The organism is Planomonospora sp. ID67723, assembly GCF_015711605.1.
Classification (GTDB): Bacteria; Actinomycetota; Actinomycetes; order Streptosporangiales; family Streptosporangiaceae; genus Planomonospora_A.
On record NZ_JABTEZ010000005.1, the window covers coordinates 738,358 to 852,201 of the forward strand.

Annotated in this window: 103 protein-coding genes, 3 tRNA genes and 1 riboswitch (2 of these 107 cut by a window edge); of the genes, 56 read left to right on the forward strand and 50 right to left on the reverse strand. The window is 72.0% G+C overall.

The features are described 5' to 3' along the window. The 5 genes in view from HS041_RS34015 to HS041_RS34035 are tightly spaced (at most 7 nt apart) and all read left to right on the forward strand, a layout consistent with a single transcriptional unit that may run on beyond the window. Positions 1-365, forward strand: the 3' end of a protein-coding gene (locus HS041_RS34015; protein WP_196444943.1) for an ABC transporter substrate-binding protein. Its footprint begins 1,177 nt before the window's first position; the window shows 365 of its 1,542 coding nt (coding positions 1,178-1,542); the start codon falls outside the window, past its left edge; its stop codon occupies positions 363-365. Next, positions 355-1,317: an ABC transporter permease gene (locus HS041_RS34020; protein ID WP_196444944.1), complete on the forward strand. Its 963-nt coding sequence runs from the start codon at positions 355-357 to the stop codon at positions 1,315-1,317. The genes HS041_RS34015 and HS041_RS34020 overlap by 11 nt, the downstream gene beginning before the upstream one ends. Next, complete coding sequence (locus HS041_RS34025; RefSeq protein ID WP_196444945.1) at positions 1,314-2,096, forward strand: ABC transporter permease subunit; 783 nt, start codon at positions 1,314-1,316, stop codon at positions 2,094-2,096. The genes HS041_RS34020 and HS041_RS34025 overlap by 4 nt, the downstream gene beginning before the upstream one ends. Next, positions 2,093-3,484, forward strand: a complete 1,392-nt coding sequence (locus HS041_RS34030) for an ABC transporter ATP-binding protein (RefSeq protein ID WP_196444946.1) — start codon at positions 2,093-2,095, stop codon at positions 3,482-3,484. Before HS041_RS34025 ends, HS041_RS34030 begins: the two co-directional genes overlap by 4 nt. A 7-nt stretch (positions 3,485-3,491) precedes the next feature. Next, complete coding sequence (locus HS041_RS34035; protein ID WP_196444947.1) at positions 3,492-5,957, forward strand: class I SAM-dependent methyltransferase; 2,466 nt, start codon at positions 3,492-3,494, stop codon at positions 5,955-5,957. A 52-nt stretch (positions 5,958-6,009) separates the two neighbouring features. Here HS041_RS34035 and HS041_RS34040 read toward each other — a convergent pair whose 3' ends face one another. Both HS041_RS34040 and HS041_RS34045 read right to left on the reverse strand, forming a co-directional pair. Continuing rightward, positions 6,010-6,939, reverse strand: coding sequence for an NAD(P)/FAD-dependent oxidoreductase (locus HS041_RS34040; RefSeq protein ID WP_196444948.1), 930 nt, complete (start codon positions 6,937-6,939; stop codon positions 6,010-6,012). Next, the gene (locus HS041_RS34045; RefSeq protein ID WP_196444949.1) at positions 6,932-7,651 is read right to left on the reverse strand and encodes a methyltransferase domain-containing protein; all 720 of its coding nucleotides are present in this window, start codon (positions 7,649-7,651) and stop codon (positions 6,932-6,934) included. Before HS041_RS34045 ends, HS041_RS34040 begins: the two co-directional genes overlap by 8 nt. Before the next feature lie 961 nt (positions 7,652-8,612). Here HS041_RS34045 and HS041_RS34050 point away from each other — a divergent pair. Further along, positions 8,613-9,200, forward strand: a complete 588-nt coding sequence (locus HS041_RS34050; protein WP_255530185.1) for a DUF5994 family protein — start codon at positions 8,613-8,615, stop codon at positions 9,198-9,200. Between the two features lie 118 nt (positions 9,201-9,318). Then, positions 9,319-9,642 (forward strand): STAS domain-containing protein, encoded by a 324-nt coding sequence (locus HS041_RS34055; protein ID WP_196444951.1) that lies wholly within the window; start codon positions 9,319-9,321, stop codon positions 9,640-9,642. A gap of 145 nt (positions 9,643-9,787) precedes the next feature. On the opposite strand, the gene HS041_RS34060 is transcribed toward HS041_RS34055, so the two are convergent. The 3 genes from HS041_RS34060 to HS041_RS34070 form a co-directional block, all read right to left on the reverse strand. Then, positions 9,788-11,314, reverse strand: a complete 1,527-nt coding sequence (locus HS041_RS34060) for a pentapeptide repeat-containing protein (protein WP_196444952.1) — start codon at positions 11,312-11,314, stop codon at positions 9,788-9,790. A gap of 689 nt (positions 11,315-12,003) precedes the next feature. Further along, positions 12,004-12,339, reverse strand: a complete 336-nt coding sequence (locus tag HS041_RS34065) for a hypothetical protein (protein ID WP_196444953.1) — start codon at positions 12,337-12,339, stop codon at positions 12,004-12,006. Positions 12,340-12,474: 135 nt separating this feature from the next. Then, a complete protein-coding gene (locus HS041_RS34070) occupies positions 12,475-13,476 on the reverse strand; it encodes a helix-turn-helix transcriptional regulator (protein WP_307845582.1) in 1,002 nt (333 codons plus the stop codon). A gap of 105 nt (positions 13,477-13,581) precedes the next feature. Between HS041_RS34070 and HS041_RS34075 the strand changes: the two genes are divergently transcribed. Then, positions 13,582-14,709 (forward strand): epoxide hydrolase family protein, encoded by a 1,128-nt coding sequence (locus HS041_RS34075; protein ID WP_307845583.1) that lies wholly within the window; start codon positions 13,582-13,584, stop codon positions 14,707-14,709. A gap of 25 nt (positions 14,710-14,734) precedes the next feature. Beyond that, positions 14,735-15,889 (forward strand): winged helix DNA-binding domain-containing protein, encoded by a 1,155-nt coding sequence (locus HS041_RS34080; RefSeq protein WP_196444956.1) that lies wholly within the window; start codon positions 14,735-14,737, stop codon positions 15,887-15,889. Positions 15,890-15,911: 22 nt separating this feature from the next. On the opposite strand, the gene HS041_RS34085 is transcribed toward HS041_RS34080, so the two are convergent. Further along, positions 15,912-17,783 carry an acyltransferase family protein gene (locus HS041_RS34085; protein ID WP_196444957.1) on the reverse strand — a complete coding sequence of 624 codons (1,872 nt, stop codon included), beginning with the start codon at positions 17,781-17,783 and terminating at the stop codon, positions 15,912-15,914. A 443-nt stretch (positions 17,784-18,226) separates the two neighbouring features. Here HS041_RS34085 and HS041_RS34090 point away from each other — a divergent pair, with 443 nt between their 5' ends. Continuing rightward, positions 18,227-18,607, forward strand: coding sequence for a hypothetical protein (locus HS041_RS34090; protein WP_196444958.1), 381 nt, complete (start codon positions 18,227-18,229; stop codon positions 18,605-18,607). A gap of 608 nt (positions 18,608-19,215) precedes the next feature. Beyond that, positions 19,216-19,368, forward strand: coding sequence for a hypothetical protein (locus HS041_RS39845; protein WP_304609561.1), 153 nt, complete (start codon positions 19,216-19,218; stop codon positions 19,366-19,368). A 245-nt stretch (positions 19,369-19,613) separates the two neighbouring features. Here the strand turns inward: HS041_RS39845 and HS041_RS34100 are convergent. Continuing rightward, positions 19,614-19,687 (reverse strand) — tRNA-Arg (locus HS041_RS34100). A gap of 334 nt (positions 19,688-20,021) precedes the next feature. Here HS041_RS34100 and HS041_RS34105 point away from each other — a divergent pair. The 7 genes from HS041_RS34105 (at position 20,022) to HS041_RS34135 (ending at position 26,815) form a co-directional block, all read left to right on the forward strand. After that, positions 20,022-20,819, forward strand: coding sequence for a phosphotransferase (locus HS041_RS34105; RefSeq protein WP_196444959.1), 798 nt, complete (start codon positions 20,022-20,024; stop codon positions 20,817-20,819). After that, positions 20,803-21,801: a cobalamin biosynthesis protein gene (locus HS041_RS34110; RefSeq protein ID WP_196444960.1), complete on the forward strand. Its 999-nt coding sequence runs from the start codon at positions 20,803-20,805 to the stop codon at positions 21,799-21,801. The genes HS041_RS34105 and HS041_RS34110 overlap by 17 nt, the downstream gene beginning before the upstream one ends. 73 nt (positions 21,802-21,874) lie before the next feature. After that, entirely contained in the window at positions 21,875-23,404 is a 1,530-nt protein-coding gene (locus HS041_RS34115; RefSeq protein WP_196444961.1) for a cobyric acid synthase, read from the forward strand. Beyond that, positions 23,401-23,610 carry an SHOCT domain-containing protein gene (locus HS041_RS34120; RefSeq protein WP_196444962.1) on the forward strand — a complete coding sequence of 70 codons (210 nt, stop codon included), beginning with the start codon at positions 23,401-23,403 and terminating at the stop codon, positions 23,608-23,610. Before HS041_RS34115 ends, HS041_RS34120 begins: the two co-directional genes overlap by 4 nt. Before the next feature lie 230 nt (positions 23,611-23,840). Further along, complete coding sequence (locus HS041_RS34125; protein WP_196444963.1) at positions 23,841-24,755, forward strand: ABC transporter ATP-binding protein; 915 nt, start codon at positions 23,841-23,843, stop codon at positions 24,753-24,755. After that, a complete protein-coding gene (locus HS041_RS34130; protein WP_196444964.1) occupies positions 24,736-25,536 on the forward strand; it encodes a DUF2705 family protein in 801 nt (266 codons plus the stop codon). Before HS041_RS34125 ends, HS041_RS34130 begins: the two co-directional genes overlap by 20 nt. Before the next feature lie 85 nt (positions 25,537-25,621). Further along, positions 25,622-26,815, forward strand: coding sequence for a PucR family transcriptional regulator (locus HS041_RS34135; protein ID WP_307845584.1), 1,194 nt, complete (start codon positions 25,622-25,624; stop codon positions 26,813-26,815). Between the two features lie 7 nt (positions 26,816-26,822). Here the strand turns inward: HS041_RS34135 and HS041_RS34140 are convergent, their stop codons facing one another. After that, positions 26,823-28,166, reverse strand: coding sequence for an MFS transporter (locus HS041_RS34140; RefSeq protein ID WP_307845585.1), 1,344 nt, complete (start codon positions 28,164-28,166; stop codon positions 26,823-26,825). Between the two features lie 67 nt (positions 28,167-28,233). Between HS041_RS34140 and HS041_RS34145 the strand changes: the two genes are divergently transcribed. Then, complete coding sequence (locus HS041_RS34145) at positions 28,234-28,860, forward strand: helix-turn-helix domain-containing protein (protein ID WP_196444965.1); 627 nt, start codon at positions 28,234-28,236, stop codon at positions 28,858-28,860. A gap of 90 nt (positions 28,861-28,950) precedes the next feature. Here the strand turns inward: HS041_RS34145 and HS041_RS34150 are convergent, their stop codons facing one another. The 7 genes from HS041_RS34150 to HS041_RS34180 all read right to left on the reverse strand — a co-directional run bounded on the left by HS041_RS34150 (position 28,951) and on the right by HS041_RS34180 (position 36,832). Next, the gene (locus HS041_RS34150; protein WP_196444966.1) at positions 28,951-29,910 is read right to left on the reverse strand and encodes a quinone oxidoreductase family protein; all 960 of its coding nucleotides are present in this window, start codon (positions 29,908-29,910) and stop codon (positions 28,951-28,953) included. 151 nt (positions 29,911-30,061) lie between these two features. Next, positions 30,062-31,963, reverse strand: a complete 1,902-nt coding sequence (locus tag HS041_RS34155) for a serine/threonine-protein kinase (RefSeq protein WP_255530186.1) — start codon at positions 31,961-31,963, stop codon at positions 30,062-30,064. Positions 31,964-31,980: 17 nt separating this feature from the next. Continuing rightward, positions 31,981-32,739, reverse strand: a complete 759-nt coding sequence (locus HS041_RS34160) for an HAD family hydrolase (RefSeq protein WP_196444968.1) — start codon at positions 32,737-32,739, stop codon at positions 31,981-31,983. Further along, a complete protein-coding gene (locus HS041_RS34165) occupies positions 32,729-33,883 on the reverse strand; it encodes an ABC transporter ATP-binding protein (protein WP_196444969.1) in 1,155 nt (384 codons plus the stop codon). Before HS041_RS34165 ends, HS041_RS34160 begins: the two co-directional genes overlap by 11 nt. Further along, the gene (locus HS041_RS34170) at positions 33,880-34,770 is read right to left on the reverse strand and encodes an ABC transporter permease (protein WP_196444970.1); all 891 of its coding nucleotides are present in this window, start codon (positions 34,768-34,770) and stop codon (positions 33,880-33,882) included. The genes HS041_RS34165 and HS041_RS34170 overlap by 4 nt, the downstream gene beginning before the upstream one ends. After that, entirely contained in the window at positions 34,758-35,654 is an 897-nt protein-coding gene (locus HS041_RS34175; protein WP_196444971.1) for an ABC transporter permease, read from the reverse strand. The genes HS041_RS34170 and HS041_RS34175 overlap by 13 nt, the downstream gene beginning before the upstream one ends. Beyond that, the gene (locus HS041_RS34180) at positions 35,654-36,832 is read right to left on the reverse strand and encodes an ABC transporter substrate-binding protein (protein ID WP_196444972.1); all 1,179 of its coding nucleotides are present in this window, start codon (positions 36,830-36,832) and stop codon (positions 35,654-35,656) included. The genes HS041_RS34175 and HS041_RS34180 overlap by 1 nt, the downstream gene beginning before the upstream one ends. A 210-nt stretch (positions 36,833-37,042) precedes the next feature. Here HS041_RS34180 and HS041_RS34185 point away from each other — a divergent pair, with 210 nt between their 5' ends. Then, a complete protein-coding gene (locus HS041_RS34185; protein ID WP_196444973.1) occupies positions 37,043-37,798 on the forward strand; it encodes a GntR family transcriptional regulator in 756 nt (251 codons plus the stop codon). Between the two features lie 72 nt (positions 37,799-37,870). After that, complete coding sequence (locus HS041_RS34190) at positions 37,871-38,140, forward strand: DUF6504 family protein (protein WP_196444974.1); 270 nt, start codon at positions 37,871-37,873, stop codon at positions 38,138-38,140. 73 nt (positions 38,141-38,213) lie between these two features. Here HS041_RS34190 and HS041_RS34195 read toward each other — a convergent pair whose 3' ends face one another. Continuing rightward, on the reverse strand, positions 38,214-38,903 hold the full coding sequence (locus HS041_RS34195) for a DUF4328 domain-containing protein (RefSeq protein WP_196444975.1): 690 nt from the start codon (positions 38,901-38,903) through the stop codon (positions 38,214-38,216). A gap of 66 nt (positions 38,904-38,969) precedes the next feature. After that, on the reverse strand, positions 38,970-39,620 hold the full coding sequence (locus tag HS041_RS34200) for a response regulator transcription factor (RefSeq protein WP_196444976.1): 651 nt from the start codon (positions 39,618-39,620) through the stop codon (positions 38,970-38,972). Positions 39,621-39,741: 121 nt separating this feature from the next. Between HS041_RS34200 and HS041_RS34205 the strand changes: the two genes are divergently transcribed. Together HS041_RS34205 and HS041_RS34210 are read left to right on the forward strand one after the other, a co-directional pair. Then, entirely contained in the window at positions 39,742-40,497 is a 756-nt protein-coding gene (locus tag HS041_RS34205) for an ABC transporter ATP-binding protein (RefSeq protein WP_196444977.1), read from the forward strand. Further along, a complete protein-coding gene (locus tag HS041_RS34210; RefSeq protein WP_307845586.1) occupies positions 40,494-42,557 on the forward strand; it encodes an FtsX-like permease family protein in 2,064 nt (687 codons plus the stop codon). The genes HS041_RS34205 and HS041_RS34210 overlap by 4 nt, the downstream gene beginning before the upstream one ends. A gap of 135 nt (positions 42,558-42,692) precedes the next feature. On the opposite strand, the gene HS041_RS34215 is transcribed toward HS041_RS34210, so the two are convergent. Continuing rightward, positions 42,693-43,739 carry an LLM class F420-dependent oxidoreductase gene (locus tag HS041_RS34215; RefSeq protein ID WP_196444978.1) on the reverse strand — a complete coding sequence of 349 codons (1,047 nt, stop codon included), beginning with the start codon at positions 43,737-43,739 and terminating at the stop codon, positions 42,693-42,695. A 187-nt stretch (positions 43,740-43,926) separates the two neighbouring features. Here HS041_RS34215 and HS041_RS34220 point away from each other — a divergent pair, with 187 nt between their 5' ends. After that, positions 43,927-45,327: a sulfatase family protein gene (locus HS041_RS34220; protein WP_307845587.1), complete on the forward strand. Its 1,401-nt coding sequence runs from the start codon at positions 43,927-43,929 to the stop codon at positions 45,325-45,327. A 78-nt stretch (positions 45,328-45,405) separates the two neighbouring features. Here HS041_RS34220 and HS041_RS34225 read toward each other — a convergent pair whose 3' ends face one another. Together HS041_RS34225 and HS041_RS34230 are read right to left on the reverse strand one after the other, a co-directional pair. Then, positions 45,406-46,479 (reverse strand): baeRF2 domain-containing protein, encoded by a 1,074-nt coding sequence (locus HS041_RS34225; protein ID WP_196444980.1) that lies wholly within the window; start codon positions 46,477-46,479, stop codon positions 45,406-45,408. After that, positions 46,476-46,895, reverse strand: coding sequence for a DUF2795 domain-containing protein (locus HS041_RS34230; protein ID WP_196444981.1), 420 nt, complete (start codon positions 46,893-46,895; stop codon positions 46,476-46,478). The genes HS041_RS34225 and HS041_RS34230 overlap by 4 nt, the downstream gene beginning before the upstream one ends. 343 nt (positions 46,896-47,238) lie before the next feature. Here HS041_RS34230 and cbiE point away from each other — a divergent pair, with 343 nt between their 5' ends. The 9 genes from cbiE (at position 47,239) to ettA (ending at position 60,147) form a co-directional block, all read left to right on the forward strand. After that, entirely contained in the window at positions 47,239-48,405 is a 1,167-nt protein-coding gene (gene cbiE, locus HS041_RS34235) for a precorrin-6y C5,15-methyltransferase (decarboxylating) subunit CbiE (protein ID WP_196444982.1), read from the forward strand. Positions 48,406-48,512: 107 nt separating this feature from the next. Next, on the forward strand, positions 48,513-49,340 hold the full coding sequence (locus HS041_RS34240; RefSeq protein ID WP_196444983.1) for a sirohydrochlorin chelatase: 828 nt from the start codon (positions 48,513-48,515) through the stop codon (positions 49,338-49,340). Between the two features lie 40 nt (positions 49,341-49,380). After that, positions 49,381-50,454, forward strand: coding sequence for a nicotinate-nucleotide--dimethylbenzimidazole phosphoribosyltransferase (gene cobT / locus HS041_RS34245; protein WP_196444984.1), 1,074 nt, complete (start codon positions 49,381-49,383; stop codon positions 50,452-50,454). A 197-nt stretch (positions 50,455-50,651) separates the two neighbouring features. Continuing rightward, positions 50,652-51,884 carry a uroporphyrinogen-III C-methyltransferase gene (cobA, locus tag HS041_RS34250; protein ID WP_196444985.1) on the forward strand — a complete coding sequence of 411 codons (1,233 nt, stop codon included), beginning with the start codon at positions 50,652-50,654 and terminating at the stop codon, positions 51,882-51,884. After that, a complete protein-coding gene (locus HS041_RS40285; protein ID WP_307845588.1) occupies positions 51,881-54,301 on the forward strand; it encodes a dynamin family protein in 2,421 nt (806 codons plus the stop codon). The genes cobA and HS041_RS40285 overlap by 4 nt, the downstream gene beginning before the upstream one ends. A gap of 88 nt (positions 54,302-54,389) precedes the next feature. Continuing rightward, the gene (locus tag HS041_RS34260) at positions 54,390-56,033 is read left to right on the forward strand and encodes a GTPase (protein ID WP_196444986.1); all 1,644 of its coding nucleotides are present in this window, start codon (positions 54,390-54,392) and stop codon (positions 56,031-56,033) included. Between the two features lie 138 nt (positions 56,034-56,171). Further along, positions 56,172-56,771: a single-stranded DNA-binding protein gene (locus tag HS041_RS34265; RefSeq protein WP_196444987.1), complete on the forward strand. Its 600-nt coding sequence runs from the start codon at positions 56,172-56,174 to the stop codon at positions 56,769-56,771. A gap of 295 nt (positions 56,772-57,066) precedes the next feature. Next, positions 57,067-58,365 carry a sensor domain-containing diguanylate cyclase gene (locus HS041_RS34270; protein ID WP_196444988.1) on the forward strand — a complete coding sequence of 433 codons (1,299 nt, stop codon included), beginning with the start codon at positions 57,067-57,069 and terminating at the stop codon, positions 58,363-58,365. Positions 58,366-58,482: 117 nt separating this feature from the next. After that, positions 58,483-60,147 (forward strand): energy-dependent translational throttle protein EttA, encoded by a 1,665-nt coding sequence (ettA, locus tag HS041_RS34275; RefSeq protein ID WP_196444989.1) that lies wholly within the window; start codon positions 58,483-58,485, stop codon positions 60,145-60,147. A 139-nt stretch (positions 60,148-60,286) separates the two neighbouring features. On the opposite strand, the gene HS041_RS34280 is transcribed toward ettA, so the two are convergent. From HS041_RS34280 to HS041_RS38985, 4 genes are all read right to left on the reverse strand, one after another. After that, positions 60,287-61,816: a glycoside hydrolase family 13 protein gene (locus tag HS041_RS34280; RefSeq protein ID WP_196444990.1), complete on the reverse strand. Its 1,530-nt coding sequence runs from the start codon at positions 61,814-61,816 to the stop codon at positions 60,287-60,289. Positions 61,817-61,846: 30 nt separating this feature from the next. Further along, on the reverse strand, positions 61,847-62,245 hold the full coding sequence (locus HS041_RS34285; protein WP_196444991.1) for a globin: 399 nt from the start codon (positions 62,243-62,245) through the stop codon (positions 61,847-61,849). A 19-nt stretch (positions 62,246-62,264) separates the two neighbouring features. Beyond that, entirely contained in the window at positions 62,265-63,221 is a 957-nt protein-coding gene (locus HS041_RS34290) for a mechanosensitive ion channel family protein (protein ID WP_196444992.1), read from the reverse strand. A gap of 485 nt (positions 63,222-63,706) precedes the next feature. After that, positions 63,707-63,886 (reverse strand): hypothetical protein, encoded by a 180-nt coding sequence (locus HS041_RS38985; RefSeq protein ID WP_230880077.1) that lies wholly within the window; start codon positions 63,884-63,886, stop codon positions 63,707-63,709. Between the two features lie 475 nt (positions 63,887-64,361). Here HS041_RS38985 and HS041_RS34300 point away from each other — a divergent pair, with 475 nt between their 5' ends. The 5 genes from HS041_RS34300 (at position 64,362) to HS041_RS34320 (ending at position 70,557) form a co-directional block, all read left to right on the forward strand. After that, complete coding sequence (locus HS041_RS34300; protein WP_307845589.1) at positions 64,362-65,903, forward strand: NsdA family TPR-like regulatory protein; 1,542 nt, start codon at positions 64,362-64,364, stop codon at positions 65,901-65,903. Further along, a complete protein-coding gene (locus HS041_RS34305; RefSeq protein WP_196444995.1) occupies positions 65,900-66,394 on the forward strand; it encodes a GNAT family N-acetyltransferase in 495 nt (164 codons plus the stop codon). The genes HS041_RS34300 and HS041_RS34305 overlap by 4 nt, the downstream gene beginning before the upstream one ends. A 172-nt stretch (positions 66,395-66,566) precedes the next feature. Beyond that, positions 66,567-68,450: a tetratricopeptide repeat protein gene (locus HS041_RS34310; RefSeq protein ID WP_196444996.1), complete on the forward strand. Its 1,884-nt coding sequence runs from the start codon at positions 66,567-66,569 to the stop codon at positions 68,448-68,450. A 332-nt stretch (positions 68,451-68,782) separates the two neighbouring features. After that, positions 68,783-69,400, forward strand: coding sequence for a TetR/AcrR family transcriptional regulator (locus HS041_RS34315; protein WP_196444997.1), 618 nt, complete (start codon positions 68,783-68,785; stop codon positions 69,398-69,400). Then, complete coding sequence (locus tag HS041_RS34320) at positions 69,397-70,557, forward strand: FAD-dependent monooxygenase (RefSeq protein ID WP_196444998.1); 1,161 nt, start codon at positions 69,397-69,399, stop codon at positions 70,555-70,557. The genes HS041_RS34315 and HS041_RS34320 overlap by 4 nt, the downstream gene beginning before the upstream one ends. On the opposite strand, the gene HS041_RS34325 is transcribed toward HS041_RS34320, so the two are convergent. The 3 genes from HS041_RS34325 to HS041_RS34335 form a co-directional block, all read right to left on the reverse strand. Further along, positions 70,541-70,999 (reverse strand): NUDIX hydrolase, encoded by a 459-nt coding sequence (locus tag HS041_RS34325; RefSeq protein WP_196444999.1) that lies wholly within the window; start codon positions 70,997-70,999, stop codon positions 70,541-70,543. The genes HS041_RS34320 and HS041_RS34325 overlap by 17 nt on opposite strands. 91 nt (positions 71,000-71,090) lie before the next feature. Beyond that, positions 71,091-71,723: a DUF47 domain-containing protein gene (locus tag HS041_RS34330; protein ID WP_196445000.1), complete on the reverse strand. Its 633-nt coding sequence runs from the start codon at positions 71,721-71,723 to the stop codon at positions 71,091-71,093. Continuing rightward, positions 71,720-72,658, reverse strand: coding sequence for an inorganic phosphate transporter (locus HS041_RS34335; RefSeq protein ID WP_196445001.1), 939 nt, complete (start codon positions 72,656-72,658; stop codon positions 71,720-71,722). The genes HS041_RS34330 and HS041_RS34335 overlap by 4 nt, the downstream gene beginning before the upstream one ends. 286 nt (positions 72,659-72,944) lie before the next feature. On the opposite strand from HS041_RS34335, the gene purU reads away from it, so the two are divergent. From purU to HS041_RS34350, 3 genes are all read left to right on the forward strand, one after another. After that, positions 72,945-73,796, forward strand: a complete 852-nt coding sequence (gene purU / locus HS041_RS34340) for a formyltetrahydrofolate deformylase (protein WP_196445002.1) — start codon at positions 72,945-72,947, stop codon at positions 73,794-73,796. Positions 73,797-74,035: 239 nt separating this feature from the next. Continuing rightward, on the forward strand, positions 74,036-74,590 hold the full coding sequence (locus HS041_RS34345) for a sigma-70 family RNA polymerase sigma factor (protein ID WP_196445003.1): 555 nt from the start codon (positions 74,036-74,038) through the stop codon (positions 74,588-74,590). Next, positions 74,587-75,510, forward strand: a complete 924-nt coding sequence (locus HS041_RS34350; RefSeq protein ID WP_196445004.1) for a maleylpyruvate isomerase family mycothiol-dependent enzyme — start codon at positions 74,587-74,589, stop codon at positions 75,508-75,510. The genes HS041_RS34345 and HS041_RS34350 overlap by 4 nt, the downstream gene beginning before the upstream one ends. Before the next feature lie 36 nt (positions 75,511-75,546). Here HS041_RS34350 and HS041_RS34355 read toward each other — a convergent pair whose 3' ends face one another. The 3 genes from HS041_RS34355 to HS041_RS34365 form a co-directional block, all read right to left on the reverse strand. Beyond that, entirely contained in the window at positions 75,547-76,902 is a 1,356-nt protein-coding gene (locus tag HS041_RS34355) for a methyltransferase (protein WP_196445005.1), read from the reverse strand. Between the two features lie 175 nt (positions 76,903-77,077). Continuing rightward, complete coding sequence (locus HS041_RS40290; RefSeq protein ID WP_196445006.1) at positions 77,078-77,899, reverse strand: helix-turn-helix domain-containing protein; 822 nt, start codon at positions 77,897-77,899, stop codon at positions 77,078-77,080. Positions 77,900-77,951: 52 nt separating this feature from the next. Further along, complete coding sequence (locus HS041_RS34365; protein WP_196445007.1) at positions 77,952-80,033, reverse strand: prolyl oligopeptidase family serine peptidase; 2,082 nt, start codon at positions 80,031-80,033, stop codon at positions 77,952-77,954. A 317-nt stretch (positions 80,034-80,350) separates the two neighbouring features. On the opposite strand from HS041_RS34365, the gene HS041_RS34370 reads away from it, so the two are divergent. From HS041_RS34370 to HS041_RS34380, 3 genes are all read left to right on the forward strand, one after another. Beyond that, complete coding sequence (locus HS041_RS34370) at positions 80,351-80,860, forward strand: HNH endonuclease (protein ID WP_196445008.1); 510 nt, start codon at positions 80,351-80,353, stop codon at positions 80,858-80,860. Between the two features lie 43 nt (positions 80,861-80,903). Then, positions 80,904-81,725: a GNAT family N-acetyltransferase gene (locus HS041_RS34375; RefSeq protein WP_196445009.1), complete on the forward strand. Its 822-nt coding sequence runs from the start codon at positions 80,904-80,906 to the stop codon at positions 81,723-81,725. 100 nt (positions 81,726-81,825) lie between these two features. Further along, the gene (locus tag HS041_RS34380; RefSeq protein WP_196445010.1) at positions 81,826-82,035 is read left to right on the forward strand and encodes an FmdB family zinc ribbon protein; all 210 of its coding nucleotides are present in this window, start codon (positions 81,826-81,828) and stop codon (positions 82,033-82,035) included. A 122-nt stretch (positions 82,036-82,157) separates the two neighbouring features. Here HS041_RS34380 and HS041_RS34385 read toward each other — a convergent pair whose 3' ends face one another. The 3 genes from HS041_RS34385 to HS041_RS34395 form a co-directional block, all read right to left on the reverse strand. Next, positions 82,158-82,643, reverse strand: coding sequence for a helix-turn-helix transcriptional regulator (locus HS041_RS34385; RefSeq protein WP_196445011.1), 486 nt, complete (start codon positions 82,641-82,643; stop codon positions 82,158-82,160). A gap of 136 nt (positions 82,644-82,779) precedes the next feature. Beyond that, the gene (gene ilvD, locus HS041_RS34390; protein WP_196445012.1) at positions 82,780-84,618 is read right to left on the reverse strand and encodes a dihydroxy-acid dehydratase; all 1,839 of its coding nucleotides are present in this window, start codon (positions 84,616-84,618) and stop codon (positions 82,780-82,782) included. Between the two features lie 155 nt (positions 84,619-84,773). Continuing rightward, positions 84,774-85,562: a nuclease-related domain-containing protein gene (locus HS041_RS34395; protein ID WP_307845590.1), complete on the reverse strand. Its 789-nt coding sequence runs from the start codon at positions 85,560-85,562 to the stop codon at positions 84,774-84,776. Between the two features lie 248 nt (positions 85,563-85,810). On the opposite strand from HS041_RS34395, the gene HS041_RS34400 reads away from it, so the two are divergent. Beyond that, on the forward strand, positions 85,811-87,232 hold the full coding sequence (locus HS041_RS34400) for an amidase (protein ID WP_196445014.1): 1,422 nt from the start codon (positions 85,811-85,813) through the stop codon (positions 87,230-87,232). Between the two features lie 55 nt (positions 87,233-87,287). Here HS041_RS34400 and HS041_RS34405 read toward each other — a convergent pair whose 3' ends face one another. Next, positions 87,288-88,244 carry a hypothetical protein gene (locus tag HS041_RS34405; RefSeq protein WP_196445015.1) on the reverse strand — a complete coding sequence of 319 codons (957 nt, stop codon included), beginning with the start codon at positions 88,242-88,244 and terminating at the stop codon, positions 87,288-87,290. A gap of 154 nt (positions 88,245-88,398) precedes the next feature. Continuing rightward, positions 88,399-90,963, reverse strand: a complete 2,565-nt coding sequence (pepN, locus tag HS041_RS34410) for an aminopeptidase N (RefSeq protein ID WP_196445016.1) — start codon at positions 90,961-90,963, stop codon at positions 88,399-88,401. 231 nt (positions 90,964-91,194) lie between these two features. On the opposite strand from pepN, the gene HS041_RS34415 reads away from it, so the two are divergent. Then, on the forward strand, positions 91,195-91,815 hold the full coding sequence (locus HS041_RS34415) for a mycothiol-dependent nitroreductase Rv2466c family protein (protein WP_196445017.1): 621 nt from the start codon (positions 91,195-91,197) through the stop codon (positions 91,813-91,815). Between the two features lie 252 nt (positions 91,816-92,067). Further along, positions 92,068-93,477 carry an aldehyde dehydrogenase family protein gene (locus HS041_RS34420; RefSeq protein WP_196445018.1) on the forward strand — a complete coding sequence of 470 codons (1,410 nt, stop codon included), beginning with the start codon at positions 92,068-92,070 and terminating at the stop codon, positions 93,475-93,477. 52 nt (positions 93,478-93,529) lie between these two features. Here HS041_RS34420 and def read toward each other — a convergent pair whose 3' ends face one another. Continuing rightward, complete coding sequence (def, locus tag HS041_RS34425; protein WP_196445019.1) at positions 93,530-94,018, reverse strand: peptide deformylase; 489 nt, start codon at positions 94,016-94,018, stop codon at positions 93,530-93,532. Between the two features lie 106 nt (positions 94,019-94,124). On the opposite strand from def, the gene HS041_RS34430 reads away from it, so the two are divergent. Beyond that, positions 94,125-94,592 carry a ribose-5-phosphate isomerase gene (locus HS041_RS34430; protein WP_196445020.1) on the forward strand — a complete coding sequence of 156 codons (468 nt, stop codon included), beginning with the start codon at positions 94,125-94,127 and terminating at the stop codon, positions 94,590-94,592. 68 nt (positions 94,593-94,660) lie between these two features. On the opposite strand, the gene HS041_RS34435 is transcribed toward HS041_RS34430, so the two are convergent. Together HS041_RS34435 and HS041_RS34440 are read right to left on the reverse strand one after the other, a co-directional pair. After that, positions 94,661-94,816, reverse strand: a complete 156-nt coding sequence (locus HS041_RS34435; protein ID WP_196445021.1) for a hypothetical protein — start codon at positions 94,814-94,816, stop codon at positions 94,661-94,663. Between the two features lie 73 nt (positions 94,817-94,889). Then, positions 94,890-96,119 carry a GNAT family N-acetyltransferase gene (locus HS041_RS34440; RefSeq protein WP_196445022.1) on the reverse strand — a complete coding sequence of 410 codons (1,230 nt, stop codon included), beginning with the start codon at positions 96,117-96,119 and terminating at the stop codon, positions 94,890-94,892. 117 nt (positions 96,120-96,236) lie between these two features. Here HS041_RS34440 and HS041_RS34445 point away from each other — a divergent pair, with 117 nt between their 5' ends. Beyond that, positions 96,237-97,352, forward strand: coding sequence for a PP2C family protein-serine/threonine phosphatase (locus HS041_RS34445; RefSeq protein WP_196445023.1), 1,116 nt, complete (start codon positions 96,237-96,239; stop codon positions 97,350-97,352). Positions 97,353-98,085: 733 nt separating this feature from the next. On the opposite strand, the gene HS041_RS34450 is transcribed toward HS041_RS34445, so the two are convergent. Then, entirely contained in the window at positions 98,086-98,691 is a 606-nt protein-coding gene (locus HS041_RS34450) for a response regulator transcription factor (RefSeq protein ID WP_196445024.1), read from the reverse strand. A 356-nt stretch (positions 98,692-99,047) separates the two neighbouring features. On the opposite strand from HS041_RS34450, the gene HS041_RS34455 reads away from it, so the two are divergent. Both HS041_RS34455 and HS041_RS34460 read left to right on the forward strand, forming a co-directional pair. Beyond that, positions 99,048-100,352, forward strand: a complete 1,305-nt coding sequence (locus HS041_RS34455) for a M50 family metallopeptidase (RefSeq protein ID WP_307845591.1) — start codon at positions 99,048-99,050, stop codon at positions 100,350-100,352. A gap of 38 nt (positions 100,353-100,390) precedes the next feature. After that, positions 100,391-100,954 (forward strand): MarR family winged helix-turn-helix transcriptional regulator, encoded by a 564-nt coding sequence (locus HS041_RS34460; RefSeq protein WP_196445025.1) that lies wholly within the window; start codon positions 100,391-100,393, stop codon positions 100,952-100,954. A 70-nt stretch (positions 100,955-101,024) separates the two neighbouring features. Here the strand turns inward: HS041_RS34460 and HS041_RS34465 are convergent, their stop codons facing one another. Beyond that, positions 101,025-101,531: a DinB family protein gene (locus tag HS041_RS34465; RefSeq protein WP_196445026.1), complete on the reverse strand. Its 507-nt coding sequence runs from the start codon at positions 101,529-101,531 to the stop codon at positions 101,025-101,027. Between the two features lie 48 nt (positions 101,532-101,579). Here HS041_RS34465 and HS041_RS34470 point away from each other — a divergent pair, with 48 nt between their 5' ends. Further along, positions 101,580-101,939 carry an MmcQ/YjbR family DNA-binding protein gene (locus HS041_RS34470; protein ID WP_196445027.1) on the forward strand — a complete coding sequence of 120 codons (360 nt, stop codon included), beginning with the start codon at positions 101,580-101,582 and terminating at the stop codon, positions 101,937-101,939. A gap of 96 nt (positions 101,940-102,035) precedes the next feature. After that, on the forward strand, positions 102,036-102,698 hold the full coding sequence (locus HS041_RS34475; RefSeq protein ID WP_196445028.1) for a hypothetical protein: 663 nt from the start codon (positions 102,036-102,038) through the stop codon (positions 102,696-102,698). 4 nt (positions 102,699-102,702) lie between these two features. On the opposite strand, the gene HS041_RS34480 is transcribed toward HS041_RS34475, so the two are convergent. The 5 genes from HS041_RS34480 to HS041_RS34500 all read right to left on the reverse strand — a co-directional run bounded on the left by HS041_RS34480 (position 102,703) and on the right by HS041_RS34500 (position 107,358). Further along, positions 102,703-103,449, reverse strand: a complete 747-nt coding sequence (locus HS041_RS34480; protein WP_196445029.1) for a CHAP domain-containing protein — start codon at positions 103,447-103,449, stop codon at positions 102,703-102,705. A gap of 147 nt (positions 103,450-103,596) precedes the next feature. Then, on the reverse strand, positions 103,597-104,571 hold the full coding sequence (locus HS041_RS34485) for a coiled-coil domain-containing protein (RefSeq protein ID WP_196445030.1): 975 nt from the start codon (positions 104,569-104,571) through the stop codon (positions 103,597-103,599). Between the two features lie 3 nt (positions 104,572-104,574). After that, positions 104,575-104,709, reverse strand: a riboswitch (cyclic di-AMP (ydaO/yuaA leader). A 92-nt stretch (positions 104,710-104,801) separates the two neighbouring features. Then, on the reverse strand, positions 104,802-105,881 hold the full coding sequence (gene galT, locus HS041_RS34490; RefSeq protein WP_196445031.1) for a galactose-1-phosphate uridylyltransferase: 1,080 nt from the start codon (positions 105,879-105,881) through the stop codon (positions 104,802-104,804). After that, positions 105,878-106,678, reverse strand: coding sequence for a DeoR/GlpR family DNA-binding transcription regulator (locus tag HS041_RS34495; RefSeq protein WP_196445032.1), 801 nt, complete (start codon positions 106,676-106,678; stop codon positions 105,878-105,880). The genes galT and HS041_RS34495 overlap by 4 nt, the downstream gene beginning before the upstream one ends. 83 nt (positions 106,679-106,761) lie before the next feature. Next, positions 106,762-107,358, reverse strand: coding sequence for an HD domain-containing protein (locus HS041_RS34500; RefSeq protein ID WP_196445106.1), 597 nt, complete (start codon positions 107,356-107,358; stop codon positions 106,762-106,764). Between the two features lie 113 nt (positions 107,359-107,471). On the opposite strand from HS041_RS34500, the gene HS041_RS40565 reads away from it, so the two are divergent. Beyond that, positions 107,472-107,549, forward strand: a complete 78-nt coding sequence (locus HS041_RS40565) for a 50S ribosomal protein bL37 (protein ID WP_373293985.1) — start codon at positions 107,472-107,474, stop codon at positions 107,547-107,549. An 11-nt stretch (positions 107,550-107,560) separates the two neighbouring features. Here the strand turns inward: HS041_RS40565 and HS041_RS34505 are convergent, their stop codons facing one another. From HS041_RS34505 to HS041_RS34520, 4 genes are all read right to left on the reverse strand, one after another. Then, complete coding sequence (locus HS041_RS34505) at positions 107,561-108,130, reverse strand: TIGR03086 family metal-binding protein (RefSeq protein ID WP_196445033.1); 570 nt, start codon at positions 108,128-108,130, stop codon at positions 107,561-107,563. Between the two features lie 161 nt (positions 108,131-108,291). Continuing rightward, on the reverse strand, positions 108,292-110,013 hold the full coding sequence (locus HS041_RS34510) for a SpoIIE family protein phosphatase (RefSeq protein WP_196445034.1): 1,722 nt from the start codon (positions 110,011-110,013) through the stop codon (positions 108,292-108,294). After that, the gene (locus HS041_RS34515; protein ID WP_196445035.1) at positions 110,010-111,596 is read right to left on the reverse strand and encodes a phytoene desaturase family protein; all 1,587 of its coding nucleotides are present in this window, start codon (positions 111,594-111,596) and stop codon (positions 110,010-110,012) included. Before HS041_RS34515 ends, HS041_RS34510 begins: the two co-directional genes overlap by 4 nt. A 687-nt stretch (positions 111,597-112,283) precedes the next feature. After that, positions 112,284-112,354, reverse strand: a tRNA-Gly gene (locus tag HS041_RS34520). 89 nt (positions 112,355-112,443) lie between these two features. On the opposite strand from HS041_RS34520, the gene HS041_RS34525 reads away from it, so the two are divergent. Continuing rightward, positions 112,444-112,517 (forward strand) — tRNA-Pro (locus HS041_RS34525). Between the two features lie 113 nt (positions 112,518-112,630). Here HS041_RS34525 and HS041_RS34530 read toward each other — a convergent pair. Continuing rightward, the gene (locus HS041_RS34530) at positions 112,631-113,140 is read right to left on the reverse strand and encodes an ATP-binding protein (RefSeq protein ID WP_230880078.1); all 510 of its coding nucleotides are present in this window, start codon (positions 113,138-113,140) and stop codon (positions 112,631-112,633) included. A 256-nt stretch (positions 113,141-113,396) separates the two neighbouring features. Between HS041_RS34530 and HS041_RS34535 the strand changes: the two genes are divergently transcribed. Further along, positions 113,397-113,844, forward strand: the 5' portion of a protein-coding gene (locus tag HS041_RS34535) for a Sco1979 family transcriptional regulator (protein ID WP_196445036.1). 419 nt of this gene lie beyond the right edge of the window; 448 of the gene's 867 nt are visible here — the first part of the coding sequence; it begins with the start codon at positions 113,397-113,399; its stop codon lies beyond the right edge, outside the window.

The following is a 113,844-nucleotide window of genomic DNA, read 5'->3' on the forward strand; positions in this document are numbered from 1 at the left end:
TCGCTCCCGCGGACACCTACTTCTCGACGGTGTGGGGCAAGGAACCGTTCTACCTCGGCTACCTGGGCGGCATCCCCTTCCTGGACGTGGTGCGGGTCGCGCTGAAGCCCGGTTCCCCGACCAACGAAACAGCCTGGGAGGACAAGGCGTGGAACGCCGACCTGGAGAAGGCCCTGGCCGAGCCGGACGAGGCCGAGCGCCGTACCCGGCTCGGTGAGCTGCAGACCCGGCTGCGCGACGAGGGCGGCTACGCCGTGTGGGCGCTCAGCGACCGGCTCGACCTGGCCGGACCCGGCCTGACGGGACTGCCCGAGGGGATCGGTTTCTCGGCGGGCTTCATCGATCAGGTGGCCCTTGGCCGCTGACGGGGCGAGGTTCGGCGGCGTCCCCCGGGTGATCGTGCGCGCGGGGGCGCTGCTGTCCTGCGCCTCCACAGTGATCTTCCTGATCACCGAAGCGCTGCCGGGAGACGCCGCGGTCGTGCGGAGCGGCGGGCGGGCCACGGCCGAGCAACTGGACCGGCTGCGCGCCGAGGCCGGGCTGGACCGGCCGCTCGCCGAACGCTACGTGAGCTGGCTCGCCGGGACGCTGTCCGGAGATCCGGGGCATTCGCTCCTCACGGGACGGCCGGTCGCCGAGCTGATCGGCCAGCGGATGCCGGTGACCCTCACGCTGGCCGCGGCCGCGCTGGCACTGGCCGTACCGCTCATGGCGATCCTCGCCTGGGCGGCGGTGGGAGGGCCGCGACCGCTGCGACCGGTGATCACCGGGCTCGTCGTGGGCGGGGCGGCGCTTCCCCAGGTCGCCCTGGCGGCGTTGCTGGTGGCGCTGTTGTCCGCGGCGTGGAAACTCGTGCCGCCCGTCTCGCTGCTTCCCGCCGGCGAGCCGCCCTGGAGCCGTCCCGCGTTGCTGGTGCTGCCGGTGCTGACCCTCGCCCTGCCCGCCGCCGCGTACGGCGCCGCCCTGCTGCGCGGTGCGGTGGCCGACGCCGTCTCCCGGCCCTTCGTGCGTGACGCCGGGCTTCGCGGGGTGTCCGCGGCGGCCGTCGCGCTGCGTTACGTGTTCCCCGTCGTCGCACCCGCCGCCGTCCGGCTGCTCGCCGTGGTCGCGGGCGGCCTGGTCGCCGGGACGACGGTGGTGGAGACGCTCTTCGGCCTGGCGGGGTTGGGCGAGCTGCTGGTCTCCTCGGTCGGGGGCCGGGACCTCCCCGTGGTGCAGGCCGTCACGCTGCTCGCGGCGGCCGTGGTCGCGGCCGGCCTGATCACCGCCGACGCCGTCGCCCTGGCCGTGGACCCCCGGGGCGGAGCGGCCCGGTGAGAGTCTCCCGCGTGCTCCTCGTCGCGGTCGCCGCCGGCGGCGTGCTGGCGCTCGCCCTGGGCGGGGAGGCGCTGGCCGGGCGGGAACCGACCCGCACCGTGGCCGCACCGTGGGCGGTCGCGGGACCGGGCCTGCCGCTGGGCGCCGACGTCCTCGGACGCGACGTCCTGGCCAGGGTGCTGGCCGGCGGCCGCGACCTGACCCTGGGCGCGCTGGCCGCGGCCGGTGCGGCCTCCTCCTTGGGGGTGGCGGGCGGGTTGTGGGCGGGCTGGAGCCGGGGCCGTGCCGCCCGTGCGGCCAGGGCCCTGTCGGATCTGCTGCTGGTGCTCCCCCTGCTCCTGGTGGCGATGCTGGCGGTGGTGACGGTGCCCGGACCGGCGGCGGTCATCGCCGGAACGGTGTTCGGCGGCGCTCCGCTGACGCTGCGAGTGATGGCGGACGCCACGGCCCAGGCCAGGCACACCGGTTACGTCGAGGCCGCACTGTCCAGGGGCGAGCGCGGCCTGTCCGTCCTGTTCAGGGAGGTGCTCCCCGCGCACGCCGGACTGGTCGGCGCCGACCTCGGCCAGCGAATGGTGCTCGCCGTGCAGCTGTCGGCCGCGCTGAACGTCCTCGGCTTCGGTCCTCCTCCGCCGGAGGCGGACTGGGCGGCGATGCTCCGGGAGAATCTGCCGGGGATCGGACTCAACCCGGCCGCGGTGCTCGCCCCCGCCGCGGCATTGGCGCTGCTGGCCGGGAGCGTGGCGGGGCTCTCCCACATCCTGGCCGGGCGCTCATGAGCGGGCTGGCCGTGAGCGGGCTGACCGTCGTCGGCCCGGCGGGAGCCGCCGTGGTCCGGGATCTGGACCTGAGCACCGCGCGCGGCGAGGTGCTCGCCCTGGTGGGCCCCTCCGGCACGGGCAAGACGACGGTCCTGCGCGCCGTCCTGGACGTCCTCCCGCCCGGCCTGACCCGGATCGCGGGCCGCGTCGAGTGGGACGGCGCGGAACTGCGCGCCACGCGGCGCTGGCGTCGCCGGCACGTCGGCTACCTCGGGCAGGACCCCTCCTCCGCGCTGCATCCGCTGCTGACCGCGCGGGCCGCGGTGCTCGAACCCCTGCGGGTGCTCGGCCGGTCGCGCGCCGTACGGCGGGCACGTGCCGAACAGGCGCTCGCCGACGTCGGGCTGGACCCGGAGGAACTGGGTGAGCGCCTGCCGCACCAGCTCTCCGGCGGGCAGGCGCAGCGGGTCGCGCTGGCCAGGGCCCTGGCCGCGGACCCCGATCTGCTCGTCCTCGACGAACCCACCAGTGCGCTCGACCCGGAGGCGCTGGAGACCGCCGTCGCCCTGATCCGCCGCCGCCGGGCGGAAGGCCGCTCGGCGACGCTGATCGTGTCGCATGACGGCTCCGTGGTGGCCGGGCTGGCTGACCGGGTCGTGCGGCTGGGCATGCCCCCGGCGGCGGCGCCCCCGGCCGCCCCTCGTGCCGCGACGCGCGCGCGTACGGCCGGCCCGGTGCTCGCGGTAGGCGGTCTCGGCCTCGACCGGCCGGACGGCGCGCCGCTGCTCGACGACGCCGGGCTCGCGATCGCCCCCGGCGAGTTCGTCGCCGTGCTCGGCCCATCCGGATGCGGCAAGAGCACGCTCCTCAGAGCTCTCGCGGGACTGCACCCGGTGCGGGCGGGTACCGCCACGCTGCTGGGCGAGCCGTTGCGCTGGCCGGTGCGGGGCAGAAGCGTTCCCGCCCTGCGCGCGCTGTCCCTGGTCGGACAGGACCCGCTGGCCGCGCTCAACCCGGCGCGCCCGGTCTCGGCCGCGCTGCGGCGCCCCCTGCGCCTCCTGCGGGGGCTCAGCCGGAGGGAGGCCGCCGCCGAGGCCGATCGCCTGCTCGCCGCCGTTGGGCTGCCCGCCGACACGGCACGCCGTTACCCCTCGGCCCTGTCGGGAGGGCAGCGGCAGCGGGTCGCACTGGCCAGAGCGCTGGCGGCCGGGCCGGCGCTGCTGCTGGCCGACGAGATCACCGCCGCGCTCGACGCCGGGACCGCCGAGCGGGTGCTCGACCTGCTCGACCTGCTGCGCCAGAAGGAGGAACTGGCCGTCCTGGCGGTCACCCACGACAAGACGGTGGCCGCCCGAGCCGACCGCGTCCTGCGGATCGGCCGCTCCATGACCGATGACCGGAGGTAGACCGCCGATGTCCAGGCGACAGATCGAACAGACGCTGCTCACTCACCCGTGGATCGCCCGCGCGGACCGCGACGGTGCCGTCGTCACGGCCTCTCCGGAGGCGCTGGCCGTCCGGCGCCGGTCCGCGGGGCCGCCCGTCCTGGGTGAGCTCGTGACCGAGCACCTGGAGCACTGGGGCGAGGTCTACGACTGGACCTACCGCTCCGGTCGCGACGCGCAGGATCCCTCGCTCGACCTGTCCGGCTGGCGGGCGACGGGCACCGGCGAGCCGCTGCCCGTCGAGCACATGGCCGAGTGGGCGGACCGCACGGTGGAACTCGTCATGCGCACCCGCCCGCGCAACCTGCTGGAGCTCGGCTGCGGCACCGGCATGCTGCTGCACCGCCTGCACCCCCACCTCGACAGCTACGTCGGCACGGACATCGCCGAGCACGTGGTCGAGCGGTTGTCCGGGCTCGGCCTGCCGAAGGTGCGCGTGGTGCGCGCCGCCGCCCATGAGACGAGCGGTGCCGCGGTGCGCGCGGAGCTCGGCGAGCGGCCGGACTGCGTGCTGCTCAACTCGGTGACCCAGTGCTTCCCGAGCGTGGCGTACCTGGCCGCCGTACTGCACGACGCGATCCGGCTCGTCACGCCGGGAGGGACGGTGATCGTCGGGGACATCCGCCACTCGGGGCTGCTGGAGGCCCACTGCCGATGGCTGGAACGGACGGCGGACCCCGGCGTCACCGAGCCGGAGCTGACCGCGCGTGCGCAGCGGCGCGCGGCGTCCGACACCGAGCTGCTGCTCGACCCGTCCACCCTGGCCGCCGTCGCCGCGAGCTCGGGCAGGCGGGTCAGGATGAGCCTGCTCGCCAAGACCCTGACCGCCGACAGCGAGCTGACCCGCTACCGCTTCGACGCCGTGCTGCACGTCGAGCCTCCGGACGAGCCCGAGCCCGCCGTGCACGAGTGGGACGCGCTCGGCGCCGACCCGCAGGCCGGACTCGCCCGGCTCGCGGGCTCCCGGACCGGGCCTGTCCGCGTGCGCGGCATCCCGAACCGGCTGCTCGCCCCCGACGCCCGGCGCGCGACCACCGGGGCGGAACTGCGCGCCGCGCTCGCCGGTCACGACGCCGTGGTCCTGGTCGACCCGGACGATCCGGCCCTGCTCCAGGTCGCCGCGCCCGCCACGGCGGCCTCGACCCCGCTCGACGTCCTGGCCGGGCCGGGCCGCCCGCACGAGCCGATCGGTGCGTTCGCCAGGACCCGGCTGGTGGAGGTGGCCCGTCGTACCCTGCGCAAGGCGGGGCTACCGGTGCCCGCCGAGATGACCGCACTGCTGCCGAGCGGGCCCGGCCACGACGCCGTCACCCTCGCCCGGGACTGCGCGGCCGCCCACCGGGCCGGCATGCTCGCCCTCGGCGACACGGGCGCCCTGGACGAGATCCCCACCGCGGTCGCCCGGTTCGACGAGATCGCGCTGCACGCGCTGGGCCGCCTGATGGCCGGTGCCTTCGACGGCCCGCACACCGCCGAACAGGTCGTGGCGGGGCTGGGTACGGCACCGCGGCACGCGTGGATCGTGCGCAGGTGGGTGCACGTCCTGCACGCCGAGGGACGGGCCGAGCGTGATCCGGACGGGCGCTACCGGTTCCCTCCGGTCGCGAAGCGCCCCGAGCTGGACCCGTCCGGCCCGCTCCTGGCGCAGGCGTGCGCCACACTGGGCTACCCCCCTCAGATGACGGCGTTCTTCCGCGAGGCGCTCACCCTGCTGCCGGAGCTGCTCGCGGACGAGATCCCGGCCCAGGCGCTGCTCTTCCCCGACGGAGACCTGCTCACGTCACTGAGCAAGGACCAGGACAACGTGAGCAACACCTACCTGAACGCCGCTTTCGGCTCAGTGATCCGGCAGGCCGCCGGGACCCGTACGGCACCGCTCCGTGTGATCGAGCTGGGCGCGGGGGCCGGAGGCAGCACCGCCGCGGCCCTGCGAGGGCTGGCCGGAGCGGATGCGGACTACCTGTTCACCGACGTGTCCCGGTTCTTCACCGCGGCCGCGAAGGACCGCTTCGGCGACACGCTCCGCTACGGACTCCTGGACATCAACGCCGATCTGGTGGACCAGGGCGCACCGCGCGGCGGCGCGGACGTGGTGCTGGCGGCGAACGTCCTGCACTGCGCCCGGAACGTCGGGCGGTCGCTGCGGTGGATCCGGGACCTGCTGGCCCCCGGCGGGCTGCTGATCGCGACCGAGGCGGTCAGGGAGCACTACCTGGTGCTGGCCACCATGCAGTTCCTGCTGTCCCCCCGGGAGGGGACGCCGGACCTCGGAAGCGGCGACCGGCGCGGCGGGACCGGCCGGGTGTTCCTCACGGGCAGGCAACTGCCCGCCGAGCTGGCGGAGGCGGGTCTGCGGGTGCTGCTCGAGCTGCCGGGCGCGGAATCGCCGCTGGCGGCGCCGGCACAGCATCTGTTCGTGGCCGCCGGCATCTGAGCCTGCCGGGTGCGGCGCAGCCGCGATGACCGCGTCTGCGCCGCACCGGAGCTCACGTCGCGGCGAGGTCGACCGGAAGGCCGGCCCGGAACAGCTCCTGCTCCAGCCAGACCGCCGCGCGCACGCCGTCGGCCGCACTCGGGCCCACCAGGGTCACCGGCTCCGGGACGGCCTCGAGGTGGGCGAGATCGCCGGCGGCGTAGACGCCCGCGACGGTGGTCTGGCCGTACTCGTTCACCTTGACGCACCCGTCGGGCAGCAGCTCGCACCCGAGCTGGACGGCCAGGTCGTTGTTCGGCCGGGTGGGTGCGCGGTGGTAGAGCGCCTGCCGCCGCAGGGTCGTGCCGTCGGCGAACCGTATCGTCAGCGCGTCCAGCTCGCCCTCGATCGCGGTCACCGGGGTCTCGATCACCGGGATGTCCCTGGCCTTGAGCACCGCGGCCACCGGCTCGGGCACGCTGCTCGGCCCGTGGGTGCACAGGACCACGTCGGTGCTGTACCGGTCGGCCACGTAGGCGGCGAGCATCGCGTCGAAGCCGTTGCCGATGACCGCCAGGACCTTGCCGTCGGTCTCGTACCCGTGGCAGAACGGGCAGTGGAAGACGCTTCCGCCCCAGCGCTCGGCCAGCCCCGGGATGTCGAACGGCACGTCCACCTGGCCGCTCGCCAGCAGGAGCCGGGCCGCCTCCGCGGTCCTGCCGTCCTCTACCGTGACGGTGAAGGCACCGGATCGCCCGCTCGCCGTACCCGCGCGCCCCCGCCAGATCTCCACCGTCGGGTAGGCGGCCAGCTCGGCACGGCCGTCCTCCAGCAGCCGGGCCGGTGAGCCGCCGTCGCGTCCCAGGTACATGTGCATCTCCGCGGCCGGCGCGTTGCGCGGACTGCCGGCGTCGACCACCAGGACCCTTCGCCGCTGCCGCCCGAGCACCAGGGCCGCGCTCAGCCCGGCGGGGCCGCCGCCGGCCACGATCACCTCATACATGCGGATCCTCCTCGACGATGTACATTCCGAGCTCCTGCGGGCCGGTCGGCGTCAGTCCGAGGCCGTGCTCGGCGAGCTCCTCGCCGAGCGCCCGCTCGCCGAGCACCCGCCAGGCGTAGGCCGTCTCGGTCTCGCGGACGAGCAGCTCCCCCTCGTAGACCCGGTAGGCCATGTGCCAGGTGACGCCGCCGGGGCCCGCGGGCTCCGCCCTGCCCCATCCCTCGTAGCGGTGCCGGCCCAGCCGTACGTCGGCGAACCGGGTCATCGGCACCTCGACCGGCTCGGCGGGGGGCTGCAGGTTCAGCACCGCACGGCCGCCGGACGCCAGCAGACGCCATAGCGCGCGTCGCTCTTCGGGGGTGAGGTGACCGATGACGTTCATCGCCACCACGCCGCCCAGCCCGGCCGGAAGGGTGGCCTGCAGCAGCCCCCCGGGCAGCACGGTCACCCGGTCTCGGAGCCCGGGACGTTCGTACACCCGGGCCGCCAGCACCGACCGGAGCGCGGGAGAGGGCTCGATGGCCACCACCTCGGCATCCGGCAGCGCTTCGGCGATCACCAGGGTGCCCAGCCCGCCGCCCGCGCCGAGATCGACGACCGGGCCGGGCCCGAACCCCTGCAGCGCCTCCGCGAGCGGGGGGCCCAAGTCGCCCCAGTGCGGAGCCATCATGACGTCGACGAACTCGGCCGACCGTTCGTACGGATCAGTCACTCGCGCCCCTTCTAAGGAAACTGATAACGGTTTCTATTTTCATGGGCCCCCGAACAGAGCGTCAAGGGGAAACGCGATCGAGTGGATCTGCCGTGCATGAAGACTTCGAAGCGATCCGAGGCCGGTCGGGCGCGCCGGAGAGACCGCAGGCCACCCGCGGACGCCGGAAGCCCACGGCCCGCTCGGCACGGGGCGCCGCCCTGACGAGGTGCGCTCGCCGGCCGGACCCGGCCCTCGACGGCGTCGAGCGCCGCGCGGGTCCTGGATCGGATTCCGCGGTCGGCACGATCTGGCCTCGAAGAGATCGGAGCCTTCCGCCGATGGGACGGAAGGCTCCGAGGGTGCTCTCCGGTGTGACCGGGTTCGCCGGAGCTGGAACGCCGGCAGGCGTGCTCGGTGGCGGTGTGATGGATGTTCAGCACCCGCAGACCTCACACCGCGAATGCGGACGTACCTGTCAGGCGATCGGCTCGGGCGCCGCCACTTTCACGAAAGCGGACGATGCGCTACGTGGTGCCGGTGACGCGTGGGCTCGGGCTCAGCGCCGCGGGCGAGAGTCAGCCGCACCTGCTGCCGGGCTTGGTGCTCCCGAAGGGTGGTCTCCTTGCCGGAGTTCGTCCGGAAGGACTTGCTGTCTCGGGTGGACCGGCGGCCCTTCTGCTCCAGGAACCGGAATGGTCTGGTGTTGTCCGTACGGCTCATCGTGCACCTCCTGGGTGCTAGCCACTTTTCGACCATACACCTGTCCGAGGCCCGGGAGGTGAACGGTCGTGACGTGCGCCTTCGCCGCGGCCGAGGCGGGTCCCCGGCACGGCGGCGTCCGGAAACACTCGATTCCGGAAATCGTGAGGTAGGTTGGAGACACCGAGGACACCTCGTGCGTTGGCACTCAGGTCGGCGTCGCCCCCGGCGATCACCGCTACCGGCCCTGTTCGGAAGGGCCTGGACGGGGCAGGCGACCATGACGCCAGCACTTCCTTCGCAACTGGCGCCGCTGGGCGCCGTCTCCGCCTCCCTCCCTCAAGCCGATTCTCCGCTGCGGCTCAGTCTCCACCCGGTGCTGGATCGAAGAGCGGTGGTGGACGGGGCGTGGTGGCCCTACTCCCACGACGCGACCGCCGAACTGCCCGGCCTCATCGCCGCCGTCGACCGGCTGCTCGGTCGGGTCACGCTGCGGGTCGGTGTGCACCAGGACGCGTGGGAGCGCATCCCGCGCAGCATCCCGGCACGCGGGCGGCACATCCGGGTCGGCTGGTTCCGCTACGCCGACTCCCGAATGATCACTCTGGTCTTCGCGGCCGCCGAACCGGTCGTCTTGCTCATCATCCCGCCGGGTGCCGCGACCGGCCCCGCCGAGGCCACCCTCAAGCTCACCGCCCAGGACACCACCGGCTTGACTCCCGACGACATCGTCACCCTCGCCCATCTGCCGCACGATCCCGTTTTCCGCGCGACGGCCGCCAGCCCGGCCTCCTGGGCTGACGAGGGCGGGCGGGTAACCGGGCAGGAGGCTCCGGTCCCCGTCAGACGACCGCCGGCGCCGGTGTGACCCATGTGCCGCCTGCCGGCCGGATCGAGCGGTTCAGGTACCGCCCATTTCGGCGGCGAATCGATCTCCGGCCGGCAGGCATCCAGCTCATTTCATCTGCTTCGAAGAGGAGACTTCCATGACCGCCATCGACACCGCCCCGCTCGGCGGGGCGGGCGCGTCGGCGCCCACCTGCGTGCACCTGTCCGGAGACATCGACATCTTCACCACAGCGCAGCTGCGCCGGAAACTGCTGAACACGCTCAACTACAGCACCGGTCTGCTCACCTTGGACCTGTCCCGGGTCACCTTCTGCGGCGCCGGCGGACTGGGCGTGCTGCTCGGTGTGCAAGGCCGCGCCCGGGCCCTGGGCATCACGCTGGCCTTGACCGGCGTCCCCCCGTTCATGACCCGGCTGCTGCGGGTCTCGGGTCTGGACCACCGCTTCCCGATCGTGGCGTGACCGGCGGCGTGGAGCGCGACCCTCGCCGGCGCGGGTCATGCCGGGAGCCCGCCGTTCTCACGATCCGCCACGCCCGTGCGGGCCGGTGCCGCCCGGGTCGCTGCCGGCCGAGGCTCCCGGCCGCCGTCCGGTGACGCCTCGTTCGTCATTCGGCTGGTTCCGGCGATGGATCGTGCCGGGTACCGACGGTGTGTTCCGGGGCATGCGAGCACGCGTCGAGCACGTCGGGTGCGTCCGCCGGCGGCACCGTGTGATCAGGGACGGGCGGTTCACCGGCGGAGGCGGCGCCGTCGATGAGACGGGTGGAGCTTGAGCCGTCGGGGGAGGGGACCTCGCGCCAGCCCGGAGGCCAGCTGCGCAGGATGCCGGGAGCGGTGTGCACCCGCGCCTCCCAGAGAGCGGGCGCGGTATCGAAAGCGGCGTCCTGGAAGGACGCGGGGCCGGAGAACTCCGCTTCCCGGAAGACGGCCTCGCCGGCGAACGCGGCCGCGCTGAAAAACGCTTCGGCCCCGAACCGGGCACCGCGGAAGACGGCCAGACCCCTGAAGACGGACCGGCTGAAGAGCGCGCTGCCCGTGAAGGCCACGCCCCTGAAATCGGCCCGTTGAGCGAAGACGGTTTCCCGGAACACCGTTTCGCCCTCGAACAGCGCCTCCTGGAAACAGGCTTTGTAATCGGCGGTATCCCAGTCGGCGGTACCGGTGAATACGGCTCCCGCGAACATGGTCCTTCCACCGAAGGCGGCCCGGTCGAAGCGGGCGAACCCTTCGAAGACGACGTTGCCGAATCCGGCCCCGCGCATCCGGCAGTCGATCAGGTCCAGCTTGACCAGCCACGCGCCGGTGAGATCGAGGTCGATGCCAGGCCAGAACGTGGCCGGAGGCGACTGCTCGGATCGGCTCCAGCGCAGGTGGTCACGGAGGATCCGCTGCGCCGCGATGCGGACCTGAAGCTCCTGGGGGTCGATGAGCGCCCGGAGTTCCCGCTCCCGGGCATCCGGTCTTCTCCGGTCCGGAGGGCCGCCGTCGGCCTCGGCGGACTGTGCCCGTGCGGGATCGGTGAGCACAGGAGGCATGCGCAGGTAAGCGCAGATCACATCCACGATCGTCTGGCGGTGTTCGGGATTGTGCTGGGCGACGCGTTCCAGGGCGTACAGCCCGGCCAGGCGCACCGCGGCCTTGTCGTGCCCGAGCTGGTCGGCGGCCTTGGTGTACAGCTCGGTCACGCGTTTCTCGGCGGCGTCGTACTCCTGGTAGGCCTGGGTCCGCTCGCCCAGCCACTGACGGCGCACCCCCAGCAGGAGTGCCACCAGCCCGGCGGCGCCGGCGCCCACGGTCAGACCGGTCTTGACCGCGTCCAGCCGCAGCTCGACACGCTTGGCGGCGTCCGGCGCGGTGTCGGCCAGGGTCAGCAGGACCGCCGTGGCGCCCCACATGGAGACGACGATGAGTACGACTCCGGTCAGCACCCACCACCACGACAGCACGCGCAGTTCCGTACGATCACCCCGCCGGGGCCCGCCCAGCGCCAGGCCCAGACCGGTGGTGGCCAGCACCACGGCTGTCAGGGCGAGCGCACTCCAGGCCGGGACGTAGGGGGCCGCCTCCGTCCCGGCCCGTCCGGCCGGCAGCGCGACCCCGGCCGCCGACGCGGCCGCGATGAGCAAGACCACCCCGGCCGTCCTCCGCCCGGCCCGTCCTCCCCGCCGTTTCATGGGTCAACTCCAGCGCACTCCCGCAGGAGCTGTCTACCGGTGCGAGGGCAGGGCGGCATCGGAGCATCAGCGAGCCCGATGAGAGCTGACGGGCCTGCCTCAGGCAGACTCGAACCGGGTGGCCAACCGGCAGGTGAGCACTCAGGCCGTTCTGCCCGTCGACGGTGACGGCCGCCTCCGCGAGAGCGCACCCACACGATGACCATCCCCTGTGACCGCGCAGGTGACCGCGCAGGTGACCGGACTGATCGCCATAGCGCTGCTGCTGGGCGTCATGCTCGCTCTGGGGGCATGGTGGCTGTTGGCGAAGGGGTGGGACGCCCTGCTGGACGCTCTGCCGATATGGCTGCCTCATACCCGTTAGCGAACGCGAATCGCGATGCGGTGGCGGCCGTCGGGGCCGCCGGTCTCGAAGCCGGTCACCATCTGCCCGTCGGAGGCGTGCACGAACGCCGTCGACAGCGGCGGCGGTGTTCGGATCTCCGGCCTCCTGGGGTCGCGACCGGTTCGTACACCAACGTGTCGGACAGGGAAGGAAGCCAAGGCCTGCAGCCTCGGCCACTTCCACGGACGCGACCTGCGCCGGGCGCTGATCATCATGGCGTCCGCGCCGGGAACGCCGACCCGGTTGTCGCGTGGTGACCGCGCTAGCCGGAGAACCTCTTCGCGAGGTCCCGGGCCCATTGCGCGGCCTCGGCCGCCTGGTCGCCGGTGAGGGGGGCGCCGGGCATCCGGCTCAGGCGCTCCACCTGCTCGGCGAAGCGCAGGTACTCCCGGTGAGCGTGTTCCCGGCAGGCCAGGCAGGTGACGCTTTCCGGACGGTGAGAGGTCATCGCATAGGGGACCTGGAGCCCGCAGCCGGTCGTGACGACACTCGGCGCGTCGGGCACGAGCCCCAACGACGACACGATCACATTGCGGAAGGCGGCACCGGACTGCATCACCTTCTGCTCGACGTGGATGTGCGGATCTGTCTCGCTCATCTGCGTGCGTGCCTCCGTCCGAGTCGCCCCGGAATCAGACTAATGCGTTGACCACTCAGGTTCACCGGCGTTCACATCCTGCGAAACGCTCTCGATTACGCCGCAGGTATGACACCAGGCTGACCCCGTCGCTGTTCACGGCGAGGCCGGGCCCCGCATCTTCAGCGGTCTCCCCGACCGCGCCGCACCCCGGGCGGCCCGGGCGCTGAGCTCCCTGAGGTAGTCGATGAGCTCCGGGGGCTCGTGCACCTCGAACTCATGCCCGAGCATCACCAGCGACTGGGCGAGCCAGGGCAGCGTGTCGGTGTGGCTGCGCACCCGGCAGGTGTGATCGTCGATCGGTTCGACGTCACCGGGCTTGTCACCCAGACGCCCGGTGACCTGTGCCGCCGGCGCGCGCACGGTGACGACCGCGGTGTAGGTCGGGACGAGTGAGTAGAGCCTGCCGGTCACGAACTCGGCCGCGTCCTCGGCCGGGAGTTCGCGCGGCGCGTACCGCTGCCCGGTGGGACGCGGCTCCCGCACGCGGTCGACCCGGAAGATGCGCCAGCCGTCGCGGTCGAGATCGTAGGCCACCAGATACCAGCGCCGACCGGTGGGAACGAGGTGGTAGGGCTCCACCAGCCGACGGGTCTCACCGCCGTCGGCGGCCTCGTACGCGAATCGCAGCCGCTCGTGGTTGGCGGCGGCTGCGGCGAGCGAGGTCAGGTCCTCCGGGTCGACGCTCGACCGGCCCGCGTTCGGCGCCATCGGCACCGTCGCGGCGCTGAGCGCCCTGACCCGGCGGCGCAGGCGGGAGGGCAGCACCTGCTCCAGCTTGGCCATCGCGCGTACGGAGGCCTCACCGATGCCGTCCACGGGATGCCCGGCCGCCGTACGCAGGCCGACCGCGATCGCCACCGCCTCCTCGTCGTCCAGCAGGAGCGGCGGCATCGCGGTGCCGGCGATCAGGCGGTAGCCGCCCACGGCGCCCATGGTGACCTCCACCGGGTAACCGAGCTCCCGGAGCCGGTTGATGTCGCGGCGGATCGTGCGCGGGCTCACCTTCAGCCGCCGGGCCAGCTCGCTGCCGGGCCATTCGCGTGGCATCTGCAGCAGGGACAGCAGGCTCAGCAGCCGGGCGGGAGTGTCGCTCACGACATCCATCATGCCGTGCATCTAGGCCATGAACTGTCCTATATGCCGCCTAATGTCGAGGACGTCGCCGCAGATCGCGGCCGGCCAAGCCGATTGAGGAGTGCCGTGAGCACCGAGATCCGCCCGTTCCGCGTCGACGTCCCCCAGCACGATCTGGACGACCTGATCGACCGGCTGGCCCGGACCCGCTGGCCCGGGCAACTGCCCGGGGAAGGCTGGAGCCGCGGGGTCCCGGTGGTCTACCTCAAAGAGATGGCCGGCTATTGGCGCGACGGCTTCGACTGGCGGGCGCAGGAGGCGCGTCTCAACGCGTTCCCGCAGTTCGTCACCGAGATCGACGGCCTGGACGTGCACTTCCTGCACGTCCGTTCGCCCGAGCCCGACGCGCTGCCGCTGATCCTGACGCACGGCTGGCCGAACTCGGTCGTGGAGTTCATGGACCTCATCGGCCCGCTGACCGATCCGCGCGCCCACGGCGGCGACCCGTCGCAGGCGTTCCACGTGGTGGTGCCGTCGGTCCCGGGTTTCGGATTCTCCGTCGCGCCGCGCGCGACCGGTTTCGGTGCGGCGGACGTGGGGCGGATGTGGGCGGAGCTGATGAGCCGCCTGGGGTACGAGCGGTACGGCGCGCACGGCGGTGACCTGGGCGCCTACATCACCCCTGCGGTCGCCGAAGCCGACCCCGAGCACGTCGTCGGCGTGCACATCACCGGCGGCATCGGGTTCCCGACCGACGAGGACGTCCCGGACATGAACGCCGAGGAGCTCGCCCAGTACGCGGAGATGCGGCAGTGGGTGGGCGGCGGTGTGGACCACCACCCGCTGCTGCGCGCCGCGCCGCAGACCTTCGCGTTCGCCTGGCACGATTCCCCCACCGGGCTGCTGGCGTGGATGATGCAGAAGAACAAGGAGTTCGCGATCACCGTCGACGAGCCGGACCAGGCCATCGACCGCGATCTGCTGCTCGCCAACGTGACGCTGTACTGGCTGACCGGGACCTCGGGCTCGTCGTCGTGGTTCATGTACGAGAGCACCGAGTTCCGCTGGCCCGTAGGTCAGGACCGGGTGCCGACCGGCGTCTACTGCGGGCCGCCCGCCATCCGCCGCCTCGCAGACAGGAACAACAAGATCATTCACTGGCCGGACAGCAACCCGGGCGGACACTTCGTCGCCATGGAGGAACCGGACGCCCTGGCCCGCGACCTGCGCGCCTTCTTCGGCAAAGTCCGCTGACACCGAGCAGGGGGAGCCACCACCGATGAACGATCTGCCGCGTTTCTCCTGGTCCGACGTGCACTCCCGGCGCCTGGACCGGCATGCGCTGACCGTCCCGTCGAAGACCGCCCGGCCTGCCGACATCGTGGCCGCGATGGCGAGCACCCATGCCCAGGTCATGTCGGCCGCCGAGCTGGCCGTCGCGATGCGCATCGACGGCGCCACCCGCCTGGACGTACGGGAGGCGCTGTGGAACGAGCGCAGCCTCGTCAAGACCTACGGGTTGCGCGGGACGGTGCACTTCACGCCGGCCCGGGATCTGCCGCTGTGGGTCGGAGCGTTGTCGGCCCTCCCCGCCGCGCCGAACGCCATGCCGCCCGACGTCCGGCTCACACCCGACCAGACCGAGGAGGTGGTGGCGGCCGTCGCCGCCGCGCTGGACGACGCCGAGCTGACGATCGACGAGCTCACCGAGGCGGTCGTCGAACGCACGGGCCCCTGGGCGGGCGATCCGGTGATGGAGGCGTTCCAGGGCAAGTGGCCGCGCTGGCGCCAGGCCATGCACCTGGCCGGGATGCGCGGCGTCCTGTGCTTCGCTCCCAACAGGGGCCGTAAGGTCACCTACACCAATCCGCAGCGGTGGCTGCCGGGCTTCGAGCCCGCCGACGCGGAGACGGCGCTGCCCTGGTTGGTGACGAGCTACCTGTATGCGTACGGGCCGTCCACGCCCCAGCGGTTCGCGCACTGGCTGGGCGTCCCGGCGACATGGGCGAAGGAACTGTTCGGGTCGCTGGGCGAGGCCCTCCAGGAGGTCGCGGTCGAAGGCGAACGCGCCTGGGTCGCCGCCGGAGATCTCGACGTACCGGCGGACCCGCCGCAGGGCGTGCGGCTCCTTCCCTACTTCGACGGCTATGCCTATCGCGTCGGCAACCAGCCGCCCGCGTCGCTCTATCCGGGCCGTGCCGCCGAACGCGTCCTGCCCGGCAACTTCCAGATCCTCCTCATGGACGGCGTCGTCGCGGGCCTGTGGCACCAGCGCCGGTCCGGCCGCAGGATCAGCATTACCGTCGAACCGCTCGGCGCGCTCACCGCCGCCCGGCGCCGGGACCTCGACGACCAGGTCGACAGGCTAGGGGAGATCCTCGAAGGCACGCCACGGCTCACCATCGGTCCCGTCACCGTCGGCGGCCACGCCTGAGCGTGATGAGGCATTCCGGCAACTACCTCTGAGAGTTCGCCTGCCCGCCTGCGAGCGCCCGTAGCATCTCTTTCTCCAGTGCGGGGGCGAGCGAGCGCATGAACGTCGCCGTGATGTGGCCGTTGTCGGAGTAAACCAGCGTGTTGCCGATCACCGACGGGCAGCGGTCGTCCGGGCAGAACGTGGCGTTGAAATCGGCGACCGTCACGTTGGCAGGTATCGGCCCGGCCGCCGGCATGCGCTCGGCCAGGCTGAGGCTGCGAGGCGCGACGCAGGCGGCGGCGCCCTTGGTCTCCACGCATTCGGGCGGATCGAAGCCCATCCGCGGCGTGTCGCGGATGGCCAGGACGTCGATGCCCATCGCGCCGAGCTGCCGCCACCGCTCCAGGTACCCGCCGGGCATGTTCTCGCCGCGCTCCCATTCGCTGGACTCGGTCGCGGTGGTGATCAGCAGGTCCGGGTCGAGCTTGCGGAGCTCGGCGAGCACGCCCTCCTGCCACTGATCGCATGTGGGCTGGGGCCTGCCCTTGTAGAGCTGCACGGTCGTGGACAGGGTGCAGGCGCCCTTGGTGATGTTGACGATCCGCCAGCCGTTGTCCTCGCCGAGCAGTTCAAGGGCGGGCAGCCAGTGGGCGGCGTGGGAGTTGCCGACCAGGGCGATGGTCTTGTCCGGGTTTTTCGCTCCGTAGTGGCAGACGAGGACTTCCGCCTCCCTGGGATGCTGCGCGCACCCGTCCTCGTACGACCTGGGCCGGTCCTTGGCCGCCAGCGCCGGAGCGGGCGTGATCGCGTTGCCCTGCTGCCGGGGCAGGAAGGTCACCACCACGGCCCCGACGAGCGCGGGTGCCAGCAGCAGCGGCCCCCAGTTGCCCGTCCGGTCCGTCAGCTCGGTCGTCACCGCGGCCAGCACGAAGCTGGCGGCCAGGATCAGCAGGATGCCCTTCCAGCTCGCCGCGGTCCGGTCCGTGGCCACGAGGTAGAAGACGAAGATCGGCCAGTGCCACAGGTAGAGCGCGTAGGAGATGCGGCCGACGTACAGCACCGGGCGGAGCGTCAGCAGCCGGTCCGCGCCACCGGCCGTACCCGCCACGATGACCGCCGCCGCTGCCAGCGTCGGCCACAGCGCGACGTAGCCCGGGAAGCTCGTAGAGACCTGCAGCACCAGCCCGCACGCGACCAGTGCCGCCAGGCCGAGCCAGCCGAGCACCGCCCGCACGGGTTTCGGCACCTTCAGGAACGGCAGGGCCACGGCGAGCAACCCGCCCAGCGCCAGTTCCCACAACCTCGCGCCGGTGTCGAAGTAGGCCCAGGCCTGATCGGTGGCCGTCCGGAAGATCGAGTACGCCAGGGAGAGCGCGAAGACCGCGGTCATCAGCCCCACGAAGGCCCGGAGCTTTCGCCGGGCCATCAGCAGGAGCACCGGCCAGATCACGTAGAACTGGCCCTGGATCGCCAGCGACCAGAAGTGCTGCACCGGGCTCACCGCGTTGCCCGCCGACAGGTAGTCCACCGCCGAAAAGGCCAGCTGCCAGTTCTCGTAGTACAGGGCGGAGGCGACGACCTCGGCGACCGTGACGTCCCAGCGCGTCTTCGGCAGGATCAGCACCATGCCGATCAGCACGCCGAGCAGCGTCAGCCCGGCGGCCGGCAGGAGCCTGAGCACCAGGCGCCTGGCGAAGGCCAAGAGCTTGACGTGCTCGTTACGCAGGAGCGAGCCGGTGATCAGGAAGCCGGTCAGCATCAGGAAGACGTCGACTCCGCCCGAGACCCGGCGCGGCCAGATATGGTAGATCACCACGAGGAGTACGGCTACCGCACGTAACCCGTCGATCTCCAGCCTGCGCTCCGATCTCGCGGTCCGGGGGCGCTGGAGGGCGTGGCGGGCGGCTGACATGACGTCACAGAATATGACTTCTTTAACTAATCGGACAAATTTCTGTCAGCTCGGAGTCTGTTTCGATGGGCGCCATTCATGCGGCGGGTAGGAGCGGACGCCCTCTTCGGCAGGCTCGGGTGAGACACCGGAAGACGGCCGGTCGGGCGGCGTGGGCGGTGGGGTGGTGCACGAGCACGGCTGTCGGGTGCCGTAGGCGGCAAGATGCGGCGAACCCCGGCCGTCCACATAGTCGCAGGCCATACGGGGGTTCCCGCTGGTCTCGGCAGTGCGCCCTGCAGGATTCGAACCCGCGACCGCCGGACTAGGCGTGGATCGGCCGTTGGTGGTTCCGTAATGCGGTGGCCATGGGCCATGGGCTATGGCGCGGTGGGTGAAGTGAAGATCATTCCGTGTATGTTCCGCAGCGGTCGCACCCGCGTGCTTCCGGATGCTGCCGACGCATGAAGTACGTCGATCTCAACGCCTCGATGACCCTGCCCGGTGGTGGTGTTGTCGATGGTGTCATCAGTCCGGTCGAGTGCCTGGAACGGCTCTCCTCCGGTAAGGGCGGCGAGGAAACCTCTATGGAGATCATGCTCAAGCACAACTGCTGGAAGCGCGAAGAGGACTTGATCATCCGCTATGAAGGGGTGGCGGAGTCCAGGCTCGGTATCGCGGCACCTTCTGGGGCGGAGGCGCGCAGTGTGGTGATCCTCGACGAGATCCTGTCGCACCCTGATGGATGCACCCACGAGGTCGCGTTCCGGCCGGGAGCGGTCATGGTGACCTGCCGGGACCTGATCGCTACATGGGTGGTGGCTGACTGCCCAGAGAAGCCCTGAACGGCGAAATCCGACACAATTGGAGTACGCGGTGGAGCTGGAGGAGCTTCCGGCCAATCCACTGCACCGGGTCAAGCTCCGCAAGGCCAAGTCCACGGGAGAGACCGACCGGCGCTCGGTGGTCAATCCAGCTCAAGCCAGGGAACTGCTGACCGCGGTGACCTACGTCGGCCGGTCACGTGGGCCGATGCTGGCAGCCATGTTCGCCTCCATGTACTTCGGCGGCCTGCGCCCGGCCGAGGCGGCGGGACTGCGCAAGAAGGACTGCCACCTCCCCGCGTCCGGCTGGGGTCTACTGACACTGGAGAAGACCAGGCCGCAGAGCAACAAGCGGTTCACCGACTCGGGGGAGACCCACGACGATCGCGGGCTCAAGCACCGGGGCCGAAAGGTGATCCGGGAGGTCCCGATCCCACCGGAGCTGGTGACCCTCCTCCGGGACCACATCGACAGGTTCGGACGGCCGGCTGTTCCGCACCCGCACGGGCGGGCTGATCTCCGGTTCGGCCTACGCCAAGGTCTGGAAGGAGGCCCGGACCTACGCCTTCACACCCGATCAGGTCGCCTCGCCGCTGGCGGCCCGGCCGTACGACCTGCGTCACGCGGCCGTGTCCCTCTGGCTCAACGCCGGAGTGCACGCCCCCGAAGCGGCCGAGCGGGCGGGCCACGGAGTGGACGTGATGCTCAAGGTCTACGCCAAGTGCATCGACGGCCAACGCGATGTGGCCGACCAGCGCATCCTCGACGCGCTCGCCGCATGACGTCGACGGCAGGCACCACCAGGACCCCGGGACCTCTCGGGGTCCTTCGGCGTTCCGGCCCCGAACCACCGCGCGAACCTCCGAAACTCCCGGCCCCACCTGGGCAAACGGGGCCGTGGGCATTCCGCGTATGTTCTGTGACCGGTGGCATACGGCTGCATCCGGCCGCCTGCGGCGGCAGGGGAGGGACGAGCTCTGGGAATGCAAAAGACCAGGTCATAGGCTAAATGACCTGGCCTCGGCAGCGCGCCCTGCAGGATTCGAACCTGCGACCGTCGGATTAGAAGTCCGGTGCTCTATCCAGCTGAGCTAAGGGCGCTCCCGCCTAATTGTGCATGATCCTGGGAGTGCCCATGCATCGGTTTTCCTCTCGTGTCGCGTCGATCACTCTCTGTCGCGGCCGGCGAAGCCCGGGACGGCAGGCATGGGCGGTGCAGGAGTGAAACGAGGCCGATCGCACGAGGGCCGGTGGGGCGTCGGGTCTCGAAGCAGCCGCGCAGATCGTGTGATACATCGCATTCTGGCGGCTGTTCGAGATCGAGTGCCCGCCGACGGGCGGCTCATTCGGCGCCTACCGGAGGTGCCTGTGCAGGGCATGCCGGCCCGTCCGTACGGTCCCGACCACCGGGCGGGCCGGTCTAGGCTCAATTGGCATGTTCGTCACCACGGCCTATGAGGAGATCCCCCTTCTGGGCGGTGATGTGACGGACGGGGTGGTGCGCGTCGGCGACACCGTGCGCAGGCCCACCCGTCCGTCCACGCCGTCCGTGCACGCGCTGCTCCGGCACCTGGAGGCGGCGGGGTTCGACGGAGCTCCACGGGTGGTGGGCCTCGACGAGCGGGGCCGGGAGATCCTCACCTACCTGGAGGGCGAGTCGGGGCTCCGCCCGCTGCCGTCGTACGCGGTGACCGACGAGGCGCTGGCCGCGCTCGCCGGGTTGCTGCGCCGCTTCCACGACGCCGCCGCGTCCTTCCGGCCGCCCCGGCAGGCGGTCTGGGAGAACGGCTCCAACGACGACCGGGCACCCGAGCTGGTCGGGCACTGCGACGTCAACCTCGACAACGTGATCTTCCGTGACGGCCTGCCGTGCGCGCTCATCGACTTCGACCTGGCCCGGCCGACGACCCGGCTCTTCGACGTCGTGACGACCCTGCGCCACTGGGCGCCCCTCGCCGACCCGGTGGACCTGGATCCCCTCCAGCGCGATCTGGCCGTCGGCCCCCGCCTGCGCCTGTTCTGCGACGCGTACGGCCTGGCGCCCCGCGACCGCCGCCGCCTCCTCGACCTGGCCCGTCTGCGCTTCAGCCGCTCCTACATCGCGATGCGAACCAGGGCCGCCTCCGGTGGCGGCTGGGCCCGCGTGTGGGCCGAGGGCGCCGGGACGCGCATCCGCCGGGCCGGAGCCTGGCTTGACGTCCACCAGGATGAGCTCCATGCCCATCTCGTGTAGGAACGTCTCATCCGGAGCCGGACGCTCCGGGACCGGTTCGCCCGCCAGCGCCCACGCCCTCGGGATGCTCGCCGGGGTCGCCCTCGACGCGGTCCTCGCCGACCCGCGCCGCGGGCACCCGGTCGCGCTGTTCGGCCGCGCCGCCGCCGCCCTGGAGAAGCGGCTGTACGGCGACGCCCGCGCCGACGGCGCCGTCCACGTCGCCCTCTGCGTCGGCTCCGCGGCGCTGCTCGGCGCCGTCGCCGGCCGGGTACGGCATCCGCTCGCGCGGGGCGCGGTGAGCGCCGTGGCGACCTGGTCGGTGCTCGGCGGGACCACGCTCGGCCGAGAGGGCGCGGCCATGGCGGCCTTCCTGGAGGCCGGTGACCTGGCCGGCGCGCGCGGGCGGCTGCCGCACCTATGCGGCCGGGACCCGTCCCGGCTGGAGGAACCCGAGCTCGCCAGGGCGACGGTCGAGTCGATCGCGGAGAACACCTCCGACGCCGTGGTCGCGCCGCTGCTGTGGGGAGCGGTGGCCGGAGTGCCGGGACTGCTGGCCTACCGGGCGGTCAACACGCTGGACGCCATGATCGGCCACCGCAACGCCCGGTACGCGCGCTTCGGCTGGGCCGCCGCCCGCCTCGACGACGTCGCCAACGCCGTACCGGCCCAGATCACCGGGCTGCTCACCGTCCTGGCCGCCCCCCTCGCGGGCGGTTCGTCGAGGCGGGCCGCTGCCGTGCTGCGCAGGGACGGCCACCGCCACCCCAGCCCCAACGCGGGCCGGTGCGAGGCGGCGTTCGCCGGGGCGCTGGACGTCACGCTCGGCGGGACGAACGTCTACGGAAGCCGCGTGGAGCACCGGCCGGAGATGGGCGACGGGCCGAAGCCGTCGGTCCGGGACATCCGCCGCTCGGTACGGCTGGCGCGCGCGGTAGGGTTCGCCGCTGCGGGACTCGCCGTCCTCGTCGCGCTCCGCGCGGGTGAGCGCCGTCCGGCGTGAGCGGCTGTGGCGCGGTTCCCTGGCGGGTGACGACATCCGGCGGCGTCCGGCGGGAGAGTGGGGGAGAGAAGGCATGAGAGGCGCGCTGCTGGTCGCCGGAACCACGTCCGACGCGGGCAAGAGCGTCGTCACCGCGGGGATCTGCCGGTGGCTGGCCCGGCGGGGTGTGAAGGTCGCGCCGTACAAGGCGCAGAACATGTCGCTCAACTCCTTCGTCACCGCCGACGGCGCGGAGATCGGCCGGGCTCAGGCGATGCAGGCCGCCGCCTGCGGCCTGGAGCCGAGCGCCGACATGAACCCGATCCTGCTCAAGCCGGGCAGCGACCGGCGCAGCCAGGTGGTGGTCATGGGCCGGCCGCTGGCCGACGTCGACGCGATGGAGTACTGGCAGGTCAAGGAGCACCTCCGGGAGACGGCGGTCGGCGCGCTGGAGCGGTTGCGCGCCCGCCACGACGTGGTGGTCTGCGAGGGTGCGGGCAGCCCCGCGGAGATCAACCTGCGCCGGGGCGACATCGCCAACATGGGCCTGGCCCGCGCCGCGGACCTGCCCGTCATCGTGGTCGGCGACATCGACCGGGGCGGGGTCTTCGCCTCGCTGTACGGGACGGTGGCCCTGCTGGAGCCCGCCGACCAGGCGCTGGTCGCCGGATTCGTGATCAACAAGTTCCGGGGGGCGCGCGAGCTCCTCGAACCCGGCCTCGACATGATCCGGAACCTGACCGGCCGTGAGGTGTACGGCGTGCTGCCCTGGCTGGACGGGCTCTGGCTCGACGTCGAGGACTCCCTCGCCCTGGACAACCGGCCCGCCGCTCCGGCGCGCACGCCGTACGGCAGGCAGACCCTGCGCGTGGCCGTGGTCAGGCTGCCGCGCATCTCCAACTTCACCGACGTCGACGCCCTCGCCTCAGAGCCCGGCGTGGTCGTGCGCTTCGTGACCTCCCCGGCCGAGCTCGACGACGCCGACCTGGTGGTCCTGCCCGGCTCCCGCGCCACGGTCTCCGACCTGGCCTGGCTACGCGCCACCGGCCTGGCCGAGGCGCTGTCCGGCCGGGTCGTGCTGGGCATCTGCGGCGGCTACCAGATGCTCGCCCGGACCATCCGCGACGACGTCGAGTCGGGGGCCGGGCTGGTCGAAGGGCTCGGGCTGCTGCCCGCGACGGTGGAGTTCGCCGCGGACAAGACGCTGGGCCGCCCGGTCGGAAGCGCGTACGGCTGCCGCGTCGCCGCCTACGAGATCCACCACGGCGTGGTGACCGCCGAAGGCGGCGCCCCCTTCCTGGACGGTTGCCGGGCCGGGACCGTCTGGGGGACCACCTGGCACGGAGCCCTGGAGAACGACGACTTCCGCCGGGCGTTCCTGCGCGAGGTGGCCGCGGCCTCCGGCCGCGACTTCACCCCCGCGCCGGGCACCTGCTTCGCCGCGCTGCGCGAGGAGCGCCTGGACGCCCTCGGCGACCTGATCGAGCAGAACGTCGACACCGATGCCCTGCTCCGCCTCCTGGAGAACGGCGCCCCGGCGGGCCTGCCGGTCCTGCCGCCGGGTGGACCCCTCCACGAAGCCCCGGATTTCTCGCAGAATGGGGGTATGGACGGTGAACGGTGATCACCCGGATGGTGCTGGTCCTCTTCGTCATCGCAGCGGTCGCCGCGGTGGTCCTCGGTGTCGCGCTCGTGGTCCACACCTCCCGTCGCAGGAGCGCGCCCGCCCCTGACGATCCCCGCGAGATCCTCAAGCGCCGCTACGCGGCCGGCGAGATCGACGAGGACGAATACCTCCGCCGCATGTCCGGCCTCTCCCAGGACTGGTAGGGGCCTGAGACCTTCCTGAGCGGGGGAGCCGCGGCTTCGCTGAGGACGTCATCGGGAAGCCGGCTGTACGGCTCCACCCGGTTCCGAAAGACGCGAGGTTCGACTCGTCGGGTCGGGAGCGCCGGATCGCCGGGTGGTGGGCGGCTTCCGGAAGCGGGAAGCGAAGGGGCGGGCAAGTGTCGTGATCGAGTCATGGTCCGGGCGGTCGGTGCGGGAGCACCATCGGGGGCATGACAGCGGTAGTTGAGACCGAGGGACTCACGAAGTTCTACGGAAAGCGCCGAGGGCTGGAAGATCTCGACCTGGAGATCCGCCCCGGAGAGGTGTTCGGGTATCTCGGCCCGAACGGCGCGGGCAAGACGACGACCATCCGGCTCCTCCTCGACGTGATCCGCCCCACCCGGGGCCGGATGAGCGTGCTCGGGGCCGACCCCCGGGATCCGGCCGTGCGCGGGCGGATCGGATACCTTCCCGGGGAGCTGGCCCTGGAGGGCGCGGAGAGGGCGAGCGCCTATCTGGCCTTCCTGGGACAGGCCCGGGGCGGGGTGTCCCGCGACCGGATCGCGGCGCTCGCCGAGCGGCTGGACGCCGACCTGTCGGTTCCGATGGGCAAGCTCTCCAAGGGCAGCAAACAGAAGGTCGGGCTGATCCAGGCCTTCATGCACGAGCCGGAGTTCCTGATCCTGGACGAGCCGACCAGCGGCCTGGACCCGCTGGTCCAGCAGGAGTTCCTGGCCATGGTCCGTGAGGTGCGGGCGAGCGGGCGGACCGTGCTGATGTCCTCCCACGTCCTCGCCGAGGTGGAGCAGGTCTCCGACCGGGTGGGCATCGTCCGCGGCGGCCGGCTGGTCGCGGTCGAGGACATCGCGGTCCTGCGGGAGAAGGCGGTGCGCCGGGTGGAGCTCCACTTCGACGCGCCCGTGCCCCGCGAGGCGTTCGAGGACCTGCCCGGCGTGCGGGACCTGCGGGTCGAGGGGGCGGCCGTGAGCTGCACGATCGACGGCCGTCCCGACGCGCTGGTCAAGGCGGCGGCCCGGTTCACCGTGGTGCATCTGGTCAGCGCCGAGCCCGACCTGGAAGAGATCTTCCTGGCCTACTACAGCGAGAGCGAACAGGAGGGCCGTCATGCCCGTGCTGGTGTCTAAGAGCCTGCGGGACTACCGCAGCTCGCTGGTCCGCTGGACGGTCGGCATCGGGGCCTTCTTCGCCCTCTACCTGTCGTTCTACCCGAACATCTCCGAGAACAAGGAGATCTACGGCCCGCAGGCCCTGGCCAAGTTCCCCGGCGCGATGCGCGACCTGATGGGCGGCATGGAGGACTTCACCTCCGGGATCGGATACCTCAGCAGCGTCGTCTACCAGCTGTTCGGGCCGATGCTGTTCATCGTGTGCGCGATGATCCTCGGCAACCGGGCGATCGCCCAGCCGGAGGAGTCCGGCACGCTGGAGCTGACCGTCACGCTCCCGATCGACCGCAGGCGGCTGGTCTTCGAGCGGTTCGTCGCCCTCGCCCTCGGCCTGCTCGCCGTCGCGACGGCGACCTTCCTGCTCGCCTGGGGGCTCTCGGTCGTCTCCGACATGGAGGTCCCGGTCGGCCGGATCCTCGCGGTGCACACCGGCGTCTTCCTGCTCGCCCTGTTCTTCGGCGCGCTGTCGCTGACGGTCGGTGCGGCCACCGGGCGCAAGGGACCGGCGATGGCGGTCGTCGGGGTGGTCGCGGTCGGCGGGTACGTCGTGGAGACCCTGGGAAAGAGCGTGGATGCGATCTCCTGGCTGCGCTGGGTCTCGCCGTTCCACTACTACCTGGACGGCAGGCCCCTCTACCAGGGCTTCCCCGTCGCGGACTACCTTGTACTGGCCGGGGCGACCGTCGTGCTGCTGGTCACCGCGGTCCTCGCCTTCGACCGGCGTGACGTAGGAGTCTGATGGACGAGATCGCAGAAGTCGGCGTGCGGTTGAACGGCAACTCAGAGATCGCAGAAGCCGGCGTGCGTCGAGCGAAGAGGCGGCGGTGACGGGGGTGCCCGCCGATCTGCTCGGCGGGCACCCCCGCGTGCTCGGTGAGGCGGTCGCCACCGGGCGGTTGCCCGGCCGTGAGGTTATCGACGCCTACCGGACGTCGGGGGCGCGTGCCGCCGAGCTGGGCGTGCCGCTGCGGGAGCTGGTCGACGCCGCCCTGGCCATGGCCGAATCGGCCGGGCTCGCCGGACCTGCGGGGCCGGACGGCGCCGGGCCGGGCCGGGGCTTCGGTACGGCGTTGCTCCCCGCCCTGCGACGGGCGGTCTCCGCCCTGATGGAGGGCTACGAGAACGCCCAGCGGCTGGCGATCCGCCAGGAGGAGGCGGCCCGCAGGGAGTTCGTGGACGACCTGCTGCAGGGCCGGGCCGACCGGCTCGCCGAGCGCGCCGAGCACTTCGGCCTCCGGCTCGCCGAGTCCTACGTGGTCGCGGTCGCCCGCCTGTCCGGCCCGGCGGCCGGTGGTGCGCCGCCGTCCGATCCCGCACGGGCGAGAACATCCGATGGCGGCTCCGGTCCGGCCGGTCGCGTCTCCTCCTCTCCGAGGCCGCTGTGGGACGGCGATCCGGTGGTCCGGCGGATCGAGGAGGCGATGATCGCCCGGTTCGGCTCGCACAACGTGCTGATCGCGGTCCGGGACGGGCTGCTGGTCTGCGTCGCGCCGGGCACCCTCGCCGCGGCCACCGGGGAGTTCACCCACCACGTGCGGCAGGCTTTCGAACCCGGCTGGCGGGTCGGGGTGGGCCGTCCGCACCGGGGACCCGGCGGGGTGGTCGCCTCCTACCGTGAGGCGGGCAACGCGATCGAGCTGGGTGACCGGCTGGGCCTGCGGGCCGCCGTGCTCAGGGCCGCGGACCTGCTGGTCTTCCCGGTGCTGCTGCGCGACCGGGAGGCCATCGACGACCTGGTCACGACGGTGCTGAGCCCGCTGCTGGAGGCGCGGGGCGGGCCGGATCCGCTGCTCGGCACGCTGGAGGCGGTCTTCGCCGCCCAGGGCAACCAGACCGCGGCCGCGCGCAAGCTGGGCATCAGCACCCGGGCGGTGACCTACCGGCTGGAGCGCATCCGCCGGCTCACCGGCTTCTCGCCCGACGACCCCACCCAGCGCTTCACCCTGGAGACGGCGGTCCTGGGCGCCCGCCTCCTCGACTGGCCCGCCCAGCCGCTCGCCTCGCAAGCCGGGAAATGACGCGGCCTCAGGCGGTCACGGGCCGGGCCTCGGCCGCAGGCGCGGTCACGGTTTCCGCGGTCACGGCGGACCTTCCCCAGGCCGCCGCCGCGGTGGCCTGGGCGAGGTCCGCTGTGGTGGCCTCCGCCTCGGCCTCGGCGGCGGCCACCGAGCGGGTCGTGACCGCCCGGGAGACGAGGAGGATGGTGAGGACGCACAGCGCGGCGGCGGCGCAGAACACGGCGGGCAGCCCGGCCGCGGTGGCGAGGATCCCGCCCGCCACAGCGCCCAGGGGCCTGGCCCCCATGCCGATCAGGCGGATGGTCGCGTGCACCCGGCCCATCAGCTGCTCGGGGATGAGCCGCTGGCGCAGCGAGACCAGCAGGACGTTGGAGACGGCGTTGGTCACACCGAGGAGCACGGCGGTGACGCCGATGACGGGGACGGTGGGGACGAGGACGGGCACGAGCAGCAGGAGCCCGTTGACCACGTTGACCGCGGTCAGCGTCCTGGCCTGCCCGGCGCGCCGGGCCAGCCGCTCGGCGACCAGCGAGCCCGCGACCGCCCCGAGTGCGAGCCCCACTCCCAGCAGGCCGTACCCGACGGGGGTGAGTCCCACCCGCGACCCCTCGCCGGCGACCCACAGGACGAAGACCGCGAAGTAGGCGTCGTTGGCGAAGTTGAACACTCCCGCGAAGACGGCCAGGCTCCGCAGCACGCGGTGGTTCCACACGTACCGCAGTCCCTCGGTGATGTCGGCGCGGAGCGGGCCGGAGGAGGGGGCCTCGACGCGGAAACGCCCGCGCATGCCGAGCAGGGCGAGTCCCGCCGCCGCGTAGAGGAGGGCCGGTGCTCCGAGCGTGGCCGTGGCGCCGGGCGCCGCGGTGCCGCCGATCCCGATCAGGACTCCGGCGAGCGGGCCGCCGAGGAAGTTGTTGCCGACCGTCTGCGCGGCGACGAGCTTGCCGTTGGCGTCGGTGAGCCGGTCGCGCGGCACCGCCATCGGCACCACCGCCTGCGCCGCGCTGTCGGCGAAGACCTCACCGACGCCGAGCAGCAGGACCCCGGCCAGCAGCACGGGCAGGTCCAGTATCCCCAGCCAGGCCGCCAGCGCCAGCACGGTCAGCGCGCCCGCCCGGGTCCAGGTCGCGGTGACCATCATCGTCCGCCGGTTCAGCCGGTCGGCGAGTGCTCCCGCGTGCAGGGAGAACAGCAGCCAGGGAAGCGTCGCCGCCACGCTGACCAGAGAGACCAGGAGCGGCGAGCGGGTCATGGCCACCGCGATCAGAGGCACACCCATGAGCACGATGCCGTCGGCGGTGTTGGAGAGAGCGGAAGAGGTCCACAACCAGCGGAAGGGTCGTCCAGGCACGGGTGCCTCCGGTAACGTGTAAAAGGAAGTATGCAAATATTCCTTTGCAAAGGTATGGCTGCACGCGATGGATGACAAGACCCCCGACACCGGCACTTCGCCGATCCGTGAGCACCCCGTCCGCGAGCTGGACGCCTCGGCGATCAAAGGGCTCGCCCACCCGGTACGGCTCCGCCTGCTGGAGCTGCTGGAGGACCACGGCCCCGCCACGGCGACCCAGCTCGCCGCCCGGACCGGGGAGAACACCGGCTCGACCAGCTACCACCTGCGCCAGCTCGCCCGGCACGGCCTCATCGAGGAGGCCCCGGAGCGGGGGAAGGGGAAGGAGCGCTGGTGGCGGTCCCGGCCGTTCGGGTTCGACGGGGACCGTTTCCGCCGCGACCCCGACACGGCGCAGGCGGCCGAGTTCGTGCTCGCCGAGGTGATCCGTCAGCGGAGCGCGGACCTGAGCCGCTGGCTGGAGGAGTCGATGAGCACGCCCCGCGAGTGGACCGAGGCCACCCTCGACCTGCGCCGGGTCATGCGCCTCACCCGGGAGGAACTCGCCGGGCTCGTCCGGGAGGTCTCCCAGGTCATCGACGCTCATCACGCGAGGGCGATGGACAGGAAGGAGGACGTCCCGGACACCGCCCGGGTCATCGTCACCTTCGACGCGTTCCCGGTCGGCCTCGCCCGCCGGGAGCCCGCGGAATGACGTACGGCCGCCGCCTCACGAGAGAGGCGGCGGCCGAGGCGGTGCGGGAAGGCCCGACGGCGGGAGGGCGCGGCCGTACGGGGACCGGGATCAGGGGATGAGCAGCACCTTGCCGGTGGTGCGGCGGGCCTCCAGGTCCTCGTGGGCCCGGGCGGCCTCGGCGAGCGGGTAGCGGCGGGAGATGTGCACCCGGAGCCTGCCGGAGGCCAGCCAGCCGAAGATGTCGGAGGCCCGCCAGGCGAGCTCGTCCTTGGTGGCGATGTAGGAGCCCAGGGAGGGGCGGGTCAGGAACAGGGAGCCCTCCCTGGCCAGGAGCTGCGGATCGACCGGCGGGACCGGGCCGCTGGCCTGGCCGTACAGGGCCATCATGCCGCGCGGGCGCAGGGCGGCGAGACTCTCGTCGAAGGTGGCCGCGCCCACGCCGTCGTAGACGACGTGCACGCCGGAGCCGGTCAGGTCGCGGACCGCGTCGGCGAAGCCCCGGTAGCGGAGGACCTCGTCGGCGCCGGCCTGACGGGCCAGCTCCTCCTTCTCCTCGGTGGAGACCGTGCCGATCACCCGGGCCCCGCGGAGCTTGGCGATCTGGGTGAGCAGCAGGCCCATGCCCCCGGCGGCGGCGTGCACCAGCACGTCGTCACCGGGCTTCACCTCGTGCACCGAGTGGGTCAGGTAGTGCGCGGTGAGCCCCTGGAGCGTCACGGCCGCGGCCAGCTCCGGCTCGACCCCCTCGGGCACGAGGAGCAGGTGGGAGACCGGCACGACGGCCCTCTCCGCGTAGCTGCCCATCACGTTCGCCCACGCCACCACGTCGCCGACGGAGACGCCCTCCACGTCCTCGCCGACCGCGGCGACCGTGCCCGCCCCCTCGTTGCCCGGGACGAAGGGCAGTGAGAGCGGGTAGCGGCCCATCCGGTGGTAGACGTCGATGAAGTTCACGCCGCTGGCGATGACGTCGACCAGCACGTCACCCGGGTTGAGCTCGGGCTCCGGGCAGTCGGAGTACGTGAGGACCTCGGGACCGCCGGTGGCGGAGACGACTGTGGCGCGCATCTGACGGGCTCCTTGCTCGGACGGATGTCTCGGTCTTCCCCAACTGGGAGCCGATCATTCGTTGTTCCCGCCCGGAGCAGGGAGATCGCCGTGGCGGCGGCCGGGGGCCGCCGCGGGCGCCCGCCCCGGAGACCGGGACGGGCGCGGGCGGTCAGGGCTGTTTCTGCGCGGTGCCCGGGCCGTGCATCGTGAAGTTGTCGAAGGAGGCCTTCAGGACGGCGCCGCTCCTCTCCCCGACCCGGGCGATCATGCCGACCTCGCCGGTGGGCAGCGGGTTGTCGTCCAGGATCGAGTGCACCTGCCTCCCGTCGACCCACATGGTGAGCCGCACGCCGCTCTGGCCGCCCGCGCACTCGGCCTGGAGCCGGACGGGAGCGTTCTTGGGCAGGTCGAGCTGGACGGGCTCGGCCAGGTCGCCCCCGGCGCTCTTGACGGTCCTGCGGATGCGGGCCTTGCCGGAGGTGTCGATCAGGAACTCGTAGCGCGTCGCCTTGGTGTCGTCCTCGCCCCGGCAGAACAGTCCGTACTCGCCCGATCCGGTGCTGCCGTTGCGGGTCGCGACGCTGACGCCCAGCAGCAGCCGGTGAGGGGTGATCGGGGTCGGGGTGGCGGAGGGGTCCGGGGTGGCGGGCTGCCGGGGCGTGAAGGGGATCGGGGCGGTCTCCCGGCGGACGGCGTTGTCGCCGTCGACGTCGAGGGCGTAGTAGCCGCCGGGCGCGTAGCCGTACCCGCCCGTCCCCTCGTCGTAGGTGCCGCCGCTCCAGCCGGTGCCGCTCTGGGTGAAGTCGTCCTGGTAGAGCAGGGTCAGGTCCTTGGGGGGACCGCCCGAGGTGAGGGCGAGGTAGGCGCCGACGGCGCAGCCCACCGCGACCAGGGCCGCGACCGCCCCGCCGATGAGGGTCTTCTTCCGCCGCGCCGCGGCCGGCCCCGGCCCGGAGGACCCGGCGCCCGGGGCGTGTGTCCCAGGCCCGGTGCCCGAGACGTGGGTCCCGCCCGGCGGCCATGTGGAACCGGGGCCGGTCCGGCCGAGCGCGTCGGGGTGCGCGTCCGGCGCCACGAGCCCGGTCGTGCCGGTGTGCGCGGCGGCTCCCGCGTGTGCGACCTGGCCGGTCGGGGCCGGCGTCCCGGTCCGGGGCTCGGTGCCGGGCGGTACGGCTCCCGCCCACGGCGTGGTCTCGCGCAGCGTGGGCGGGCTCTGCTGCCACACGGTCTGGACCGAGTGGGCCGCCTGCTCGGGGGCGGCCGAGCGGCCGACCAGGTGGTCGAGGACCTGCTGGGCCGTGGGGCGGTGGCCCGGCTCCTTGGCCATGGCGTAGGAGACCAGTTCGCGCAGCGCCGGCTCCATGCCCTCCAGCACGGGCTCGGTGTTGAGCACCTGGTAGAGCACCGCGTGCAGGGCCTCCCCGCCGAACGGGGAGCGCCCGCTCGCCGCGAAGGCCACCAGGCAGCCCCAGGAGAACACGTCGCAGGCGGGGGAGACCGGCTCGCCGCGCAGCACCTCCGGCGCCATGTAGCGCGGGGTGCCGATGATCTCACCGGTCCCGGTGACCCCGCTGAGCGTGTCGAGCGCACGGGCGATGCCGAAGTCGATCACCCGGGGGCCGACCGGGGAGAGCAGCACGTTGGACGGCTTGAGGTCGCGGTGCACGACCCCCGCGCCGTGGATCGCGGTCAGCGCGGTGGCCACGCCGACCGCGAGCGCGTCCAGGCTGGAGCCGCGGAGCGGGCCGCCGGATCGTACGGCCTCCTCCAGGTTGGGGCCGGGCACGAACTCGGTGACGACGTACAGCTGGTCGCCGTCGAGCGCCGTGTCCAGCACCGCCGCCGTGCAGAACCGCCGCACCCGCCGGGCGGCTTCCGCCTCCCGGCGGAAGCGCATCCGGAACTGCTCGTGCTGGCTGTACTCCGAATTGATCACCTTGATGGCGACCTGCTGCCTGTCGGAGGCCTCGCCGAGGTAGACGGTTCCCATGCCGCCCCGGCCCAGCCGGCCGAGCACTCGGTACTGTCCGATCTGGAGGGGTTCACCCGGACTGAGGTTGTTCACCGTCATACCTGCCGCTTGTGCCGTCACGTGAGGGGGCTCAGCCTACCGAGATCCTTCCCGGCGGCCAGCCGCCTCAGCAGCGGCAGGTCGACGCGCTCCAGGCTCTCCACGGTCAGCGCCGTGCCGTAGGGCCCCGCGCCGGAGTCCGGAGCCGGTGCGGCGATCGCCCCGGTGGCGTCGGCGGGAACCGCGATCACCAGGCATCCGGCCGCACGGGCCGCCGCGACGCCGGTGGGGCTGTCCTCCACGGCCACGCAGTCGGCCGGGTCCACGCCCAGCCCGGCGGCGGCCCTCAGATAGGGGTCGGGGAGCGGTTTGCCGCGCTCGGTGTCCTCGGCCGCCACGACCAGGCGGAACCGCTCCGCCCCCACCGTGCGGAGCACGACGTCCACGATCCGCCGGGGGGAGGCGCTGACCAGGGCGATCGGCACGCCTGCGGCGCCCAGGCCGTCCAGGAGCCGCAGCGCGCCGGGCAGCGGGGTCACCCCGCCCGCGACCCGGTCCGAGAAGGCTCCGGTGAGCCGGGCGGTGACCGCTTCCGCGGTGGTCGCGGCGTTCTCCGCCGGTGCTTCCGGCCCGGCGCCGGGGCCGGGGCGGGCTCGCCGTACCAGGTGGGCGGCGGCGTGCTCGACCGGTCGGCCCAGCAGGGCCTCGCCGTCCGCCTCGTCCAGTTCCACGCCCAGCTCCGCGGCGACGGCCACGCACGCCTCCCACCACAGGCCCTCGGTGTCCACGAGCGTCCCGTCCATGTCGAACAGGACGGCGCGGAGCTCACGCGACACCGGCGGGGTCCTCCGACGCGGCGGGGACGCGGGCGGAGGCGGCGACCAGGACGGGACGGTGGACGAGGGCCACGGTCACCGGGGTGCCCGGCGCGAGCCGTACCGCGTCGTGGCCGGGGACGTCGGCGAGGAGCTCCGGCTCGCCGGGTGCGGCGAGCCGGATGCGGAGCCGGGCCGAGGAGCCGCGGAACGACGAGGCGACGACGAGTCCCCGGCCCGGTGCGCCGGACCCGGGTGCAAGGGGGGAGGCACCGGACCCGGGTGCGGGGGAGGCATCGGACCCGGGCGGGGGCTCGGGGGTGACCAGCACCGCCTCCGGGCGGACCAGCACGTCCACGTCGGGACCGTCCGGGACCGGGCCGTCCACCGGGAGGTCGCGCCCGAGGACCGTGACCTCCTTCCCGGCCAGGCGGCCGGGGATGTGGTTCATCGTGCCGACGAACTCGGCCACGAACGGGGTCGCCGGGCGGTCGTACACCTGGGCGGGCGGGCCGACCTGCTCCAGCCGGCCGGCGCGGAGCACCGCGACCCGGTCGGCGACCGAGAGCGCCTCCTCCTGGTCGTGCGTCACGAAGATCGTGGTGATGCCCAGGTCGAGCTGGAGCCGCCGGATCTCCTCGCGCAGCGTGATGCGGACCTTGGCGTCCAGCGCGGAGAGCGGCTCGTCGAGCAGGAGCACGCGCGGTTCCAGCGCCAGCGCCCGGGCCAGGGCGACGCGCTGCTGCTGGCCGCCGGAGAGCTCGTGCGGGTAGCGCCCGCCGTGCTCGGGCAGGCCGACCAGCTCCAGCAGCTCGGCGGCGCGGGCGTGCCGCCGGGCCGCCGGAACCTTGCGCACCCGCAGCCCGAACGCCACGTTGTCGCGGGCGCTGAGGTTGGGGAAGAGGGAGTAGGACTGGAAGACCATCCCCGCGTCCCTGCGGTTGGCGGGCAGCCGGGTGACGTCCTTGCCGTCGATCAGCACAGCCCCCGCGTCGGGGTGCTCGAAGCCGGCCACGCAGCGCAGCGCCGTGGTCTTGCCGCAGCCCGAAGGGCCGAGCAGCGCCATCAGCTCGCCGGGCTCGACGGCGAGGTCCAGCCCGTCCAGGGCGACCGTGCGGCCGAACACCCGGCGCAGCCCCCGGAACTCCACACCAGAGGTCTTCATGACGGGTCCTTCTTTCGCTTGGCGCCGGCGCCGGACAGGGCCAGCAGCAGCAGCCAGGTGAGCAGCAGGCTGAGGATCGAGACGGCCACCGAGAGCCGGCCGTTCGAGCCGGAGACCGTGACGATCCAGACGGGGAAGGTCTGGTAGCCCAGGAGCGCGGCGACGGTGTACTCACCGAGCACCAGCGCCAGGGTGAGGAACGAGGCGCTGGCGAGGGCGGACCTCAGGTTGGGGACGATCACCCGCAGCACCACGTGCGGCCACGAGGCGCCCAGGTTGCGGGCGGCCTCCACGAGTGTGCGCACGTCGATCGCGCGCAGCCCGGCGTCCAGCGACCGGTAGGCGAACGGCAGGGCCAGCACCACGTAGGCCAGCACGAGCACCACGGGGAACGTCTCGTCCTGGATCGCGATCAGCGTCGCCCAGAACGGCGTGGCGGCCAGGTAGTCCGGTCCCCAGCGCAGCACGGTGCTGATCCCGGTCACGAAGGTGATCGGGGGGACGACCAGCGGGAGCGTGCAGACCACCTCCAGCACCGGCCGGAGCCGGGGCGCGCCGAGCCGTACGGCCAGCAGCGCGGGCAGGGTGAGCACCAGCACCACCGCGATCGTGGCCGCGGCCAGGGCGAGGGAGAGCAGCATGCTGGCGGCGAAGCCCTCGGCGGTGAGGATCTCCGCGTAGGTGGACAGGGAGAAGCCCTGCTCCTCGTTGTGGACGGTGAACCAGAACGAGGCGCCCATGGGGACCAGGAAGTAGACCGCCGCGGCGCCCAGCACGACGACGCGCCAGGGCCGGACGCGCCGGGACCGCCCCGCCGGCGGGCCCGGTCCGTCCGCCGGGCCGGCCGGGGCCGTCTCCCCGGGAAGGATCGGGGTCACCGCAGCCATCGGCTGCTCCTCCTCTGCAGGGGCAGGTAGACCGCCATCACGAGTCCCGCCACGACGATCATGTCGAGGCTGAGCGCGAGGGCGATGTTCTCGTGGCCGACCAGCACGTCACCGGTGAGCGCGTCGGCGATCTGCAGGGTGACCAGCGGTACCGTGCTGCCGACCATCGCGCGGGCGGTGGCGTAGGCCGCGAACGCGCCGCCGAACAGCAGGACCGTGCCGCCGAGCAGTGAGGGGGCCAGCACCGGGACGCCGACGTGCCGCCAGTACTGCCAGGCGGTGGCGCCGCTGTTGCCGGCCGCCTCCCGCCACTGCGGCTTCAGCCCGTCCATGGCGGGCACCATGACCAGCACCATCAGAGGGATGGAGAAGTACATGTAGACCAGGGCCAGGCCCCAGAAGGTGTAGAGGCTCCAGCCGTACCCGTCCAGCCCGAGAGCCCGGGTGACCACGCCCGAGTTGCCGAGGGTGGCGACCCAGGTGAACGCCAGCGGCACGCCTCCGAAGTTGGCCAGCACGCCGGAGGCGGTCAGCACCGACTCGCGCAGCGCCCGGAACCGGGAGGTGACCACGGCCTGGGCGAGGAAGGTGCCGGCGACCGCGCCGAGCAGCGCGACCACGGCCGAGAGCTGCACGCTGCTGACCAGGGTCTCCAGGTAGTTGCCCTGGAGGCTCTCGGTCAGGTTGGCGGTGCTGAAGGCCGGGGCGCGGGTCCGGGGATCCCGGACGGTGAAGGCGCCCAGCAGCAGCGCGACCGCCGGGATCCCGAAGGCCAGAGCGGTGAAGGCGAGCAGGGGCACGGCCGCGGGCCAGCCCGCCGAGCGGGTACGGCCGCCGCCACGCGCGCCGGCCGTACCCGCGGGTTCCCCGGTGAGTGAGACCATCAGCCGGCGACCGCGGCGCCCCAGCCGGTGGCCAGGACTTCCTTGGCCTTGTTGACCTGGGCCTCGGTCGGGAAGGTCGGCTCGCCCTCGACGGGGGGCAGGTTGGCCTCGGCGGCCTTGTCCACCGTGCCGTCGGCCTGCATCGCGGGCAGCAGCACGGGGCGGGCGAAGCCGCCGAGGTAGAGGTTCTGGCCCTCGGCGCTGTAGAGGAACTCCTGCCAGAGGCGGGCGGCGGCCGGGTGCGGGGCGTCCTTGTTGATCGCCTGGGCGTAGAGCTGGAAGTACTTGCCGTCGGTCGGAACGGTGGTCTTCCAGTCGACGCCCTTGGGGGCCATCACGGGTCCGTAGGCGGCGTTGTTGTAGTCCCAGTCGATGCTGATCTGGGTCTCGCCCTTCTCGATGGTGGCCGGGGTGGTCTCCACCGGGTTGAAGTTGCCCGCGGCCTTCAGCTTCTTGAAGAACTCCAGGCCGGGCCGGATGTCGTCGAAGGAGCCGCCGTTGGACAGGGCCGCGGCGAAGACGCCGGCGAAGGCCGAACCGGACTGCGTCGGGTTGCCGTTCATCGCGACCTTGCCCTTGTACTCGGGCTTGAGCAGGTCGGCGAAGGTCTCCGGGCATTTGGCGATCTTCTTGGCGTCGCAGCCGATGGAGACGTAGCCGCCGTAGTCGTTGAACCAGAGGCCGGTCGGCTCCTTCTGGTTCTCCGGGATCTTGTCCCAGGTCTGCACCTTGTAGGGGGCGAACAGGCCTTCGGCCGCCCCGCTGATGGCGAAGGACTGGCTGACGTCGAGCACGTCGGGGGCGCGGTCCTGGCCCTTGCGGGTCTTCACCGCGTTGATCTCGTCGGCGCTGGAGGCGTCGGGGGTCTCCTCCTCGACCTCGATGCCGTACTTCGCCTTGAAGGCTTCGATGATCTTGCCGTAGTTGGCCCAGTCGTGCGGCAGGGCGATGACGTGGAGCCTGCCCTCCTTCTTGGCGGCCTCGACGAGCTTGTCCAGCCCGCCGAAGTCGGCCGCGGAGGTGGCGGTCCTGGCGTCCACGCCGGCCGCGGAGCCGCCGGAGGCGGCGGGCGAGGAGGTGGCGGTCTGAGGCGCGGCCCCGCAGGCCGCGAGCGCCGCCAGAAGAGGGGGCAGGAGGAACGCGGCCAGGCCTGCGGAGCGGATTCGGGATGCGATCACGTTGTCTCCCAGAGGGGGTGTCGCGCAATATGTCACGAAACTAGGCGAACTTGTTCAAACAAGCTAGGCCCAGTGCGTCGGCATCCGGTTTCCGCCGGATGAACAGCCGGAGTACGCCGGTGGAATGCAGGAATCCCCTCTTTGTCGGTGATCGATCCTTGCTTAGTGTGGAGCCGGAGTCGACAGGTCGGTGCGCACAGCGAGGGAGCCATGACCGCCCGGTACGCACGGATCGCCGCAGAGCTGCGCGATGCGATCACGCGCGGCGAGTACGCCGTGGGCGCGCATCTGCCGTCGGAGGCCGAGCTCGCCGTGCGCTTCGCCGCCTCCCGCGGCACCGTCCGCCAGGCGGTGGCGGTGCTCGCCGCCGAAGGGCTGGTCGGCTCCCGGCAGGGGGCCAGGCGCATCGTGCTTGGCCGCGAGCGCAGCCAGAGCTTCGCCGAGCTGCACAGCTTCGCGCAGTGGGCGCGGGCGACGGGCCACCGGGTCAGCGGTCGCGTGCTGGCGCAGCGCCGCCGGGGGGCGAGCGCCGCGGAGGCGGCCCGGCTGGGGATCCGGCCGGACGAGCCGGTCCTGTCGGTGCTGCGGCTGCGCTCACTGGAGGGTGAGCCGGTGCTGCTGGAGCGCACCGTCTACGCCGGGTGGATCGCGCCGGCCGTCGAGCGCCTCGACGCCGACTGCGAGTCGGTGACCCGGGCCCTCTACGACGGCGTCGGGCTGGTCTTCGCCTACGGCGAGCACCTGATCGACGCGGTCGCGGCCGGAACCGAGGACTCCCGGCTGCTGGAGGTGCGGCGGGGCAGCCCCCTGCTGCGTCAGCGGCGGGTCACCACCACCCATGAGGGCCGCCCGGTCGAGTGGTCCGACGACCGCTACCGCGCGGGCAGCGTGACCTTCAGCATCCGCAACTCGGTGGACGCCAACCCGCTCGTGCGGCAGGTGGGGGACTTGCGTCCGTCGTCATAAGAACGTATGTTCGATATGCAAGGCCCGCCTTCCCCCGGGCGCTCGTCCGAAGCCGCGGGGGGAAGATCCGTCTTGAGCAGACTCTACGGTGACCCGATCGAGGTGTGGACCCGCGAGGGGGAGCCCATCCAGTTCGTCTGGCGCGACCGGCTCTACGCCGTCCGCCGGGTCATCGACCATTGGGTGGTCGCCCGCGAGTGGTGGAAGATCGACGACGACGACCCCGGAGAGCGCCGCTTCTGGCGGGTCGAGGCCACCCCCGGGCGGCGGCTCGGCACCTACGAGCTGCGTTTCGACACCGCTGGCGCCGGTTGGCTGCTGGTCAGGGCATGGGAGTGCTGACCGCCGCCCCCTCCCGCGGCGCGGCCCCGCCCGTGCCGGAGCGGTCCGCGGGGTCTCCGGCGCCGCACGGCCCTCAGTGCGGCACGGCCTGCGGGGCGGGCCGGACCACCGGCGCCGGGCCCCGGCGCCGGCGGCGGGCGCTCGCGGTCTGCCGGGCGGTGAGCTCCCGGACCGTCGCGGCGCAGAGCAGGGCCGACAGCACCACGACGGCCAGTTCCGCCGGGCCGAGACCGGTCAGGCTCGCCTCGCTGGAGGAGTCGAGCGGCAGCCGCACCACGACCACGGCGAGCAGGCCGAGCCAGCTCAGCCACCACGCGGCGAGCAGCGCCGTCCAGGGCCCCCGCTGGCCCAGGGGCGGGAGGCTCGCCCGCCAGAGGCGGTCCAGCAGCACCGGCGGGGCGACCAGGTTGAGCACCGGGACGAACCACCCCGCCAGCACGTGCGTCACCGGTGAGCCGGCGTGCCGCCCGGCCCCGGCCAGCCAGATCAGGTAGGCGACGGCCGTGGCGACCGTGGTCGCGGCCACGAGCAGGATGAGCAGGGCGAAGACGGTGGCCGCGCCGGCGAGGGCCTGCGCCCCCGCGGTCTGGGTGTCGCCGCCCAGCGCCACGATCTCCTGGGCCAGCCGCTCTCCGCGGACGCTTTCGAACACGACGAGAGCGGTGGTCGCGGCCACCTGGAGCGCCAGGGCCGCGTAGACGGCCGAGGCGGACTTCCCCCGCGGGGACGTGGCCCTCTTGTGCGGGGACGGGGCAGGGCGCATGTGAATCTCCCCCCGGCATGCGCTGAAGGATGTGCCCTTCTTCTATCCCGTGAGACCCCGCGCCAATCAACCCACCACGCCGGACTCCCACGCCCAGGCGGCGATCTCCACACGGTTCCTTGCCCCGAGCTTGGCCTGGATGCTCCCCAGGTGGGTTTTGACCGTGGACAGCGAGACGAACAGCTCCGCGGCGACCTCCTGGTTGGTCCGCCCCCGGGCCACCAGCCGGACCACGTCGAGCTCCCGCTCGGTCAGCGGCTCGGCGGGCGGGCGGGTCCTGCCGGCCGGCGGCCGGGCCAGGTGCTCCAGCAGCCGCACGGTCACCGACGGCGAGACCAGCGCGTCCCCGGCCGCCGCCGCGCGGATCGCCTCGATCAGCAGTGTCGGCCCGCTGTCCTTGAGCAGGAACCCGGTCGCCCCGGCTCTCAACGCGCCGTAGACGTATTCGTCCAGGTCGAAAGTGGTGACGATGACCACCCGCATCGGGTCGGCGGTTCCGGGGCCGGCCAGGATCCTGGTGGCCTCCAGCCCGTCCAGCTTGGGCATGCGGATGTCGAGCAGGCAGACGTCGGGCCGGAGCCGTCGCGCCTGGTCGACGGCCTCGGCGCCGTCCGCGGCGGTCGCCACGACCTCCATGTCCGGCTGGGCGTCCAGGATCATCTGGAAACCGGTCCGTACGAGCTGCTGGTCGTCGGCGATGAGCACCCGAATCGTCACCTGATCGATTCTGCCAGTCATCGGGCCGGGTCCGGCCATCGGACTTTCGGACGATGAGGTCCACGGCGGATCGAACGCCCGGCCGATCCGCCGTGGCCTCCCCGCGTGGGAGAGTCGTCCCATGAATGCTGTTCTCGAGGGATATGACCTGGTGAAACGGTTCGGCGCGGCGGTGGCGCTGGCAGGCGTCGGGCTGGCGGTCGGTCGCGGCGAGGCCGTGGCGATCATGGGTCCGAGCGGGTCGGGCAAATCGACTCTGCTGCACTGCCTGGCGGGGATCATGAAGCCGGACGCCGGTGAGGTGCGCCTGCTCGGACAGCGCGTGGACACGATGCGGGAGCGGGAGCGCAGCGCCCTGCGCCGTACCCGGTTCGGGTTCGTCTTCCAGTTCGGCCAGCTCCTGCCCGAGCTGCCGGCCGAGGAGAACGTCGCGCTGCCGCTCATGCTCGGCGGGGTGCCGCGGGGCGACGCCGTACGGCGGGCGCGGGAGTGGTTCGGCCCGCTCGGCCTGGGAGGCATGGAGGAGCGGCGGCCCGGCGAGCTGTCCGGCGGGCAGGCACAGCGGGTGGCGATCGCCCGCGCCCTGGTCACCCGGCCCGCGGTGGTCTTCGCCGACGAGCCGACCGGCGCACTCGACCAGGCCACCGGCCACGACACGATGCGCCTGCTGGTGGAGGCGACCCGGGGCAACGAGGCCTCGCTCGTGGTCGTCACCCATGATCCGCAGGTGGCCCGCTGGTGCGACCGCACGGTCGAGGTCCGCGACGGCCGGATCCTCTCCGGCGAGGTCCGCGACGGGCACGCCCCGGGCGGGCCGTATCCCGGTCACGGCTCGGGTGAAGCGGTGACCCGGGTGTTTCCCGGGGTGAGCCGGTGAGCGGGCTGCTGGGACTCAGCTGGCGGCTGCTGCGCGGCGGGGGCCGCAGCGGCCTGCTGGGCGCGGGGCTGACCGCGGCGGCGGTGGCGGTCTCCGCCGCGCTGCTGCTCTTCGCCGTCTCGGCCAACCTGGCCTTCCAGGGCAGGGCTGACAGGGAGGCGTGGCGCAATCCCGTGGAGGCGAGGACGGGGGCCGTGGCCGTCGAGGCCGTCCGCAGGGACTATGTTCGCGACCGGCCGATCACGGTCGTGGACCTCGCCGCGCTGGAGCCCGGAGCGTCCCCGCCGCCCGGACTGGACCGCTTCCCCGCGCCGGGCGAGGTCTGGTTCTCCCCGGCGCTGGCCGAGCTCGCCCGCGAGCTCCCGGACGGCCAGCTCGCCGACCGTTTCCCCGGCAAGACCGGTGGTGTGATCGGGGACGAGGGGCTGGTCCACCCGGGCGAGCTGCTCGTGGTCCGCGGCCAGGAGCCGGACTCCCCGGTGATGGCCGCCACGGCCACCGACGACCCGCGCGGCGGGGCCGCGCCCACGAAGATCTCGGATTTCACCGGGAAGGCCACCTCCGACGCGGAGGGCTACCAGGCGCTCGCCCTGATCGCGACCGTGCTCATGGTCGTGCCGCTGCTGGTGTTCGGCGGTGCGGCGGCCCGGCTCACCGTGGCCCGCCGCGACCAGCGGCTGGCCGCGCTCCGGCTGGTCGGCGCGACCCCCGGCCAGGTGGTCGCGATGACCGTGGCCGAGGCGGTGATCACGGCGTTCGGCGGCGCACTCGCGGGCACGGTCCTGTACGGCCTGCTCATCCCGGTGCTCACCCGGATCGAGATCGCCGGAGGTTCCTGGTTCGCCTCCGACATGTGGCCGGGCGTGCCGTACACGCTCGCCGTCCTGGCGGCCGTGCCGCTGCTCGTCGGCCTGTCCGCGGTGGTGGGCCTGCGCCGGGTCGTGGTCAGCCCGCTGGGCGTGGCCAAGCGGGAGACCCCTCCCGCGATGCGCTTCGTCCGGGTCCTCGCGCTGCTGGCCGCCCTGGCCGCGGTACCCGCACTCGGCGCGGGGACCGCGGCCGGAGTCGTCGCGGTCGTGCTGGGCCTCGCCTTCCTCGCCATCAACCTGACCGGGCCGTGGGTGGTCGGGATGATCGGCAGGATCACGGCGCGCACGGCCCGCGGGCCCGCCCGGCTGCTGGCGGGACGCCGTCTGGTGGACGACCCCAAGGCGGCCTGGCGGACCGTGAGCGGCGTGGCCCTGACCGGATTCGTGGCGGGGTTCATCGGCTTCCTCAGCCCGGCGGGCGGCCTGTTCGGGGACGCGGACGCCACCACGCTGCGCCTGTCGGTCCCCGCGGCCCGGGCACCCCAGCTGACCGCCGAGGCCCGCGAGCGCCTGTCGGCGGCGGGCGTTCCGGCGCGGGTGGAGGTCACGGGCGGAGGCGGGCGCCGGGTGCTCACCGTCGCCGTCGGGAAGGCCGCCGGGGACGAAGCCGGGGACGGAAAGGCCGCCGGGAAGGACAAGGATGAGGAGAAGGCGGCGCGCGAGGGCGCTTCCGCCTCCGGGCGGTCCGTGGAGGGGTCCGCCTCCGCGGCGGCGGTCGACCGGGCCAGGACCGCGCTCGACGGGCTGGTCCCCGGCCGAGGCGCCACCACCGCCGCCGACGAGGAGGTGTTCAGCGTCCTGCTGCTCGGCGACATCGGCACCGGCACCGTCGTCGTGCTCACGGTCTCGTTCCTGGTCGCCATCGTCAGCGCCGGGATCACCGCCGCCTCCTCGGTGCTCGACCGCAGGCAGACCTACGCCCTGCTCCGCCTGGCGGGCACCCCGCTGGAGGTCCTCGACCGGGCGCGCCGGGCCGAGACGCTCATCCCGCTGGCGGTCATGGGCGGCGGCTCCATCGCGGTCGGCGTGTTCTGCGCCGTGCCGTTCGCGTTCTCCTCGGTGAACGTCAGCGGGATGGTCATCCTGCTGGTCTGCGTGGTCCTCGGCTTCGCCGGGGTGACCGGCGCGGGGGCGGCGAGTGCCCCGCTGCTCCGCTCGGTCACGGCCGATCCGGCCCCGCGCCCCGACTGAACGGCCGGGGGAGGGCCCGGAGCCGCATGCGGTCCGCCTCCGGGCCCGGGCGAATTTTCTCCGTGGCCGCCTGGGCCCGGCACCCGCCCGCGGGAGGGCCCCGGAGATATCGGCGCAACCGGAGGGCGGAGGACGCTAGCCCAGGACCAGGTCGCGGATGATCTTCAGGGAGGCCTCGTCGCGGGGGCCCATGACGAGCAGGTTGCTCACCGGGCTGTCACGCCACAGCTGCAGGCGCTCGCGGATGCGGCCGGCCGGGCCGAGCAGGGAGATGCCGTCGGCCAGCTCGTCGGGGATCGCGTTGAACGCCTCGTCCCTGCGGCCGGCCAGGTAGAGCGCCTGGATCTCCTCGGCGGCCCCGGCGTAGCCCATCCTGCCGATGATGTCGGCGTGGAAGTTGCGGTTCTGCGCCCCCATGCCGCCGATGTAGAGGGTGAGCATCATCTTCACGCCGTCCAGCGCGGCCCGCAGGTCGTCGGTGACCACGGTCATGACCATCGCCGCGACGTCGAAGCCCGGGCCCGCCCCGGCCAGGGACGGCCCGTACATCTGCTCGATCTTCTCGGGGAAGGCGAACAGCGGGAGCCAGCCGTCGGCGATCTCGGCGGCGAGCGCGACGTTCTTCGGACCCTCGGCGCCCAGGTAGAGCGGGATCTCCGGGCGCAGGGGATGGGTGATGAGCCTCAGCGGCTTGCCGAGGCCGGTGACACCGCCGTCGCGGCCCGGGCCCGCCCCCGGCCGCAGCGGGAGCGGATAGTGCTCGCCCTCGCAGGTCACCGGCTCCTCGCGACGCCACACCTTGCGCATGATCTCGACGTACTCGCGGGTGCGGGCCAGCGGCTTGCCGAACGGCATGCCGTACCAGCCCTCGACCACCTGCGGCCCGGACGCGCCGATGCCCAGCAGCAGCCGTCCGCCGGTCAGGTGGTCGAGGGTCATCGCGGTCATCGCGGTCGCGGCCGGGGTCCTGGCCGAGATCTGCGCCACCGAGGTGCCCAGCCTGATGCGCGAGGTCCGCGCGCCGTACCAGGCCAGAGGGGTGAAGGCGTCGCTGCCGTAGGCCTCCGCGGTCCAGACGGAGTCGTACCCCAGCCGTTCGGCGGCCTGGACGAGCTCGGTGGCGTCGGCGGCGTGCCGCTGCCAGTAGCCGAGATTCAGGCCGAGCTTCAAATCGGTGCTCATATCGGGCCTTTCCGTGCGGGACGGCCCTGCAATTAGAACACGTTCTACTCACTTGGTCGAGACGTGAGTGTCGGCGGTCAACCTTTGGGGAAAACGTGAACTTGTGCTGAACGCTGCTCGCAAGATGCTGTGCTTGATACTCCTGCTCACCCTGGGTGCCTCCGGGGGTCTGCCGGCCGTTGCGCAGGTGAGGGAGCGACCGAACATCGTGTTCATCCTCGCCGACGACCTGGGCACGGGCGATCTGGAGAAATTTCCGAACATCTGGAACGAGTTCATCCACGCCGGCACCGGCTTCGAGCGCTTCTTCGTCCCCAATTCCTGGTGCTGCCCGTCGCGTTCGTCCATCCTGCGCTCGCAGTACGTCCACAGCCACGGCGTGCTGACCAACACGGCTCCTGAGGGTGGTTTCACCAGGTTTCATGACTCCGGTCTGGAACGTTCCACTCTTGGCGTCTGGATGAAGGAAGCCGGGTATCGCACCGCCCTCATGGGCAAGTACCTCAACCACTATCCCGGAGGCGCCGCCCCGCCCACCCACGTGCCGCCGGGCTGGGACGAATGGCACGTGCCGGTGCGCCGCCTCTACGAGGAGTACGGCTACACACTCAACGAGAACGGCGTGCTGAAGGCGTACGGCTCCGCGCCGCGGGACTACCTGACCGATGTGCTCAGCGCGAAGGCGAACGCGTTCGTCTCCCAGGGAGACGATCCGTTCTTCCTCTACCTCACGCCGGTCGCCCCGCACCTGCCGGCCAACCACGCCCCCCGCCATCACGGGGCCTTCGCCGGGATCACCGCCCCGCGCGGCCCCTCGTTCGACCAGGCGGACCTGTCGGCCGAGCCCGCGTGGCTGCGCTCGCGCAAGCGGTTGACCAAACGGGCACAGGAGAGGATCGACCAGACCTACCGCGACCGGCTGCGCGCCATGCTCGGCCTGGACGATCTGGTCGGAGCCCTGGTGGAGAGCCTGCGGGCCGCGGGGAAGCTGGAGGACACCTACCTGTTCTTCGGCTCCGACAACGGCTTCCACCTGGGCGAGCACCGGCTCGCGCAGGGCAAGACGACCCCGTTCGACGAGGCGATCAGGGTCCCGATGTTCGTGCGGGGACCGGGGATCGAGCCGGGGGGCGTCATCAGCGAGCTGGGCTCCACCCTGGACCTCGCCCCGACCTTCGCCCACCTGGCGGGGGCCGAGCTGCCGGACTTCGTGGAAGGCCGCTCGCTGCTGCCCCTCCTGCGCGGCTGGGTTCCCGGCTCCTGGCGGCAGAACGTGCTGGTCGAGTTCCACCGCCCGGCCAGCGAGGACTCGGCCCGCCAGACCCCCGTCCCGCCCTACCGGGCGATGCGCACCGCCCGGCACACCTTCGTCCGCTACGAGACAGGCGAGTACCAGCTCTACGACCTGCAAACCGATCCCCACCAGCTCCGCAACCTCGCCGGGAAGACGCATCCGGCCGTGCTCGCCGAGTTCGACCGCCAGCTCGACGCCCTGGCGGCCTGCTCCGGTGCGGAGTGCCGCCTCGCCGACTCCGTCCCCCCGCCCGCCTTCCTCGCCCCGCATCGCCGAAAGCCCGCCGCGGGGTGACGCGGAGCCGGAGCGGGACGGGGCCGGACCGCGGTGGGCGGTCCGGCCCCCTCCCGGCTGCGGCTCGCGTCGAGCCCGTCAGAACCGCAGCAGGGCGGCGACCTCGTCCGGAGCGTCGAGCTCGGGGACGAAGCACAGCTCGGCGTCGGTCGTCGCGACCGCCCTGGCCAGCGCCGCATCCGCGCGGTCGCGCTGGGGGGACTCCACGCCCCACTCGCGGATCTCGCTCTCCTCGGTCGCCAGCTGGCCGCCTTCGGGGCCGATCCACATCAGACCGTCCGCATCGGGCCGGTCGACCATCAGCAGGGTGTCCACCCGGCCCTCGCGGAACGCGCGGGCCGTGGCGGCCAGGCCGGAGACCGTCAGCTCCTTGGCGGAGGCCTCCCCGTAGCGCTCCATGAGCTGCTCACGGCGCCGCTCCAGCCAGGAGTCGATCGCGGTCTCCACCTCCTGCACGAACGGCATGGGGTCGCTGCCCTCGGCCCGGTTGCCGTGCTCCACCGCCACGGCGCGTTCGGCGGCCTCGTGGCCCAGGTGGGAGCGGAGCAGGCTCACGGACTTGGGATCGCCCGCCATGACCACCAGCTCGGCCCCCATCCGGCGGACCTCCTCGTCCACCGCCTCCGCCACCGCCTTGGCGTTGCGCTCCCACGCCTCCTCCACGCTGCTCTCGTAGCGCCGCTGGGACCAGCCGCCCTGCCCGGTCTTCTGCAGCGGCCAGTCCTGTGCCTGCACCGCCGTACGGCGCGGCGAACCGGCGCCGACCACGATCACGTCCGCGCCCGCGTGGTCGACGAGGACCCGTATGTGCGGGACGTTCTCCCCCCGCTGGGCCAGCAGCGGCATGACGTGCGGGAGCGGGGACCAGCGGGCGGTCTCCCTGCGGGGCCTGTCGGCCAGCGGCTCGGTGTAGACGAGTTCGCCGCCGCAGGCGAAGGCCGCGCGGCCGGGCGCCGCCGCGTGCACGGAGGTGAACAGTTTCTCGAAGGCTCCGAGGGTGGCGGGGTCGGCTTCCTCCAGCCGTTCGGACAGCGCCTTCCAGCGGAGCTCGATCTGCTGCTCGCCCTGCGGGACGGCGCGGCCGGTGTCGAGATACACCGATGCGAAGGGCCCCGCTCGCTCGTACAGGGGCCGGAGCGCGTCCAATCTCATCCCTGGTTCCTCTCCTCCGTGCCATATCCGAGCGCCTGCGCCACGTCGGCCATGTTCGTGTAGGTCGCGTTCGGCAGCGACCGGACGGCCTCGATGATCGGGTCCGGTGCTCCCTGCATCTCGGCACGGGACAGGAGGCTGTCGCGGTCGGCGGGGAAGACGTCCGTGCCGCTGATCCACTTGGCCAGGTCGCTGCGGAGGTCGACCCCTTCCGGGGTGAGGCCTCTGGGGGCGCCGGGCTGGTGGGCCGGCGGGCGGTGCGACGGAGCCGTGCCCTCCTCCCCGGCCGCGAGCGTGGGCTCGGGCTGCTTCCACTCCTGGGCGTGCGTCGCGCCCCCGCCCCGGGTCATCCCCTCGGTCTCGTGCTGCTGCTGGTCGTCCAGGCGTGGGCCGTGCTTAGCGCTTCCGCGTTCCATCGTTCTCCTAGGGAGGGAACTGCCGGGTTCACCCAGCAGGGGAATCGCTTCCCTGTCATGGTTTCTGTGCTTGAAACGGTCGGAGCCCGGCCGTCGCCCGCCTCGCTTCGCGGGAAGCGGAAGCCGCCCCCGCAAGGAGCGGAGGAGGCACGATCGTCGCCCCTTCCGTACTGCTCGAACGACCCATACCCGGCCGATTGACGACAAACATCGTGATTACCCGGGCTTGCCCCCGCGCGAGGAGTCTTGCCTCCCGCATTGCGAGCCGGAGGGGCGGACAAGGCGTGCACCTGGCCTGATCCGCGTCGAGCCGTCACTCTGGAGACGAGGACGGTGAGCATTGATGATCACAGTTGTCGGAGTCGACGGGGCCGGGCTGTCTGCGGAGGCCCAGGCCAGATTGGACGAGGCCGTCCTGGTCGCCGGGTCGGACCGGGTCTTCCGCCGCCTGGGCGGCGTGCCGGCCGGGGTCAGGAGGGCGGAGGGGCCGCTCCTGGAAGTCGTGGACGCCCACCTGGAGACGGGCGAGGGCACGCTGGTCGTGCTCGCCGAGGGGGATCCGGGCTTCTTCGACGTGGTCAGGGAACTGCGCGGGCACGGCGTGACCCCCGAGGTCCTGCCCGCCCGCCCGCTCGCCTCGCTCGCCTTCGCCAGAGCCGGGCTGGCGTGGGAGGACGCCCTGATCGTCACCGGCGGGAGGCTCGACCGGGTGGTGAACGCCTGCCGTGCCCACCACAAGGTCGCCGTGCTCGTCACGCCCGGCGTCGGTCCCGCCGAGATCGCCCGGGAACTGGCCCCCACCACCCCCCGCGCGCTGATCGTCTGCGAGGACCTGGGCGGTCCCGACGAGCGGATCACGCACAGCCGGATGGGCGAGGCCACCACGCGGCCGTGGAAGGACCCCGACGTGGTGCTCGTCCTGGACCCGCTGCACCGGCCGCACGAGCCGGGCTGGGTGGCCGGGGCCCGGCCGGGTCCGGGGGAGTGGGCGCTGGACTTCGACGGAGCCCGTCTGAGCCCGCAGGTCCGGGCGTTCGCGCTGGCCAAGCTCGGCCCCCGGCTGGGTGAGCTCGTCTGGGACGTCGGCGCGGGCACCGGGGAGATCGCGGTGGAGTGCGCCAGGATGGGCGCGGCCGTGGTGGCGGTGGAACGCGAGGAGGAGTCCTGCGCCCGGCTCCGCCGCAACGTCATCGCCCACGGTGTGAAGGTCGCCCTGACCCGTGGCCAGGCGCCCCCCGCCCTGGAGCCGCTGGCCGACCCGGACGCGGTCTTCGTCGGCGGGGGAGGGGCCGACGTGGTCGCGGCCTGCGCGGCCCGCGCCCCCAGATCCCTGGTCTGCGCGCTGCGGACCGTCGAGCAGGTCGTGACCGTGCTCGACGTCCTCCGCGAGCACGGCTACCACGCCGAGTGCGTGCAGCTCCAGTCCTCCCGGCTGACCGTCCAGGCCGACGGCGCGCACCGCCTCGCCGCCTCCGACCCGATCTTCGTGGTGTACTCCGCCGGGGGATGAGCCGGTGAACGTCATGTGTCCGTGACCTGTTCCTGACGTGCCGTCATCGGATATCCTCGCGAGTCGCCGCCGCGCAATCCCAGGTCAAGGTCATTGGAGTCCCTTTCATGAAGCCGCCGCTGCTGCTCATCGGGCAGGGCTCACACGATGACAACGGATCCGCCGAGTTCGGCAGGTTCATCCACCGGCTCCGCTGCCGCCTGGACCGGACCGCCGCCGACGTCTCCGGCGGATACGTCACCCAGGCCAGGCCGCGGCTCAGCGACTCGATCGCCTCGCTGGTCGCACGCGGGTACCACCGCATGGTGGCGCTGCCGCTGAGTCTCACCGGAGACCCGCGGATCGGCTCCGACATCCCCGCCCTGATGGCCCTGGAGCAGGAGCGTCACCCCATGCTCACCTGCGACTACGGCCGCCCGCTGGGGCCCGACCCCCGCGTCCTGGCGCTGCTCGCCGAGCGCCTGGCCGACGCCGCCACCGAGGTGCCCAGCCTCCGCCTGGTCCCCGCCGGCGGCGGTCCTCTGGAGGAGGAGCCCGAACGGATCGAGACGGGTGAGACCGCCGTGGTCCTGGTCGGCGACGGCTCGACCTCCCCGGCCTGCAACGCCGACGTGCACCGGGTCTCCCGCCTGTTCTGGGAGACCCACGCCCACGAGTACATGACCGTGGAGACCGCCTTCGCCTCCCTCACCCCGCCCGGCGTGCCCGGCGGCATCGAGCGCTGCCGCCGTCTCGGCGCCCGGCGCGTGATCGTCGTGCCCTACCTGCTGTTCGCCGGCGGCCTGCTGGAGAAGGTCTGGGCCCAGGCCATGGCCTACGCCGCGGGCCACCCCGACCTGGACGTGCGCTGCGCAGAGGTCATCGGCGACTGCGAAGGGCTGGCGGACGTGGTCATCGAGCGGTACGAGGAGGCGCTCGCCGGCATCGTCTGGTGAGCTTTTCCGGGCAGAGCGGTTTTCGGGGAGACTGTTCGGCATGATCACTCTTGAGCAGACCATCGCCGCGATCCGGCCCGGCGACCCGCAGGCCGCCGCGGAGGCACGGGCCCACCAGGACCGGCTGACCAAGCCGCGCGGCGCCCTGGGCGTGCTGGAGGAGGTGGCGGTACGGCTCGCCGGCGCCGCGGGTGTCAGCCCGCCGCCCGTCCCGGTTCCCGCGGCGCTGGCCATCTTCGCCGCCGACCACGGCGTGCACGCCCAGGGCGTGAGCCCGTGGCCGCAGGAGGTCACCCAGCAGATGGTGGGCAACTTCCTGACCGGAGGCGCCGTGGCCAACGCCTTCGCGGCCCAGGTCGGCGCGACCGTGCGGGTCGTGGACGTCGGCGTCGCCGCCGACCTGCCCCCCGCCCCCGGTCTGACGATCAGCAAGGTCGCGTACGGCACCGCCGACCTGTCCCAGGGGCCGGCGATGACCCCCCAGCAGGCCGTGGCGGCCCTGGAGGCCGGGATCGCGGTCGCCCGCGAGCTGGTGGAGCAGGGGGCGCGCTGCCTGATCACCGGGGACATGGGCATCGCCAACACCACCGCCTCGGCCGCCCTCATCGCGGCCTTCACCGGCCGCGACGCCGCCGAGGCGACCGGCAGGGGGACCGGCGTCGACGACGAGACCCTGACCCGCAAGGTCGGGATCGTCCGCCAGGCCCTGCTCGTGAACGGGCTGGACGGCGGGGCGGGAGCCGTACCGGCTCTGGAGACGCTGGCGGCGGTCGGCGGGCTGGAGCACGCGGCGATCGCCGGCTTCATCCTGGGCGGGGCCGCGCTGAGGGTGCCGGTCGTGCTCGACGGCGTGATCGCGGGATCGGCGGCGCTCGCGGCGGCGGCGCTCGCTCCCGCCGCGGTGGACCACTGCGTGGCCGGGCACCGCTCCGCCGAACCCGGTCACTCCCTCGCCCTCGCCCACCTGGGCCTGCGCCCCCTGGTCGAGCTGGAGCTGCGGCTCGGCGAGGGCACCGGCGGGCTGCTCGCGCACCCGCTGGTCTGCGCGGCGGCCCGGGTCATGCACGAGGTGGCGACCTTCGACTCCGCGGGGGTCAGCGAGAAGGAGGCCTGATCCGGTGGGCAGGTCAGGGCGGTACGGGCCTTCTTTTGGTCCGACCTCGTATGGCTTGACACCGTTTCAGCTCTTCACGGCCGCGATGATGTCAAGCTTGTTAACACAGTGACATCAAACGGCGTCTTGTTAGCCGGTAGGTTTACCTCCTAACACGCCGTGCTTCACCGTTCGTCGCGAACAGGAGATCTGTCGCCATGTCGCCCTACCTGCTCGGTCTGCGCCTCTCCGGGCGGCGTGTGCTCGTCGTCGGCGGAGGCCGTGTCGCCCAGCGGCGGGTGCCCGCCCTCCTGGAGGCCGGAGCCCTGGTCACCATCGTCTCGACGAGCGTCACGCACGCGCTCGACGAGCTCATCGCCAGCGGCCGCGTGACCTGGGAGGCCAGGCGGTACGAGGTGGGAGACGTCGACGGGGCCTGGCTGGTGCAGGCCTGCACCGACGACCACGCGGTGAACACCGCCGTGGCCGCCGAGGCCGAGGCCAAGCGGATCTGGTGCGTGCGCGCCGACGACAAGGAGGCCTCGGCCGCGTGGACCCCGGCCAGCGGGCGGGTCGGCGAGATCGGCGTGGCGATCACCGCCGGCGGTGACCCCCGGCGGGCCGCGGGGATCAGGGACGCCGTCGTGGAGGCCCTCCGCGACGGCACGGTCGACGCCCGGCGCAACCGCACCAAGCCGGTCGGCGTCGCCCTGGTCGGCGGAGGGCCCGGCGACCCGGGGCTGATCACGGTCCGCGGGCGGCAGCTGCTCTCCCAGGCCGACGTGGTCATCGCCGACCGTCTCGCCCCGCAGCCCCTGCTCGACGAGCTTCCCCCGGACGTCGAGCTGATCGACGCCGCCAAGATCCCCTACGGGCGCTACCTGGCCCAGGAGAAGATCAACGAGCTGCTGGTCGAGCACGCCAAGCAGGGCAAGTTCGTGGTCCGGCTCAAGGGCGGAGACCCGTTCGTCTTCGGCCGGGGCGGAGAGGAGATGCTCGCCTGCGCCCGCGAGGGCATCCCGGTCATCGTCGTGCCGGGGATCACCAGCCCGGTCGCGGTGCCCGCGGCGGCGGGGGTGCCCGTGACGCATCGCGGGGTGAGCCAGGAGTTCCACGTGATCTCGGTGCACGTCCCTCCGGGCGACCCCAGGTCCACCGTCGACTGGCCGAACCTGGCGCGGTCGGCGGGCACCCTGGTCCTCATGATGGCCGTCGAGCGGATCGCGGTGATCGCCGAAACACTGATCTACGAAGGACGTTCGCCGGAAACTCCCGTAATGGTGGTACAGGACGGTACTCTTCCCACCCAGCGAGCTCTTTACGCCACGCTGTCCACCGTGGCGGAGCGCGTGGCCGCGGCTGGGATCCGGCCACCGGCGATCGTGATCGTCGGCGATGTCGTGAAGGTCGGCCAGGAGGTCGAGATGGTTCGAGCGGAGCGGGTGCCGTGAAATCGGCTGCCAACAGGCCCACGCGTCCCGGCGAGGACGACCCCAGGCTCGGCGAGGCGTCCGGTGACGCGTCCCCGGACCATCCCGAGTCTCCGGGCGAGCAGACCGTGGCCTTCCGCGCGATCCGCGACGACGACGTGGTCTCCTTCCGCACCGACGACGCCTCCGCGGTTGGCGCGGAGCACGGTGACGAGAACTCCGCGCCGGACGCCGGGGACGGCGACCCCGGCGATGAGACGGCGCCCGCGGACGATGCGACGGGCACGTCCTCCGGTGAAGGAGACGACGGGCCCGCCGGGGACGAGGTCTCGCCGGTCGCCTCCGCGCGGGACGCGGAGGACGGCTCCGAGGACGCCGCGCCGGCTCCCGAGACCGCGGACGGTTCCGGTGACGGCACGCCGGAGGAGGCGGCCGACGCCGATCCCGGCTCCGCCGACGATGCGGGGGACGACGACGAGGACACCGGGGAGGATGCAGGGGAGGACATAGGGGAGGACGCAGAGGGGGAGGCCGCGGCCGCGGACTCCGGCCGTCCCGCGACCGATGCGCACGACGCTGAGGCGGGCGACTCCGAGGCGGGCGACGCTGAGGCGGCCGCGGCGGGCTCGGCGGAGGACGGCGAAGCCGATCCGGCCGAGGACGGCGGCGGCGAGGACGGAAACGGTCCGGCCGAGGACGGCGAGGACGAAGCCGGGACGGGGGACGCGGCGCCGGGAGACCGGGTCCGCGAGACGCCCATGCCCGAGGAGGTCTCCGCGGCGCTGACCGGCGCCCTCGCGGCGCTGCGGGACAGCGTCGCCGACCTCGCCTTCGGCCTGGACCTCCCGGGGGCCGAGGAGGCGAGGCGGGTCCAGGCCGAGATCCTGGCGCAGCTCGACGACTACGTGATCCCCCGCGTCCACATGAGCACCGCGCCGGCGCTCATCGTCGTCGCGGGCTCCACCGGTGCGGGCAAGTCCACGCTCCTCAACACCCTGGCCAACGCCAAGGTCAGCGCCACCGGCGTGCGCCGCCCGACCACCGCCACCCCCGTCCTGGCCTGCCACCCCGACGACTACGAGTGGTTCGCCAAGGGAGACCTGCTTGGCAGCCTGAAGCGGAAGAAGGCCCCCAGCCACACGTCGGGACTCGGCGAGCTCGTGCTCGTCGCCACCGAACGCCTGCCGCAGAGCGTGGCGCTGCTCGACACCCCCGACATCGACTCGGTCGTCGAGGAGCATCACGAGATCGCCCGCCGCATGCTCGACGCGGCCGATCTGTGGATCTTCGTCACCACCGCCGCCCGTTACGCCGACGCCCCTGCCTGGAGGCTGCTCCGGCTGGCCAAGGAGCGCGGGGCCAGGCTGGCGATCGTGCTCTCCAGGGTCCCTCCGCGATCGCGCGAGGTGGTCACCAAGCACTTCGTCCGGATGCTCACCGAGTACGGCCTCGGCGAGGTCGACCGGTTCGTCATCAACGAGAGCAAAGTCACCGACGGCATGCTCCCCGACGACGAGGTCACCGAGCTCAGGCTCTGGCTGGCCGAGCTCTCGGTCGACGACCAGCGCCGGACGCAGGCCGTACAGGCGACACTGGCCGGGGCGCTCGACAGCTTCAGGACCCGCGTCCCGGCGCTGGCCAGGCACCTGGAGGCCCAGGTGGCCTTCCGGGCCGAGCTCCGCGGCGACGTGGACGCCGCGTACGGCAGGGCGCTGGCCGAGATCGACGAGGCGACGAGGAACGGCTCGCTGCTCCGCGGGGAGGTGCTCGCCCGCTGGCAGGACTTCGCCGGCTCCGGCGACCTCATGCGCACCCTGCACATGCGCAAGCCCGGCCGGCTCTCCGGGAAGGCGAGCCAGCAGGGCCCCGAGCGGATGGGCGCGCTGAAGGCCGCGATCCGGACCGGGCTGGAGTCGGTCGTCGTCTCGGCCGCGCAGCGGGCCGCGGAGGAGACCGTGACGCGCTGGCTGAACCGCCCCGGGGCCGGAGAGGCCCTGACCCCCGCGCAGACGCTCGGCCGTCCGTCCGACGAGTTCCTGCGCCGCGCGGGGCGGGTGGTGTCGGCCTGGCAGGACCACGTCGTCGAGCTGATCCGCACCGAGGGCGTGACCAAGCGGGCGGTCGCCCGGCTGGTCTCGTTCGACGTCGAGTCCCTGGCGCTGATCTTCGCGGTCGGGCTGCTGGGGTACGGCACCGCCGAGGTGGAGGTGGCGGGAAAGAACGCGCTGCCCCAGCGGCTGCTGCACGCGCTGCTCGGCGCCGAGTCCCTGCGGAGCATCGGGGCCAAGGCCCGCAGCGACCTCCGCGCCCGCATCGGCATGCTGTTCGACGACGAGACGGCACGCTACGTCCAGGCGCTCGACGGCGCCGGAATCCCCGACGAATCCGCCGCCACTCGCCTCTACCAGGCGACGTACAACCTTGAGGTGGCCCGATGAGGAGTGAGACCGGCGCGGCGAGCACCGCGGCCGCCATGCGTGCTCCCGGCACGGGGCCGCGCGAGGAACGAGGAGCGGTGAGCGAGCCATGACCACCGTTGGCACCACCCAGACGCGCCAGGGCCTCGGCAGCAGGCTCGCGGCGCTGGCCCGGATCGTGGAGCTGGGACCGGGCAGAGCCGACCCCAGGCTCCTCACCGAGGCGGGCCAGTTGCTGCTGCGCGCCGGCGACCGGCTCAAGCTCTCCTCCGACCACACGGTGGTCGCCCTGGCCGGAGGCACCGGGAGCGGCAAGTCATCGCTGTTCAACTCCGTCTCCGGGCTCGACCTGTCGCCGACCGGCGTGCGACGCCCCACCACGGCGCGCACCCATGCCTGCGTCTGGGGCCTGGAGGGCGCCGGGCCGCTGCTCGACTGGCTGCAGATCCAGTGGCGGCACCGCTTCGCCAGGGCCAGCGCGCTGGACAAGGGCGAGAGCCGGTTGCACGGGCTGATCCTGCTCGACCTGCCCGACCACGACTCGATCCGGGCGATCACCGACACCGAGGCCGACCGGCTGATCCAGGTCGCCGACCTCGTCGTGTGGGTGCTCGATCCGCAGAAGTACGCCGACGCCTCCACCCACCGCCGCTACGTGACGGAGCTGGCCGGGCACGACACGGTGACGATCTTCGTGCTCAACCAGGCCGACCGGCTGGCCCCGGAGGAACTGGCCGAGTGCGTCGCGGACCTGGAGGACCTGCTGCGCCGCGAGGGGGTCGAGAACCCCGTGATCGTGACCACCTCCGCGACCACCGGCAAGGGCGTGGACAACCTCAAGGCGGTCCTCGCCGACACCGTGGCCAGGCGCAGGGCCGCGATCCAGCGGCTGGAGGCCGATCTGGACCGGCTGGCCCGGCGCCTGGCGAAGATCGCGCCCGCGGAGGACGCCCCGTCCCCGCCCGCCTCCATCGACGACGCCCGCCGGATCGGCCTGACCGACGCCCTGTGCGACGCCGTCGGCGTGCCCGCCGTCGGGGAGGCGATGGAGAACGTGTACGGCGTGCGGTCCGCCGAGTGGGTCGGCTGGCCGTACACCCGGTGGGCGGCCAAGCTCCGCCCCGACCCGCTGAACAGCCTGCGCCTGGGCGACCTCAGGGACGAGATCCGCGGCCTGACCGGCGGTTCGGTGAGCGCCCAGCCCGCCGAGGTGGACAACGCGATCCAGGCGCTGGCCGACGGGCTCACCACCGGCATGCCCGAGGCCTGGCAGGACGGCGTCCGGGACGCCGCGCGCTCCCGCTCGGCCCAGTTGCCGCGGGTGCTCTCGGAGGAGCTGACCGAGGTGGCGCCCTCCCTCGACCGCGTCCCCGCGTGGTGGCGCCTGCTCCTCGCCTGGCAGTACCTGCTGGTCCTGCTGTTCGTCGCCGGGGTGATCTGGGCCGGTACGGCCCTGGCCTACGGCGTCCTCGGCGCCGGGGAGCTCCCCGGGGGCCTGGCGGTCTTCGGGGAGGCGGCCTCGCTGCCGTGGGTGGGGCTGATGGTGGTGTCGGTCCTCGGACTGGGCGTGCTCACCGCGGTGGCCAGCCGGAACGTCGTGGTGCTCGGGGCGGCCAACGAGCGCGACCGGCTCGAGCGCGAGATGCGCCGCCGGATCGGCGCGATCGCCGAGGGCATGGTGATCGAGCCGGTCGACCGGGAGCTGGCGCGCTACAACGAGTTCCGGGCGGCCATGCGGAGCGTGCGCGGCTGATCCGAGGGCCGTCCACAGCCTCCGGTGCGTGTGCGCGGCCTGTCCACAGAGCGTGGTTCGGTGGCCCGTGCCGGTGACGGCGCGGGCCACTGTGTCTTCCAGGCCGCGGGCAGCTCGCCCGCTCTCATGGGAGGCACGATGAACGACATCTACGTCACGCTGACCGGTAACGTCGCAGCTCCGCCGCGTCAGCACACCTTCTCCGACGGGTCGCGGGTCACCTCGCTCAGAGTGGCGACGACCAGCCGCCACTTCGACCGGGAGAACCAGCAGTGGCGCAACGGGGAGACGACCTACTTCGGGGTGCGCTGCTTCCGGGGGCTCGCCGACAACGTCGCCCAGTCGATCCACGTGGGCCAGCCCGTCGTCGTCCAGGGACGGCTGCGCATCCGCGAGTTCACCCACGAGGGCGAGCGCCGTTTCATGGCGGAGGTGGAGGCCAGCTCGCTCGGGCACGACCTGCGCTGGGGCGTGGGGAGCTTCAGCAAGCCGCAGCGCGGCGGTACGGCCCCGGCGCTGGGACAGCAGGAACGCAGCGAGCTCGACCGCGAGACCCATGACTGGGCGCTGGGCGGAGTGGTGCCGGGCGGCCGCGTGGATGCCGCGGATCCGGGCGATGAGGTGACCGACGCGGGTGAGAGCGCCGAGGTGAGTGCCGGAGACGGCAGCGGTGAGGTGCTCGCCTGGCCGGAGAAGGACGACACGCCGTGGCCCGCCGACGCCCGTGCGGTGGCCTGAGCCGGGAAGGAGGGGGGCACCGGCCCGACGGGTCGGTGCCCTGCGGATGAGGTGCGGCGGCACCGGGAGATCGGCCGATGGTCCTGCCCATGTCAGACGCCGAGGCACCCGTCAGATCCAGGTAACGCCCCGCAGCATGGCTGCTCCTTTCCCGCACGGGCCGCTCGCAGAGAGCGGTTTCCAGTCATGGGCAGCCTGGTGTGGCAGCCCACATCGCAAAGGTAGCGGTTCCCATCGCGCGCCGCACACTCCGCAACTATTGTGTTACACATCGTTAGTCAAAGAGGAGGGTGGGATGGCGGTGCCCAGTCACACCTCGGTCAAGGCGCGCGACGGCGCGGCTGCCTTGGCCGGTCGGTGGCCTCTGCTCGGGCAACGCCGTTCGCTGGTCGTCTACCTGTGCGGGGTCGTGGCCCTGGAGGCGGCCGCGTTCGCGGCCCTCGTCACCACGCGTGATCTGCGCTGGCCCGACCTGCTGACGTTCGCGGCGCTGCTGTTGTGCGGCGCGGTCTGCATCGAGGCGACCCGGCGGCTCGGCATCCCCGCGGGGGTCTCCAGGGACCTGCTGTCGGCCTGGTGGCTCCCGGTCGCCCTGCTCCTGCCGCCGGTCTACGCGCTTCTGGCGCCCATCCCGCTGCAGATCATGCTCCAGAAACGGGTGCGCGAGACGGTCGTCTACCGGAGGGTCCTCAGCGCGGCGGCGATCGGGCTGGCCGGATGCGTGACCTCGGTGCTGTTCCACGCGATCGCCGGCGGCCCGCCGGCGCTGACCGCCGGCACGGGGACGCCGATCCTCGTCGCGATCGGCTGCGCCGCTCTGTTCACCGTGGTCAACACGGCGCTGATCGCCGTCGCGGCGCACACCGCGGATCCCGAAGGCCGCTGGCGTGAGGTGCTGTGGAACCGCGAGAGCCTGACGCTCGACGTGGTCGAGCTCTGCCTCGGGGTCATCGTGGCCATCACCTGCGGGATCAATCTGGCGTTGCTGCTGCTGGCCCTGCCGCCGGTGGTCCTGCTGCAGCGGAGCCTCCTGCACGCCCAGCTCCAGGCGGCGGCCCGCACCGACTCCAAGACCGGCCTGCTCAACGCCGCCGCCTGGCAGCGTGAGGCCGATACCGAGATCGGCAGGGCCCGGCGCAGCGGCGAGAGCCTCGCCCTGCTGATCGTCGACATCGATCACTTCAAACGGGTCAACGACGGCTACGGTCACCTGGTCGGAGACCAGGTCCTGGTCGGTGTGGCCGCCACGCTGCGCAGCCAGCTCCGCGACTACGACGTTGTGGGCCGGTTCGGCGGGGAGGAGTTCGTCGTCCTGCTGCCGAGGGCCGACGTGACGGAGGCCCGGAGGGTGGCCGAGCGGTTGCGGTCCCGCATCGCCCGGATGGCGGTCCCCACCGACGGGGCCATGATCAGCGTGACGGTCTCGGTCGGCGTCTCGATCATGAACGTGCACGGAAACGACCTCATCGAACTGCTCGCCGCGGCCGACCTGGCCCTCTACCGGGCCAAGGAGCTGGGCCGGGACCGCGTCTGCCTGCCCGCCATGCCCGTGCCCCCGGCGAGCCCACCGGGCGCGGAGAGCGCGTCCGGCTGAACGGCGTCGCCCTGGAGTCCGCGCCCGTGGCCCGCGTGCCCGCCGTTCACCCTCCGGCCCGGTCCAGCGCGGCTTGTGGCGGGCGATGGCCTGGCGACAGGCCCTAAGCTAGAAGGCATGCCGGAGTACATCTACACGCTGCAGCGCGTGCGCAAGGCGCACGGTGACAAGGTTGTCCTCGACGACGTGACGCTGTCGTTCCTGCCTGGTGCCAAGATCGGTGTCCTGGGCCCCAACGGCACCGGGAAGTCGACGCTGCTGAAGATGATGGCGGGCCTGGAGCAGCCGTCCAACGGCGACGCCCGGCTCATGCCCGGCTTCACCGTCGGCATGCTCCAGCAGGAGCCCCCCCTCAACGAGTCCAAGACCGTGCTCGGCAACGTCGAGGAGGGTGTCGCCGAGACCAAGGCCATGCTCGACCGGTTCAATGAGATCGCCGAGCTGATGGCCACCGACTACAGCGACGAGCTGCTGGAGGAGATGGGCAAGCTCCAGGATGCCCTCGACCACCGCAACGGATGGGATCTCGACAGCCAGCTGGAGCAGGCGATGGACGCGCTCCGTTGCCCGCCGCCGGAGGCCGAGGTCACCCAGCTCTCCGGTGGCGAGCGCCGCCGGGTCGCGCTCTGCAAGCTGCTGCTGGAGCAGCCCGACCTGCTCCTGCTCGACGAGCCCACCAACCACCTCGACGCCGAGAGCGTGCAGTGGCTGGAGTCCCATCTGGAGAAGTACCCCGGGACCGTCCTGGCCGTCACCCACGACCGCTACTTCCTGGACAACGTGGCGACCTGGATCCTGGAGCTCGACCGCGGCCGCTGCCACCCCTACGAGGGCAACTACTCCACTTACCTCGAGGCCAAGGCCTCCCGGCTCAAGCTGGAGGGGCAGAAGGACGCCAAGCGCAAGAAGCGCCTGGAGGACGAGCTGGAGTGGGTGCGCTCCAACCCCAAGGCCCGCCAGACCAAGAGCAAGGCCCGCCTCCAGCGCTACGAGGAGATGGCCGCCGAGGCCGACAGGCACCGCAAGCTGGACTTCGAGGAGATCCAGATTCCGCCGGGCCCGCGTCTGGGCACCACGGTCATCCGCGCCGAGAAGCTCACCAAGGGCTTCGAGGACCGGGTCCTGATGGACGGCCTCAGCTTCGACCTGCCGCGCAACGGCATCGTCGGCGTCATCGGCCCGAACGGCGTCGGCAAGACCACGCTCTTCCGCATGATCACCGGGGGTGAGACCCCGGACAGCGGTGCGATCGTCGTCGGCGAGACCGTCAAGATCTCCTACGCCGACCAGAGCCGCGGCGGCATCGACCCGGCCAAGAACGTCTGGGAAGTCGTCTCCGACGGGCTCGACTTCATCAAGGTCGGCAACGTCGAGATGCCGTCCCGCGCCTACATCGCCGCGTTCGGCTTCAAGGGCCCGGACCAGCAGAAGAAGGCGGCGGTCCTGTCGGGTGGCGAGCGCAACCGCCTCAACCTGGCGCTCACCCTCAAGCAGGGCGGCAACGTGCTCCTGCTCGACGAGCCCACCAACGACCTCGACACCGAGACGCTCTCCAGCCTGGAGAACGCGCTGCTCGACTTCCCCGGCTGCGCAGTCATCACCTCGCACGACCGGTGGTTCCTCGACCGCATCGCGACCCACATCCTGGCCTGGGAAGAGGGCTCGAACTGGTTCTGGTTCGAGGGCAACTTCGCCGACTACGAGAAGAACAAGATCGAGCGGCTGGGGGCCGACGCGGCCCGCCCGCACCGCGTGACCTACCGCAAGCTCACCCGCGACTGACGCACGCACCGGCCGGCCCCGGGTTCCCTTCCTCGCCGGAAGGAGACCCGGGGCCGCGGCCTTTCCGCCATGGCGGCCGCCGGAGGCCTGGCGGCCGGAGTGGAGGCCCGCCCGGCCCGGGAGGCGCGGGCGGCCGTTCTCACGGGGTGTGCAGCCATGCGGCCGTGTCCGGCGGGAGCACGCCGTCGTCCACGGGGGCGCTGGCGATCAGGACGCGGTCGTGCGGCGGCAGCCGTACGGGATCGGGGCCGCAGTTGACCGCGCAGGTCAGCGAGGCGCGGGTGAAGAAAAGCGCACCTTCGGGAGAGTCCAGCCAGGTGACGCGGGAGGGGAGCGTGCCGCGCAAGGCCCGCCGGGCACGCAGCGCCTCCTGGTAGAAGGAGAGCGTCGAGTCCGGGTCGCCCGCCTGCCGTTCGGCGGTCAGCGCGGCCCACTCGACCGGCTGCGGGAGCCACGGGGTGACGCCGTCGGGGGCGAAGCCGTACGGCACCTCGACGCCGGACCAGGGGATGGGCACCCGGCAGCCGTCCCGGCCGGGGAGCGTCCCCTCCGAGCGGGCGAAGATGGGGTCCTTCCGGGCCTCCGGGGGAAGATCCTTCACCTCGGGGAGCCCGAGCTCCTCCCCTTGGTAGAGGTAGGCCGATCCGGGCAGGGCGAGCATGGTCAGCAGCGCGGCCCGGGCCCGGGCGAGGCCGGTGGTGGAGCTCGCCAGGCCCTCGCCGTAGCGGGTCACGTGACGCACCACGTCGTGGTTGGAGAGCACCCAGGTGGGGGAGGCCCCGATGGCCAGGGTGTCGTCGATGACGGTCCGGAACGCGGTGGGCGACCAGGGCGCCTCCAGCCAGGCGAAGTTGAAGCTCTGGTGCAGCTCGTCCGGGCGGAGGTAGCGGGCGAGGTCCTCGATCGAGTCGGTCCACACCTCCCCGACCGCCATCCGGTCCCCGGGATAGGAATCGAGCACCTTGCGCCACGCCCGGTAGACCTCGTGCACCTCGGGGCGGCCCCAGATGGGGGAGCCGGTCGCGAACGCCTGGGACTCGGCCGGGGTGTCGGGCAGGCCCTCGGCCTTATACAGGCCCATCGCCACGTCGATCCTGAACCCGTCCACCCCCCGGTCCAGCCAGAAACGCAGCACGTCGAGGAACTCGGCGTGCACCTCGGGGTTGCGCCAGTTGAAGTCGGGCTGCGTGGAGTCGAACAGGTGCAGGTACCACTGGCCGTCGGGAAGCCGGGTCCAGGCGGGGCCGCTGAAGACCGACTGCCAGTTGTTGGGCGGAAGCTCCCCGCCGTCCCGGAACACGTAGCGATCACGCCCCTCGCCGCGCAGGGCGGCCTGGAACCAGGCATGCTCCGAGGAACTGTGGTTGGGCACGATGTCCACGATCACGCGCAGTCCGAGCGCGTGCGCGTCGGCCACCATCGCGTCGAAGTCGGACAGGGTCCCGAAGAGCGGGTCCACGTCGCGGTAGTCGGCCACGTCGTAGCCGCCGTCGGCCATGGGCGAGCGGTAGAACGGGGTCAGCCAGACGGCGTCGACCCCGAGCTCGGCGAGGTACGGCAGGCGCCGGCGGACGCCTGCCAGGTCGCCGACGCCGTCTCCAGAGGCGTCGGCGAAGCTGCGAACGTAGATCTCGTAGACGACGGCCTCACGCCACCAGGGGGTTTCCATGTGTCATGAGTTGCCCCCGAGCCGTGAGGTTTATGCTTCGGGCGCGTTGACCATGCTGTGCGCCGCGTAGACGAGGTAGTCCCACAGGCGCTGCTCCAGCTCGGCCGGGAGCTCGAGCGAGGTCACCGCGTCGTGCATGTGCTTCAGCCAGGCGTCGCGCTCGGCACCGCCGATGACGAACGGGTTGTGCCGCATCCGCAGCCGGGGGTGGCCGCGCTCCTGGCTGTAGGTGCCGGGCCCGCCCCAGTACTGGATCAGGAAGAGCCGCAGCCGGTCCTCGGCTCCGGCGAGGTCCTCCTCGGGATAGAGCGGGCGGAGCAGGGGGTCGTCCACGACTCCCTGGTAGAAGCGGTGCACGAGGCGGCGGAAGGTCTCCTCGCCGCCCACGGCGTCGTAGAAGGACTGGGGTTCCTCGGTGGTACCTGACACGACTCCAGCCTAGGCGACGTCAGCCGGCGATCGTGATGGACGCCCGGTCCAGGGCGGCCTTGACGCGCAGGCGGATCTCCCGGGCGACCTGGGCCTGGCAGGACGGGATCGTCTTGGCGCTGATCCGGAAGACGATCGCGGTGTCGGAGATCTGCTCGATGCCCCAGACCTGCGGCTCCTCGACGATGACGATGTCGCGGTATTCGGGGTCCTCCCAGATCTCGTCGGTCACCTGGCTGAGGAGCTCGCGGACCGCGGGGACGTCGGCGGTGTAGGCGACCGGCACGTCCACGGTCGCGCGCGACCAGCCCTGGGACTCGTTGCCGACACGGGTGATGGTGCCGTTGCGGATGTACCAGACCCTGCCGTCGACGTCGCGCACGCGGGTGATGCGGAGGGTGACGGCCTCGACGGTGCCGCTGGTGGGGGCGCCGACCGCGGCGCCCACGTCGATCACGTCGCCCACGCCGTATTGGTCCTCCAGAAGCATGAACATGCCGGCGATGAAGTCCTTGACGAGCTCCTGGGCACCGAAACCGACGGCCACGCCCACGATGCCGACGCTGGTCAGCAGGGGGGCGATCGGGACGGAGAGCCGCTCCAGCACGGTCAGGGCCGCGGTGCCGACGATGACGATCGAGGCGACGGGCCGCAGCACCGAGCCGATGGTCTCGGCCCGCTGCCTGCGCCGCTCGGCGGCGACGGCGTCGAGCCCCTCGGGCTGCACGGTCTGCCTGCCGCGCAACCGCCCGGCGATCGAGCTCCCGGTGCCGGAGGACGCACGCCGTACCACCCGTGTGATGAGGCGGTGAGCCACCTTCCTGAGGATGAGGGCGATCGCCATGATGAGCACGATGGCGATCAGGCCCGCGATCACAGGCGCCCAGGTCGCGGGCAGGAAGGAGTACACGATGTCGCAGAGTACGTCACTCTCGCCGCCGCCGCCCTTACATGCGTTGCTCAGTCCTTGGCTCATCTGCGTGGTGAAGTCCAGGATCGACGTCGTGGGTGTCGGCGACGGCGAGGGGGCCGGACTCAACGAGGGCGTGGGAGTAGGGCTGGGGGACAGCGGGAACACGGAGAGAATCCTCCCGGATCGGTTCGGTCGGCTGTGGGATCACGTCATCGACACGACCCATACTGCCGACCGAACCGGCCGTCGTCACATCACGCCGGGGAAGACGGGGACATCGGGACCCGGGGCCGCGGGGGGCGAGTCCTGACGCTCCGGTGACGTCCGGCACGGACGGGACACACACCCGGAAGCATGTCCCGTGCCGTTTCCGCGGGGAGTTCTCCCCGCTCACCGTCCGACGAGATCGGACGGCGGTCTGTGTTCGGAGCCGACGGGGTGTCCAGCGTCCGGGGACGCTCCGCACCGGTCACCCCGTCGGCTCCGCTGAGCCGCGGTGGACGCGGTGAGCCTGGACGGCTGCGCTCCGTCCGGGATCACCGCCTGTCTCACTCCCCCACCGCGGCGAGTACGCGTGCGACCTTGGTCGCGGCTCCGGCGGGGTCCTCCGCCGTGTGCATCCGCTCGCCCCAGGACCACCAGTAGTACCAATCCGGATGGCTGGGAACGGCGGCCTGGGCTCGGCAGGTGACGTTCTCCGCCAGGCTGGTCGCGTTCGGGTTGATCACGCGGACGAAAACGCGACCCGTCCGGGTCCGCACCACCCGAGCGTGAAGCCCACGTGCGTCAAGTTCTGACACCAAGCGCTCCAGGTGCCCGAAGTCGTCTTCCTGCACCTCTTTCCCTCCTTTTGATGTTGCCTGCCCTGATTCGTGTCTTTTCCGCTGTGCGAATCAGTGCTGGTTGGCCAAAGATGACTCACCGTGGCCCACGGGTCAACGGCGCGGATAGGGGGGTCAGGGTGGACGTTCTCCCAAGTAGGTTGAAAGAAGCAGTCCGGGGGGAGACGATCCTTAGCCGAAGGCTCTATTCGCGGGTTCCGGTTGAGCCAAAGGTGGTCCATCATTCTCGGTAGGCGCAGTGCGACGTGAGAGTCACACTGAGTCAGCGGGAGAGGACCGGTCGGGACATAGTGAGCCAGCCCGCCCAGCTGGTCACGAGAGAGGGGCCGGTATGTCCGGCAGGCAGCACAGAGAAACAGAGTTGGCGCGGCAGATCCGGGCTCGAGGCCTGGCTGCGGGACGCTCCTCGGCCCAGATCGCCGAGGAGATCCACGAGAAGTGCGGTCCCCAGTTCGGGACCTCGCGGATCAAGGGTCACCGTCTCGCGCACGGCATCGCTCTCGCAGATGTCATCGAGCAGGTCAGGGCACTGTTCGAGCGTGACGCGAAGCCGGCGCCGGGCATCGGGGAGACGCTTCTGTCGGCGTACGAGAGCGGGCTGAAGCGGCCCGGCCCCGAATATCTGCACTACCTGTGCACCGTCTACCGGGTGGAACCGGTCGCCCTTGGATACGAGGGCCCGTGCATCTGCGGCCACGGCCACAAGATGCCCGGTGTCGTCCGAGGCGATCTCCAGGAGGGAAAACCCGACACTTCCCCCGATCCGCACGAGTTGCTGACCAGGCAGGTCGGCGGCAAGTCCTCTGCGGACGGGGGTGAGGAGGACGAGAACGTGCTACGGAGAACGCTTTTGGGTCTGCTGGCCGGTGGCGCTGCCACGCTGGACGGGCAGGTGCTCGGATCGGTGGAGAGCATACGCAGGAGGATGGACGACACCTTGGTGTCGGCGACCGTCTCGCCCGCCATGCTCGACCAGTGGGAAGAGGCCACCGTCGGATTCGGCCGCCAGTACATGAACACACCGCCGCTCCGGCTGCTCTGCGACGTGCTGCTGGAGTTCAGTTCCGTCCGCAAGGCCATGGAGCGGCGGCAACCGGTCGACCTGCAGGAGCGGTTGTGCCGCATGGCGGCCCAGCTGGCCGGCCTGAGCGGGATGATCATGGTCAATCTGGGTGACCACCGGATGGCCCGGTCCTTCTTCCGGACCGGAAGGACGGCGGCGGACGAGACGGGCGACCGCGCGCTGCGCGCCTGGGTCACGGCCAGGGAGGCGCTGGTCCCGCTCTACTACGGTGACCCCCGCGAGGCGCTCAACCTCGCCAAGAAGAGCCGTGACATGGCGGGCCAGACCCCGTGCGCGGCCCAGGCGATGGCACCCGTGGTCGAGGCCCGGGCGATCGCGATGATCTCGGGCGCGGGCAAGAAGGACGCCGTCGACCAGGCCAAGCGGGCGCTCTCCAGGGCCAGGGCGGCGTTCTCCCAGATGCCCGCCGTCGACCAGGAGGACCTGGCCTTCGGCTACACCGAGCGCCAGCTCTACTTCCACCAGGGCGACGCTCTGGTCAGGCTGGGGCAGGCGATGGAGGCCGACCTCATCCTGGAGCAGGCGCTCACCAAGTACGCTCCGTCCGACTGGCTCGACCCTGCGCTCATCAGGTTCGACCGGGCCAAGTGCAAGGTGATCGAGGGCGACCTCGGCGAGGCGCTGGCGATGGCGAAGGACGCGATCGTCGGCCTGGGCGAGGGGTGCCGCCCCGACATCCTCGTGCGGCGGGCCCTGGAGGTGGCCAAGCTCATCGAGGCCAAGGCGCCCGACTACCCCGGTCTCAAGGACTACCTTGAGACGGTGCACGCCGCCCCGGCGGTCGAGCCCGTGGGGCTGAGGGACTTCGATCCCGTATGAGTCGCTTCGAGATCAGACGTTATCGCTGGTCTGACCTCGAATCCGTCTGGGCGCTGCACCAGATCTGCCTCGCTCAGGTCGGGCTGGCGCCGGGCGACGGGGTCTGGTACGACGACGACTTCCCCCGGATCAACGAGATCTACCTGGCTGATCGGGGGGAGTTCCTCGTCGGAGAACGCTCCGGGGGGCGGGTCGTGGCGATGGGCGGGATCCGCCGGATCGACGATGAGAGCGCCGAGATGTGCCGTCTGCGTGTCCATCCGGAGTTCCAGCGACGCGGGTACGGCGCCCGGATGGTCGCGGCTCTCGAGACCCGGGCGATCGAGCTGGGTTATCTCCGGCTCAGGGGGGACACCACGCTGAATCAGCCGGCCGCGATCGAGCTCTACCGGAAGTACGGCTGGCGCGAGATTCGCAGGGAAGACCGCAGCGGATGTGTCGTGATATATGGCGAAAAAGAGCTGGTTGAGGCGATGTCGACCTCGCCTTAAGGGTCTGGAATACCAGACTTTTCCTTTATCGGGCATTGCGATCTGATGGAACGGAAGAATACTTGTTCTTCAGACCCGTTCCTTGGTCAGGGGCTGCGATGAAGAAGATCCTTGTCCGTAAACCCGGTACCGCCAGGCTCAACGGTGCCTCCAGCGTCATCCACAAGGGGTGATGGAACGTTCCCGGCCGAGCGGAGCGCTTCCCCCTGCCCGTCCGCCATGGCTCGTGGTGGACGGGCACCGATGGTCACGCGGGCCCTACACCGTCGGCGGCGCCCTGCTGCGGGCGGTCGTCCCCGAGGCTCTGCTGAGGATCCCCCACCGGGTCGCCGAGCACGACATCGAGATCCGGAGCGTGGCACCCGACCTGCGAGATCGGGTGGCCGCGCGAAGGGAGACCGTGGAGGCGCGGATCGAGGACGCCGAGCGCATCCTCGTGCCCGCGCCTCGCCGTACGCTCCGGCTCGCCAACGGGGTGGCGGAGTTCCTCCGCGACTGCCTGCCCGGCTGCCGCCCGCCGGGCTCGGCCGAGCCACTCGCGCTGGTGGTGGAGAACGCCCACGAGCTCGACCCGACCGACCGTGAGCTGCTCGCGATCCTGGGCAGGCGGGTGGAGCCCGAGCTGCTGGCCGTGGTGCTCCGGTCGTCCGGGCCGCCGCCGGACCGGTTCGGCGGACGGGCGGCCGACCCCGCGGAGCGGGCCCGGCTGCACGACCTGCGCGCCGACGAGCTGGAGGCCGGCGGCGAGTTCTCGTTCCGGCTGGGGGCGGTCCCCTTCCACCGCGAGCGCGGGGCCGACCCGCGGGGAAAGGGGGTCCGGGCGCTCTGGACCGCCGTCGACCACTGCGTGCAGGAGGGCTTCCTGGACGCGGTGGCCGAGCTGGGCCCGCGCGGCCTGCGCCTGGCCGAGCCGGGCTCGGAGCTGTGGTGGTGCTTCACCCAGCGTACGGCCACCGCCCTCGGGGCCCTGAACCGGCAGGAGGAGGCCCGCGATCTCTACGAGCACGCCCGCCGTACGAGCCAGGACCCCGTCGTCCACGCGGCCTGCGCGTACGGCACGGCCATGCTCGACGCCCGCCATCCGGATCCGGCGCGGCGGGATCTGGAACGTGCCACCGGATGGATCAACCAGGCCGTCGCCATCTCCACGATCCTGCCCGACCGGCGCGAGCGGGCTTTCAAACTGGGCTTCGACCGCAACGGCCAGGCGCTCATCGAGATGCGCCGGGGACGGACGGACCGGGCGCTCGTCCTGGTCGAGTCGGCCATCGGGCTGGCCCAGGCGGAGCTGGCGGACCGGCATCCGGTGCACCGCATGGTGCTGCGCGCCAACCGGGGACGCCTGCTCGCCGAGCTGGGCCGTACCAAGGAGGCGCTGGAGGAGTACACCGCGGCCATCGCCATCGATCCCTTCTTCGCCGACCACTACCTGGACCGGGGCAATCTGCTGCTCTCGGTGGGGCAGGCGGAGGAGGCCCTGGCCGACTACGAGGCCGCGATCAGGGTGAGCCCGCCGCTGCCCGAGGCGTACTACAACCGGGCCGAACTCCACCTCTCCCTGGGCGAGCTGGAGGCCGGCCGGGTGGATCTGGACCGCGTGCTGGAGCTGGACCCTGACTTCCTGGACGCCTACGTCAACCGGGCGGGCGTGCTGGCGGTGCTGGAGCGCGAGGCCGAGGCGCGGGCCGACGTCGAGGCCGGTCTGGCGCTCGATCCCGGCAACCCGCACCTGCTGACCGTGCGCGGGCAACTGGACACCGAGGCGGGACGGTTCGAGGAGGCCGCCGGGGCCTTCGACGCCGCGCTGGAACGGGCCCCCGGCCTCGGCGCGGCCTGGGCCAACCGGGGGATCCTGCGCTACCGGACCGGTGACCTCGGGGGTGCGGTGGCCGACCTGAGCCGGGCGATCGAGTTCGGGGAGAGCGCCGAGCTGTACTTCAACCGGGCCATGGTGCTGCGGGAGCTGGGCAGGGCGGAGTCCGCCGAGGGCGACCTGCGCCGTGCCCTCGTCCTGGCCCCCGGCGACGCGGAGATCCGGGCCGCGCTGGGCGGCTGACGTCCTCCGCTCCGGGCGCGGGCTCGCGCGGACCGGAGCCGTGGGGCGGGAAGAACCGGTCTTCCTCTGGAACCGCGGTGTTCCGTGGGGGAAAGAACCTCTCCTCCGAGGGAAGACAGCCCCCTGCCGGGAGAGGATTTCCCCCGACTCTTCCGGGTGTGGTTTTTTCTCCCGGATCCGGGGGCCTCTTCCCGGGCGCGCGGGGTGAGGATTCTTCCCCACGGGAGGAGATAACCCACTCCTGGTGTGGCGTGTCTTGTCCTGGTGGGGAGGGTGCCGGACTCGGGGTCCGATGGTTGACTCTTGCTGAACAAGTGTTTAATGTACTGAACATGCGTTCAGTACATGATGATCTCACCGCCCGGGCCGTCATCCGGGACCGAGCCCTGGAGCTGTTCGCGGCTCAGGGGCCGGACGCGGTGACCGTGCGGCGGATCGCCGCAGCCGCCGGGGTCTCTCCCGGGCTCGTCATCCACCACTTCGGGTCCAAGGAGGGACTGCGGGCCGCCGTCGACGAGCACGTGGCCGGGGTGTTCGACGGCCTGTTCGCCCGGGCCTCGGCGGGTGAGCTCGACGTGGCGGACGGAGCCTCCCTCGCGGAGGCGTTCCTGGGGCAGTTCCCGCCGGGTTCGCCGGTTCCCGGCTATCTGCGCCGCCTGTTGCTGAGCGGAGACGCGGCCGGGACCGAGATCTTCCGCCACTGGTTCGCGGCCAGCCGGGCGATGACCGAGACGCTCGTCGCGCGCGGCCTGCTCGCGCCGGGGCGTGACCCGGAGGTCCGCACGGCCTTCCTCATGGTCAACGACCTGGTGCCGCTGCTGCTGCGAGACCAGCTCGCAGACGTGGTGGGCGTCGACCCCCTCGGCCCCGAGGGCGCGGTCAGGTGGGCCGAAGGGGTGCTGGACATCTACCACGGCGGACTGTTCGGCACGGAAGGAGAGCTCGCATGAAGGTCCTGATCTGCGGTGCCGGGATCGCCGGCCTCACCCTGGCCTGGTGGCTGCGGCGCGGCGGCGCCGAGGTGACGATCGTCGAGAAGGCGGCCGGGCCGCGCAGCGACGGTTACATGATCGATTTCTTCGGTTCGGGGTACGACGTGGCCGAACGGATGGGCGTCCTCGGCGAACTGCGGGAGATCGCCGCCGACATCGTCGAGCTCGTCTACACCGACCCCCGCGGCAGGCGGGCCGGTGGCCTGCGCTACGCCTCCGCCAGGGCGGTGCTCGGCGGCCGGGTGCTCAGCCTCATGCGGGGCGGCCTGGAGTCGGTGCTGCGCTCGTGCCTGGACTCCGGTGTGGAGATCCGGTACGGCACCAGCGTCGCAGCCGTCCGGGACGTCCCCGGCGGGGTGGAGTGCGAGCTGACCGACGGGACGGTGAGCCGGGCCGGCCTGCTGGTGGGCGCCGACGGCATCCACTCCGCGGTCCGCGGCCTGGTCTTCGGCCCCGAGGAGCGTTACCTGCGCCCGCTGGGCTACCACACCGCCTCCTACCTGCTGCGGGACACCGGGCTGGCCGAGGAGGTCGGCAGGCGGGCGGTCCTGGTGAGCGTGCCGGACCGGCAGGTCGGGATCTATCCGACGCGGGACGGCGCGCTGGCCGCCTTCCTCGTGCACGCCTGCCCGGAGACGGCCCTGCCCGCCGATCCCCGGGCCGAGATCGCGGCCCGTTACCCGGGCATGGGTGAGCTGGCCGGCCGGGTGCTGTCCCACTGCCCGCAGGATCCCTACTACGACTGCGTCGCCCAGATCCGGATGCCCCGCTGGAGCAGGGGCCGGGTCGTCCTGCTCGGCGACGCCGCCCACGCGGTCTCGCTCATGGCCGGGCAGGGCGCGTCGATGGCGATGGGCGGCGCCTACACGCTGGCCGTCGAACTGCTCGGCGCGGACACCGAGGCGGCACTGGAGCGCTACGAGCGGCGGATGCGCCCCTTCGCCCTCGGCAAGCAGGAGAGCGGCCGCACCGCCGCGGGCTGGATGGTCCCGCACCAGGCGTGGAAGATCGCCGTGCGCAACCGCCTGTCCGGCCTCGCCGAGCTGCCCGGCGGCGGCGCGGTCATGGGCCGCGCCTTCAGGCGGTTGAGCGAGAGCGTCATCCCAGCAGCGTGAGCCGGGAGACGACCGAGAGCAGGTCCGGCGGCTCCAGCGGGTCGGGCAGGGCGGCCATCTCCTCCGGAGAGAACCAGCCGGACCCCCGGTAGGCGCTGTCCTCCTCGGTGGTGAGCGCGCCGGGATCCACCTCGGGCGTGCCGCCGAACCTGGCGAGGTAGAACCGCTCGGTCTTGGCGTAGCGCACGCCGAGCCAGGTGAACTCCCGCCGCACCGGCACCCACCGGTCCAGCACCGCCCCGCCCGGCAGACCGGTCTCCTCGGCCAGCTCCCGCCGGGCGGCCTCCAGCGGCGTCTCGCCCGGGTCGATCCCGCCGCCCGGCGGCTCCCACAGGGTCCGCCCGCTCACCGCGTCGTGCCAGCACATCAGCAGCACCCTGCCCCGGCCGTCCACGCAGACCACCCGCGCCGCGGGCCGGTCGTTCACCTCACAGTCGCCCATAGGCCGGGGAGGCTACCACCCGCCGGAAACGGGCTCGCACGCCGCCGAAGGGAACGCGGAGCCGCGGTGGACGCGCCGGCCGGCCACCGGCTCAGCGCTTCATCGCACCGTCGGCGATGGCGTCGGCGGCCTCGCCGATCGCGATTCCGACGATCTCCAGACGGCGGACCAGCTCGCGCTCCTTCATGGTCTCGGCGGTGATCTCCCCCGAGAAGATGCGGGCGATCTCGTACTGGTACATGCGCTGGAGGGTGCCGCTGACCTTCTTGACCTCCAGGGCGTCGTTGCTGACCACCGAAGGGCTGGAGGCCAGGTCACGCACGGCGGTCTCCAGCGCCTCGATGCCGACGATCACCTGGTCCAGCATCGGGGCGAAGCGCCCCTGCTCGCGGACCCGGTAGAGGTGCGACTCGCGGACGAAGTCGCGCAGCGAGTCCAGGATGTCGTCGATCGAGCGGGAGAGGCGGAAGATGTCCTCGCGGTCGATCGGGGTGACCAGCGAGCCGGACAACTCCTCCACCAGCCGGGCGCGTTGGATGTCGCCCTGATGCTCGATCTCGCGCATCTCCTCGTGCGCGTCGGCCCTGCGGGTGTCACCGCCGATCATCGCGATGGCCAGCCAGGCGCCCTTCTTGGTCGCCTCCAGCTGACCGATCAGCGCCTCGGCGAGCGCGCTGTCCATGTGGCCGGTCATCAGGTCACGGACCCTGCGCAACCGTTTCACGCGATCACTCCTCTGACGATGAGCGCCGCCGCCGCGGCGAGCATCCCGCTCACCGGCAGCGTCAGCATCCAGGCTAGAACGATCTTCATGGCGGCGTGCCAGCGCACCCGTCCCGAGCTGCCGGCCATACCCGCCCCGATCAGGGCCCCGGCGATGGTCTGCGTCATGCTCACCGGCGCGCCGATCGCCGCGCAGCCGAGGACGGCGGTGCCGGTGGACAGCTCGGCGGTCACTCCGTGCAGCGGGCGTGAGGCGATGATCTCGCGGCTGAGCAGGCGGCCGGCGCGCGGCAGGCCGTACACCGCGCCGGCGCCGAACAGCCCGGCCATCGCCACACAGGTGGACAGCGGGGCTCCGGAGAAGCCCAGCGAGAGCATGAAGACGGCCAGCATCTTCTGGCCGTCGTTGGCCGCGTAGGCCAGGCACTGCAGGGTGAACCCGGCGCGGTGCCACTGGCGAAGCGCGCGGCCGCGCGCCAGCCGGGCCAGCAGCAGGCTCACCGGGACCGCCAGCAGCGCGCCGACGAACGGCGCCGCCAGCGCGGCTCCGAGCACGAACAGCAGGCCTCCGTAGGAGACCGGCACGCCCCAGCCCAGGTCGGCGCCGGTGAGGGCGCCGACGACGGCGAGGGTCAGGCTGGTGGGCCGCCCCCGGTTGCTCAGGAACATGACGACGGCCAGCGCGGAGAGCACCGCGACGGTCATGACGACCTGGCCGTCCGGGCCCTCCATGGTGGCCAGCCGGGTGGTGAAGGTGAGGGCGACCTGGTGGGTCACCGGGGGCACCACCGCGACCGCGACCATCATCATGAGCACGCCGGTCACCGGCCGGATGCTGGGGATCTTCAGCCCGGTCGCGAGCAGCGCGCCGCCGTCGTTGATCCCGGTGATGACCGCGAAGAGCCCGGCGAGTGCCGTCAAGGCGATCGAGCTCACGGTCCTCCATCTCGGCCGCACGCCGGGCGCCCGGCGGGACCGGTCCGGCAGGGCGCCCACGGCGGGCGGCGGCCGGGCCGGCGGCGGTGGTCCGCGGCGCGTTGACACCGGCATATGTACCCAAGATCGAGTAAATGATGGGTGCGAAGCCCTTCCCGACGGGTCCCCGGCCGTCCCTCGCCCGCGACCATGCGGACGGACCGGAGGTGGTGGCCGCCGGAACGCTGTACCCTGCCCAGACCGGCCTCACGGCACCGTACGATCCGACCTCTCCGAGGGTGAAGGCATGAGTTCCGCCGAGTATGTTCTGACCCTGTCCTGTCCCGACCGTCCCGGCGTGGTCGCCGCCGTCTCCGGGCTGCTCGCCGGGCGAGGTTGCAACATCATCGAGAGCCAGCAGTTCGGCGACCGGGCCGCGGGGCGGTTCTTCATGCGCGTGCAGTTCTCCGCCTACGTGCCGGCCGACGAACTGCGCGCCGCCTTCGCCGTCCTGGCCCCGGAGTTCGGCATGGACGTCACCCTGCGCGACACGGCGGTCAAACCGCGCGTGCTCATCATGGTCAGCAAGTACGGCCACTGCCTGAACGACCTGCTCTACCGGGTCCGCTCGGGCCTGCTGGACATCGAGATCGTCGCCGTCGTCTCCAACCACCCGGACCTGCGCCCGCTCACCCAGTCCTACGGCATCGACTACCACCATCTGCCGATCACCCCGGAGAGCAAGCCGCGGCAGGAGGCGGAGGTCCTGGCGCTGGTGGAGCACTACCGGGCCGACCTGGTGGTGCTCGCCCGCTACATGCAGGTGCTCTCCGAGGACCTCTGCGAGAAGCTCGCCGGGCGGGCGATCAACATCCACCACTCGTTCCTGCCGTCGTTCAAGGGCGCCAAGCCGTACCACCAGGCCCACGCGCGGGGGGTGAAGCTGATCGGCGCCACCGCCCACTACGTCACCTCCCACCTGGACGAGGGCCCGATCATCGAGCAGGAGGTCGCCCGGGTCGACCACAGCCACTCCCCGGAGGACCTGGCCGCCATCGGCCGGGACATGGAATGCGTCGCTCTGGCCCGGGCGGTGAAGTGGCACGCCGAGCAGCGCGTGGTGCTCGACGGCCACAAGACCATCGTCTTCCCACGCTGAGGTCGTCCGGATCCTCGGCGCGGCCGCGGGCATCCGGACCGGGGCCGGGGGCGAATGACGGGTGGCCGCTCCACCGCCCCCTCGTCCCCGGCACCGGAGGAACCCGATGCGAAGGCTTCCCCTGATCGTGTGCACCGTGCCGTACGGCACAGCCGCCTTGGCGTCCGTTCTCGCCCTCCACATTCCCATCGGATGATGACAAGCTCGGATTCCGGACGACTTATCGGGAGTGTGGTGCCATGGAGGCACCTGTCACGGACGACCGCCTGCTGCACCAGCGGGTCGTGGGCGGGGAGGAGGCGGCGCTGGGGGAGATCTACGATCGCTTCGCGTCGCTGGTCTTCGGCCTCGCCGTACGGGTCACCCGGGACCGCACGGCCTCGGAGGACATCACCCAGGAGGTCTTCATCACCTTCTGGGAGCGACCTCTCGCCTTCGACCCCGACCGGGGGACGCTGCGTGCCTGGCTGGCCACCATCGCCCACCGGCGGGCGGTCGACCACGTCCGCGCGCAGGAACGCCGCAAGGCGTCGGTGCTCGGCCCGCGGCTGGTGGAACCGGAGCCGGAGAGGCTGGAGGACGCGGTGCTGTCCCGGCAGGAGGCCGACGGCGTGCGGCTGGCGGTCGGGAAGCTGCCCGACAACCTCCGGGAGGTCATCGAGCTGGCCTACTACCGGGGACGCACCTACCGCCAGGTCGCCGAGGAGCTCGGCCTGCCGGAGGGCACCGCCAAGTCGAGGATCAGGCTGGGGCTGCGCAGGCTCGCCGACGCGCTGGCCGAGGAGGGCGCATGAACAACGATCCGACCCGTCGCCTGTATCTCGACGCGCTGGCGGAGTCGCTGGAGGAGATCGCGGTGGAGGCGCCGAAGGCCTCGCTGCGCCCGCTGACGCTCACCGCGGCCCGTGTCCGCCGCCGCCCCGCCGCCTCGGTCTCGGGCTGGACGGCGCCCTTCGCCGGCCGGATCGCGGCCATGGACGCCCTGCTGGGCGAGGTGGGCGAACAGGACTGGGGACGGGAGACCGTCGAGGGCTGGACGCTCCAGGAGCTGCTGGCCCACCTCGCGGCCAAGGACGGGCTGGTCGCGCTCTCGGTGGGCGCGCCCGTCCTCGGTCCGCCGGTGACCGTGGACGAGGCGCTCGCCAGGACCGCGGAGCTGCAGGAGTACGAGCGCCGCCGGGTGCCGGAGCAGACCCGCCGTGACTGGCGGGCCCAGGCCGACGCACTCTGCCGCCACCTGGCCCCCCTGGCGCCCGGCGCCCCGGTCGAGGTGAGCGGGTTCACCCTGCCGGCCCGCGACCACCTGCTGGCCAGGGCGCTGGAGACCTGGATCCACACCTCGGACGCCGCCGGCGTGGCGGGGCTGCGGGTCCCCGATCCCGTCCCGGAGCACATCACGGCCACCGCCGACCTGTGCGTACGGCTCATGCCCCTCACCATGCTGGCGAGCGGGCATGAGGTGCCCGAGGGCCGGGCCGTACGGCTCGTGCTGACCGGTCCCGGCGGCGGGCGCTGGCACGTGCCGCTGCACCCCGGCGGGCGGGCCGCGCGAGGCGACGGCCCGGCCGACGCGACGGTCACCTGCGACGTGGTCGAGTTCTGCTTCCTGGTGGGAGGCAGGGCAGCGCCCGCCGGACTCGCGGCCGAGGTGGAGGGGGACCCCGGCCTCGCCCGCGACCTGCTGCACGCCGCCCCCGCGTTGTCCGGCCCCTGACGCCGGCCGGAGCCGGTCGCCGGGGACCGGGGGTCCTCAGGGCCGGGCGGAGATCATCCGCAGCTCGGTCTCGGGGAACGGCCCGGTGACCGTCACGGAGCCGAACCCCGCGCCGGTCAGGAGCGCGCGGAACTCCGCCTCCGTGCGCTCCCTGCCGCCGGTGGCCACCAGCATGTTGATGTCGCTCATGACGATCCCGGTGGCCGCCGGCGAGTCGATGCGCTCGGGCAGCACCGGCTCCAGGACCAGCAGGGTGGCCTGCGGGCCCATCGCCGCGTGGCAGGCGCGCAGGATCGCGGTCGCGCGTTCGTCGTCCCAGTCGTGGATGACGCTCTTGAGGAGGTAGGCGTCGGCTCCCTGCGGCACCGCTTCGAAGAAGTCGCCGCTGACGGTCTCGCACCGGTCGCGGAGACCCGCCAGGTTCCGCTCGGCCTCCGCCAGCCCGCTGGGCAGGTCGAAGAGCACTCCTCTCAGGTCCGGTACGGCACGCAGGATCGCCGACAGCAGGGTTCCGTCCCCGCCGCCCACGTCCACCAGCGTCCCGAACCGGGCGAAGTCGAAACCCGCGATGATGCCCGGCGCGACCCTGCGGGTGTTCTCCGACATGGCCCGGTTGAAGATCGCGGACCCCTCCGGGTCGCGAGCCGTCCACTCGAACGCCGGGAAGCCGGTGACCCGCTCCCAGGTCGGCTCCCCGGTCCGGACGCTGTCGATCAGCAGGCCCCAGCTCGCCCACAGGTCGGGCCCGCAGATCAGCCGGGCCATCGCGCGGAACGACCCCGGGGAGCCGTCCTTGAGCAGGTCGCCCGCCTCGGTGAGCGTGAACCGCCCGGGCACGGTCTCGGTGACCAGTCCGAGGCAGGCCAGTGCCCGCAGCAGCCGGCGGAGCGAGGGGGCGTGGGTCCCGGTCGCGGCGGCGAGCTCGGCGGTCTCACGCTCACCGCCGGCCAGGTGCGCCGCCAGGTCGAGCTCGGCGGCGACGTAGAGGATCTGGGCGGGCATGTAGCTGGAGATCAGCTCCCACGGGGAGCCCTTGGGTGCCGTGGTGGGTTGATATGTCCCGAAATACCAGATGTTGCCCTCGATGTCCTCGCACGCGTACTCACGTGAACCGTACGACTGGTCCGTCAGCTTCATCGTGATCCGGGCCCCCGCCGCCACGGCCCTGTCGTGGTGGGCGTCCGGGTCGTCCACGGCGACGTAGACCCCCGGCCCGCCCGGCTCGCCCGGTCCCAGCATGACCACGCCGGTGCCGACGAGCAGCTCGGCGTGTTTGACCGCGCCGTCGTCCCCTTTGGAGACCTCGTGGACCTCGAACCCGAACGCCTCGGCCAGCCAGTCGATCGCCGCGCCGGGGTCCCGGTAGCGGGCCAGGGGGTGAACCGTTCCCATTGTCGTCTCCCTCCGTATGGATGAGCCCACGATCTCCCGGCGCCGGGCCCGCGGGCTTGGACGAATCTGACCCGCTCGCTCCTGGCGGACCCCCTTGCCCCCGGTGCCCGACCTGTCCTTTCCCGGTACCGGAGGCCTGAAGAACCCGACCGCAGGATCCGACTCGGCCGGCGGCTCATCCGGAGACGGCGATGGGTCTCTCCGGCCAGAGCCCGGCCAGCTGCCGGGGCGTGGTCCCGGCCATGGCCCGGAAGTCGCGGCTCATGTGGGCTTGGTCGTAGTAACCGCAGGCGGCGGCGGTGTCGGCCGCGGGCAGCCCGGCCCGGAGGCGGGCGGCGGCGTGCTCGAAGCGCATCACCCGGGCGACGGCCTTGGGGGACATCCCGATCTGGTCGTGGAAACGGGAGACCAGGTGGCGGTGGCTCCACCCCAGCTCGCCGGTGAGCTCCGCGATCGGGAGCGCGCCCCGGGCGGCGCGGAGCCGCTGCCAGGCCCAGCGGACCCGTGGGTCGGGATCGGGGGCGGCGTGGATCCGCCGGGTGAGCAGGGCGTCCAGGAGCGCGAGCCGGTCGTGCCGGCCGGGGGTGGCGGCCAGCCGCTCGACGGCGGTGCCCGCCCACGGGCCGAGCACGTCGTCCAGGGAGAGCACCCGATTGGCCAGCTCGCTCATCGGCAGGCCGAACAGCCGCCGCGCGCCGAGCGGGGTGAGGTTGACCTGCACCCCCTCGGCGACCCCGGCCGTGGTCGTGTCGACGTAGGTGGTGTGCAGCCCTCCGGCGAAGGAGGCCAGCCGCCCCCGCGTGCCCGGCCCGCTCAGTCCGAGCGGCTCACCGAACCCGAAGATCACCACCACCCCGGCGAACGGCGGCTGCCGACGCGTCAGCGGCTCCTCGTAGCGCTCGGTGTAGGCCGTCAGCTCTGTCACGTAGGGGCGCAGGAAGGCGCCCGGCCTGCCCTCGACGGAGGTCAGGCCGCCGGTCGCGGCGGTGTCGTCCACGATCCGACGATAACCACCGCGACCGACGTTCTCCCCTGGCCGTCCTCCCGGGTCAGGGGATCAGGCCGGTGTGGCGGGCGAGGAAGGCGAGCTGGTCGGCGGCGAGCTCGACGCTCTTGCTGACCGCGCGGGCGCCGTGACCGGTCTCGGCCTCGTTGCGCAGCAGGATCGGCCGGTCCGTGCCCGCGGAGGACTGGGCGTGCTGCAGGGCGGCGCACATCTTCCAGGCGTGCAGCGGGTGCACCCGGGTGTCGGACTGGAAGACGGTGAACAGCGTCGCCGGGTAGGAGACGCCCTCCCGGACGTGGTGGTAGGGGGAGTAGGACCACAGCCAGGCGAACTCCTCGGGCTCGGCGGCCGAGCCGTACTCGACGTTCCAGGTCGCGCCGAGGCCGAAGAGCTCGTAGCGGACCATGTCGAGCAGCGGGGCCGAGCAGACCACCGCGGCGTACAGTTCGGGGCGCTGGGTGAGGGCCGCGCCGACCAGCAGGCCGCCGTTGGAGCCGCCGGAGATCGCCAGCATGGACGCGTCGGTGACGCCGGTGGCGATCAGGTGCTCGGCCGCGGCGTGCAGGTCGTCGAAGACGTTCTGCTTGTTGGCGAGCATCCCGGCCCGGTGCCAGTCCTCTCCCTGCTCGCCGCCGCCGCGCAACTGGGCGATGGCGTAGACGCCGCCCGCCTCCACCCAGGCCAGGATCGAGGCGGAGTAGCCCGGGGTCATCGAGAGGCCGAACCCGCCGTAGCCGTACAGGATCGTCGGGCGGGGGCCCTCGGTCCCGGGCTGGGAGATGACCAGCATGTGCACCTCGGCGCCGTCGGCCGAGCGGTAGACGACCTGCTCGGTGGCGACGGCGGGCACCTCGACCGCGCCGGGCGAGGCGGCCCACAGGGTGGTCTCGCCGGTGCGGGCGTCGTAGCGCTGGATGCTCGGCGGGGTGGTGTTGTCGGTGTAGCCGAACCAGGCCTCGTAACCGCCCTCGGGGCGCTCGCTGATGCCGCCGATCGTGCCCAGCCCCGGGGTCGGCACCGAGCCGATCCGCTCGCCGGTGCGCAGGTCGTGCACGGTGATCTCGCTGATCGCGTGGCGGGTCCAGCCGACGAGCATCACCGGGCGGTCCAGGTCGTCGAGGATCGCGAAGTCCGAGAGCACGGCCTCGGGGTCCTGCGGGATCAGGTCGCGCCAGTGCTCGGCCTGCGGGGTGGCGGGGTCGGTCACGCAGATCCGGGCGCGGGGGGCGTCGCGGTCGGTGAAGACGTAGAACAGCCCGTCGCGGCCGAAGGACAGGCCGGTCTGGGCGTCCACCCCCTCCTGGACGACGACCAGCTCCGGGGCCTCGGGGGAGGACGCGTGGAGGTCCGCGACCCACAGGTCGTTCCGGGGGGCGGTGCCCCGGGAGGCGGAGATCTGCAGCCACCGGCCGTCGCGGGAGACCGAGACGCCGTAGTAGTTGGTCTTCTCCATGCCGTCACCGAAGATCAGGACGTCGTCCTCGGTGGAGGAGCCGACGCGGTGCAGGTAGACCCGGCGGTGGAACTGCTCCTCGCCCTCGGGCACCTCCAGGGCGGGCAGCCTGCGCACGTAGTAGAACGCCTCACCGCCGGGGAGCCAGGCGACGGGGGAGTAGCGGCACCGGTCGATCGGTCCCTCGATCCGGGCTCCGGTCGCGATGTCCATCAGGTAGAGATTGGACTCCTCGTCGCCGCCGACCGAGATCTGGTAGGCCAGCAGGCGCCCTTCCTTGTCGGGCTGCCAGGCGTCGAGGGTGGTCAGGCCGGTCGGGTCGAGCTCCATCGGGTTCAGCAGCGCCTGCTCGGCGCCGTCGGGGTCCACGGTGTAGAGCACGGCGTGCTCCTGCTCCGGAGTGCGCCGCATGAACAGCTGCCGCCCGCCCCGCCAGGCCGGGGCCCCGACCGAACCGGAGCGCAGCAACTCGGCGACGCGTGCCCGGAATCTCTCACGTCCGGGAAGGGCACCCGTCTCGGCGGCGAACAGGGACTCCTGCGCCGCCAGCCACTCCTTGGCCGCCGGATCGTCGGGGTCTTCCAGCCAGCGGTAGGGGTCGGGGACGGGAATGCCGTGGAGGTCGTCGACGACGTCGTCACGGCGGGCGGGCGGGTACGGCTGTCGCGTCATGGCTGGAACCCTATGACCTCCGGCCGGTGGCGTGGCGCCCATCGGGCGACGGCGTCCGGCCAGGTCCTGGCAGGAGTGAAGAACCGGTAATGGGGGAATAAAGCACACCAGGAGTCCCACCAGTCATTTATGGGTGGCGGGCACGCCGACGCAGAAGCCAAACTTGGTCCAGGACGGTGCCGTGGTGACCATCCGCTGGGCCGTCCGGCGGAGGTCATCGTGACGGAAGCGACCGGGTCCCAGGAGGGGCCGCCAACCGGGGCACACGAGGTCGTGCCCCCTGTCCAGACGCGACGCGCGCCGGGAAAGGCACGCTGATGCGTCAAGTCCTGCTGCTCAATGCCACCTACGAACCCCTGACCACCCTCTCCCTGCACCGGGCCGTCGTGCTCGTGCTCAGGGAGAAGGCCGACGTCGTCCACCGCGACGGGCGGGGTGCCGTGCTCCGCTCGGCCAGCCGCACGCTCGACGTGCCGTCGGTGATCAGGCTTCGCCGCTACGTCCGCATCCCCTACCGGTCGCGGATTCCGCTGACCAGGACCGCTCTGATGCGCCGGGACGACTACCGGTGCGCCTACTGCGGCCAGCGGGCCGAGACCATCGACCACGTGATCCCCCGCTCGCGCGGCGGAACCCACACGTGGGAGAACTGCGTGGCCTCCTGCACCACGTGCAACCACCGCAAGGCCGACCGGTTGCTGGAGGAACTGGGGTGGACGCTGAACGTCGCCCCGGTGGTGCCACGGGGCGTGCACTGGCGGCTGATCGGCGCGCACGTCGTCGGCGATCCCCAGTGGGCGCCCTACCTGGCGGAGAAGGCGGCCTGAGACCCGTTCGCCCCGGCGGGGCCGGTGTCGGCACAATCGGTGCATGACATGGACCTTCACCTCGGACGTCGAGGTGTTCGCCGGGGCGGCGGAGCCGTGGCTGCTGCGCGATCCCGTCCGCAACACCGTCGCGTTGACGGTCATGCGCGGGATCCGCTCCGGCGTCTACAGCGACGACCTGCTGCTGGGCTGGCTGGAACGGGACGGAGAGACCGTCGCGGCGGCGCTCCAGACGCCGCCGCGCGGACTCCTCCTGCCCGACATCCCCGCCGGGACCGTGCAGGACCTCGCCACCGCGCTGATCGAGGCCGAGCGGGTGATCCCCGAAGTGCAGGGACCGCTGGACCGGGCCGAGGCGTTCGCCTCCGCGTGGTGGCGGCCCGAGCGCAGGCGCACGTCCGAGCGCCTCTACCGGCTGGAGGACCCGGCGCCGCTCCGGCGGCCCGTGGCCGGATCCTCCCGTACGGCGACCGCCGGCGATCATGACCTGCTCGTGAAGTGGTTCGCGGACTTCCACGCCGAGGCGCTGGACGGTCCCCCGGAGGAGCGGAGCGCGCTGGTCTCCCTCCGGGTCGGCAGGGAGGAGCTGGTCCTGTGGGAGGACGGCGGCCGTCCGGTCGCGTTCGCGGGCTTCTCCTCACCGATCGCCGCCATGTCGCGGATCGGCCCGGTCTACACGCCGCCGGAGTTCCGGGGCAGAGGGTACGGCGAGGCGGTCACACGCGCCGCGACCCACCGGGCACTGGACGGGGGCGCGACCGAGGTGGTGCTCTTCACCGACCTGGCCAACCCCGTCTCCAACTCGGTCTACCAGGCGGTCGGCTATCGCGCGGTCGCCGACTACGCCTCCATCGCGTTCGCCTGAGGGGTCTTTCCCGGGCGCCCCGGGGACTCCGAGGCGCCCGGGCCCGGGATCCCCCCACCGCCCAGGCAACGGCAGCCGCCCGTCTGGGTAATCTGGTGGCATGCCGCGTTATGACTTCCGCTGCCGCGCCTGCGGGTCCACTTTCGAGCTGTCGCGCCCGATGGCGCAGTCCGACGAGCCGGCGGCCTGCCCGGCCGGTCACGACGACACCGTCCGGCTGCTGTCCACGGTCGCCGTGACCGGGGGTGCCGCCGCTCCCCGTCCCGCCGGTGGCGGTGGGGGTTGCTGCGGGGGAGGCTGCTGCGGCTGACCGGCCGTTTCGGGAGGGGCGGCGGCCGGGAACCACGGTGTTCCGGGCCGCCGCGGAGTGCGTGACGCTCCCGGCGGGAGGGACGGCGCGGACGCGTCCCGGTCGCCGGAGGCTCCGGAGTGTTATGCCGCGCGCTTGCCCTGGAAGGGCAGGAAGCCCTCGGGCCGGTGGGCGCGCGCGGGGACGAACGTCGGCTCGGTGGCGATGATGCGGTCGAACCGGAAGGCGCGGATCGCGCCGCGCATGCGGCACATCCCCACGAGATACCAGTGTTCGCGGTGGACCATGCAGGTCACCGGATCGACGTCGCGCACGGTGACCCGGCCGGAGACGTCGCGGTAGTGCAGGCGGATCACGAGCCGTGAGGTGATGGCGCTCGCGATGGTCCTGGCCCGGTCGGCGACCGGGGCGGGAAGCGGGGCGGTCAGGGTGGACAGAGTGGTGGTCACGACGTCGTCCTCGAGCTCCAGGTGCTCGAAGGCGTGCCGGAGACCGTGCCGGGCGGCGTCGGCTTGGGGGCCCGAGCCCAGATGCGCGAGGGAGAGGGCGAGGGCGGCGATCTCGGCGGTCGTCAGGGGGCTGGCGGGGGACTTCACGACGTTTGCCATACCTCAAGAATAGGTCCCGGCACCGACATTTTTCGAACAGAGATACCGGATTCTCAAGACTGTGACTCCGCGGAGACACGCCGCGGCACTCGCCCGCGCCGGTGGTTCCGGCACGGGCGAGCGGTGACGCGGGCCGCTATCGGGAGAGCTGGGACAGGTCCCGGGAGGCGCCGGTGGAGGCCGAGGTGGTCAGCGCGGCGTAGGCCTGGAGCGCGGCGGTCACCGGGCGGTGGCGGTCGCGCGGGCGGTAGCCGCCAAGGTCGGCCAGGAGCCTCTCGCGGCGGACGGCCAGCTCCGGCTCCGCCACCTTCAACCCGATCGAGCGGCCCGGGATGTCGATCTCGATGAGGTCGCCGTCCTGGACCAGGGCGATGGTGCCGCCCTCGGCCGCCTCCGGGGAGGCGTGGCCGATGGACAGGCCGCTCGTGCCGCCGGAGAAGCGGCCGTCGGTGATCAGGGCGCAGGCCTTGCCCAGCCCCTTGCCCTTCAGGAACGAGGTCGGGTAGAGCATCTCCTGCATGCCCGGGCCGCCCTTGGGGCCCTCGTAGCGGATGACCACGACGTCGCCTTCCTTGACCCGGTTGTTCAGGATGCCCTCGACGGCCTCCTCCTGGGACTCGAAGACCACGGCGGGCCCGGAGAACCTCCAGATCGACTCGTCGACTCCGGCGGTCTTGACGATGCACCCCTCGACGGCGATGTTGCCGTAGAGCACGGCCAGGCCGCCGTCACGGGTGTAGGCGTGCTCCATGTCGCGCACGCAGCCGCCCTCGCGGTCGAGGTCGAGGGAGTCCCAGCGGGCCTCCTGGGAGTAGGGCTTGACGGTGCGGACGTTACCGGGGGCGGCGTGCCACAACTCCAGCGCCTCGGGCAGCGCCTTCGGCGAGCGCACGTCCCAGGCGTCGAGGTAGTCGCCCATCGTGCCGCCGTTGACGGTGTGCGCGTCGCGGTGGATCAGGCCGCCCCGGTCGAGTTCGCCGAGGATGGCGGGGATGCCGCCGGCCCGGTGGACGTCCTCCACGTGGTACTTGTCGGTGGCGGGGGCGACCTTGCTCAGGCACGGCACCCGCAGCGAGATCTCGTTGATCTCCTTGAGGCCGAAGTCGACCCCGGCCTCGCGGGCCGCGGCGAGGATGTGCAGGATCGTGTTGGTGGAGCCGCCCATCGCCACGTCCAGCGCCATGGCGTTCTCGAACGCGTCCTTGGTCGCGATGCTGAGCGGCAGCACGCTCTCGTCGTCCTGCTCGTAGTAGCGGCGGGTGATCTCCACCAGCTTCCGGCCCGCGTCCTGGAACAGCTTCTTGCGCGCCTTGTGCGTGGCCAGGATGGTGCCGTTGCCGGGCAGCGCCAGGCCGATGGCCTCGGCCAGGCAGTTCATGGAGTTGGCGGTGAACATGCCGCTGCACGAACCGCAGGTCGGGCAGGCGTTCTCCTCCATGGCCAGCAGATCGGCGTCGGAGACGCTGTCGTCGGCGGAGGCGATCATCGGGTCGATCAGGTCGAGCTTCTTGCCGGGCATCTTGCCGGCCTCCATCGGCCCGCCCGAGACGAAGACCGTGGGGATGTTGAGCCGCATCGCGGCCAGCAGCATGCCCGGGGTGATCTTGTCGCAGTTGGAGACGCAGATCATCGCGTCGGCGCAGTGCGCGTTCACCATGTACTCGACCGCGTCGGCGATCAGCTCGCGGCTGGGCAGGGAGTAGAGCATGCCGCCGTGGCCCATCGCGATGCCGTCGTCCACCGCGATCGTGTTGAACTCGCGCGGGATCGCCCCCGCCTCGCGGATCGCCCCGGCGACGACGTCGCCGACCTCGCGCAGGTGGACGTGCCCGGGGACGAACTGGGTGAAGCTGTTGGCCACGGCGATGATCGGTTTGCCGAAGTCGCTGCCGGCTACGCCCGTCGCCCGGAGCAGGGCCCGGGCTCCGGCCATGTTCCTGCCGTGAGTGACCGTACGAGACCTGAGGGCGGGCATGATGCTTCTCCCATCATCGACACCTGGTCTTCAAATGGTACGGGCAGCGCTCGCCTGGTGAGACCCGGCGTCCACTCGCCGGACGCGGACCCCTGCGGACATGGAGACGCCCGGCGGCGGGGCCACCGGGCGCGGGAACGAGGAGGGCCGGAGGGTCAGCGTTCGGACGAGACCCGCTGGGTGTTGCGGGAAGGGCGGGCGGAGGTGTCCTGCGCGGAGGGTTCGGGGTAGCGCGCGGGCAGGACCCGCTCGGCGATCTCGTAGATCCGTTCGATCTCGGCGTCGGTGAGCGACCGCTCCCGCTTGGTGATCCACTTGCGGACGTGGCCGCCGTCGAAGACGTCGACCCCCCGGACGTTGAGGACCCTCCACGGGACGGCGGGACCGTAGATCGCCAGGGACGGGATGATCACGATCTCGCGCCCGAGTGCCTCGCCGATCAACTGGGAGGCCCGCTCGGCCTCCCACAGGGCCTCGTCGAGCCGGGCCTTCTGCGAGAACGGGCCGAGGAACAGCTTGCGGTGGGACATGGCGCGGACCGGGAGCCGCTTGTCCCACTTCTCGGAGTCGACGGCGTAGACCCCGGTCGGCCCGACGACCAGATGGTCGATCTGGGCCTCGCTGTCCGGGATCGCGCGTGCGTGCAGGGTGCGATAGCCCCTGCGCTCGAGGCCCTTCAGCTGGGCCTCCGTGCGCCGTTCCGCGACCGAGGCGCGCCGCCACGCGGGCACCGTCGAGTGTGAGCGGGCCCGCACCACCACGTCGGCGATCGCCGCCAGGACCGCGGCGGTGACGCCCGCGCGCCAGCTGAGCAGCAGGAAGCCCACGACCACTCCCGCGACGACCGCGACCAGCAGGCGGCGTGCCAGCGGGCGGTATCGGGGATGCCTGAGCAGGCTCAGCAGGGAGACGCGCTCGACGGATGCGTGCGTAGACGCGGGCACGGCCGGACGAGCCGTCGGCCGTTTGTCGGTCGGGCCCTCGCCGGCCCAAATCGGTGACGTAGTGTTACCGTCTTCTGGCACCTGACCGGAATCCACGTGACTCACCGTAGCTGACCTTTAAAGAGGGTGCCTAGTACTCCACAACTCACACTTTTGTGACCGCCGTCATCCGCATGGCAGCGCGAGGAAGGGGGTATCTATACACATCTCTCTAGATAACCCCGCCGACTCCGCCTACTGTGCGGGACGTGGCTCACATACACGATCTTACCGCTCTGGAGCAGGCGGCGGCCGTACGTCGCAGGGAGATCTCGCCGGTCGAGATCGCCGAGCACTACCTCGACCGCATCGCGCGGCTGGACCCCCAGGTCGGGGCCTACGTGACCGTCACTCCCGAAATGGCGCTGGAACAGGCGCACAAGGCCGAGGCCAGGGCGCTGGCGGGAGAGGACGGCTCGCCCCTCCTCGGGGTGCCCGTCCCGATCAAGGACCTCAACCTGGTCAAGGACGTGCCGGTCCACTTCGGCTCGGCGACCTACGACGACTTCGTCGCCCCGGTGGACGACAGCGTGGTCGAGCGGCTCAGGGAAGCCGGGACGGTCATGCTCGGCAAGACGGCCACACCCGAGTTCGGCATGCCCTGCTACACCGAGACCTCCGTCTCGCCGCCGACCCGGACGCCGTGGGACCTGTCCCGGTCGGCCGGCGGGTCCAGCGGCGGGGCCGCCGCCGCGGTCGCCGCGGGGCTGGCACCCGTCGCCCAGGGCAGTGACGGGGCGGGCTCGGTCCGGATCCCCGCCTCGGTCTGCGGGCTGTACGGCATCAAGCCCACCCGGGGCCGGATCAGCTTCGCCCCGATCATCCCCGACCTGGCGGGGCTGTCCACCAACGGCCCGCTGGCCAGGACCGTCGCCGACGCCGCCGCGCTGCTCGACGTGATGGCCCACAACAACCCCGGCGACCTGTACCACGCGCCGCCGCCGGAGCTCGGCTCGTTCACCGCCCACGTCGGCCGGGACCCCGGCCGCCTGCGGATCGCCCGCTACGCCGAGCCGCCGGTCCCCGGCGCGGTGGTGGACCCCGAGGTGCTCGCCGCCTACGAGCACGCCTCGGCGGAGCTGGCCGCCCTCGGGCACGAGGTGGTCGACATCGCGCCGCCGTTCTCGGCCGACCTGGTGCCGCAGTTCGTCACGCTCTGGTACGCGTTCGCCTGCATGCACCCGGTGGACCTCACCAAGCAGGACCGGCTCCGCCCGCTGACCGCCTGGCTGCGCGAGCGCGGCTACGCCACCCCGGCGCCCGACTTCCTGCAGGCGCAGTCGGCGCTGCAACTGGCCACCCGGTTCGGCCTGCTGGTGACCAACGAGTACGACGCGGTGCTGACCCCGACCGTCACGGCCCCGCCCCGGCCGGTGGGCTGGTTCGAGGAGGGCGCCGACCCGGAGGAGACCTTCGAGCGGATGAAGCGGTTCGCCGCCTTCCCCGCGATCTACAACATCAGCGGTCAGCCCGCGGTGAACCTCCCTCTGTACTGGACGGCCGAGGGACTGCCGATCGGGGTCATGCTGGCCGGGCGGTTCGGCGACGAGGCCACGCTGATCTCGGTCTCCGCGCAGCTCGAGGCGGCCGGGGGCGGCTTCTGGGGCGATCTGCGGCCGGCGGCCTGGTGAGCCGCGGCGTCCCGGCCCGGGCCCGGGCCGGGACGCCGCGGCGGGAGAGGCGGGCTCATCCCGTCCCGGCGCGCAGGAGCGTCTCCAGATGGGCGGCGATGTCGGCCAGCAGGGTCGACGGGGCGACCGGGGCGGCGGCGACCGCGGAGAAGAGGGCGGGCAGGCCGGGCAGCGGGAAGCCGTCCTCCTCGGCGGCGGCCTCGCCCACCTCGGTCTTGCCCAGGACGAGCCGGCTGCGCTGCCAGGCGTCGAGGACCTCCTCGGGGGAGGGCACGCCGAACCCGTGCCCCACCGGGGCCGCGTGGCGCAGCCGTACCAGCGGGGTGTCGGCGAAGGCCAGCGCAACCCGCGCGCGCAGCGCCAGGTCGTCGCCGCGGCCCGGCTCCACCCAGTCCATCGCGGCGCACGGGTTGCGGCAGTCGGCGACGCACGTGGCCAGTGCCCCGGCGACCTGGCTGTGCTGCCGGTCGAAGTAGGCCCGCCAGCCCGCCGCAGGTTCCCCGGCCACCCGGAGGGTCCGGTTGGCGGCCGACTGCTCGGCCTTGGTGTGGTCGCACTCGCGGTCGCCGATCACGCCGAACCTGCTGCCCGGGGCGGTGAGCCCGGCGGGCCAGCGGACCGGGTCGCCCGCGTGGCCGAGCGCGGGTTCGAAGGCGAGCAGCGGGAGGTATTCGCTGGCGATGTGCAGGGCGGCGACCATGGGGCTGAGCTCGCGCCGGTTCCAGCGGATCTCGATCACCTCGAGCAGCAGCCCGTAGGCCGGGCGCAGCGACTCCAGCGCCCCGCGTGGCTGCTCCCTGGGGGTCTGGGGCATCGTGCACGCCCGGGCGCGCCGCCGCAGCGCGGGCGGCACCTCCCGCGCCTCGACCGCGAAGTCCTCGGCGTCGAGGGAGAGCAGGCGCTGCCCGAACTCGCAGACCGACGCGACCTCCGGGTCGTCGGTGAGGGCCTCCAGGTCGGCGAAGGCGTGCCGCCGGGCGAGCATGACGAGCAGGTCCTGTACCGAATCCACGATCAGACGATATCCGTGATCGCATCTTCACGTTCCCCGGCGATCCGGGGCGGGCCCGGGGCCCGGTGGCGGGGTGCGGTGCGAGGCCGGGAGACGCGACGCCCCCGCCGTCGTGCACGGCGGGGGCGTCGCGGCCGTCAGGAGCGTGCGGCCCCTAGGAGGCGGCGTCCTTGGCGCGGGCGCGCAGGGCGCGGCGGACGCCGTCGGCGCCTTCCAGGAGCAGCCGCTTGAGCGCGTGCGGCGGCTGCGTCTCCTCGATCAGCCGCTCGGTCTTGGCGACGGTCTCGGAGGAGACGGCCAGGGCCGGGTAGCAGCCGGTCGCGAAGTTCTGGGCGCTGTCGAAGGTCCAGGACTCCCAGATGCCGCCGATCTCGGCGTGGTACCTGTCGGTGTAGGGCTCCAGCAGCTCCGGGTGGCGCGGGTCCATGAAACCGGTGATCGTCGAGCGGAGCAGCGCGCCGCTCAGCTTGCCCTCGGTCATCGAGGTCCAGGCGGCGGCCTTGGCCTCGGCCGTGGGGATCGAGGCCCGGGACAGCGCGGCCGAGCGCTCGCCGGTGGCGGTGGCGTCGCGCAGCAGTTCGGAGGCGATCTCCTCCTCGCCGAGCACGCCGCCCGAGACCAGCGCCTGGACCAGGGTCCAGCGCAGGTCGGCGTCGACGGTCAGCCCGTCGAGCACCGCCGTACCGTCCAGCAGACCCTTCAGGAACGCCAGGTCCTCGGCGGAGGAGGCCACCGCGGTCAGGGCGTTGAGGTAGGCGAGCTGGTGGTCCGAGCCGGGCTCGGCCGCCTCGGTGAGCGAGCGCAGCGAGGCGGCGAGCATGGCCAGGCCCTCGGCGCGCCAGGCGGGGTCGGCGTACTGCTGGACGGCCAGGCGGGCCTGGCGCAGCACGGTCTGGGTGACCGTGATGTCCTTGATCGACGCGATGCCGGAGACGACCAGCGCCACGTAGTCGCGGGTGGACATCTCGGCGTCGCGGGTCATGTCCCAGGCGGCCGACCAGCACAGGGCGCGCGGGAGCGACTGGTCGAACTTCGCGATGCCGCCCTCGACCAGGGTCCGCAGCGAGCGCTCGTCGAGCCGGACCTTGGCGTAGGTCAGGTCGTCGTCGTTGATCAGGACCAGGTCCGGCTGGGCCTCGCCGACCAGCTCGGCCACGGCCGTACGGGCGCCGACCACGTCGAGCTCCACCCGCTTGACCCGGACGAGGACGTCGCCGGACAGCGAGTACAGGCCGATGGCGACGCGGTGCGAGCGCAGCGTCGGGTAGTCGGCCGGGGCCTCCTGCAGCACCTCGAACCCGGTGAAACGGCCCTGCTCGTCGACCTCGAAGGAGGGGCGCAGGGTGTTGACCCAGGAGGTCTCCAGCCACTCCTTCGACCAGGACGACAGGTCGCGGCCGCTGGTGCGCTCCAGCGCGCGCAGCAGGTCGGCCAGCTCGGTGTTGCCCCAGGCGTGCTCGGTGAAGTAGTCGCGCACGCCCGCCAGGAAGTTGTCCAGGCCCACATAGGCCACCAGCTGCTTGAGGACCGAGGCGCCCTTGGCATAGGTGATGCCGTCGAAGTTGACCTCGACCGCGTGCATGTCGACGATGTCGGCGGCGATCGGGTGGGTGGAGGGCAGCTGGTCCTGGCGGTAGGCCCAGGCCTTCTCCACGTTGGCGAAGGTCGTCCAGGCGCCCTGGCCCCAGCGGGTGGCCTCGGCCTGGCAGAGCACCGAGGCGTAGGTGGCGAACGACTCGTTCAGCCACAGGTCGTCCCACCAGCGCATGGTGACCAGGTCGCCGAACCACATGTGCGCCATCTCGTGCAGGATCGTCTCGGCGCGGCGCTCGATGAGGGCGTCGGTGACGCGGGAGCGGAAGACGTAGTCCTCCAGGAAGGTCACGCAACCGGCGTTCTCCATCGCGCCGGCGTTGAACTCCGGCACGAAGAGCTGGTCGTACTTGCCGAACGGGTAGCGGACGCCGAAGACCTTGTGGAAGAAGTCGAAGCCCTGCCGGGTGACCTCGAAGATGTTGTCCGGGTCGAGGTGCTCGGCGAGCGAGGCGCGGCAGTAGATCCCCAGCGGGATGCCGTCGTGGGTGGAGGTCACCTTGTGGTACGGCCCGGCGCACAGGGCGGTGATGTAGGTCGACATCACCGGCGTCGGAGGGAAGTGCCAGCGCTTGGCGGCCTGGAGCGCGCCGTGCTTGCCCCGGTGCTCGCCCAGCTCCTCGATCTCGTCGGGAGCCGCGTTGGAGACGACCTCCCAGTAGGAGGGCGCGAGCACGGTCAGCTCGAAGGTCGCCTTCAGGTCGGGCTGGTCGAAACAGGCGTACATCCGGTGGGCGTCGGCCGTCTCGAACTGGGTGTGCAGGTAGACGTTCTTGTCGACCGGGTCGACGAAGCGGTGCAGGCCCTCGCCGGTGCGCATGTAGGAGCAGTCGGCGTCGATCTGCAGCTCGTTGCTCTCGGCCAGGCCCGGCAGCGGCAGCCGGCCGGTCTCCGGGTCGTAGGTGGCCACGTCCAGCTCTGCACCGTTCAGGACGGCCCTGCGCACCTTGGCGCCGGCCAGGTCGATGAACGTCTCCGCGCCCGCCAGGGTGCTGGTGAAGCGGACCGTGGTGATGCTCTCGAAGCGCTCCTCGCCCTCGGTCAGATCGAGCTCCACCGCATACGACTGCACGCTGAGCAGCCGTGCGCGCTCGCGGGCCTCGTCACGGGTCAGATTGCCTGCCACTACCGCTCCCTCGTCACGACTTCCTCCGCTCCGTTGCGAAGGGCTGTCTGAATCCTGCCACGTGCGCCAGGAGATCGCCGCCTGGGGAAATCCGTCGGCCCGTTGATCACCACATCGGAGGATAAAGTGGACTGTCAAGGCAATAATCCTCCCGTGGAATAGAGGAGTTCCCCCGTCGGGTTGTTGCTATGCGGAATGTCTGCCATCGAAGAGCGACGAGAAAGCCGAGCGATGACCGAGCGCACCCCTGTAGATCTCTGGTTCGACCCCTTCTGCCCGTACGCCTGGATGACCTCCCGCTGGTTGCTGGAAGTGCAGAAGGTGCGGCCCATCGAGCCGCGCTGGCACATCATGAGCCTGAACATCCTCAACGAGGACAAGGACGTCCCCGAGGCCTACCGTGAGCTGATCGCCAAGGCCATCGGGCCGGTCCGCGTGGTCGCCGCCGTGCAGGAGAAGCACGACTCCGAGACGGTCGGCCGCCTCTACACCGAGCTCGGCCTCCGCTTCCACAACCAGGGCGCCCTCAAGCGGCTCGACACCCTCCGCGAGACCGTCGAGGAGGCGCTGGAGGCGGCCGGGCTGGACCGCGCGCTCGCCGGCGCGATGGAGTCCGAGGAGTTCGACGAGGTGCTGCGCGCCTCGCACGACGACGGCATCGGCCGGGTCGGCCAGGAGGTCGGCACCCCGGTGATCGCCGTCGGCGACGTCGCCTTCTTCGGCCCCGTCATCTCCCCGGCGCCCAAGGGCGAGGAGGCGGGACGGCTCTGGGACGGCGTGCAGCTGGTCGCCGGGATCGACGGCTTCTTCGAGCTCAAGCGCTCCCGGACCCGGCCGCCGATCTTCGACTGAGCCGTTCGGCAGGGTCGTCCGGGCCCTGTGGCGGGGAGGTCGCACCCCGCCACGGGGCCGATCCGGATATTACGAGTTTTTAAGGATCTCCGACACGGGGTCCCATGAGAGGCGCTTCGTCGTACTCTTCCGGTGAAGGCGGCCGAACGCCCGCCGGGTGAGGGGTTGCGTCTACCGTGTGTGATGCAGTAAACACGCCACGTAGTCATCGAGACTCTCGCCTTCTCATTACCTGCGCGCGAGGATGAGGGCATGCGTCACCTTTACCTGAACGGGGCCTGGCAGACGTCGGCGTCGAGCGAGAGCATCGACGTGATCAACCCCGCGACCGAGGAACTGATCGACCGGGTGCCCGCCGGCGCGCCCGCCGACGTCGAGGCCGCCGTGGCCGCCGCCCGTGCCGCGCTTCCCCTGTGGTCCGGTACGGCCCCCGCCGAGCGGGGCAAGATCCTCGCCGCCGCGGCCGAGCTGATCCGGGAGCGCTCCGACCAGATAGCCAGGATCATCGCCACCGACATGGGCGCCCCGTACAACCTGGCGATGAAGGTGCAGACGCTGATGCCGGCCGGGGTGCTGGCCTCCTACGCCGCCCTGGCCGAGTCCTACGACTTCGACACCAGGCGGATCGGCAACTCCTGGATCCTGCGGGAGCCGGTCGGGGTGGTCGGCGCCATCACGCCGTGGAACTACCCGCTCCACCAGGTCGTGTGCAAGGTCGGGCCGGCGCTCGCCGCGGGCTGCACGGTCGTGCTCAAGCCCAGCGAGGTGGCGCCGCTGGCCGCCTTCGCGCTGGCCGGGGTCTTCGACGAGGTCGGGCTGCCCCCCGGCGTGTTCAACATGGTCAGCGGCACCGGTCCGGTGGTCGGCGAGGCCATCGCCACCCACCCCGGCGTGGACATGGTCTCCTTCACCGGCTCCACCCGGGCGGGCCGCCGGGTCGCCTCGCTCGCCGCCGAGACGGTCAAGCGGGTGGCGCTGGAGCTCGGCGGCAAGTCGGCCAGCGTGATCCTCCCCGACGCCGACCTGACGGCGGCGGTCAAGGTGACCGTGGCCAACGCCTTCCTCAACTCCGGCCAGACCTGTTCCGCCTGGACCCGCATGATCGTCCACCGGGACCAGTACGACGACGCCGTCGCCCTCGCCGTCCAGGCCGCGGGGAAGTACACCGTCGGCGACCCCTTCGACGAGGGCACCAGGCTCGGCCCGCTGGTCTCCGCCGCCCAGCGGGACAGGGTGGTGCGCTACATCAACCGGGGCGAGGAGGAGGGCGCCCGGCTGGTGGCCGGGGGGACCGACCGCCCGCTGGAGCGGGGCTTCTACGTGGAGCCCACGATCTTCGCGGGAGTGGAGCCGGGCATGACGATCGAGCAGGAGGAGATCTTCGGCCCGGTCCTGGCGATCATCCCCTACACCCGGGGCGAGGACGAGGCCGTCTCCATCGCCAACGGCACGCCGTACGGCCTGGCGGGCGCGGTGTGGGCGGGCAGCGAGAACCACGCGGTCTCCGTCGCCCGGCGCCTGCACACCGGCCAGGTGGCGATCAACGGCGGCCAGTTCAACCCGCTGGCCCCCTTCGGGGGCTACAAGCAGTCGGGCGTCGGACGCGAGATGGGCGAGTTCGGCCTCGAAGAGTATCTGGAGATCAAGTCGCTCCAGTTGTGACCGGACCCGCAGCCGCGGGAGCGGGCCGGCCGCGGGCCGGGGCGCCGCCGGATCAGGGCGTCTGCAGCAGCACCTTGCGCGCGGCGTCCTTGGCCAGCCGGTCGACGTAGAGCATGCCGTCCAGGTGGTCGACCTCGTGCTGGAAGCAGCGGGCGAGCAGGCCGCGGGCCCTGACCCGGACCGGACGGCCCAGCCGGTCGAGGCCGCTGACGGTCACCCCGGCGGCCCGGGGGGTCTTCGCGTAGAGGGGCTTGCCGGTCTGACGGCCGGGGACCGACAGGCAGCCCTCCTCGTCGAGGACCTCGGCGGCGTCGTCGACCGTCAGCTCGGGGTTGATCACGTGCCCCTTGCGGTTGCTGCAGTCGTAGACGAACAGCCTCTTCGACACGCCGATCTGCGGGCCGGCCAGGCCCACGCCCTCCGCGGCGTACATCGCGGCGAACATCTCGTCGAGCAGGCGGCGCAGATCGCGGTCGAACTCCGTGACCGGTTCGGCGGGCGTGCGCAGGACCGGATCCCCGATCACTCGGATGTCGCGCATGGGGGCTCCCTCAGGATGCGGGGGTAAGGGCTCAGCTGGCATACCGGCTATTACTCTAGCCGGGGCGGGCGTCGAGCCGCCCACCCGCACCTGCGAAACTGGGCGGGTGCGTGTCTACATCGGTGCCGACCATGCCGGCTATGAGTTCAAGAACCACCTCGTCTCCTGGTTGAAGGAGCACGGCCACGAGGTGACGGACTGCGGTCCGTTCGTCTACGACGCGGAGGACGACTACCCGCCGTTCGTGCTGCGCGCGGCCGAGGGCGTCGCGAACGACCCCGGCAGTCTCGGGGTCGTCATCGGAGGCTCGGGCAACGGCGAGCAGATCGCGGCCAACAAGGTGCGCGGGGTCCGCGCGGCGCTCGCCTGGAGCGAGGACACCGCCAAACTCGCCCGCGAGCACAACGACGCCAACGTGATCAGCGTGGGTGCGCGGATGCACCCGCAGGAGGAGGCGACCCGGTTCGTCGAGCTCTTCCTCGCCACGCCGTACTCGGGAGCGGATCGGCACAGCCGCCGCATCGCCCAGCTCGGTTCGTACGAGACGACGGGCGAGCTGCCGCCGCTGCCGTAGGAACCGCCGCTGCCTTCGAGCCCCGGCCGTCGGACGGGCCCGGCCTCGCGCCGGGCCCGTGTACGGGCCTACCTGTCCCGGCCGCGGCGCGGCTGCTCCCTGCGCGGCGTCTCGTCACGCAGGGGCCGCCGGTCCGCGGCCTCCTGCTGTTCTCGCGAGGGCCGGGACACGTCCCGGGCCCGCATCGCGGTGAGCGCGGTGATCTGCAAGCTCTGCAGTGCCATGGCGCCACGATAACCCGCCGGGCGCCCCGGAGGGCGGGGCCGTCCCGCGGAGGCCCCGGGAGGCCGGACCCCGTCAGAAGATCAGGCCGGCGCAGGGCGCCGGGTCCCACGCCATCGCGGCCGACAGCTCCCGTACGGCTCCCGCCCGCGCCTCGCGCACCACTCCCGCGGCCTGGAGCGCCGCGAGCGGGCGCCCGCCGAGATAGGCGGCGCCCAGCACGCTCACCGGGAGCGTGAGGTCGGGGGCGTCCTCGACCGGCGCGCACCGGGCTCCGGAGACGTCGGCCGACAGCCGCCAGCGCCGGGCGTTCCAGGGGCAGACCGGGTCCTCCACCTCGATCACCACGTCCACCGGCGCCGAGTAGCGGCGCGCGGGCAGGGCGCGCTCGACGTCCACCACCCGGACCCACAGGTCGTCCAGCCAGAGCGCGTTGAGCTGCCTGGCGTCGGCCAGCAGGTGGATCAGGGGGTCGTCGGCCGGGCGGTTCCAGGCCTTGACCCGCGAGACCAGGTCGCGGTCCAGCAGATGCCGCCAGAGCAGCGCGTAGGCGGCCGGGTCGAGGCCGAAGACCTCCTTGAGTCGCAGCTCGCCGTCGGGGGCGCCGTTGTCGCCCCAGTCCGGCTTGATCCGGAACAGCGCGTAGCCGCGCGGGCCGCCGTCGTCCTCGGCCACGACGGCCCGCAGCGGCCCGGCGCCGCCCTGGTCGGTCTCGTGGTCGGAGAGCACCCCGTCCCAGCGTGCGGGGGTGCGGGCGTAGAGTCCGGGGCGGCTGCCGAGGGCGGCGTCGAAGACCTTCTCGAAGACCTCCCTGGCGTCGGCGGGCCTGACGATCCGCAGGCGCAGCGAAGGATCGGCCGGGGCGTGCGGGAGGAATGCCCCGCCGGCCGTGGAGATGTCGAAGACCATGCTGTCGGCGGCCCTGCCGTACCCGAACCGTCCGTAGATCGCGGCCTCGGAGGCGTAGAGCGCGGCGACCGCCTCACCTCGTTCGTGCAGGTCGGCCAGCTGGCGGGTCATCAGGGCGGTCAGCACGCCCCGGCGGCGGTGGGAGGGGAGCACGCCGACCGCCGTGACGCCGCCGACGGGGATCGGGCCGCCGGGCACCGTCATGGTGAAGCTGCACACCGCGGTGGCGCCCACGAGCAGGTCACCGTCGTATGCGCCCAGGGAACGCTCGAACTCGGTGTTGTCCTTGAACCGGTCCGCGCGGTGAGGGGGGATGGGCGCACCGAACGCCTCTTCGTCGACTGTGATCCAGTCGGACCAGTCGTCCTCGGTCATCGGCCGCAAGGTGAGACTCATTTTCCTACAGTAGGCGCGGCAAACCGCTCCGGCCATTCAATATCCGTTCCCGATGATCTAGGCGTTGGTCAAGTGGGCTGCCCAAAGCAGGGGCGTACCGCTACAGTCAGGCCCATCATGAGTTCCCGTCCGGCGCCGTTGATCCCTCCAGGGCTCCGTGCGTTCCTAGTGCGGGTCCCCTTCCTGGTGCCCACGGTGCGGTTCCTCCGTCGTGGGCCGCTGGCCCGGGACCGCAACCTGCTCATCACGCTGATCGTGCTGAGTCTGGTGATCGGCGTCCTCGCCGCCAAGGTCTCGGCGGAGTGGTTCTCGCCCGCGCTCATGATCCCGATCATCCTCGTCGGCGGACTCCAGCTCCGGTTGCGGAGCCTGGCCACGCTGCTGTGCGCGATCGCGGCGGCCCTGGTCTACGTGGGCGTCGCCGGCGAGTTCGGTTCCACCGGCCCGGGACTGCTGGCCGCCTTCGGCTTCACCTCCGTGCTGGCCGCGTTGATGGCACGCACCCGGGGCAAGCTCGGGGTGCAGGGGCTGCGCGGCGACGTGATGCTCCTGGAGTTGCGCGAGCGGCTCAAGAAACAGAGCGAGCTGCCGCCGCTGCCCAAGGACTGGGGCTCCAAGGTGGTGCTCAAGCAGGCCGGCGGCTCCTCTTTCGGGGGCGACTTCCTGGTCTCCTCACGTGAGGGCGACACGGTGGAGCTCGCCCTGGTCGACGTGTCGGGCAAGGGCGTCGACGCGGGCACCCGAGCGCTGATGCTGTCGGGGACCTTCGGAGGCCTGCTGGGCTCGGTGAGCGACTTCCTTCCCGCATGCAACGCCTACCTGCACCGCCAGCGCGAGACCGAGGGCTTCGTCACCGCCGTCCACGTCCGGCTCAACCTCGTCACGGGGGACTACGTGATCACCTCTGCCGGGCACCCGCCGGTGGTCGCCTTCGAGGCGGGCACCGGCACCTGGCGGGTCTCCCCGGCCAAGGGCGTGGTCCTGGGAGTCGTCCCCGACCTGCACTGCGAGCCCGATCGGGGCACGCTCCGCAAGGGCGACGCGCTCATGCTCTACACCGACGGGCTGATCGAGCAGCCCGGGCGCGACATCGACGCCGGCCTCGACCGGTTGCTGGGCGAGGCCGAGCGGCTGCTGCCCTCGGGGTTCGCAGGAGGGGCACGCAACCTGGTCACCTCCATGTCGGCGGGACACAACGACGACTGCGCGCTCATCCTCATCTGGCGCCCGTAGCGACGGTCACGCACAGCGTGTGACCGACTCCAGACCGTGACGAATCACATGGGTGCGATCGTGGCTCTGGTCACTGGCGAGTGTGGGGGCCGCCTGAGATTCTCGTAGCAGCTATCCAGATGAATGCCGAAGACCCAGGCATTCCTGTGGAAACGGGGCGAAAGGGAACTCGATATCGTGGATCAACGCCATGGACCCTGCCATCTGGTGGACCACGGAGCAGCAAGCTCGGGCGGGCTGCCGAAACGCATCCCCGGCGAGGCGAAGCGGCACATCGACTCGGGTGATGCCCGAGGCGGAGGGTCGCGTTTCCTTCAGGTGGACGAGCGGGACGGCGGCCTCGATCTGCCGGCCTCTGCGTAGGCGTCCTGTGGCGCAGGTCCTCTTGCAGAGGGCCGTCACGGTAGTCCTGGCAGTATGGGTGCCGGTGCATCGCCGACGGTGATGCCTCAGACAGTGCGAGCACCGAAGATTCCGGGCCGCGGGGAACGGCGCGGTTGTTCCGGGGTCCGGAATCTTCGGTGCTCGCACCGGCCGGTGTGAGCTCTCGGCATACTCTTGCACGTCGGGAAGCCCCGAGCGGTGCGTTCGTCGATATCGAAGCTTTCGGGCACTGTGTGCACTCATGGCGCCGGTCGTGGCCAGGTGTCACGCCAGGCCAGGTATCACGTCAGAGCGGCCGCCGTCCAGCTCGCGACGGGGTCACAATCGGCACGGCGAGTCACCGCCGGTCTCAGAGCCAGCCCGCGTCAGAGGCGATGCGTACGGCGTCGAGCCGGTTGCGGGCCCCGGTCTTGCACATGATCCGTGACAGGTGGTTCCGGACCGTGCCCACGGAGAGGAAGAGCTGCTCGGCGATCTCCCCCGACCTCGCCCCCTGTGCGGCCTGCCGGAGCACGTCGAGTTCCCTGCGGGTCAGTGGGTTCTCCACAGACTCCAGAGCGGCAACGGCGAGGTCGGAGTCGATCGCCCGATGGCCGGCCGCCATCCGGCGGACGCCGTCGGCGATCTCCTTCGGCCCCGTCTCCAGGCTCATGAACCCGAGCGCGTGCACGGCGAAGGCCCGGCGGACCTGGCCGGGGGTCGGCCGGCGCGACAGGATGAGGACCCGGCAGCCCGGAGCCCTCTCGTGCAGCCTGAGGGCCGTGGAGAACCCGTCGGCACCGGGAAGGTCCAGACCGATGATGGCCGCGTCCGGCTCGTGCCGCAGGACGGCGGAGACGACATCCTCGCCGTCGTCGAGGTCGGCCACCACCTTCAGGTCGGCCTCGCCGTCCAGTGACGTCACCAGGCCGAGGCGGACCAGGGGCAGGTGTTCGGCAATCAGGATTCCAATCAAAACGCTCCCTCCGCCCTGATGCGGCACAAAGTGACCGCACGATCGCTGACCGTCAACAAAGTGTCCCCATTCGGCAAAGCCGATGCAAGCCGCTCCGCCGAGCATTCCCTCGGCTGCATCACCGGTGACCGTCGCGGGTCATCGTGTGGGGCGCTGCACGGGTCATCGTGCGGGTCATCGTGTGGGGCGCTGCGCCGGTCAAGGACGTCCTGCCGCACCGCCGGTCAGGGACGTCCTGCCGCACCGCGGGAGGCGTGCCGCGTAGCAGGCCTGCGGCCGGAGACAGGCCGGGAGGTCAAGGCGTCGGCTAGTCTCTTATGGGGAATTGTCGATGAATCCATGACCGGGGGGAACCTGTGGACTGGTCTTTCGTGATCGGGGTCGTCATCTTCCTCGTGGGGCTGATGGTCTCGATCGCGTTTCACGAGATCGGCCACCTGGTGCCGGCGAAGCGGTTCGGAGTCAGGGTCACCCAGTACATGGTCGGATTCGGCCCGACGATGTGGTCGCGGCGCAAGGGCGAGACCGAATACGGCGTGAAGTGGATCCCGTTCGGCGGCTACATCCGGATGATCGGCATGCTCCCGCCCCGGCCCACCGATGCTCCCGGCACGGTGCGCTCGGTCTCCACCGGGCCGTGGCAGGGTCTGATCGAGAGCGCCAGGGAGGTCGCGCTCGAAGAGGTCCGTCCCGGAGACGAGGACCGGGTCTTCTACCGCAAGCCCTGGTGGCAGAAGGTCATCGTCATGAGCGGCGGCCCCGCGATGAACTTCGTGCTGGCTTTCGTCCTGTTCGCGATCGTGCTCATGGGCTTCGGCATCCCGGTGTTCACGCCGAAGATCTCGGCGGTCCCCGCGTGCGTGAAGACCGCCGCCGAATACGCCAAGAACCCCACATGCACCTCCGCCGACAAGGCCAGCCCCGCAGCCGCGGCGGGACTCCGCCCCGGTGACGTCATCGTCTCGGTGGACGGCCGGTCCACCTCCGGCTGGGAGGCGGCGACGCGGGCCATCCGCGGCAGCGGCGCCGGACCGGTCGAGATCGGGATCGAGCGCGCCGGGCAGCGGCTGTCGGTCACCGCCACCCTCATCGACCAGGAGCGCGAGTCGCTCGACGAGCCCGGCAAGATGGAGCGGGTCGGCTACCTCGGCGTCAGCCCCACGCAGGTGATCGAGCAGCAGAGCCTCGGTGCCGTGGTCACGCACATGGGAGACCTCACCTCCAGGACCGCCGCCGCGCTGCTCCGGTTCCCGGAGAAGATGGTCGGCGTCTGGAACGCCGCCTTCTCCGGCGAGGAGCGCGACAAGGACGGCCCCATCGGGGTCATCGGCGTCAGCCGGATCGGCGGCGAGATCGCGGCCTCCGACGCCCCGCTGGAGAACAAGATCAGCATCTTCGTCAGCCTGCTGGCCAGCTTCAACCTGGCCATCGGCATGTTCAACCTGATCCCGTTGCTCCCGCTGGACGGCGGCCACATCGCGGGCGGGCTGTGGGAGGGTGTCAAACGCGGCTTCGCCCGCGTCACCCGCAGGCCCGAGCCGGCCCACGTGGACATCGCCAAGGTCCTCCCGCTGACCTACGCCCTGGCCTTCACGATGATCATCATGGCCGGCCTGCTGATGTACGCCGACCTGGTGAACCCGGTCCGTCTGTCCGGTTGATCCGGCGCGCACGCCGTACCCGCCGATAGGGTTGGCCCGTGGACGAGGGGACGCCCGGAGCGGCGATCGACGTGGCGCTGTTCCGGCTGCGCCGGATCTGGTCGCGTCCGCTGCGCGCGCGCAGGGCCGAGCGGTCGCCGCGCTCGGTCCAGCTGTCGAACGTGATGGTCGTGCACGCCGTGCACAAGCTGAGCCTGGACGTTCCCGAGGTGACCGTGGGAGCCGTCGCCGAGCAGCTCGACGTCGATCCTTCGACCGCGAGCAGGCTGGTCAACGACGCGATCGCCGCCGGGCTCGTCGGGCGGGAGGCCTCCGAGGTCGACGCCAGGCGGGCGCGGCTGGTGCTGAGCGGGCCGGGCCGCCGGGTGCTGGACGCCGTGGTCTGCTACCGGCGCTCCTACCTCGACGGGCTGATGGCCGACTGGGACCGGGCGGACCGCGAGGTCTTCGCCCGCCTGCTCACCCGCTTCGCCGAGGCGGCCACGGCCCGTCCGGTGGACCCCGCCGTCCTCGACCGGCTGATCGACGAGGCGCTGGAGAGCGCGGCGACGGACCGGGACGGGGAGCCGCCGGAGGCCGCCGGGTTCGCGGAGACCGGGTAGGCCGTCCGCGGGACGGGCGGGAACACCCCGGACCTCCCTCGAATCGAGGGGCGGCCGGTCCGGACGGGTCCTACTCGCCGGTGGCGCCGTCGACCAGCTGGCGGATGATGTCGGCGTGGCCGTTGTGCCGCGCGTACTCCTCGATCATGTGAACGAGGATCCAGCGGAGCGAGACGTCCTCGCCCCGGCGCCGGGACTTGCCGACCGTGTCCAGCGGCAGGCCGGCGGAGACCTTCCGGGCGTGCTCGATCTCGGCCCGCCAGGTGGCGAAGGCCTCTTCGGCCGAGGCGGTGTCGACGTTGTCGAACTCGCCGTCGGGATCCTGCTCGGTCCAGTAGATGCCGGAGGTGCCCTCGCCGCTGAGGACGTTGCGGAACCAGTTGCGCTCCACGTCGGCCATGTGGCGGACCAGGCCCAGCAGGGAGAGCGTGGACGGCGCGGCCGAGCGCAGGCGCAACTGCTCCTCGGAAAGGCCCGCGCACTTGACGGCGAGGGTCTCCCGGTGCCAGTCGAGCCAGGAGTTCAGCATGGACGCTTCGTCGGCGATGAAGGGAGGGTCGATGCGGTTGTCGGTCATGGAAGCTCATCCTGTCCCGACGCCCGGCCGCTGTCATATCGTTTTCCCATGCAGGAAGACCCGTTGGGAAGGCTGCGAGGGCTCTGCCTGGCGCTTCCCGAGACCACGGAACGCCTCAGCCACGGAGAGCCGACCTGGTTCGTCCGCGACCGGAAGACCTTCGTGATGTTCGCCGACCATCACCATGACGACCGGCTCGCCTTCTGGTGCGCGGCTCCGCCCGGTACGCAGGAGGCGCTGACCGCCCAGGACCCCGGCCGTTACTTCCGCCCGCCGTATGTCGGCCACCGTGGCTGGCTCGGCGTCTACCTTGACGTCCCGGTGGACTGGACCGAGATCGCCGAGATCGTCACCGAGGCCTATCGCGTGATCGCGCCCAAGACCCTGGTCGCCCGGCTGGAGGCGTAGGCCCGGCCTGGAGGACCGGCCTGGGGGACCGGTCTCCGCCCGGCGCGTGCCCGGTCCCGGCGGGAACTCCGCGTGGCCGGCCGGTGTATCCGTGGCATGAGAAGAATCCTGCTGATCCTGGCGATCGCGGTCTCCCTGCTGGCCCTGGCGGCGCCGGCGCGGGCGGGCGGCTGGGCGGTCACCTTCATGGATCCCGCCCCGGCGGCGATGCGTCCCGACACGACCTACACGCTCGGCTTCTGGATGCTCCAGCACGGCACACACCCCTATGAGGGCGATGACCTCGGCGAGGTCGCCCTGGAGTTCGGCGACGGCGAGAAGACGGTGCGCTTCCCCGGCGTGGAGTTGAAGGAAGCGGCCCACTACGCGGCGGCGATCTCCCTGCCGGCCGGCACCTGGAAGGTGAAGGCGATCCAGGGCTGGTTCGCGCCCTACGAGGTCGGCACCCTCACGGTGCCGGGAGACCTGCAGATCGCTCCGCTCCCGCCCGAGCTCAAGAAGGCGATCGAGAGCATGACGGATCGTCCCAACCACTGGGGCGAGATCCGCCCGCCGGGCTTCCCCTCCGGCACGCTCCCGGTCACCCCTTCCTCCGCCCCCACGGCGACGGCGACCCCGGCCGCCGGGGCCCTGGGCGAGACGACCACGGTCGCGGTCGTGGAGCCGGAGTCCTGGTGGCGCCCGCCGTACACGGCCGCCGTCGTGGTCCTGGGAGCCGTCGTCCTGGGAACTCTGGCCTACCGGGTACGGCGCCGCTGACCGCTCATCGGGACGCTTCGGCGCGCGCCGCCTGGACGGCGGGACGAGGTCCCTCGGCAGCCGGATACTGCGGGTAGCCGTAGCCGATGACGTCGGAGACGGGACGGACGCGCCGCTCGACCCTGCCGTTGTCGGTGTTCCCCTCGACCGTGGTGATCGTGCCGTCGCCGTTGTCCCGCTTCACCAGGCCCACGTGATCGATCTTGTATATGCCGTCGTCGTCGTCCGCGTCGAGGTCGAAGTAGACGACGGCGCCGGGCCTGGCGGCCTCGCCCCAGCGTCCGTTGTCCTGGAACCAGCCGGCCCAGGCGACGGCGTAGGCGTCCGCGCCGAAGGTGGAGCGCAGCCCGACCTGCTCGCCGACCCAGGAGACGAACATCGCGCACCAGGGGGCGTCGGTGTACTTCGCCATGACCCCGCCGTCGCGCGCCAGAGTCTCCTGGGCCCGTTGCGAGGCCATGTACCAGGCGTGGAACTTGGTACCGCCGCCGCTGGAGTTCTCCGTGACGCCGATCTGGGTCTCGGCGACCCTCAGCACATCCGCCGTGGTCATCACCGCCGTCCGGAACGGTTTCCCGGCCGATGCCGCCGGATCCCCCGGGCGGGATGGCGCGACTGCGGCCTCCCCGGAACCGTCGGGCAGGAAGGCGGGGGCGCCGACGGGGATCGCGCACACGGCGAGGGCCACGCCGGCGGCGGCGCGCGCCAGGTGGGAGGGGAGAAGCGGACAGGGAACGCGGTGCTCGGTCATGGTGGGGTCTCCTCCATGTCGCTTACGGGCGCCGTCCTGCAGGCTATATGCCCCTCTTTCTGACCGTATGTCTGATTCATCGGCCAGTTTAACACCGGGCGGAGACGGGGGAAGATCGCCTTTACGGCGCCGGTACGGCCCCGGCGATCAGAGCATCGAGATGTGCACGTGGTCGTAGTGGTTGGCGGTGACGCCGCCGCGGTCGGACATGAAGCGCCAGCCCGAACCGTGGTTGATGCGCTGACGCCAGATCACGTATTTGACCCCCAGCTTGTTCCTGTTCTTGACGGCCCAGGCGGCGATCTCGTCGCCGAGCTTCGTCCCGGCCGCCGAGGGCATCGCGCCGCCGGAGCTCATCATGAAGTCGCAGGCGCGGCCGAGCGGGTGCTCGCCGAAGGTGTCGTAGCGGTAGCAGCCGACGACGTGGGTCAGATCGAAGCGCCGCTTGATGATCTCCCGCATGTTCCGGGTCCGGTCGGTGATGTTGTCGACCCCGTTGGGCAACTGCGGGATCCAGCTGCCGTCGGAGCGGCGGCCCGAGCCCAGAGGGATGAGCTGGTCGAGCTTCTTCTTGATGTCCTTGATCAGCTTCTCGGCGTCCCGGCGCCGGTCCTCGACCTCTTCGGTCTCGTCGCGGATCTCGTCGATGAGCTTGCCGGCCCTGGCCGCGGCCTGCTCCCGGCGCTCCCGGCTCCGGGCGAAGCCCTCCAGGTAGGCGCTCTGCTGGGCGGTGAGCTGCTCCATCACGGCCGCGCCGCTCATGTCGCCGGAGAACAGCAGCATGGGGGGTAGGGCGCCGGAGTTGCTCTGGTAGCCGAGCTGGACGATGGAGTCGACCTCGCGCTTGGCCTCGGTGTAGGTCGCCTCCGCCTTGCGGAGGTTCTCCTTGGCGACGCTCTCGGCCTTCTGCGCCTTCTTGAGGGACTCGCGCTTGGCCGCGTACTCCTCGATGAGCGCGTCGATCTTCTTGTGAAGCTTGGCCAGGTCCTTGCGGAGCTCGGCCTCGGTGGGCTTGGGCGCCGCGCTGCCCGCGGTGGGCAGGGTGAGGGTGAATCCTATGGCCGAGACCAGGCAGGCGCTGACGACCGCATGCCGACGGAACGTGGGGGACAGCGCCGCCACGAACTCTCCTCTCCTTCTGCCGGCCGGGTTAGCTGACGGGTTCGGGCCGGAGCAGCCCTTCCACCGGAGTGGTTCACCCCAATTGCGGTGGTTCCCCGACTCTCGGGCGAGGCGCCCGAGATTAGGCATATCTGCTGATGAAGCCGATGCGTGAAGGATAGTAGTGGTAAAGCAGTGGTCATGCGACTCCAAGCCGATACAAAGCAGTGATCGACTTGTGACAAAAATGATCAGCTTGTCGTGACGGAGCGCAGGAGCCGCGCCGCCTCCTCCGGCAGGACGTCGTTCACGAAGGCCCCCATGGCCGACTCCGACCCGGCGAGGTACTTCAGCTTGTCCGCGGCCCGCCGGATGCTGAACAACTCCAGGTGCGTGTAGGACAGGTCCCTGCCGACGGTGACCGGAGCCTGGTGCCAGGCCGCGACGTACGGCATCGCCACGCCGAACAACCCGTCCAGCCGGCGCAGGACGTCGGTGTAGAGAGGGCCGAAGGCCGCCCGCTCGGCCGGCTTCAGCCCGCCCAGGTCGGCCACCTGGCGGTGCGGGTAGAGGTGCACCTCGTACGGCCAGCGGGCCGCGGCGGGGACGAAGGCCGTCCAGTGCTCGTTGGCGGCGACCACCCGCACGCCCGCCTCGCGCTCGGCGGCCAGCACGTCGGCGAACAGGTTGCGCCCGGTCCTGTCGCGGTGGCGCTCGGCGGCGCCGAGTGTGAGCCTGGTGCGCGGGGTCACGTACGGGTAGGCGTAGATCTGACCGTGCGGATGGGGCAGCGTGATGCCGATCTCGGCGCCCCGGTTCTCGAAGCAGAACACCTGCTCCACCCCCGGGATCGCCGACAGTTCCGCCGTGCGGTCGATCCAGGCCTCCATGACCAGCTCGACACGGCCGGCAGAGAGCGCGGAGAAGGAGGAGTCGTGGTCGGAGGTGAAGCAGACCACCTCGCAGCGGCCCGCGCCCGGGCGGACCTCGCTCAACCCCCCCACCTGCCCGTACTCGCCGAACGTGGCGGAGAACGCCGGGAAGCGGTTCTCGAAGACGACCACGTCGTAGTCGGATGAGGGAATCTCGCTGAGCCGGCCGGGACCGGAGGGGCACAGCGGGCACTCCGCGGCCGACGGCAGGAAGGTCCGGCCCTGCCGGTGCCCGGCGATCGCGACCCACTCCTCGGTGAGCGGGTCGTAGCGCAGTTCGGAGGCGTCCGGGCGGGGCGGCAGCTCGCGTGCGTCGATCGCGCCGCGGTCCGCGTCGTCGCGCCGGTCGAAGTAGATCAGCTCCCGGCCGTCGGCCAGGCGGGTCACCGTCCGCTTCACCGTTCCGCCACCTGGCCCTCCGGCTGGGGTGTGACGATGATCAGCTCGCCCGCCTGGGCGGAGAGCTCCTCGCGGGCCTCCTCCGGCAGGCCGGAGTCGCTGATCACGACGTGGGCCTCGGACAGGGCGGCGATGGTGCTGATCCCGACGGTGTCCCACTTGCTGTGGTCGGCGGGGACGACCAGGCGGTGGGCGGAGGCGACCAGCTCTCGGTTGGTCTCGGCCTCCAGGAGGTTGGGGGTGGTGAATCCGGCGCGGGCGCTCATCCCGTGCACGCCGAGGAAGAGGGTGTCCACGTGGAGCCCCCGGATCGCCGCCACGGCGACCGGGCCGACCAGCGCGTCGGAGGGGGTGCGCACGCCGCCGGTCAGCACGACCGTGCGGTCGGCGCGGGGGGAGCGGTGGAAGACGTCGGCGATCCGGATCGAGTTGGTGATGACCGTCAGCTCGGGCACGTCGACGACGAGGTGGGCCAGGGTCCAGGTCGTGGTCCCGGCGGAGAGCGCGATGGCCGTGCCGGGCCGGACGAGCAGGGCGGCCTGCCGGGCGATCGCCTCCTTCTCCGGCTGCTGGCGGGCCGACTTGGCGGCGAACCCGGGCTCCTCGGTCGAGCCGGGCCCGGCGGCGGTGGCGCCGCCGTGGACCTTCTCCAGCAGGCCGCGCTCGGAGAGGACCTCCAGATCCCGGCGGATCGTCATGTCGGAGACGCCGAGCTCGCGGACGAGGTCGGCGACCCGCACCCCGCCGCTGCTGCGCACCCGCTCCAGAATCGCCTGCTGCCGCTGTTGGGCCAGCATTCATCCACCCCTCAATCAAACATCTTCCTCCAAAATAACACAAATCATGGCCGGATCCATGTTTGATTTTGCGAGTTAGCTGCTCACAGCCGCTCAAGCTCTCCCTGGATGTTGGTCCGGGCCGTCGTCTCCCACGCCTCTCCGCCTACCCGGAAGATCGCCGGAAGGTCGAGCAGTGAGCGCAGCACCGCCGTCCGCCCGGCCCGGAAGGCGTCCTCCGGGACGAAGGCGTACTCCTCGCGCACCGCCGCCGCGTAGGCCGCGTAGACCTCCGGCGGGGATGCCAGGATCGCCAGGTCCGCGTCGCACAGCACGGCCCCGTCCGCGTCGCCGGGCTCGGGATCGTGGGTGACGGTGAGCCTGACCAGCCGGGCCACCGTGGCCACCTCCGCGGGGGCGAGGCCCGTTCCGGGCAGTGCCCGCTCGGCCATCCAGGCGCTGCGCTCCTCGTTGTCGCCGCGTCCGGGGTCGTAGACGGCGTCGTGGAACCAGGCGGCGAGCCGTACGAGATCGGGGTTGCGGGCGTGCGGGACCAGCGTGTCGACGTGGGTGAGCACCGCCTCCAGGTGGGCGGTCGTGTGGTACCTGCGATGCGGCTCGGCGTACCGGGCGATCAGGTCGCGGCCGAGCTCCTCGGCGTGCGGGCCGGTCAGCGCCCGCCAGCGGTCAATCAGCTCCATGCTCATGTCCCGGAGCTTAGAGGGGCGACGGCCCACGTTTTGGGCCTTGTACGGCATGCGTTCCGGGGGGACGGTGAAATCCTGAACCCGGTGGACGAAAAGGGCGGTCGAGCATGGCACGGCGAGCACGCAAGGCCCGGGCACGCAAGAAGCGCAAGGCCAACCACGGCAAGCGTCCTGCGGCCCGGTAACGCGCCGGGCGTCAGGCGTGGCGGCCCCAGGAGGCCAGCAGCCTGGCCTGGGCGTCGGGGGCGGCGGGCAGCGGCTGCTGCTCCCCGATGACGCCCGCCTGGCGGTAGCCGCCCTCGGCGCCGGCGAACCAGGCGGCGCAGGTCTCGACCAGCTCCGGGTCGAGCCGCTCGTCCGCGCCGATCGCGCGGGCCAGGTCCCAGGTGTGGATGAGGGCGTCGGCGAACAGTTCGGTGATGTACTCCGCACCGGGCACGTCGCCGAAGGACAGGTGCGTCACGCAGGTCAGGGCCCCGTCGGAACTGGCCGCGTGGACGGCGGCGGCGGCCGCGGCGTCGAACGCCTTGGGCGGGTCGTCGCCGAGCAGATCGCCGTCGAAGACGTCGCCGAGCTCGGCGACGGTCCGTCCGGCGAGCAGCTCGGGGGCCCACAGACTCTCGCCGACCATGTGGTTGACCAGGGCGCGGACGTCCCAGTCCACGCACGGTGTCGGATTCTCCCACTGCTCCGGTGCGATCTGGTGCACGAGAGCGCCGAAACCGTCCAGCGCGCGGCTGTAGGCCTCGCGGATGTCGATGATCATGCTGCCCTCCCGAGTCGTCAGTTCGACCGTAACCCCTGGGCGGCCAGTAGTCATGGGACTTGTCGGGCATGACCGGACGGCTCGCGTCATACCTGGCGGCAGGACTCGTTCCATGGTCATCTCGGCCTGAACGGGCATCCGCGGTGCTCTGCGACGATCCGTCAGGGCAGGCTCTGCTCCACCCAGATGATCTTCCCCTCGGCCGTCGGGCGGAAGCCCCAGCGGCGGGCGACGTGGTTGACCAGCCGGAGGCCGCGGCCGCTGTCGTCGCTGCCGGAGGTCTCCCGCAGGACCGGTGCCACGGGGGAGCGGTCGGCCACCTCGCAGACCAGCCGATGGCCACGGAGCAGGCGCAGCCCGACCGGGCCCTCGCCGTGCAGGATCGCGTTGGTGACCACCTCGCTGACCAGCAGCTCGGTGGTGTCGGCGATGGAGGTCAGACCCCAGCCGGTGAGCGTGGCGCGGGCGAAGTGGCGGGCACGCCGCGCGGATCCGGTCTCCGCGGGCAGCGTGAGCTGCGCGACCTCCTCCGCGGAGAGCTCGCGCACCCGCGCCAGCAGGAGCGCGATGTCGTCGCGCTCGTGCCCCGGCCGCTGCGCGCCGATCGTGCGGTCGCAGACCTCCTCCAGATCGTCGTTCCGCTCCGCGAGCAGGCCGCGGAGCGCGTCGATGCCCTCGTCGATGTCGCGGTCGCGGCTCTCCACCAGGCCGTCGGTGTAGAAGGCGAGCACGGCGCCGGGCGGAAGGGTCAGCTCGACCGTCTCGGCGGGGGCGTCACCGATGCCGAGCGGCAGTCCGGAGGGCATCTCGACGAGCTCGGTCTCACCGCCCGGCCGGATGAGGATCGGTGGCACGTGCCCGGCCCGGGCGAGCGCGCAGCGCCGGGTGACCGGGTCATAGGTGGCGTAGACGCACGTCGCGATCTGGGTGGGGTCCAGGTCCTGGCTCATCCGGTTGAGCCGGAACAGCACCTCCCCGGGATCCAGGTCCAGGCCGGCGAGGGTCCGGGCGGCCGTGCGGAGCTGTCCCATCGTGGCGGCGGCCCTGATGCCGTGCCCCATCACGTCGCCGACCACCAGTGCGGCCCGGCAGCCCGGCAGCGGGATCACGTCGTACCAGTCGCCGCCCACGCCCGCCAGATCGCTGGCCGGCAGGTAGCGCGAGGCGATCGACAGGCCCAGGGGCCGGTAGAGGTCGGCCGGGAGCAGGCTGCTCTGCAGGGTCAGCGCGGTGCGGCGCTCGTGGCCGTAGAGCCGCGCGTTGTCCAGGCAGACCGCGGTCCTGGCGGCCAGTTCCTCGCCGAGCGTCACGTCCTGCTCGTCGAAGGGCTCGCTCGACGGCTCGCGGGTGAAGACGACGAAGCCCAGCACCCGGCCGCGCGCCTTCAGCGGCACCACGAGGAAGGAGCTGTTCTCCAGCACCCTGGCCACCGAGTCGCGCTTCCAGAACCGGCCGATCTTGTCGGCGATGACGGCGTCCAGCCGGGGGTAGAGGATCGGCGTGCCGGTCGCCATGGAGGTGGCGTAGGGCGTCCACGCCTCGTAGACGACGACCTCGTCCACGGGGAACGCGGTGGCGTACTCACCCGGCGTGGAGGCCGCCACGCCCACCGCGATCCGCCGTACCAGCGCAGAGCCGTCGGTCGTGCGGGGCGGGAACTCGCCCTCGCTGACCAGCCGGTCCTGCACCAGGACGCCCGCCGCGTCGGCGAACTGCGGCACGGCGACCTCCATCAGCTCCCGGCCCGTCTCGAACAGGTCCAGGGTGCTGCCGATCCGCCTGCTCGCCGCGTTCAGCAGCGAGAGCCGCTCGTGAAGGGAGGCTGGGCTGCCCACCCGGGGCTCGCCCGATCCGGGGGACCTGGTGACGAAACGACGGTTCATTCGCTCCACCGGGGCGCGGGGACCGGCGTCCACCACGGGGTGATTCCGAGGTCCTCGGCGATGGCGTTGGCGCCGTTGTAGCCGGGGGCCGCGGAGACCGAGCCGCCGGGGTGGCTGCTGGCGCCGCAGAGATAGAGGCCGGATACGGGGGTGCGGTACTGGCCCAGCTCGGGGACCGGCCGGTTGCCGCCTAGTTGGGAGGGTTCGTACGCGCCGACGTGGTGGCTGCCGCGGACCATGTTGACGCAGTGCCGCTCGATGTCGAGCGGGGAGAACACCCGCTTGCCCAGGACGGTGCGGCCGGTGAGGTTGGGGGCGTATTCTGCCCACTCGGCGAGCAGCCGCTCGCCGATCTCCTCGTGCCGCAGGTCCCAGGCGGCCGGGTCGCCGTCGAGGTCGTAGGGGGCCCACGGCCACCAGAAGGCCACGTGCTTGCCGGACGGGGCGTAGGAGGGGTCGAAGAGCGTGGGACAGGCCCCGTTGCCCGCCATCCGGTCCGGGAGCCGGCCCTGGTGGATCTGGTCGAAGGTGCGGCCCAGTTGCTCGCTGTCGTCGGCGCCCAGCACGAACAGGAACGCCCGGTCCACATCCGGCTCGAACGCGGCGGCCCGGTAGCGCGGTGCCTCGTCCAGGGCCAGGTGCAGGGAGACCAGGCTGTGCGCGGCCCACTTGTAGGCGGCGACCTTGGCCGCGATCTCGGCGCCGAAGTTGTCCGGGCCCGCCAGCCGTACCGTCTGCGGGGCGTCCACCGCGCTGGCCACGAACCGCCGTGCGGTCAGGGTGTCGCCCCCGGCGAGCCGGACGCCGGTGGCCCGGCCGTCGTCCACCAGGATGCGCTCGGCGTGCCTGCCGGTGATCACTGTGCCGCCGTGCTCCTCGATCACGCGGCGCAGCGCGTGCGCCACGTTCGCCGCCCCGCCGACGGGCAGGCCGAGCCTGGCGATGCGGGAGAGCAGGCGGGGGAAGAAGCCGCCGGTGCCGGGGACGTTCTCGATGGAGATGGCGTGCAGGAACGACTTGAAGAGCACCCGGACCTGGTCGCTCTCGAAGTTCCTGTCGACGGCCTCGTAGAGCGAGAGCGGCACGTAGCCGAGCAGGTCACGGCCGAGCTCGCCGCCGAGCCGCTCGGCCAGCACCGGGGGCGGGAGCGGTCTGGAGTACAGGAAGCCGTTCATCAGGCTCCGGGCCGCCTCTGCGTAACGCTCGTACAGCTCCAGCCAGCGCTCGGCGTCCGCCATGGAGAAGCGGGCGAACGACTCGGCGGTGCGCTTGGGATCGGTGTAGACCGTGATGGCGCGGCCGTCCCGGAACACGGTGGCGTGCTGGACCTCGGGGTAGACGTAACGCAGGCCGTACCGCTGGAGCTCCAGGTCGGCCGGGACCGGTCCCTCCTCCAGGAAGTGGTAGTTGCTGTGGGTGTTGTGCCGGAACCCCGGGAGGGTGAGCTCCTGGGTGGTGCAGCCGCCGCCCGCCGCCTCGTTGCGCTCGACGACCGCGACGGACAGCCCGGCCTTCGCGAGATAGGCGGCGCAGGTGAGCCCGTTGTGGCCCCCACCGACGATGATGCCGTCGAACTCCGTCACGATGCCCTCCGGGTCCCTTGACTACCGCTCTGAAACAAGCGTAAAGAACGATCTACGTTCGGTCTCCCGTTCTCCAAAGAAATCGCGGAAATTCCCTGTATTCCAGGGCTTTCAAGTTTAGTAGCTGCCTTTACTGACTGCGTGGAGTTTTGTCAAATCGGAGGAGGTCGTCCGGCCTGGGCAAGCGGCGGCGGGCAACCGGCCGGGACGCCGTGCCGGTTGCGGGGCGGGGCCGCCGAGCGGTGTCCGGGTCGCATCGGCCAAGGGGCCTCCAGGGGTAGGTGCTGACAGTGTCCGTCACATCACCCCTCGTGGTCCATCCCTTGCGGTATCCGCTTTCCACGCCCCTACGGCGCCGCGGCGTGGGACCGCTTCCGTTCCCGGCTGACGTGCGCCGCCGCCGGGGCGCCGCCCCGGGCCGACGATGTCCTCGCCGTCTTCGGGAAGGCTCGCCGTGGTGACGCTCGACCGGCGTCACCCTCCGGGGGGGCCGGGGCCGGTCCACCGGCGTGCGCGTCAGGACCCGGGCGGGGCGAGCGCCGAGGCGCGGGGCAAGGCGCTCAGGGCGGCGGGAGAAGGCCCGGCGCAAGGGCGGAGAAGGCCGGTGGCACGGAAGATCGAAAAAATCCCCTGAAAGCCGAAGGGCCAAGTCTCCGGATGCCCGGTGACCTGGCCCTTCTTCGTCGGAGCGGACGACGGGAATCGAACCCGCGTAGCCAGTTTGGAAGACTGGGGCTCTACCATTGAGCTACGTCCGCGCGAACCGGTGTTGGTCTGGTCTAGACTTCATCCGGTCGTCAGGGCGTAATCGTACCGGAGTTCCGGAGCGTGCGCGTACCCGACGCCGCGGGGTGTGGCGCAGCTTGGTAGCGCACCTGCTTTGGGAGCAGGGGGCCGCAGGTTCAAATCCTGTCACCCCGACACAGTCGGAGCCCGGTTCCATCGTGGCGTAGAGAGAAGCCGCCGTCCCGGTTTCCGGACATGTTCTTCCGACGGTCCCGGCCGCCGCGCCGGTGCCGTACGGGAAAAGGGGATCAGGCGGTGCCGCTGAAGAGGGCCCAGACGGCCTTGCCGCCGCGGTTGAGGTGGTCCCAGCCCCAGCACTGGCTGTAGGTCTCCACGATGTAGAGCCCGCGGCCGTTCTCGGAGATGAAGTCCGGCTCCTTGGGTGTGGGGGCCTCGTCGCTGGGGTCGGCCACGGCGAGCAGGACGTGGGCGGACAAACGCAGCAGCATGAGGGTGATGGGCTTGGCCTCGGCCTTGCTGGGCGGGCACAGTGCGTAGCGGACCGCGTTGGTCACCAGTTCCGAAACCACTAACGCCGCGTCATCGCTGAGCTCGGACAGGCCCCAGTCGCGGAGGGTGGAACGGGTCACGTCCCGTGCGGTCTTGACCGAGTCGGCCTGCCGGGCGAGGGGACACGCCGTGGCGTCGGAGCGGTTGGCCGCCAGGAACTCGTCGAAGCCGACCTGGCGGGTCGCCTGCAGGTAGTCGGCGGCGGATCGTGGCTCCTCCACCATCCTGCCGGTACCTCCCGCTGTCATGGTGAGTCTCCGTGCGGTTGAGAGTTTTCAGAGCCTGTTTTCAGAGCCTGTGCACCATTAGCCCAATATGCACTAAGCCATCATGGGTCACACGCCCGCCCGCTGCAAGACCCAAATGCACGTGCAGTTGCAATGTGCAGCCGCATGGGCGACTACGGCGGGCATCTTGCCGAATCGGTCCCGGAGGCGGGACCTTGTCACAGCGGCCGGAAGTGGTGACACTGTGTGCGCTGGCCCAATTGAAGAGGGAGGCGAAGTGACGCAGGTTCAACAGGGATCAGGTCCCACAGCTCTGCGTATCCTCCTGGGCTCCCAACTACGCCGGTTGCGTGAGGACAGAGGTCTCACCCGCGAGGAGGCCGGCCACCGGATCCGCGGCTCCGAGTCCAAGATCAGCAGGATGGAGCTCGGGCGGGTCGGTCTCCGGGAACGCGACGTCGCGGACCTGCTCACCTTGTACGGAGTAGACGACGAGGGGGCGCGGGCAGCCGTGATGGACCTCCTGAACAGGGCCAACGAGCCCGGCTGGTGGCACCGGTTCAACGACCTGCTGCCCGGCTGGTTCCAGACCTACGTCGGCCTCGAGGAGGCGGCCTCCCGCATCCGCACCTACGAGGTGCAGTTCGTGCCCGGCCTGCTCCAGACGAAGGAGTACGCCCGGGCCGTCATCACCGCCGGAAGCGCCGGGATCGCGCCCGAAGAGA

Coding starts and splice junctions, on each gene's coding strand:
- HS041_RS34510 (WP_196445034.1), bottom strand. CDS start 110,013: ATGAACCGTCGTTTCGTCACCAGGTCCCCCGGATCGGGCGAGCCCCGG.
- HS041_RS34365 (WP_196445007.1), bottom strand. CDS start 80,033: ATGACGCGACAGCCGTACCCGCCCGCCCGCCGTGACGACGTCGTCGAC.
- HS041_RS34040 (WP_196444948.1), bottom strand. CDS start 6,939: ATGTATGAGGTGATCGTGGCCGGCGGCGGCCCCGCCGGGCTGAGCGCG.
- HS041_RS34290 (WP_196444992.1), bottom strand. CDS start 63,221: ATGAGCCAAGGACTGAGCAACGCATGTAAGGGCGGCGGCGGCGAGAGT.
- HS041_RS34170 (WP_196444970.1), bottom strand. CDS start 34,770: ATGGCTGCGGTGACCCCGATCCTTCCCGGGGAGACGGCCCCGGCCGGC.
- HS041_RS34130 (WP_196444964.1), top strand. CDS start 24,736: ATGCCCGTGCTGGTGTCTAAGAGCCTGCGGGACTACCGCAGCTCGCTG.
- HS041_RS34260 (WP_196444986.1), top strand. CDS start 54,390: ATGACCACCGTTGGCACCACCCAGACGCGCCAGGGCCTCGGCAGCAGG.
- HS041_RS34325 (WP_196444999.1), bottom strand. CDS start 70,999: ATGGGCGACTGTGAGGTGAACGACCGGCCCGCGGCGCGGGTGGTCTGC.
- HS041_RS34105 (WP_196444959.1), top strand. CDS start 20,022: ATGTTCGTCACCACGGCCTATGAGGAGATCCCCCTTCTGGGCGGTGAT.
- HS041_RS34085 (WP_196444957.1), bottom strand. CDS start 17,783: ATGTCAGCCGCCCGCCACGCCCTCCAGCGCCCCCGGACCGCGAGATCG.
- HS041_RS34110 (WP_196444960.1), top strand. CDS start 20,803: ATGCCCATCTCGTGTAGGAACGTCTCATCCGGAGCCGGACGCTCCGGG.
- HS041_RS40565 (WP_373293985.1), top strand. CDS start 107,472: ATGGCACGGCGAGCACGCAAGGCCCGGGCACGCAAGAAGCGCAAGGCC.
- HS041_RS34310 (WP_196444996.1), top strand. CDS start 66,567: ATGGAACGTTCCCGGCCGAGCGGAGCGCTTCCCCCTGCCCGTCCGCCA.
- HS041_RS34090 (WP_196444958.1), top strand. CDS start 18,227: ATGAAGTACGTCGATCTCAACGCCTCGATGACCCTGCCCGGTGGTGGT.
- HS041_RS34270 (WP_196444988.1), top strand. CDS start 57,067: ATGGCGGTGCCCAGTCACACCTCGGTCAAGGCGCGCGACGGCGCGGCT.
- HS041_RS34280 (WP_196444990.1), bottom strand. CDS start 61,816: ATGGAAACCCCCTGGTGGCGTGAGGCCGTCGTCTACGAGATCTACGTT.
- HS041_RS34115 (WP_196444961.1), top strand. CDS start 21,875: ATGAGAGGCGCGCTGCTGGTCGCCGGAACCACGTCCGACGCGGGCAAG.
- cobT (WP_196444984.1), top strand. CDS start 49,381: ATGATCACTCTTGAGCAGACCATCGCCGCGATCCGGCCCGGCGACCCG.
- HS041_RS34225 (WP_196444980.1), bottom strand. CDS start 46,479: ATGAGATTGGACGCGCTCCGGCCCCTGTACGAGCGAGCGGGGCCCTTC.
- HS041_RS34175 (WP_196444971.1), bottom strand. CDS start 35,654: ATGGTCTCACTCACCGGGGAACCCGCGGGTACGGCCGGCGCGCGTGGC.
- HS041_RS34480 (WP_196445029.1), bottom strand. CDS start 103,449: ATGACCGAGCACCGCGTTCCCTGTCCGCTTCTCCCCTCCCACCTGGCG.
- HS041_RS34370 (WP_196445008.1), top strand. CDS start 80,351: ATGCGTCAAGTCCTGCTGCTCAATGCCACCTACGAACCCCTGACCACC.
- HS041_RS34315 (WP_196444997.1), top strand. CDS start 68,783: ATGCGTTCAGTACATGATGATCTCACCGCCCGGGCCGTCATCCGGGAC.
- HS041_RS34470 (WP_196445027.1), top strand. CDS start 101,580: ATGCAGGAAGACCCGTTGGGAAGGCTGCGAGGGCTCTGCCTGGCGCTT.
- HS041_RS34440 (WP_196445022.1), bottom strand. CDS start 96,119: ATGAGTCTCACCTTGCGGCCGATGACCGAGGACGACTGGTCCGACTGG.
- HS041_RS34230 (WP_196444981.1), bottom strand. CDS start 46,895: ATGGAACGCGGAAGCGCTAAGCACGGCCCACGCCTGGACGACCAGCAG.
- HS041_RS34475 (WP_196445028.1), top strand. CDS start 102,036: ATGAGAAGAATCCTGCTGATCCTGGCGATCGCGGTCTCCCTGCTGGCC.
- HS041_RS34350 (WP_196445004.1), top strand. CDS start 74,587: ATGAACAACGATCCGACCCGTCGCCTGTATCTCGACGCGCTGGCGGAG.
- HS041_RS34125 (WP_196444963.1), top strand. CDS start 23,841: ATGACAGCGGTAGTTGAGACCGAGGGACTCACGAAGTTCTACGGAAAG.
- HS041_RS34435 (WP_196445021.1), bottom strand. CDS start 94,816: ATGGCACTGCAGAGCTTGCAGATCACCGCGCTCACCGCGATGCGGGCC.
- HS041_RS34055 (WP_196444951.1), top strand. CDS start 9,319: ATGACCGCCATCGACACCGCCCCGCTCGGCGGGGCGGGCGCGTCGGCG.
- HS041_RS34385 (WP_196445011.1), bottom strand. CDS start 82,643: ATGGCAAACGTCGTGAAGTCCCCCGCCAGCCCCCTGACGACCGCCGAG.
- HS041_RS34420 (WP_196445018.1), top strand. CDS start 92,068: ATGCGTCACCTTTACCTGAACGGGGCCTGGCAGACGTCGGCGTCGAGC.
- purU (WP_196445002.1), top strand. CDS start 72,945: ATGAGTTCCGCCGAGTATGTTCTGACCCTGTCCTGTCCCGACCGTCCC.
- HS041_RS34505 (WP_196445033.1), bottom strand. CDS start 108,130: ATGATCATCGACATCCGCGAGGCCTACAGCCGCGCGCTGGACGGTTTC.
- HS041_RS34380 (WP_196445010.1), top strand. CDS start 81,826: ATGCCGCGTTATGACTTCCGCTGCCGCGCCTGCGGGTCCACTTTCGAG.
- HS041_RS34185 (WP_196444973.1), top strand. CDS start 37,043: ATGACCGCCCGGTACGCACGGATCGCCGCAGAGCTGCGCGATGCGATC.
- HS041_RS34165 (WP_196444969.1), bottom strand. CDS start 33,883: ATGAAGACCTCTGGTGTGGAGTTCCGGGGGCTGCGCCGGGTGTTCGGC.
- HS041_RS34345 (WP_196445003.1), top strand. CDS start 74,036: ATGGAGGCACCTGTCACGGACGACCGCCTGCTGCACCAGCGGGTCGTG.
- HS041_RS34355 (WP_196445005.1), bottom strand. CDS start 76,902: ATGGGAACGGTTCACCCCCTGGCCCGCTACCGGGACCCCGGCGCGGCG.
- HS041_RS34265 (WP_196444987.1), top strand. CDS start 56,172: ATGAACGACATCTACGTCACGCTGACCGGTAACGTCGCAGCTCCGCCG.
- ilvD (WP_196445012.1), bottom strand. CDS start 84,618: ATGCCCGCCCTCAGGTCTCGTACGGTCACTCACGGCAGGAACATGGCC.
- HS041_RS34030 (WP_196444946.1), top strand. CDS start 2,093: ATGAGCGGGCTGGCCGTGAGCGGGCTGACCGTCGTCGGCCCGGCGGGA.
- cobA (WP_196444985.1), top strand. CDS start 50,652: ATGTCGCCCTACCTGCTCGGTCTGCGCCTCTCCGGGCGGCGTGTGCTC.
- HS041_RS34500 (WP_196445106.1), bottom strand. CDS start 107,358: ATGGAGCTGATTGACCGCTGGCGGGCGCTGACCGGCCCGCACGCCGAG.
- HS041_RS34150 (WP_196444966.1), bottom strand. CDS start 29,910: ATGCGCGCCACAGTCGTCTCCGCCACCGGCGGTCCCGAGGTCCTCACG.
- HS041_RS34145 (WP_196444965.1), top strand. CDS start 28,234: ATGGATGACAAGACCCCCGACACCGGCACTTCGCCGATCCGTGAGCAC.
- HS041_RS34445 (WP_196445023.1), top strand. CDS start 96,237: ATGAGTTCCCGTCCGGCGCCGTTGATCCCTCCAGGGCTCCGTGCGTTC.
- HS041_RS34415 (WP_196445017.1), top strand. CDS start 91,195: ATGACCGAGCGCACCCCTGTAGATCTCTGGTTCGACCCCTTCTGCCCG.
- HS041_RS34050 (WP_255530185.1), top strand. CDS start 8,613: ATGACGCCAGCACTTCCTTCGCAACTGGCGCCGCTGGGCGCCGTCTCC.
- HS041_RS34205 (WP_196444977.1), top strand. CDS start 39,742: ATGAATGCTGTTCTCGAGGGATATGACCTGGTGAAACGGTTCGGCGCG.
- HS041_RS34080 (WP_196444956.1), top strand. CDS start 14,735: ATGAACGATCTGCCGCGTTTCTCCTGGTCCGACGTGCACTCCCGGCGC.
- HS041_RS34065 (WP_196444953.1), bottom strand. CDS start 12,339: ATGAGCGAGACAGATCCGCACATCCACGTCGAGCAGAAGGTGATGCAG.
- def (WP_196445019.1), bottom strand. CDS start 94,018: ATGCGCGACATCCGAGTGATCGGGGATCCGGTCCTGCGCACGCCCGCC.
- HS041_RS34530 (WP_230880078.1), bottom strand. CDS start 113,140: ATGACAGCGGGAGGTACCGGCAGGATGGTGGAGGAGCCACGATCCGCC.
- HS041_RS34465 (WP_196445026.1), bottom strand. CDS start 101,531: ATGACCGACAACCGCATCGACCCTCCCTTCATCGCCGACGAAGCGTCC.
- HS041_RS34155 (WP_255530186.1), bottom strand. CDS start 31,963: ATGACGGTGAACAACCTCAGTCCGGGTGAACCCCTCCAGATCGGACAG.
- HS041_RS34495 (WP_196445032.1), bottom strand. CDS start 106,678: ATGCTGGCCCAACAGCGGCAGCAGGCGATTCTGGAGCGGGTGCGCAGC.
- HS041_RS34375 (WP_196445009.1), top strand. CDS start 80,904: ATGACATGGACCTTCACCTCGGACGTCGAGGTGTTCGCCGGGGCGGCG.
- HS041_RS34195 (WP_196444975.1), bottom strand. CDS start 38,903: ATGCGCCCTGCCCCGTCCCCGCACAAGAGGGCCACGTCCCCGCGGGGG.
- HS041_RS34305 (WP_196444995.1), top strand. CDS start 65,900: ATGAGTCGCTTCGAGATCAGACGTTATCGCTGGTCTGACCTCGAATCC.
- HS041_RS34035 (WP_196444947.1), top strand. CDS start 3,492: ATGTCCAGGCGACAGATCGAACAGACGCTGCTCACTCACCCGTGGATC.
- HS041_RS34320 (WP_196444998.1), top strand. CDS start 69,397: ATGAAGGTCCTGATCTGCGGTGCCGGGATCGCCGGCCTCACCCTGGCC.
- HS041_RS34215 (WP_196444978.1), bottom strand. CDS start 43,739: ATGAGCACCGATTTGAAGCTCGGCCTGAATCTCGGCTACTGGCAGCGG.
- cbiE (WP_196444982.1), top strand. CDS start 47,239: ATGATCACAGTTGTCGGAGTCGACGGGGCCGGGCTGTCTGCGGAGGCC.
- HS041_RS34240 (WP_196444983.1), top strand. CDS start 48,513: ATGAAGCCGCCGCTGCTGCTCATCGGGCAGGGCTCACACGATGACAAC.
- ettA (WP_196444989.1), top strand. CDS start 58,483: ATGCCGGAGTACATCTACACGCTGCAGCGCGTGCGCAAGGCGCACGGT.